Here is a 110,879-nt window from a genome sequence, read left to right on the forward strand (position 1 = left end):
GCCTTCAGCCGGCGCGCGGCCGCCGGCGGCCGCCAGGCGCCGTGCCCGGCCGGGCAGGCGCATCGGGCCCCGGGCTGCCCGGCGCCGCCCCGCCCGCCAGGAACCGCCAGTCCCGCGTCGCCACCGCGAGGTCGACCAGCGCGCGCACCTTGGCCGAGAGCAGCCGCGCCGAGGGATAGACGAACTGGATCGGCAGCGGCTCCGGCTCGAACGCCTCGAGCACCAGCGCCAGCCGGCCCGCGCGCAGCGCCTCCTGCGCCTGGTAGGCCAGCGCCATGGTCACGCCGCCACCCTGCGCGGCGTGCCACAGCGCGGCATCGACGCTGTTGGTCACGTAGCGCGGCGCGATCGCGCGCACCTCCTCCTCGCCGCCGCGGTGGAAGCGCCAGGCGCGCGCGGCGCCGAGCGCGGTGCAGTGGATCAGCCGGTGCCGGTCGAGATCCGCCGGCACCGCGGGCAGGCCGGCCTGCGCCAGGTAGCCGGGTGCCGCCACCCACACGCGCCGCGTCTGCCCGACACGCCGCGCCACCAGCGCGCTGTCCTCCAGCCTGCCGATGCGCAGCGCGACATCGACGCCCTCCTCCAGCAGGTCGATGTTGCGGTCCGACAGCGTCAGCTCCGCGGTCAGCGCCGGATGACGCGACAGGAAATCGCAGACCAGCGGCCCCGCATGCAGCCGCCCGAACATCACCGGCGCCGCCACCACCAGGTGGCCCGACGGCGCGGCGCGCTCGGCCTCGGCGAACTCCTCCGCCTCGCGCAGGTCGGCCAGGATGCGCCTGGCGCGCGCCAGGAAGCGCGCCCCGGCATCGGTCAGCGCCACCCGCCGCGTCGTGCGCTGCAGCAGCAGCAGCCCGAGCCGTTCCTCCAGCCCCGCCACCAGCCGCGTCACCGCCGAGGGTGAGGCGCCCAGCCGTCGCGCTGCCGCGGCGAAGCCCTGCGCATCCGCCACCGCGACGAAGGCGGCCATGGCGTCGAAGCGGTCGGTCATTGTTGCCAAATCCACAGCAATGTCGTGCAAAATTGCCAGATTATCGCACCCGGCGCCAGGCGCCATTCTCCAGCCCACGGGACGGATCGCCCGCCCCCGCACCAGGAGAAACCCCATGTCCCGCATTCCCACCCCGGCCACCATCGCCGACGCGCCGGCCGCGACGCACCCGCAGCTGAATGCCGTGCAGCAGCAGCTCGGCTCGGTGCCCAACCTGTTCCGCCTGCTGGCCAGCAGCCCGGCGACGCTGTCGGGCTACCTCGGCCTGTCCGGCGCGCTGGGCAAGGGCGCGCTCGATGCCCGCACGCGCGAGCGCATCGCCCTTGCCGTCGCCGAGATCAATGGCTGCGACTACTGCCTGGCGGCGCATTCCTACATCGGCGCCAACCTCGTGAAGCTCGACACCGCCGAGATCGCCGCCGCGCGCGCCGGCCGCTCGGCCGATGCCAAGGCGAATGCGGCGCTGCGCTTCGCCGTGGCAGTGACGCAGGCGCGCGGCAATGTCGGCGCGGCCGACCTCGATGCCGTGCGCGCGGCGGGCTGGAGCGATGCCGAGATCCTCGAGATCGTCGCCCATGTCGCGCTGAACACGCTGACCAACTACGTCAACCAGGTCGCCGGGACCGAGGTGGATTTCCCCGCCCCGGTCGCCCGCGCCGCCTGAACCCCATGCCGGGGAGGGCGCGCGCCCTCCCCGTGCCGGAGAACCGCCACCATGACCACGCCGAGCGACGTCGCCTTCTCCCCCGCCGTGAAGGCCATCCAGTCCGCCCGCGGATCGCGCGAGGGCTATGCCCGCATGGAACGCCGCGGCGGCTGGCGCACCGAGGTCACGCCCGACCTCGCGGCCTTCCTCGCGCAGGCGCGCAGCGTCTACCTGGCGACCGCCAGCGCCGAGGGGCAGCCCTATATCCAGCATCGCGGCGGCCCGCCCGGCTTCCTGCGCGTGCTCGACCCCGAGACGCTGGCCTTCGCCGACCTGGCCGGCAACCGGCAATACATCACGCTCGGCAACCTGTCGGAGAACCCGCGCGCGCAGCTGTTCGTGATGGACTACGCGAACCGCCGGCGCATCAAGATCTGGGGCGAGGCGCGCGTGGCGGCGGACGACCCCGCGCTGCTCGCGATGCTGGCGCCCGCGGGCGCGCCGGCCGAACAGGCCATCCTGTTCCGCATCATCGCCTGGGACGCCAATTGCCCGCAGCATATCCCGCAGCGCTTCGAGGCCGAGGACGTCGCCGCCGCGCTCGCGCGCAAGGATGCGCGTATCGCCGAGCTGGAGGCGGAGCTCGAACGGGCGCGCCGGCCAGGGGGCTGAAGGCCGGCATGCGCGTCCCGGCCGACACGCCCCTGGCGCTCCGGCCCCCGCCTGCCCGTTGGTGCCGGCGCGCATGTGGCGCTAGCCTCGTGCCAAAGGCCCATCGCCGCCGGAGGAAACCACCATGATCACGCGACGCCTGCTGGGGGCCGGGGCCCTCGCGACCCTCGCCACGCCCACCCTCGCGCAATGGCAGCCCACGCGGCCGATCCGCGTGCTGGTGGGCTTCGCGCCGGGCGGCGGGACCGACATCACCACCCGCACCATCGGCGCGAAGCTCCAGACGCTGCTCGGCCAGCCGATCGTGGTCGAGAACCGCCCCGGCGCCGGCGGCAACCTGGCCTCGGAGGCCACCGTCAATGCGCCCGCCGACGGCACCGCGCTGATGATGGGCACCATCGCCTCGCTGGTGATGAACCCGATCATGACGCGGCTGCCCTTCGACGTGCTGACCGACCTCACCGCCATCGGCCGGTCGGTCGAGGTGACCAACTTCGTCGTCGTCGCGCCCGAGAAGCCCTGGCGCACGCTGGCGGAGCTGATCGCCGCGGCGAAGGCGAAGCCGGGCGAGCTCTCCTACGGTTCCTCGGGCGTCGGCGGCGCGGGGCACCTGGGCGGCGCGCTGCTCGATTCCATGGCCGGGATCGACACCATCCACGTGCCCTATCGCGGCGGCGGGCAGCTCATCACGGATATCCTGTCGGGCAAGGTGGATTTCTCGGTCGCCACGGCGGCGACCGTGCTGCCGCATATCGAGGCCGGGCGGCTGCGCGCGCTGGCGGTGCCCTCGCCGCGCCGGTCCGCCCTGCTGCCGGACGTGCCGACGGTCGCGCAAGCGGCGAACCTGCCCGGCTACGAGGTGGCGAACTGGTACGCCATGATGGGCCCGCGCGCCCTGCCGCGCCCGGTCGTGGACCGCGTCAACGCCGCGATGAACGAGGCGATGCGCGACCCCGACGTGGCCTCCAACCTGGCCAGGCACGGGCTTGAGCCCGCACCCTCCACGCCCGAACAGCTGACCGGCTTCATCCGCGCCGAGACGCAGAAGTGGCGCCCGATCATCGCGCGGGCGGGGGCCACCGCGAATTAGAACCGATCCCGATCAGACGGCCACGCCTGGTCGGGTGAAGCTGCGGCGTGCCTCACCGCCCCTGGAACACCGGCCGGCGCTTCTCGTTGAAGGATGCGATGCCCTCGCGACGGTCATCCGTGCCGACCAGCTGGTTGTAGCATTCGATCTCGAAGCGTAGCGCGCTGCGCAGGTCCATCTGCAGCCCGAAATGCATCGACCGCTTGGCCTGGCGCACCGACAGCGGCGCATTGGCCGCGATGCGCCGCGCCGTCGCCATCGCCGCGTCGTGCAACTCCTCGCGCGTATCGAACACCTTGTTCAGGATGCCCCAGTCCAGCGCATCGGCCGCGGTGAAGGGCGTGCCGGTCAGGATGATCTCCTTGGCGCGGCGCTCGCCCACGATGCGCGGCAGGGTCTGCGTGCCGCCCGCACCGGGCATGATGCCGATGGTCACCTCGGTCAGCGCGAAGCGCGCCCCCGCCACGCCATAGGCGAAGTCGGACGCCAGCACCATTTCCAACCCGCCGGCATAGGCATGGCCCGTCACCGCCGCGACGATCGGCAGCGGGCAATCCAGCATCGTCCAATAGGCGCGTTCAAAGATCTCGTGCTGGTGGCGCCATTGCGCATCGGTCATGCCGTGGCGTTCCTTGAGGTCGCCGCCGCCGCAGAAGGCCTTCTCCCCGGCCGCGGTGAACACCACGCAGCGCGTGTCGCCAGGCTCGGCGGTCAGCCACGACCACAGCGCATGCAGGTCCCGCCCCATCTGGGTGTTCAGCGCATTCGACACCTGCGGGCGGTTCAGCCGCACCACCAGCACATGCGGCTCCGCCGCCTCCAGCGCCAAGGTCTCGTAGGTCGGCAGGTCCATCGTGCGGTTCCTCGATATGCGGTTGCCGCGCAGACTGCGCCGGGACGGCCGACCTGTCATGCTGGCCCTGCCTTCAGCCCCCGTTAACCCGTCGCCGCCACCTTCCCGCGACGGAGGCGGCACATGGTCCAGATCACCGGCACCGGCGGCGACGACACCATCACGCCGCTGCTCAACAGCGTGGGCGGGCCACCGCCCGGCGCCGGCGCCGACCGGCTCGACGGCGAGGACGGCGCCGACATCCTGGCCGGCGGCGCCGGCATCGATTCGCTGTTCGGCGGCGCGGGCAACGACACGCTCGAAGGCGGGTCCGCCATCGACCTGCTCGACGGCGGCACCGGCATCGACTGGATCGCCTACGCGACCGACACGGCCGGCGTGTCGATCGACCTGTACTTCCTCTCCGCGCGCGGCGGCGACGCCGAGGGCGACAGCATCGCGAGCGGGTTCGAGGCGCTGCTCGGCGGCAGCGGCAACGATGCCATCATCGCCCATGACGCGGTGAACGAAACCATCCTCGGCGCCGGCGGCCACGACACCATCCAGGCCTTCGCCGATTTCGGCACCAGCAGCGACCTCATCGACGGTGGGGCGGGCGAGGATTCCATCGTCGCGCAGGGCGGCGCCAATACGCTGCGCGGCGGCACCGGGGCCGACACCATCCGCGGCGGGGCCGGCCGCGACCTGATCCAGGGCGGCAGCGGCGCCGATGCGCTGGCCGGCGGCGGCGGGGCGGACACCCTGAGCCATGCCGGCGCCACCGCCGGCGTCACGCTCGACCTCGCCCTGGGCCTGGGCAGCGGCGGGGAGGCCGCCGGCGACAGCCTGGCCGAGGATATCGAGGCCGTGCTCAGCACCGACCATGCCGACCGCTTGGCCGGCAGCACGCGCGACGACAGCCTGTTCGGCGGCGCCGGCGCCGACACCCTGACCGGCGGCGGCGGCCAGGACTGGCTGGCCGGCGGCGCCGGTGCCGACAGCCTGCGCGGCGGCGCCGGCCACGACACCTACGTGGTCGAGGATGCCGGCGAATTCGCCATCGAATTCGCCAATGAGGGCCGCGACCTGGTGCTGACCTCGCGCGCCGCCTATGCGCTCGGCGCCAACCTCGAGGACCTTTCGGGCCTCGGCGGCGCGGCACAGCGCCTGACCGGCAATGCGGTCGCCAACCTCCTCACCGGTGGCGCGCTGGCCGATACGCTCGCGGGCGCCGCCGGCGCCGATACGCTGGATGGCGGCGGCGGCAACGACCGCCTTGTCGGCGGCACCGGCAGCGACCGCTATGTCGTGCAGCAGGCGGGCGACGTGGTGGTCGAACTGGCCGGCCAGGGCTTCGACATGGTGTTCACCACCCTCGCCACACTCACCCTCGGCGCGCATGTCGACGCGGTGGTGGCGGCCAACGGCATCGCCCATCGCTTCACCGGCAATGGCCTGGACAACCAGCTCACCGGCGGGGCCGGCGCCGATACGCTGACCGGCGCCGCCGGCCATGACAGCATCGATGGCGGCGCCGGCATCGACCGGCTGGCCGGCGGCCTGGGCGATGACCGCTACATCACCACCGCGGGCGACCTGGTGGTGGAACTCGCCGGCCAGGGCCGCGACACCGTGCTGGCCACCACCGGCACCGCGGCGGCGCTGGGCGCCAACCTGGACGTCCTGCTGCTGGCCGGCGACACGCTGCGCAACGGCACCGGCAACGGGCTGGACAACACCATCATCGGCAACGATGCGGGCAACCTGCTGGCGGGCTTGGCGGGGCATGATTCGCTGTCGGGCGGGCTGGGCGCCGATGTGCTGCTGGGCGGGGCGGGGCGCGATACGCTGTCGGGCGGCGCGGGCCCCGATGTCTTCCGCCTGCTGGCCGTGGCCGACAGCGCGGCCGCGGCACCGGACCGCATCACCGACTTCACCCGCGGCGGCGCGCCGGGGGTGGACCGCGTGGACCTGCGCGCCATCGACGCCAATGCGCTGGTCGCCGGCAACCAGGCCTTCGTCTTCATCGACTCGGCGGCGTTCGCCGGCGGCGGCGCCGCGGGGGCCGGGCAGTGGCGCGTGGCATCCACCGGCGCGGGCGCCTGGCGGGCCGAGGGCGACACCGATGGCGACGGGATGGCGGATGTCGCGATCGACATCCTCGGCACCGCCACGCCCGTGGGGGGGTGGTTCCTCCTCTGACCGGCGCCTGGCCGGGGCCATCCTGCGGCGCCGCGCGCCCGGCCACCAGCTGCCCCGGCCCCGCGCGGCGGCCTCGCGACCAGGCGCCGCGCAACCGGCGCTTGAGTCGCCAGGGCTTCTGCAACCTGGATGGCGTTGTGCGGCAGCGGTCGTATCTCTAGCATTTGATCTGGTAGCGAAATCGGGGTCGGCCGGGCCGCACCCGCTTCTGGCGGGGGCACCACCATGGCGACCATCACCGGCGGCAACGCGGACGAAACCATCACGGGCGGCTTCGCCAGCCCCGGGGTCACCGGCGGGACGCCCGGCGCGGCCGCGGACAGCATCTCCGCCTTCGGCGGCGCCGACAGCGTGCGGGGCGAAGGCGGCAACGACACGATCGATGGCGGGACCGGCACGGACCGGCTCGACGGCGGCAACGACAACGACCGGCTGACCGGCGGCGACGGCAACGACACCCTGGCGGGCGGTGGCGGCAACGACACCTTCGTGTGGAACGCCGGCGACGACAACGACGTCCTGCAGGGCGATGCCGGCACCGATACGCTGCTGTTCAACGGCGCGAACGCGGCCGAGGTCTTCACCCTCTCGGCCCAGGGCGGCGGCGCGCTGCTGCAGCGCAACGTCGGCGCGGCCGCGGTCACGCTCGGCATGGTCGAGCAGGTGACGCTGGGCGCGCGCGGCGGGGCGGATGCCATCACGCTGGGCGACCTCGCGGGCAGTGGCGTGCAGGCGGTGCGGATCGACCTCGCGGGCAGCGCGGCGGGCAGCGATGGCGCGGCCGATCTCGTCAACCTCACCGGCAGCGATGCCGTGCAGCAGGTGCAGCTCTTCAACGACCCCGGCGGCGTGGTCGTGGGGGGCCTTGCCGCCACCGTCACCGTGGTGAATGCCGACAGCGCGATCGATACGCTGGTGATCAGCACGCAGGGCGGCGATGACTCGATCAACGCCGGCCCGGTTTCGGGCCGGATGCGCCTGACCCTCGATGCCGGCGCCGGCAACGACACCGTGGTCGGCTCGCAGGGCGCGGACGCGATCATCGGCGGCGCGGACAACGACGACCTGCGGGGCAATGCGGGCGCGGATACGATCCTCGGCGGGACCGGCGCCGACACGCTCGACGGCGGGGAGGGCGACGACAGCCTGGTCGGCGGCGACGACTCCGACCTCTTCTCCGGCGGCAGCGACAACGATACGCTCGACGGCGGCGCGGCCTTCGACGACCTGTTCGGCGGCGACGGCGACGACCTGCTGCGCGGCGGCGGCACCGGCATCGTCTTCGGCCTCGATGACCAGCTGTTCGGCGAGATCGGCAACGACACCCTCGTCGGCGGGAACAACGCCGACAGGTTGGACGGCGGCGACGACTTCGACATCGCTTCCTACGAAGGCACCACCGCCGTGACGGTGGCGCTGGACGGCAGCCTCACCGCCACCGGCGACGCCGTCGGGGACGAGCTCGTCTCGGTCGAGGGCCTGTTCGGCTCCGGCGCCAACGACCTGCTGGGCGGCGATGGCGGCGACAACCTGATCGACGGCACGCTCGACCTGCCCATCAATCCGGGTGTTCCCGGAACCCCCGGCCTGGGCAACGACACGCTGCTGGGCTTCGGCGGCAACGACACGCTGTTCAGCGGCTATGGCGCGGACAGCCTGGATGGCGGCGAGGGCTTCGACATCGCCGCCTACAGCGGCGCCACCGGCGGGGTGTTCATCTCGCTCGACGGCAGCATCCTCGCCGACCGTGCCGGGGTCGGCGACACGCTGGTGGGCATCGAGGGGTTGGTCGGGTCGAACACCACCGTGGGCGACCTCCTGGTCGGCGATGCCAATGCCAACCTGCTCGACGGCCAGGCGGGCAACGACACGCTGCGCGGCCAGGCGGGCAACGACACGCTGGTCGGCGGCGCGGGCGCCGACGTGCTCGGCGACGACACCATCGGCTTCAACTGGCTGTCCTATGCCACCGACACCGCGGGCGTGAATGTCGACCTGTTCAGCCGCTCGCTGTCCGGCGGCGATGCGGCGGGCGATGTCATCACGACTGCGCAAAGCTTCCGCGGCCTGATCGGCGGCGCCGGCAACGACACGCTGCAGGGCGATGATTCGCTGAACGGGGACAGGATCCTGGGCGGCGGGGGCGATGACAGCATCCGCATCTCCAGCAGTTTTGACGACAGCCTGTGGGGCGAGGCGGGCAACGACACGCTGGTCTACACGGGGAACGGCCCCGCCTTCCTCGATGGCGGTGCCGACAACGACCTGCTCAGTACCGACGCGTCCTTTGGCAACAGCACCACTCTGCTGGGCGGCGAGGGCAACGACACGCTCAGCGCCACCGAAGGCTCCGCCGACAGCATGGATGGCGGCGCGGACAACGACCTGCTGCGCGGCGGCTTCGGTCTCGACGTGCTGCGGGGCGGGACCGGCGACGACACGCTGGAGGGCGGCGCGGAGGCCGATACGATCGATGGCGGCGGCGGGATCGACTGGCTGTCCTATGCCGGCGACATGGTGGGCGTGGACATCGACCTGCAAACGAACCTTGCCGTTGGGGGCGATGCTCAAGGCGACAGCATCGTCGGCGCCGGCTTCTCCGGCCTGATCGGCGGGTCGGGCAACGACACGCTGGTCGGCCGCGACAACGCCGCGGACACGGTGCTGGGCGGCGGCGGCAACGACAGCCTGTTCGCCTTAGGTGCTGGCGACGAGGTGATGGACGGCGGCGAGGGCGACGACACCCTGGTCGGCGGCGACGAGAACGACAGCCTGCTTGGCGGCGATGGCAGCGATTCCATCCTCGGCGGCTTCGGCAACGACACCATCGACCTGCGCGCGGCCGACAATGCGCGGGAAACCGTCGATGGCGGCGCCAACGACGACCTGATCATCCTCGGCACCAGCATCCACACGGTGCAGGGCGGCACCGGCGTCGACACGGTGGACGCCACCTTCTTCGCCGACAACTACCTGCTCGACCTCCAGACCGGTACGACGAATTTCGGCGAGAGCATCCTCGGCATCGAGGTCTACATCTCGGGCGACGGCGCCGACACCATCCTCGGCTCGTCGTCCGCGAACCTGATTTTCGGCGGCGCGGGCGACGACAGCCTGGAGGGGCGCGCCGGCGACGACACGCTGGAAGGCGGGGCGGGCGCCGATATCCTCACCGACGACGTCCTTGGCTTGAACTGGCTGTCCTACGCCGCCGACACCGCGGGCGTCTTCGTCGACCTGGACAACCGCATCGTGGCGGGGGGCGACGCGGAGGGCGATCTCATCCTGGATGAGCAGCGCTTCAAGGGCCTGATCGGTGGCAGCGGGAACGACACGCTGGAGGGCGACGATTCGCTCAGCGGCGACGCCATCCTGGGCGGCGGGGGCGACGACAGAATCCGCACCGGGTCCGGCATCGGCGACAGCCTGTCCGGGGAGGCGGGCAACGACACGCTCGCGCAGTTCGGCTTTACCGCCGGCGGCGGCTTCCTCGACGGCGGCGACGACAATGACAGCCTGTTTTCGAGCGCCTCCGCGAACAACCTCGGCAGCACCCTGCTGGGTGGCGCCGGCGACGACACGCTGTCGGATTCCGCCGAGTTCACCGGCACCCTCCTCGATGGCGGCGCCGACAACGACCTTCTGCTCACGACAGGCCTGGCCGCCAGCACCCTGCTCGGCGGGGAAGGCGACGACACGCTGTCCGGCAATGGCGGCCAGAACCTCCTGCGCGGTGGGACGGGCAACGACAGCCTCGATGGCGGCGACGACGCCGACCTGCTCGATGGCGGCGAGGATGCCGACCTGCTGCGCGGCGGCGCGGGCGACGACATGCTGCAGGGCGGAACGGGCAACGACACGCTGGAGGGCGGCGCGGGCGCGGATACGCTCGGCGGCGGCGGCGGGATCGACTGGCTGTCCTATGCCTCGGCCACGATCGGCGTGACGGCGAGCATCGGCTCTCCCGGCGTTGGTGGCGGCCTCGGCGGCGATGCGCAGGGCGATGCCTTCAGCGCGAGCGATTTCCGCGGGCTGATCGGCGGCACCGGCGCGGACCGGCTGTTCGCCGAGGGCACCAGGGGCAGCGAAACGATCCTGGGCGGGGAGGGCAGCGACACGCTGTCGGACTTCTCCGCCGGATCGCACCTCGATGGCGGCCTCGACAGCGACTTCCTCGTCTCGGTGAACAGCAACAGCACGCTGCTGGGCGGCGAGGGCGCCGACACGATCGGTGCCTATGGCGGCCCGAACAGTGTGCTGGGCGGCGGCGGCGGCGACAGCATCCTGGCCGGCGCCGCGGGCGCGACGGTGGATGGCGGCGCCGGCAATGACAGCATCGTGGATACCATCGGCGGTTCGCTGCTCGATGGCGGGGCCGACGACGACATCCTGGTGGTGGCGGCCGGCAGCAGCACGCTGCGCGGCGGGCAGGGCAACGACACGCTCGATGCCACCCCGGCCGGTGGCTCCAGCCTGTCCGGCGGCAACGACGCCGACAGCCTGGTGGGCGGCACGGGCGCCGACACGCTGGATGGCGGCGCGGGCATCGACCGCCTGGTCGGCGGCGACGACGACGACCGCTACATCCTCACCCCCGGCGACGTGGTGGTCGAGGCGGTGGGCGGGGGCATCGACACGGCGGTGACCGGCATCCTCACCCTCGCCATGGCCGCCAACCTCGACGTGCTGGTGGCGCTGGGCAACGGCGCGCGGCGCTTCACCGGCAATGGGCTGGACAACACCATCTCCGGCGCCGGCGGCGCCGACACGATCGCGGGCGGCAACGGCAACGATTCCATCGTCGGCGGCCTCGGCGCCGACAGCCTGGTCGGTGGCGCCGGCAACGACACCATGGTGGTGGACAATGCCGGCGACCTGGTGGTCGAGGCGCTGAACGGCGGCACCGACAGCGTGCGGACCACGCTGCAGACCTACACCCTCGGCGCGCATGTCGAGAACCTCGTCGCGACCAACGCCATCGCGCATCTGCTGATCGGCAATGCGCTCGGCAACGCCATCACCGGCAGCAACGCCGCCGACACGCTGCTGGGCGAAGGCGGCGACGACACGCTGGCCGGTGGGGTGGGCATCGACGGGCTGATCGGTGGGGCGGACAACGACACCTACATCGTGGACACGATCGGCGACGTGGTGATCGAGGACCTGAACCAGGGCATCGACACCGTGCGCACCGGGCTGGCCAGCCATACCCTGGCCTTGAACGTCGAGAACCTGGTGGCGACGAACGGCATCGCCCATGCCTTCACCGGCAACGGGCTGGCCAATGCCATCACCGGCGGCATCGGCGCCGATACGCTGTCGGGCGGCGTGGGGGCGGATACGCTGACCGGCGGGGCGGGCATCGATCGGCTGGAAGGCGGCTTCGACAGCGACCTGTACGTGATCACCGCCGGCGACATCGTGGTGGAAGGCCTGAACAAGGGCCAGGACACCGTCATCGCGAGCGACGGCACGGCGGTGCTGCTGGCCGGCAATGTCGAGGTGCTGGTGATGTCCGGCACCACGCTGGTGACCGGCACCGGCAATGGCATCGCCAATACCATCCTGGGCAATGCGCTGGGCAATCTGCTGAGCGGGCTGGTCGGCGACGATTCGCTCTCCGGCGGCAATGGCGCCGATACGCTGGTGGGTGGCGCGGGCGCCGATACGCTGTCGGGCGGCATCGGCGCCGACCGCTTCCGCATCGCGCTGGCGGCCGACAGTTCGCCGATCGCCACCGACGCCCTGGTGGATTTCACCTTCACCGCCGGCGACCGCATCGACCTGTCCTTCATCGATGCCAATACCCTGGCGGCGAATGACCAGGCCTTCGCCTATATCGGCGGTGCCGCCTTCAGCGGCGGCGGCGCGCTCAGCGCCGGGCAGCTGCGCGTGACGCTGACATCGCCGGGCCAGTGGCGCGCGCAGGGCGACACCAACGGCGATGGCGCGGCGGACCTGCAGATCGACATCACCAGCGCGACCGGCCCGGGTGCGGGGGGGTGGTTCATCCTGTAGCGCGGCTTGTGCGCGGCGGCGCTGCCTGCGAGCATCGCCGCTGCTGCCGAGGATCACCGCCCATGGCCCACGTCGCGCGCCGCGCGCTGCTTGCGACATCCTCGCTCTTGGCGGCGCCCGCCCTGGCGCAGGGCGGCTTCCCCGATCGGCCGATCCGCCTGTTCATCCCCTGGCCGCCCGGCGCCTCGGCCGATGTGTTCCTGCGCGCCATCGCGGATGCCGCGGGGCGCCGGCTCGGCCAGCCGGTGGTGCCGGAGAACCGGCCCGGCGCCTCCGGCACGCTGGGTGCGGCGGCGCTGAAGGATGCCCGGCCGGATGGCTACACGCTGGCGCAGCTGTTCAGCGGCGTGCATCGCTTCATGCTGTCGGCCGACCGCCCGACCTTCAATTCCCTGGCCGACTTCACCTGGATCGTGCAGCTCAGCGGATCGGCGCATGGCATCGTGGTGAACGCCGACAGCCCGTGGCGCAGCCTGGACGACGTGCTGGCCGCCGCGCGCGCCGCGCCGGGGCGGCTGACCTATGGCACGCTGGGGCCGACCTCCGTGCAGCACATGACGATGCTGGACATCATGCAGCGCGCCGGCGTGGAGCTGACCCACGTGCCCTATCGCGGCGGCGGGGAGCTGACCACCGCGCTGCTGTCCAGGCAGGTGGACCTGGTGGCGGATGCCTCCGGCTGGGCGCCGCTGGTGGCCGATGGCCGCTTCCGCCTGCTGGTGGTCTGGGGTGCGGCGCGCATGCCGCGCTTCCCGGATGCGCCGACACTGCGCGAGGCCGGCATCGATGTCGTGGTGGACAGCCCCTATGGCATCGGCGGTCCGCGCGGGATGGACCCCGCCGTGGTGGCCCGCCTGCACGACGCCTTCCACGATGCGCTGGACGAGGATGCGGTGAAGCTGGTGATGCAGCGCTTCAACATGCCGCGCCTGTACCTCGACCATGCCGCGTTCGAGGCAGCGCAGCCTGCCTCCCTCGAAGCCGAGCGCGCCGGGTTGCGGCGTGCCGGGCTGCTGCCCGCCGGGCGCTGAACGAACAACCAGGAAGGAAACCCCCGCATGCTGCACGAACTGCGCATCTACCGCTGCCTGCCCGGCCGGCTGCCGGCGCTGCTGAACCGCTTCGCGCACACCACCCTGCCGATCTGGCAGCGCCACGGCATCCGCCAGGCCGGCTTCTGGACCACGGTGATCGGCGAATCCAACCTCGACCTGCACTACCTGCTGGCCTGGGAGTCGCTGGCCGAGCGCGAGACCAAGTGGACCGCCTTCCAGGCCGACCCCGAATGGATCGCCAAGCGCGCCGAGAGCGAGGCCGACGGCCCGATCCTGGCCAATGTCAGCAGCGCGATCCTGCAGCCGACGGCGTTTTCCTCGGTGAAGTAGGGCGCGCCGGCCGGTCAGCCCGGCGTGGCGCGCGGCACGCCCAGCGTGCCCACCATCCAGGCCAGGCGGTGCTTCTGCGCCGCGCGGGCATGGGCGCGCGCGGCGGCCTCGGCGGCATCGCCGTCGCGCCGGCCGATGGCCTTGAGGATGGCGCGGTGTTCGGCATGCGCCGCCTTGGCGCGGCCATCGCGCGTCAGCAGGGATGGCAGCAGCGACATGGTGGCGGCGAGCTGCTCCAGGCTGCGCAGCAGATAGCGGTTGTGCGCGGCCAGATAGAGCAGCCCGTGCAGGCGCTGGTTCACCGCGGCCAGCGCGGCGGCATCGCCGAAGGCGGCGGGTTCGCCCGCGACGATCTCGGCCATCGCGGCAAGTTCCGTCTCGCTGGCGTGCTGCGCCGCCAGGCGCGCGGCGGCACCTTCCAGCACCTCGCGCATCACATAGAGCTCGACCACCTGCTGGTGGTCCGGGCGCGTGACGGTCAGGCCGCGGCGCGCCTCGTGGGTCAGCAGCCCCTCGGCCTCCAGCCGCGCGATGGCCTGGCGGACCGGCGTGCGGGAGACGCCGAAGCGCGCCGCGAGATCGACCTCGGTGAGGCGTTCGCCGGGGGCCAGCGAGCCGTCGCGGATCGCCGCGCGGATGCGCGCATAGGCTGCTTCGCCCAGGTCGCGCGAGGGGGTGGAGCCATCCATGGCGCGGTTCTACCACGCCCTGGACATGCCTGGATACATCTGTATACACGTGGGCGAACGGGAGGACGCGCCGCCATGGCCGACCTGAGCCAGACCTTCGACGTGCTGATCGCCGGCGGCGGCAATGCCGCGCTGTGTGCCGCGATCACCGCGCGCCGCGCCGGTGCCTCGGTCGTGGTGGCCGAGCACGCGCCGCGGCCGATGCGCGGCGGCAATTCGCGCCACACGCGCAACGTGCGATCCCTGCACGCCGCGCCGACCGATGTGCTGACCGACAGCTACCTCGAGGACGAATACTGGGACGACCTGTTGCGCGTCACCGCCGGCAAGACCAACGAACACCTGGCGCGCGTGTGCATCCGCGCCAGCGCCGAGGCGCCGCGCTTCCTGCAATCCTGCGGCGTGGTGTTCCAGCCCTCGTTGTCCGGCACGCTGTCGCTCAGCCGCACCAACGCCTTCTTCCTCGGCGGCGGCAAGGCGCTGATCAATGCGCTGTACCGCACGGCGGAGGCGCTGGGCGTCACCATCCTGTACGACACCGAGGTGCAGCACATCGAGGTGCAGGACGGCTTCGCGACCGAGGCGATCGTCTCCCACCGCGGCTTCCCCGCGACCATCAGGTTCAAGGCCTTCATCGCTTCCGCCGGCGGCTTCCAGGCCAACCGCGAATGGCTGCGGCAATACTGGGGCGACGCCGCCGACAATTTCCAGATCCGCGGCACGCCCTACGCACAGGGCCGCATCCTGAAGGACCTGCTGGCGCAGGGCGTGCAGGAAGTGGGCGACCCGACGCAGTTCCACGCCGTGGCCAACGACGCGCGCGCGCCGATGGAAGATGGCGGCCTGGCCATGCGGCTCGACTGCGTGCCGTTCTCGGTCGTGGTGAACCGCGACGTTGAACGCTTCTACGACGAGGGCGAGGATGTCTGGCCCAAGCGCTACGCCATCTGGGGCCGGCTGATCGCGCAGCAGCCCGGCCAGGTCGCCTTCGCGATCAATGACGTGAAGGCGCAGCACAACTACCTGCCGCCGGTCTTCAAGCCGTATGAGGCGAACACCATCGCCGAACTCGCCGGCATGATCGGGCTGGATGCAGCGAAGCTGGAAAAGGTGGTGGCCGACTACAACGCGGCCGTGCAGCCGGGCACCTTCAAGGCGCAGTCGCTGGACGATTGCCGCACCGAGGGCCTGGCGCCGCCGAAGTCCCACTGGGCGCGGCGCATCGACACGCCGCCCTACTACTGCCACCCGCTGCGCCCGGGCATCACCTTCACCTTCCTGTCGGTGAAGGTGAACGAACAGGCGCGCGTGCTGATGGCCGACGGCAAGCCCTCGGCGAACATGTTCGCCTCCGGCGAGATCATGTCCGGCAATATCCTCGGCCAGGGCTACCTGGCGGGCTTCGGCATGGCGATCGGCACGGTGTTCGGCCGCATCGCCGGGGCCGAGGCCGCGAAGCTGGTAAGGAACTGACGCGATGGCCCAGGAATCCGAGACCATCGCCGACGCCCGGCGCTTCATGGATGTCTGCAATGCCTGCCGGTATTGCGAATCCTACTGCGCCGTCTTCCCCGCCATGACCATGCGGCGGTCGTTTTCCGAGGGCGACCTCACGCACCTCGCGAACCTCTGTCATGGCTGCAAGGGCTGCTACCACGCCTGCCAATACGCGCCGCCGCATGCCTTCGGCATCAACCTGCCCGCGACCTTCGCCGAGATCCGCCAGGACTCCTACGCGCAGCACGCCTGGCCCGCGCCGCTCGGCCGCGCCTTCGAACGCAACGGCACGGTGGTGTCGCTGCTGGGCGCGCTCGGCGTCACGCTGGCGCTGGTGCTGACGGTGGCGCTGCAGGACCCGGCGGTGCTGTGGTCGGCGCAGCGTGGCGTCGGTGCCTTCTTCCGCGTCATCCCGCATTGGCTGATGATCCTGCTGGGCGTCGGCACCTTCGGCTTCGGCGTGCTGGCCATGGTGATGGGCGCGCGCAACTACCTGCGCGCCACCGGCGGCCTGGGTGGCGGCGGCGGCCTGCGCCCAGCCGCCGAGGCCGCGCACGACATCGCCACCATGCGCAACCTCGGCGGCGGCGGCCATGGCTGCAACGACCTGGATGAGGGCTTCTCGACGCGTCGCCGCTGGCTGCACCAGGCGCTGATGTATGGCTTCCTGCTGTGCTTCGCGGCCACCAGCACGGGCACGATCTACCACTACGTCTTCGGCTGGTATTCGCCGCATGCCTTCCTGTCGCTGCCGGTGCAGTTCGGCACCTGGGGCGGCGTTCTGATGATGATCGGCGCGGCGGGGCTGATGCAGGTCAAGATCGTCACCGATCCCGGCCCGGTGTCCCGTCGCGTGCTGGGCGGCGAATTCGCCATGCTGGCGATGCTGTTCCTGATCGCCGCGACCGGCCTGCTGCTGCTGGTGGTGCGCCATACCGGCGCCATGGGCATCATGCTGGCCCTGCATCTCGGCCTGGTCTTCGCCTTCTTCGTGATGATGCCGTATTCGAAGATGGTGCATGGCGTGTATCGCGGCATCGCGCTGTTGCGTCATGCGCGCGAGAAGCGCGTGCTGAAGCCCTCCGCCGGCGGCGGCTGACCGCGACCTTCTGCGGCCCGAGGCGCGGTCTCGGGCCGGGAGCGCTGGTGCGGGTCGCGTTGGCAGGCAGGCGCGCCCACCAAGAACATCACATCCCCTCCTTCGGATCGTGCGGATGCACGATCCGGGAGCGCAAAGCGCGACCGCGCCCAGACCGCCAGCCGTGCGCGGTGCACCCGTGCAGGGCGCGCAAGCCAGGCACGCGGATGCGTGCGCCGGCGATTGAGGTCAAGAAAGCACTCACCTGAACCGTTTCATCGCCGGCCTGCCCGGGCGCGCGCATGGTCCGTTTGCCACCCGATCCAAGGCCGACCGAGATGCGCAAGACCTTCGCCACCGCCGCCGCCCTCGCCACCCTGATGCTGGCCCCGCTGCCGCTCGCCGCGCAGGGTGTGAAGGGCGGGCAGGGCCAGGGCCCCGCGCTGTCCGCCGACGGCACCTGCACCGACGAACAGCGCACCACCATCCGCCGCGCCTTCGGCGATGCGCGCCAGATGACCAATGCCTCGATCGCGTCGCTCACGCTGGAGCCCGAGGCGATCCGCCCGCACCTGGCGCGCTTCTTCGGCACCAACCCGGCCGGTGCCATCGCCAAGAACTTCCGCGCCATCTCGCGCGGCCTGGACGAACGCGAGAACCGCGTCGCCTATGAATGCAACCACGCCCGCGCCTGCCGCGGCCCGACCTTCGCGTATGTCCGCTGGGGCGGTGGCGCGCGCGAGATCATGGGCTTCTGCCCGACCTTCTTCAGCGCCGGGCGCACAGGCCAGGACAGCCAGGGCGGTATCGTGGTGCATGAGATGAGCCACCTGGCGCTGGGTGCGCGCGACCACGCCTACCAGCCGCGCGGCGCCGAGGCCCTGGCGAAGGACGATCCGGCCGCGGCGCAGATGAACGCCGACAACTACGAATACTTCGCCGAGTTCCTGCCGCGCTGACAATGCCCCCCAGTCGGCAGTGAAGCCCCGCCGGACCCGCGCATTCTGCGCGGGTCCGGCGGGGAAGTTTTTTGCGTGCCCTCAATCGCCGGGCGCGGCCTCCGGCCGCTTGGCTGCGCGCCATGCACCGTCGCGCCTTCCGCTCCCCGATCGCGCAGCCGCACGATCCGAAGGAATCCGCGGTGGTGCCGGCGCCCCCTCGACATCCACCGCCTCCGCTGCTTCCCTGCCGCGGCACACACGGCCCAGGAGGAAACAGCCCCGCCATGAGCATCAACGGCGCAGCCTATATCGTCGGGGCCTTCGAGCACCCGACGCGCAAGGCCGAGGGCCAGTCGGTCGCGCAACTCCATGCCGAGGTCGCCTACGGCGCCCTGCAGGATGCCGGCCTCTCGCATGACGACATCGACGGCTTCTTCTGCACCGGTGCCGCCCCCGGCCTCGGGCCGCTGAACCAGGCCGACTACATGGGCCTCACCAAGCTCCGCCACGTCGATTCCACCGACATGGGCGGCTGCTCCTATGTCATGCATGTCGGCCACGCGGCGCAGGCCATCAAGGAAGGGCGCTGCAACATCGCGCTCATCACGCTGGCCGGCCGCCCGCGCGCCGAAGGCATGGCCACGGGGACGGTACCGCGCTCCTGGGCGCCCAATATCCCGGACGATCCGTTCGAGATCCCGATGGCGCGCACCGTGGTCACCTCCTACGCCAATGTCGCCGCGCGCCACATGTACGAATACGGCACGACGTCGGAGCAGCTCGCCTGGATCAAGGTCGCGGCCTCGCAGCACGCGCAGCACAACCCGCACGCCATGCTGCCCAAGGTGGTCACGGTCGAGGACGTGGTGAACTCGCCCATGGTGGCGGACCCGCTGCATCGCCTCGATTGCTGCGTCATCTCCGATGGCGGCGGCGCGCTGATCGTCGCGCGGCCGGAGATCGCGAAGTCGCTCAAGCGCCCGATGGTCAAGGTGCTGGGCTGCGCCGAGGCCACCAAGAACCAGGGCGGCGGGCATCTCGACCTGACCTATTCGGCGGCGCGCCAATCCGGTGCCGCGGCCTTCGACGAAGCGAAGGTCAAGCCGACCGACATCCAGTACGCGTCGATCTACGACAGCTTCACCATCACGGTGCTGATGCAGATCGAGGACCTGGGCTTCGCGGAAAAGGGCAAGGGCGGCGCCTTCGTCGCCGACGGCAACCTGATCAGCGGCGTGGGCAAGCTGCCCTTCAACACCGATGGCGGCGGGCTGTGCAACAACCACCCGGCGAACCGCGGCGGCATGACAAAGGTCATCGAGGCGGTGCGCCAGCTGCGCGGCGAAGCCCACGCCAAGGTCCAGGTGCCCGGCTGCAAGCTGGCGCTCGCCAACGGCATCGGCGGGCTGCTGGGCCACCGGCACGGCTCCGCCACCCTCATCATGGAACGGGAGTGATCACGATGGCCACGCCAGCCGCCAACCGCGCCATCCCCGCGCCGAAGGAAGACCCCACCACGAAGCCCTTCTGGGACGCCGCCCGGCAGGGCCGCTTCCTGATCGGCAAGTGCAAGGATACCGGCAAGCATTTCTGGTATCCGCGTGGCTGCTCGCCCTTCACACTGTCCAACAACGTGGAACTGGTCGAGGCCAAGGGCACCGGCACCATCTATTCCTTCACCGTGATGCGCTCGAAGGAACCGCATGCGCCGGCCTATGTCGAACTCGACGAAGGCCCGCGCATCTTCACCAACATCGTCGACTGCGACCTCGACACGGTGAAGATCGGCCAGAAGGTGAAGGTGGTGCTCAAGGCCACCGAAGAAGGCGGCGCCCCGGTGCCGATGTTCACGCCGGTCTGACACGGCCGCGTGCCGCGCCCCCGCGCGCGGCACGCCCCGCCGGCAGGACCGGCGCCGTGGTCGTGGCGACACGGCGCGCCGCGGAATCGCGGCGCCGCCACCGGAACGCTCCATTTCCGCCCCGATCTTCGCTACTCTGAATCCAGGGGATTTCAGGGGGTTCGGGGTCATGCTTCGCATGATCGCGATGCTGGGTGCGCTCGCACTCGCAGCATGTGGCGGTTCAGGCAGCACACCGCGCACCGGGGTGCCGGGCTATGCGGGGGGCGATACCTCCTGCGTGCCCTATGCGCGGTCGCGCTCGGGCATCGATTTGCAGGGCGATGCCTGGCAGTGGTGGGACGCGGCGGCGCAATCCGGGCGCTACGACCGGTCGCGCCGGCCGCGCGCCGGCTCCGTGCTGGTGTTCATGCGGACACAGCGCAACCGCAGCGGGCACCTGTCCGTCGTCACCCGCGTGGTCGGCCCGCGGGAGATCCGCGTCGACCACGCCAACTGGGCCTCGGGGCGCAACCGCGGCCAGGTGGCGCGCGACCAGCCGGTGATGGATGTCTCGCCCAACAACGACTGGTCGCTGGTGCGCGTCTGGTATCCGCCGGCGAACGGCCTTGGCCAGACCAACTTCCCGACCTTCGGCTTCATCCATGGCGGGCGGCTGGTGGCCGAGGCCCGGTAGGCCAAGGCCTGGCCACCCGATCGGGCGGTGCCTAGGGCGCCTCGGCCAGGGCCATCCGCACCGTGCGCGCGCGCGGCGCGGCGGTGGCGGGCGCCTCGGGCGGCGGGGCGTCGGCGGGTGTCGCGCTCGCCACCCGTGCGGCGCCGCGCAGCGCATCGAGCCGCGCGAGGTCCTCGGCCTGCTGGCGCTGCGCGACCAGCAGCGACGGGTCGCAGGTGGTGTCCGCGCTGGCGCGGCAGCGTTCCTCGCCCAGCGCGATCTCGGCGGCGCGGGCGGCCATCACGGCGGCGCGCCGGCCGGCGAAGAAGCCCTCGCGCGCTTCCTCGCTGGCGAAGGTGGCGGGCACCAGCGTCACCGTCACCTCGGACGGGTAGCGCATGGTCCGGGCGGAGGCCAGGCTGATCACCGTGGCGGTCGCGCCGATCACGCCGTTGGGCGCCATGCGGAACACCGCCGGATCGTCGCGCGCGCGCAGCACCTCGGCGGTTTCCAGGTAGCCATCGGCGGCGCAGCGCACCTCCAGCGTGGCATAGGACCGCGCCAGGCGGACCGTGCCGGGGGCGGCGGGCAGCTCGGCCATCACCTGCTGGCCGCGCGCCACGGTGCAGCGCGCGCCGGCGGGTTCGGAGGCCACCGCGACCTCCCCGTTCCAGGCGGGCTGCGGATGCGCGGCGCGCAGCGCGGCATTGAGCGCCACGGTGGCACAGCCTGGCAGGGACAGCATCGCGACGCACAGGAGCATCACGCGGGGGAATGCAGTCATGGGTTGCGCTCCGTTGGGGTAACCCGTCCAGAATTTATGAAGCACGCTTACGAAAGAATGAAGGCGAATCTCACGGCACGACAGCCGCAGGTTGCGACGCCGTGCCGCGGCACCACGCGTCGTGCCGGCCCGGCGACCGGTGCTGGACGACCCGGCCGTGTCATGCTGCAAACGCCGCCCAGGCGGATTTCTTCCGGCACGCTGCCGGCGCCCGCCCCAGCATCGCCTGTCCGGCGGGACCGCACCCGCCGCGCCGCCGGAGGAACCGCCATGACCATCACCCGCCGCGCCCTGGCTGCCGCGCTGCCGCTGCTGCCCGCTGCCGCGCGCGCCCAGGCCGCCTGGCCGGACCGGCCGCTGCGCTTCGTGGTGCCCTTCCCCGGCGGGTCCAGCCCCGACCTGACCGGGCGCGTGCTGTCCGAACACCTGGCGCGCGCGCTGGGTCAGCCGGTGGTGGTGGACAACCGCGCCGGGGCGGGCGGCAATATCGGCACCGATGCCATCGCCAAGGCAACCGACGGGCACATCATCGGCCTGTCGATCAACGGGCCGCTGTCCACCGCGCCGGCGCTGTATCCCAGCCTGCCCTACGACCCGGTGAAGGACCTGACGGCGGTGTCGCTGCTGGTGCGCGGGCCGCAATTCCTGGTGGTCAACAACGACCTGCCGGTCACCGACCTGGCCGGCTTCCTGGCGCATGTGCGGGCCAATCCGGGGCGCGTCGCCTTCGGGTCGGTGGGGTCCGGGTCGGGCGGGCACCTGGGCATGCTCGACCTGCTGGCGCGCACCGGCGGCACCGAGATGGTGCATGTCGCCTATCGCGGCTTCCCGCAGGCCACGCTGGACCTGGTGGCCGGGCGCATCCAGGCGATGATGGTGACGACCGCGGCGGTGCTGCCGCAGGTGCAGGCGGGGCAGATCCGCGCCATCGCGGTGACCTCGGCCGCGCGCTTCGCGCCCACGCCGGCGGTGCCGACGCTGGCCGAACAGGGCGTGGCGAACGCGGAATCCTATGGCTGGCAGATCCTGGTGGTGCCGGCCTCCACGCCGGCCGACCGCGTGGCGCGCCTGGCCGCCGAGACCCAGCGCGGCCTGCGCGAACCGGCGGCGCGCGCCCGGCTGGAAGGGGCGGGCTTCGAGGTGATGGCGACCGCGCCGGCCGAGGCCGCGGCCTTCCTGGCGCAGGAGACGGAGCGCTGGGGCGGCATGATCCGGCGGCTGAACATCCGCCTGGATGGCTGAAACGCAGACGGGGCGCGGCATCGCTGCCGCGCCCCGTCCAGGCAGGGGCCGCCGGCCGCGCGCGGCGGCCGGCGGCGTGCGTCACTGCGCCGGGACCGGCGTGTCCTTCCGGGTCTTCCACAGCGAGTAGAAGATGCCCCCGAGGATCAGCGCCAGCGTGACGCCGAGCGAGATCGCCGGGTCCACCTTCCCGAAGATCTGGTTCCAGAAGATCTTGCCGCCGATGAACACCAGCACCAGGGCCAGCGCGTACTTCAGGTAGTGGAAGCGATGCACCATCGCCGCCAGCGCGAAGTACAGCGCGCGCAGGCCCAGGATCGCCATGATGTTCGCGGTATAGACGATGAAGGTGTCCGTGGTGATGGCGAAGATCGCCGGCACGGAATCCACCGCGAAGATCAGGTCGGCGATGTTGATCACCACCAGCGCCAGGAACAGCGGCGTGGCCACCCGCACCATCGCGCCGGTCTTGGGGTCGGGCTCGCGCACGAAGAACTTCTGGCCGTGCAGGTTGTCGGACACGCGCATGTGGCGGCGCATGAACTTCACGACCGGGTTCTTCGAGATGTCCTGCTCGCCCTCGGGCACCACCAGCATCTTGATGCCGGTGGCGATCAGGAAGGCGCCGAAGATGTACAGCACCCAGCTGTATTCCTGCACCAGGGCGGCGCCGAGCGCGATCATGATGCCGCGCAGCACGATGACGCCGATGATCCCCCAGACCAGCGCGCGGTACTGGTACCGGCGCGGGATCGCGAAATAGGTGAAGATCAGGCTGATGACGAAGACGTTGTCGATCGACAGCGCCTTCTCGATGAAGAATCCGGTGAAGAAGGCCACGCCGGCATGGGTGCCGTCGCTGGTGGTCAGTTCGCCGGCCTCATAGGCCCACCAGATGCCCGCGCCGTACAGCATCGCGAAGCTGATGTAGAAGGCCGAGAGCCACAGGCTCTGGGCGATCCCCATTTCCTTGTCCTTGCGGTTCAGCACGCCCAGGTCGAAGGCGAGCAGCACCACCACCACAGCCAGGAAGCCCTTCCACATCCACAAGGGCTTGCCGAGCCATTCGGCCGAAAAGAATTCCATCGATCGCATCCCCATTCCCAGGGCGCGAAACACGGGCTCTCGGCATCGAGTGCTGTCCGGGCCGTGATCGCGCGATTTCCCACGCGATCCGACATCACGGACGCCCCCCACGCATGGGCCGGCGGCCGCCAGAGGGGCCCGGATCTGGACGCTTAATGGTTTTGCCGGCGGCCGCTGTCAAGACCCGTTGCGGTGCGGCGGTCGATGGCCCATCTGGATTTGCATGGGCGCCGCCGGGACACTAGGTTGCGCCCCGCTCACACGGAGACCGCCGCGCCCCCGGGCGTGGCCACAACGGGATCGAGGCGTCGCCATGGGTTCGTTCAGCATCTGGCACTGGCTTGTCGTACTGCTCGTCGTCCTCCTGCTGTTCGGCAGCGGGAAGATCAGCGGGCTGATGGGCGACCTGGCCAAGGGCATCAAGTCCTTCAAGCAGAACATCAAGGAAGACGAGAAGGACGCCTCCATGGAGGCGCAGGCCCCGGCCACGCCGCCGGCCGGCAACATCCAGGGCCCGGCCGCCGCGCAGGCCACCGCCGCCCAGGCCCAGCCGGCCCAGCCCGGCAGCCGCCCCGCCGCCTGACGCCGCACGCTTCGGCCGACCTTCCGGCCCCGTCGCGCATCGCGTGGCGGGGCCTTGCCGTTCCGGGGGCCTGATCCGCGATGCCCTTCCAGCACGCCGCCGCCGCCATCGTCGCCGCCGGGCAACGCCTGCACGCCATGGGATGGGTGCCCGCCACGGCAGGGAATTTTTCGCGCCGGCTGCCCTCGGGGCAGATCGCGGTCACGCGGTCGGGCTGCTACAAGGGCTTCCTGACGAAGGCTGACGTGATCCGCGTGGATGCCGCCGGCGTGCCGGTCGATCCCGGCACCAGGCCGTCCTACGAGACACTGCTCCATTGCGGCATCTACCGCCGCTTCCCCGAGGCCGGCGCGGTGCTGCACGGCCATTCGGTGGCGAATACCGTGCTGTCGCGCCGCGCGGGGGCCTCGATCCGCCTGGCCGGCTACGAATTGCTGAAGGCCTTCCCCGGCGGCCCCACCCATGATGTCGCGATCGATGTGCCGGTGGTCGACAACGACCAGGACATCGCGCGCCTTCAGGCGGGGCTCGATGCGCTGTGGGCGGCGACACCCGCCGCGCCGCCGGGCTACCTGATCCGCGGCCATGGCGCCTATGTCTGGGGCGCCGACATGGATGCCGCGCTGATGCGCCTCGAGGCGCTGGAATTCATGCTGCTCTGTGAACTCGAAGACGGGAGACGCACGCCATGAGCCTGCTGACCATCCGCGACGCCGCCACCGGCGCGGAGACCCTGCGCACCGACGACCCGGCCGCGATCGCGCAGGCCCTCGCGCCGATCGGCGTGCGCTTCGAACGCTGGCCAGTGGCCGACCTGCCCGCGGGGGCCGAGCCCGACGCCGTGCTCGCCGCCTATCGCCCGCAGCTCGATGCCTTCCTGCGCGAAAGCCGCGCCGGCACCGCCGACGTGATCCGCCTGACCGCCGACCACCCGCAGGCCGATGCCATCCGCGCCAAGTTCCTGTCCGAGCACATCCACACCGAGGACGAGGTCCGCTTCTTCCACGAAGGCGCGGGCAATTTCGTGATGCATGTCGATGGCCGCATCTACGACGCGCATTGCACGCAGGGCGACCTGATCAGCGTGCCGGCCAACACGAAGCACTGGTTCGACGCCGGCGCGGTCCCGCATGTCACGGCGCTGCGCGTCTTCACCGACACCACCGGCTGGACGCCGCACTACACGGGCTCCGACATCGCCGCCCGCCTGCCGGTGACGGTGGCCTGAGCGTGTCCGATTCCCGGGCGGCGCCGGCGCCGGCCAGCGCGGGCGGGACTGCGCCGCGCCCGGTTCCCGCGCCGGCCTGCATCCTCACCGACATCGAGGGCACCACCACCGCCATCGCCTTCGTGAAGGACACGCTGTTCCCCTTCGCGGCGGCGGAGCTCGACGCCTTCCTCGACACCCATGCCGACGACCCCGCCGTCGCCGGCGTGCTGGCCGATGTCCGCGCCACCGCGCGCGAACAGGACCCGCGATCGACGCTGCGCATCTGGATGGCGGAGGACGCCAAGGTCACGCCGCTCAAGACGCTGCAGGGGCTGATCTGGCGGGCCGGCTATGCGGATGGGCGCATCAAGGGCCAGCTGTGGCCGGACGTGGCGCCCTGCCTGCGCGCCTGGGCGCAGGCAGGGCTGCGCCTGGCGGTCTATTCCTCGGGCTCGGTCGCGGCGCAGAAGCTGCTGTTCGGCCATTCCGACGCCGGCGACCTTGCGCCGCTGTTCGCCGCCTGGTTCGACACGAAGGTCGGCGGCAAGCGCGACGCGGCATCCTACGCCGCCATTGCCGCGGCGCTCGTGCTGCCGCCGCGCGATATCCTGTTCCTGTCGGACGTGGTGGAGGAACTCGACGCCGCGGCCGCGTCCGGCCTGCGGACCTGCCAGCTGGTGCGCCCCGCGGATGGCACGCATCCCGCCGGCCGCCATGCCGAGGCGGCCGACTTTCCCGCCGTCGCGCGGCTGCACGGGCTGCCCGGCGCGCGCTGAGAGACCGCGTGATGCTGCGCCGAGCGACGCGTTCCGACGTCCGCCGCCGGCCTTCTCAAGCGCTCCCTGAGCCTTCGTGCGGCGCCCGCCCCGCGCCATTGGCCCCGGCAGCCCGCTCGCGCGATCATCTTCGCCCGAGCGCACGTTTTCATCCGGCCGGGTTCTGCTCTAGAACCCCACCGACCGTCTTCACCCCGAGCATCGGAGCGCCGCCATGCTGACGACCTGGACGGTCGATGACGGCCAGTGCCGCGTGCGCGAGGGCGCGATCTCGGACATCACCGCCGCGCTGCGCGGCGCCGACCAGCGCGCCGCCGCCACGGCGGTGGCCGAGCCCGACAGCCTGCGCCACGCCGTCTGGATCGACCTGCTGAACCCGACCCAGCAGGAGGAACACGCGGTCCAGACCGCGCTGGGCATCGAGATCCCGACGCGCGAGGAAATGGAGGAGATCGAGAGCTCCTCCCGCCTCTATCGCGAGGGCGACACGCTCTTTCTCACCGCCAACTTCCTCTATGGCATCGAGGCCGGCGAGTTCGGCTCGACCGCCATGACCTTCGTGCTGACCAACACCACGCTGGTCACGGTGCGCTACGCCACGCCCAAGGCCATCACTGCCTTCGGCCTGCGCGCGCAGCGCCAGCCCGGCACGCTGCTGACCTCGCCGGATGCGGTGATGCTGCACCTGTTCGAACAGGTCGTGGACCGCCTGGCCGACATCCTCGAACGCGTCGGCGGCGACATGGACCGCGCCTCGCAGCGCACCTTCCGCGCGGCGCGCGGCAACATGCAGGCCAACCGCAAGGACGACCAGCTGAAGGCCGCGCTGATCACCCTCGGCCAGGTCGGTGAAGTGACCTCGCGCGCCTCGGACACGCTGCTCGGCCTCACGCGCATCCTCAGCTTCGTCAGCGCCGAGAAGGCGACCGCGGTCCGCAAGGAGAACCAGCACCTCATCAAGACGCTGGTGCGCGACGTGCGTTCGCTGGTCGAGCACGCGCACATGCTCAACGGCAAGGCGCAGTTCCTGCTCGATGCCGTGCTCGGCATGATCAATGTCGAGCAGACCGGCATCATCAAGACCTTCTCGGTCGTCTCGGTCGCGATGATGCCGCCGACGCTGATCGCCAGCATCTACGGCATGAACTTCGAGATCATGCCCGAGCTGAAATGGGAGCTCGGCTATCCGCTGGCGCTGATCCTGATGATCGGCAGCGCCATCCTGCCGGTGCTGTACTTCCGCCGGAAGGGCTGGCTGTAGCGCAGCGCCGGTCCGGCGAACGACCCTCCCGCCGGCCGGCACGCCGACCGCCGCGGCCCGGCCCGACCGGTTGCGCCGCGCGGGGTTCCCTTCCGCCCGGCAGCCTGCTTGCATCCCCCGCCACGCCGCAGGAGCCCCGCATGAGCGAACCCACCTTCGTCCCCGCATCGCTGCAGAATTGCCGCTGGGGCGCCTTCGACGCGTCCTTCCCGCCGGTCGCGACCATCGACCCGGGCCAGGTGGTGGTGCTGGAATGCCTCTCCGGCGGGCCGGAAGTCATGCCGCCGCAGGAGAAGATGATGGCGGTGCATCCGGTGCTGCGGGAGGTGCACGCCAAGCTTCCCCGCCTGGGCGCCCACGTCATCACCGGCCCGGTGGCCGTGCGCGGCGCCGAACCCGGCGATGCGCTGCGGATCGACATCGAGAAGATCGAGCTCGGCGCCGACTGGGGCTTCTGCGGCTTCCGCCCGCTGTTCGGCACCCTGCCCGAAGATTTTCCGTATCGCCGCACGCTGCACATCCCGGTCGATCGCGACGCGATGACCTGCAAGCTGCCCTTCGGCCCGCAGGAAGGCGGGATGGACCTGCCTCTGGCACCCTTCTTCGGCGTGATGGGCGTGGCCCCGCCCGCCGACTGGGGCATGCTCAACACCAAGGAACCGCGCGCCATCGGCGGCAACCTCGACAACAAGGAACTGACCGCGGGCAGCACGCTGTATCTCCCGGTGTTCAACGAGGGCGCGCTGTTCTCCGCCGGCGACGGCCACGGCGTGCAGGGCGATGGCGAGGTCTGCATCAACGCGCTGGAAATCTGCCTGACCGGGCATTTCCGCCTGTCGCTGGTCAAGGGCGGCGGCCCGCGCGACCCGGCGTTGCGCTTTCCCCGCGCCGAGACGAAGACGCACTTCATCACCATGGGGATGAACGAGGACCTCGACCTCGCGATGAAGCAGGCGCTGCGCGAGATGATCGCCTTCATCTGTTCGCGCACCAACCTGTCGGATGCCGACGCCTACCAGTTCTGCTCGCTGGCGGTGGACTTCCGGGTCACGCAGACGGTGAACGGGGAGAAGGGGGTGCACGGGATGCTCAGGAAGGGGCTGCTGTTCTGAAGGCGATCCCGGGAGGGCGCCGCCCTCCCGGACCCACCCGCCAGGGGGCGACGGCCCCCTGGACCGCGGGGACATGGCCGCGATGCACACGCTGATCGACGCCAATTTTCGCCGCACGGATACCGCCAGCGCGCGGCACCTTTGGTCCTGCGACGATGCCACCTTCCTCGCCGCGGCCAGGCCCCACAACGACTGGCCGCGGCAGTATTTCGGGCCGGCCTATGCGGCGCTGGCCGACCGCTTCGCGGGCGACCCCGCGGCACGCACCCGGCGCGACATCGACACCATCCTGCGCATCGCCGCCGACCACCTGGCGCCGCGCCCGCGCATCCTCGACATCCCCTGCGGCAGCGGTCGCCACGCCACGGCGCTGGCGGCGCAGGGCTTCGACGTGATCGGCCTCGATCGCCAGCCGGACTACCTGCGCGCCGCCCGGGCGGCAGGCGCCGCCACCTGCGCCGCCGCCGAGATGCGCGCGCTGCCGATCGCCACCGGCCGCATCGACCTGGTGCTGAACATGTGGAACTCGCTCGGCTACTTCGTGGAGGCGGCCGACGAAGCGGCGACGCTGGCGGAGTTCCGCCGCGTGCTGCGGCCGGGCGGGATGGTGCTGGTGCAACAGGACCTCGATGCGCCGGCGGCGCTGGAAGGCCGCTGGGTGCAGCACATGAAGGCGCCGCTGGGCGACGGCGCGCTGCTGCTGGTGCGCCAGGTGCCGGATGCGGCGCTGGGCGGGCTGGCGTGCCTGTCCTGGGTGGTGCTGCCGGACCAGGCGCCCTGGCAGGGCCCGGCCTTCTTCCTGCGCCTGCGCGACGACGCGGCCTGGGCGCGGGAGGCCGCGGCGGCGGGCTTCGCCAAGGTGTCGATCGCGCGGACCCCGGCGGGCGTGGTGCCGCACGAGACCATCGTGCTGCTGCACGCGTGAGCGTCGCGCGATAGCGCGCGGGAGGGGAGCGCGATAGCGCGCGGGAGTGTCGCGCGACAGCGCGCGGGCCCGCCGCGCGACGGCAACGCGCCGGCGCCCCGCGACCACGCGCCCGCCCGCTGCCCGCCCTGTGATGCAGCTCCCTTGCCGGCGCTGGCCGCGCACGGATAGGGTCGGGTCGTTGCGATAGCAGGCTGCCAAGCCATGACCGAACCGCGCCACGGCGCCGATGCCTTCAATCCGCACGTGCACGGCGCGCGCGGCCTGTTCGCGCTGATGATCTTCGCCTTCCACATCACCCAGTCGGACCGCCCGACCTATCACGCGGTCAACGACGGCGTGCTCGCCTATGCGGTCAATACGATGCCCTATGGCGTGGAGCTGTTCTTCGCCATCTCGGGCTTCGTCATCCTGGGCGCCTTGCACCGCGCGCCCTCGGCGCTGGCCTTCATGCGCGACCGGGTGGCGCGCATCGCGCCGGTGCTGTGGGCCGCGGTGCTGTTCATGGGGGCGGTCGGCATCGTCGTCGGCCATCGCGAATTCGGCCAGAAGACACCCGGCGAGCTGGCCGTGGGCCTGATCGCGAGCCTGTTGGCGCTGCCCGGGATCCTGCCGATCTGGGGCTATCACGAAGCCGCCTGGTCGATCAGCTACGAATTCGCCTTCTACGGGCTGTGCGCTGCGGGCGTGGTGCTGCAGGCGCGCTACGGCGCGCTGCGCGCGGCGCTGGTCTGGGTTCCGGCGGCGCTGCTGCTGGCGAATTTCTACCCGCGCGGCCTGCCCTTTTTGGTCGGCGTGCTGGTGGCGCGCGGCTGGGTCGTGCGGTTCCGCCCCTTGGCGCGGGCGCCGGGGGTGATGCTCGCCGCCTTCCTGCTGCTGTGGTCGATCATCGGCCTGCAGGGGCCAGATGCGCGCTGGACGATGCACACCACCACCCTGGTGCAATGGGCGGGCGATGCGCGCCTGCCGCTCGGCGTGCTCGCGATGGCCTGCCTGGCGCTCGGCTTCCAGGGCGTGGTCGATGGGGCGGGGTGGCTGGGGCGGGTGTTGGTCACGCGGCCGATGCTGTTCTTCGGGACCATCAGCTACAGCATCTACATGTGGCACGGGCCGGTGATGGGCGGCGTGCGGCACGCGGTGCTGCCGGCGCTGGTGGCGGACCGCGAGGGTCTGGCGGCGCAGATCCTGCTGCCGCTGGTGGCGGTGGCGATCGTGGTGCCGGTCTCGGTCGCCAGCCACCGGTTGCTCGAGGTGCATGCCTCGGCGCGGCTGCGCGGCTGGATGGGGGCGAAGCGCCGGGCGCCGACCACGGCGGCGGGCGCGGTGGCGGCGTGAGCGGCGGCGCTGCCCTCCCGGGCTCACCCGCCAGGTGGCAGTGCCAGCTGGACCGCTAAGTTTCCGGGCGGCTACAGGCCGGGCAGGCGTGCGACCAAGGCGTCGAGGCGCGCGGCGACGCCACTGGCATCGAGCGCATCTCGGATCGCGCGACGATGCGTGGTGAAGTAGGCGCCTTCTTCCAGGACAACGGCAGCTGCAACGCGCTCGGCGTCCTCGGCGAGGGCGGCGAGGTCGAGATGGAGCGGGTCGCGCGAGTCGAAATCGGGGATGGGGAGTTCCCAGATCAGGTTGTCGAAGTGCCGCGCGCCGCCTTGGCCTTTGGGCTGCATGGCCTCGATACGCTGGCGCAGGCGATCGCTGTTCAGAATGGAGCACAAGTACCGCGCTTCCATCTCGCTCCTCGCGCTTGCCCAGTACGCCATGTGGTCCACGACGACATCGCTGCTTCGGATCACGGCTGAGGCGAAGAGTACGCCGGCTTTCGCGTAGGCGACGCGAAGTGGCGTCAGCGGAAACTGTTGGGACAGTTTCCGCAGGTGATCCAGATTCTCATTCAGGCTCATCTTGGTGGACGTGCCTGCGGCTGATTTCGACGCGTACTCGCGCCACTTGCCTTCGCAGTCGTCAAGCCAACTGCCAAGACGCGGATAGCCCTCCCGGCGCGCGGCCGTCGCATCCATAATTGCGCCGTGCGCATCCACAGGGACAACCCCCAGCACCGGCGCAAGAACGCGAAACGGAGCGAGGCTCTCGCCAAGCAGCACAGGCCGTAGGAACTCCCGTTCGACCGGTCCCTTTGGGGGCTCGACCAACTTCCACGGCACCTTGTCCTGGCCGCCAATGCGTCCGCGGACGAGAGGCGCCGCAAGCGATGCACCGAGCCGTCCGCCACTTTCACGTTCAACGAGCCAGAAGCGCCGAGGATAGATCGTCGCGCCATTCTTGAACCGCGCCCTATACGGACTCGCCCCCGCCAACGTCGGGATCGGCGGCCAAGCCACCGCCGCCTCCACCCTCAGCGCCTCATCCGCCTCCGCTTCGCTGGCATCCCGTCGCGGCAGCGCGCCCTCGAACCGCCGCACCGTCGCCGGCAACACCCCGCACGCCGCACGCCGGCCGAACATCACGCTCGCCGGCACCGGAAACAGCGGACGCACCGTCTCGTCCAGGCTCCATCCCGCATCCCAGGCGATCTGCACCTGCCGATGGTCGCCGCGCCGCAGCCCGGCAAACACCGGCCGGTTCAGCACCGCATAGGGCAGCACGAAGGCCACCCGCCCGCCTGGCTTCAGATACCGCTGCACCGCGCGCACCGTGAACAGCGCGCACAAATCCTGCTGTGTCGCCAGCACGCCCCCCACCCACAAATTCAACTCCTGGCACGCCGCCTTCATCCGCGCCTGCATCGGCGCCGACAAATGCCGATACGCCACCCAGGGTGGGTTTCCCAGCAGCACATCCGCCCGCTGGTCGGCACGCGACAGCCATAGCGGCCGCACCAGGTTGCGCAGCACGAAGGGCCAGATGCCATCGCGCCCCGCGCGATGCAGCGCCAGCACGCGCGCATAGGTCTGGGCCAGCACCACCGCGTCCGCCGCAACCGCGCCCGAAAGCCGCCTCAGGTCGCGCTCGATCGCCGCCGGCGCCGCGTCGCGCTCCAGCCCGTCCTTCAGCGCCTGCACACCGGCATCCAGCAACGCCTGGTCCTCGGCGAAGCCCGCCGGCACGCGCAGCGGCTGCGCCTCCTCCGGGACATTCACCCGCACCTCGCGGCTGTCGCCCACCTGGCTGATGTTCCATTGCAGCGCATCGCCCAGGAAGACCGGCACATGGATATCGCCGTCGCGGTCATGGATGTCCTCGCCCAGCGCCAGCAGCCAGGTCACGCGCGCGATGATCACCGCGACAGGATGCACATCCAGCCCGCGCACCTGCGACGTGCAGGCCGCCACGCGCCGCGCCGGCGGCCAGCCCGCCGTCTCGCCCGCCGCACGCAGCCGACGGATGGCATGGAACAGGAAGGTGCCCGACCCGCAGGCCGGGTCCAGCACGCGCTGCGTGAGCGGCGTATCCATCGCCGCCGCGCTCACCTTCGCCGCCAGCCAGTCCGGCGTGTAGTATTCGCCCAGGTCGTGGCGCTGCTCCGGGTCCATCAGGCTTTCATACAGCGCCTTCAGAACGTCCGACTGCACGTCGCGCAGCCGGAACCGCGCCGCCTGCCGCGCCAGCCGCCGCACCAGGTCATGGCCCGCCGGGTCCTCCAGCACCCAGTCGAAGAAGTCGCTCTCGACCGCGCCATGGATGCCGATCTCGTCCAGCGCGCGGCCCGACAGCAGCGCCTCGGCGTCTTCCGCCGGGCGGTCCAGCACGCGCGCGGCGATCGTCTTGGCCAGGATGGTCAGGTAGGTGTGCTGCAGGAACAGCGTGTCCTCGCCCACCGGTTCGCCATAGACCTCGCGCAGTAGCCCGTCCCACAGGTCGCGCTTCAGCTTGACCTCGGGGTGGTCCTTCAATGTCGCCCACAACTGCTTCAGCGATTCCGAAGCGCGGCGGAAGGTCAGGCTCTCGCGCCCCAGTTCGCGCTGGATGGTCAGTGGTTCGGCAGCCAGGTCGTCGCGGTCCGAGACAGCGGGTTCCAGCCAGCCGAGCAACGCCTCGGGGTCGGCGACGCTGGTCTTGTGTTCGCCGAGCGGCGTGAGCACGCCCTCGCGCAATTCATAGGCGATGAAGGTGGCGCCATCGGTAGCGATGCCAAGTGCGGGACGTCGCCCGGTCTGGCGTTCGTGTTCCGCCAGGTAGTCCGGCATCTTGGCGAGCACGTCAGGCTTTTCGCGCCGCAGGTCCGACTTGAATTCGAAGACCGTGGCGCCGAACAGCGCATCGGCGCGCCCGCCCACCAGCGGCATGCGGTATTCATGCGTCACATCGCCAACCCGCACGCCGAGCGCATCGGTCAGCAGGCGTGATACCCCCACGCGCACGGCTTCGTGCCCCGGGCGCTGGGCCAGGTTTGCCGCGATCGTGCGCAGCCAATCGCGGCGGTTCGTCTCCGGCATGGCTCAACCATCGGTTCCGGCGAAGCGTTCGGCAAGCGTCCTCTGGGCGCGACTCGGGTGGGGTCGCTATTCTCTGGTCATGTCCGTCCGCGCCGCCGCCCAGTTCGACCTGTTCGCCCCGCCCGGCCTACCGCCCGCCGCCGCCCCGCTGGACGACCAGGATCCTGGCCGCGGTGCGCTGGTGGACCGCATGCGTGAGGAACTCACCGCCGAACTCGACCGCCTGCGGGCGGCCACGCGCTTGCCCTGGCCGGACTACACGGCCTCGGCGCTGGCGGAACTGCGCTTCGAAAGCCTGACCCGTTGGCTGCCGGAACGCGAGGCCGAGGCCCTGCGCGCGGCTCATGCCGTAGAACTGGACCGGCTGTATGCCGCCGAACCCGATTCCGCTTGACCCCGGCGGCCCTTCACGGCTATAGGAATTAAGTCAAGAACCAGAAATCTACCCTTGCCGCGTCTTCACGATCCGCAGGGCTTCGATCAGCACGTCGCGGGTGATGCCTTGCTTGCCGAACATGGCTTCTGCCTCGGCCAATGTCGCCGAGACTGCGGGCCGCAGCATCAGGGTCCCGTGTTCGACCCAGGCTTCCAGGTGGCGCGGGTTGCGCAGGGCCGCCAACACCTCGCGGCGCAGCGTGACCTGCCCCTGGGGCGAGACTTTCAGGATCACGCGGTCCGACATGGCGCCCTCCGGTGCTGGCGACGCCACTAAAGGACTAAAATCCTAAAATGTCAAGGTGTCCATAGGCCCTTGGGCCTTTGGCGGGAGGGTCCGGGAGGGCGGAGCCCTCCTGGTGCGCCGGTCACCGCCCGCCGTGCCTGTCGGGCGTCACCGCCCGCCGTGCCTGGCGAGCGTCACCGCCCGCCGTGCCTGGCGAGCGTCACCGCCCGCCGTGCCTGGCGAGCGTCACCGCCCGCCGTGTCTGGCGAGCGTCACCGCCCGCCGTGCTTTGCGAGCGTTACCGCTCGACGCACATCGCCACCCCCATGCCCCCCCCGATGCACAGCGTCGCCAGCCCCTTCTTGGCCCCGCGCTTCTGCATCTCGAACAGCAGCGTGGTCAGCACCCGCGCGCCGGACGCCCCGATCGGGTGCCCCAGCGCGATCGCGCCGCCATTCACGTTCACCTTCGACGTATCCCAGCCGAGGTCCTTGTTCACCGCCAGCGCCTGCGCGGCGAAGGCCTCGTTGGCCTCGATCAGGTCCAGTTCGTCGTGCTTCCAGCCCGCCTTGGCCAGCGCCTTGCGGCTGGCCGGGATCGGCCCGGTGCCCATGATCGACGGATCCACGCCCGCCGTCGCCCAGGACACGATGCGCGCCATCGGCGTGATGCCGCGGCGCGCCGCCTCGTCGGCCGACATCACCACCAGCGCGGCGGCACCGTCGTTGATGCCCGATGCATTGCCCGCGGTCACCGTGCCTTCCTTGTGGAAGGCGGCGCGCAGCTTGGCCAGGATCTCGCGGGTGGTCTCGGGCTTCGGGTATTCGTCGCTGCTCACCACCACGTCGCCCTTGCGGCCCTTCACGGTCACGGGGGCGATCTCATCGCTGAAGCGGCCGGCCTTCATCGCCTCGCCGGCCTTGCGCTGGCTGTGGAAGGCGAATTCATCCTGCTCGTCGCGGGTGATCTGGAACTTCTGCGCCACGTTCTCGGCGGTGTTGCCCATGTGGTAGCCGTGGAAGGCGTCCATCAGCCCGTCGCGCAGCATGGTGTCGATCAGCGCCAGGTCGCCCATCTTCTGGCCGGCGCGCAGCTGCTGGGCGTGCGGCGCCTGGGTCATGCTCTCCTGCCCGCCGGCCACGACGATGCGCGCATCGCCGGTGGCGATCTGCTGCGCCGCCAGCGCCACGGCGCGCAGGCCGGACCCACAGAGCTGGTTGATGCCGAAGGCGGTGTGTTCGACCGGGATGCCGGCGTTGACGGAAGCCTGGCGCGCCGGGTTCTGCCCCGCGCCGGCCGACAGGATCTGGCCGAGGATCACCTCGTCCACGTCGCCGCCCTCGATCCCGGCGCGCTCCAGCGCGGCCTTGATGGCGATGGTGCCGAGCGCATGCGCGGACATGGAGGCAAAGGCGCCGTTGAAGGCACCGACCGGCGTGCGGGCGGCCGAGGCGATGACGATGTCGGTCATGACTGGTGGAACTCCCATGGGTCTTTGCAGCGCAACATGCGCCCTGCGCCCCGCCGATTACAAGCCGCGCAGCCATGCCAGCAGCGGCTGCCAGAGCGCCGTTTCCGCGCCGGCCCCGGCCACCATGCCGATATGCCCGCCGGCGGCGATATGCGTGACCGCCGCGGGCAGCCGCGCCGCCGCCGCGGCCGCGCTGGCCGGCGGCACGATCCGGTCGCGCTCCGGGATCGCGACGAAGGCCGGCCCGGCCCAGGCGGCCGGGTCCATCACCTGCCCGGCGATGCGCCAGGCCAGCCGCCCCGGTTCGTTGCGGCCATACCAGCCGGCCAGGCATTGCCGCGCGACCGGGGCGGGCAGGGGGATGCCGTCGTTCAGCCAATCCTCCAGCGCCACGAACAGCCGGGCCCTTTCGCCGGTCGGGTCCAGGCGCGCGAAGGCGCGGAATTTCTGCGCCACGCCGAAGGGATCGAGCATCGCGAACAGCGACTGGATGGTATCGACCGGCAGGGCGCCGGTGGGTTCCATCAGGGTCTCCAGCCCCGGCACCAGCGCGGCGGCGGTGCGCGCGCGCCGCGGCCCGTCCGGCCCGGCGTGGAAATCCCAGGGCGTCGCCAGCAGCGCCAGCGCCCGCACCCGGTCCGGCCGGCGCAGCGCCGCGGCGATCGCCAGCAGCCCGCCCATGCAATAGCCCGCCAGCACCACCGGCCCGGGGGCGGCCGCCAGCGCGCGTTCCAGCCGCCCGGCCACGTAGTCGGTCAGGGTGAAGTGCCGTTCCGCCTCGCCCGGCCAGCCCCAGTCGAGCAGTAAAGTCCGAAAGCCCTGGCCCGGCAGCCAGCGCATCAAGGAGCGTTCCGGCACCAGGTCCAGGACATAGGCGCGGTTGACCAGGGACGGCACGAACAGCACCGCCGGGCCATCGCCGCCGAAGTCGCGCAGCCGCGACCCGCCCTCGGCCCAGATCGCCGGCGGGTCGGGGGCTTCGCGGCTGTAGGGGTGGCGGCGATACCCCGCCATCCCGGCGATCAGCGCGCGGTCGGCGCGCAGCAGGCGGGTGACGACGCTGCGCGCCAGCGCGTCAGGCGCGTGGCCGGCGGCCGCGAGGTCGGCGAGGATCCTTCCCCGCTCCGCCTGGCCCGCCTTCGAGATCGGCCAGCCGGCGTTCCAGTTCGGCCAGCCGGTCGGCCATGGCGGTGCGCCCGGGCTCGGCGGGGGCGGTGGCAGGCCCAGGCTGGTCGTGGCCGCCACCGCCCGCATCCCGGCCAGGCCCAGGTGCAGGGGCAGCGGGCGGGGTCCACGGCGGCGCAGCGGGCCGGTCATGCGCGGCCGCCCGCGGCGCCATGGCGGTGGCCGCGCGCATCCATGCGGCGCCGAGCGATGCCCAGGCGGCCCATTGCTCGGCCAGTTCCGGATCGGCCGCCAGCCCGGCGATCTCGCTCTGCCACAGCGCGATCCAGTCCTCCGCGAGGCGATCCAGGTCCTCAGGGCCTTCCATGGGGGGGTTCCTCGCGGGGCGGACCATAGCCCCGGCCGGGCCGGGACGGAACGGGGAAGGCGGTTATCGTTAAAAGCGTGGCCTGGGTCACCCCGCGGGCCCCTTGTTGCACTTTGCGGCTTTCGCAGTTGCGTCCAGTGCATGCTAGACTTGCGCCTTGAGGATAGGGCAGGGCGTTATGTCGATGGCGGGCAGCACGGCCGCTGGCGCGGCGAAGGGCGGGGATGCGATGTCATCTCCCGTCGTCGTGAAGAAGTACGCGAACCGGCGGCTCTACAACACCGAGGCGTCGTCCTACGTCACGCTCGACGACCTGGCGAAGATGGTGCGCGATGGCCGCGACTTCGTTGTCTACGACGCCAAGTCGGGCGACGACATCACGCGGTCCGTCTTGACGCAGATCATCGTCGAGGAAGAAAGCAAGGTCGGGCAGTCCATGCTGCCCACCGCCTTCCTGCGGCAGCTGATCGGCTATTACGGCGACAACCTGCAGGGCCTGGTGCCGCGCTACCTGGAATTCGCCATGGCGTCCTTCGGGCGGCAGCAGGACCAGATGAAGCGGACCATGGAATCCACCATGGGCGGCTTCATCCCGTTCCCACCGAATTTCGGGAACCTCGAGGAACTGGGCAAGCAGAACATGGCGATGATGGAACGCGCCATGAGCCTGTTCGCCCCCTTCGCCCGGCGCGAGGATGGCAGCCCCGCGCCGCCGCCCGAGGTCGAGGCCCTGCGGGCCGAGGTCGAGAGCCTGCGCGGCGAACTGGCCCGCTTGCGCGGCACGCGCGCCAAGACGGCGCCAGGGTAACGATCGTGTGATACGCGCATAGGTAGAGAAACTTGTTTTCCGATACACCTTTTCCGCGTTAGGGTGGGCAACGAAGCCATGACCTTGACCCCTTCTCCCCCCCTGTCGGCCTCCGAGATCATCACGGAGGACGACGCCTCGATCCAGGGCGCGAGCCTGGTCGATCATCATGTCGGTGCCCGCATCCGGGAACGCCGGACGATGATGGGCCTGTCGCAGCAGCAGCTCGCGAAGATGATCGGCGTGACCTACCAGCAGGCGCACAAGTATGAGCGCGGGCTGAACAGGATCTCCGCCGGCCGCCTGTTCGAGATCGCGCAGGTGCTCGACGTGCCGGTCTCCTACTTCTTCGAAGGCCTGCAGCCGGGTGCCGAGTCGCAGCCGGTATCGTCGCGCCAGCGCATGTTCCTGGAACTCGCGCGCAACTTCGCGCTGATCGACAACGACAAGCACCAGGAAGCCCTCAGCCAGATGGCCCGTGCCCTGGCCGCGCAATCCCAGGCCGCGCAGCGCGACCGCGACGACTGACGCGCGCGCGCCCGCCGCCCCGCAGGAAGCCGCCCGTCCCACCGGGCGGCTTTTTTGTCTGCCGGACATGCCGGGGTTTTGGGCGAATTTCAGAAATCCAGCCCAAACGCGCGCCAAATGACGCGTCGGCGCGCATCCCGCGCACGGAACCCGCTAGAGCCGCACTAGGTCCATCCTTTGCGGAGTCGTCCCGATGCCCTCGCCCTTGAGCCGCCGCCACCTGCTGGGCGGAGGCGCCGCCCTCGGCGCGGCCGCCGCGCTGCCCTACGACATCGCGCTGGCGCAGGCCGCGCCGGGCGGCACGCTGCGCGTGGGCATGACCGCATCCGCCATCCCGCTGCCCAACGGCGTGCCCGACCAGGGCGCCGAAGGCCACCGCTTCATGGGCATCACGCTGTTCGACCAGCTCGCGATGTGGGACCTGTCGTCCTTCGAACGGCCGCCGGTGATCCGCCCGGGCCTCGCCACCGCCTGGCGGCCCGACCCGGCCGACCCCAAGCGCTGGATCATCACCCTGCGCGAGGGCGTGAAGTTCCACGACGGCAAGGTGATGACCGCCGATGACGTCGCCTTCTCCTTCGACCGCGCCTTCCGCAACGACGCGCCGCATTTCGACAACCGCGCCGCCGCGCAGGCGCGCATCCGCATGCCCACCATCGCGTCCTGGCGCGCCGAGGGTGCGAACACCTTCATCCTCGAGACGCGCACGCCCGACAGCCTGGTGCCCTTCGGCCTGACCTGGATCGGCATCACGCATCGCGGCGCCTGGGAAGCCGCGGGGCGCAGCTGGGACACCTTCCTGAACCGCGCCGTCGGCACCGGCCCCTACAGGATGGAATCCTTCTCCATCCGCGAACGCGCCGTGCTGGTGCGCAACCCCGACTACTGGGACGCCGCGCGCATCCCCAAGCACGAACGCCTGGTGCTGCTGCCGCTGCCCGAGGCGAATACCCGCGTCGCCGCGCTGCGGTCCAACCAGGTCGATTTCATCGAGGCGCCGCCGCCCGATGCCGTGCCCTCGCTGCGCCAGGCCGGCTTCCAGATCGTCACCAACACCTACCCGCATACCTGGACCTGGCATTTCTCGATGGTCGAGGGATCGCCCTGGCGCGACATCCGCGTCCGCCGCGCGGCGAACCTGGCGGTGGATCGCGCCGGCATGAAGTCCATGCTGGGCGACCTGATGGTGGAAGGTGCCGGGCTGCTGCCGCCCGGGCACCCGTGGCATGGCCGCCCGTCCGACCCCGTCCGCACCGACCCCGCCGCGGCGCGCCGCCTGCTGGCCGAGGCCGGCTTCACCCCGCGCAACCCGCTGCGCACCAAGGTGGCGATCTCGCCCTCCGGTTCGGGCCAGATGCAGCCGCTGCCGATGAACGAGGCGGTGCAGCAGAACCTCAAGGAGGTCGGCATCGAGATCGACTTCGAGGTGGTGGAATGGAACGCGCTGCTCGGCCTGTGGCGCGAGGGTGCGCGCGCGCTGGCCCCGCGCGGCATCACAGCGATCAACGTGTCCTATTCGGTGCACGACCCCTTCGCCGCGCTGGTGCGCTTCCTCAAGACCGAGATGGCGCCGCCGGCCTCGAACAACTGGGGCTTCTTCAGCGATGCCGGCTACGACGCCATCATGGACCGGCTCTACACCACCTTCGAGGCGCCGGCGCAGGATGCGCTGCTGGCCGACCTGCACGCCAAGGCGGTGGATGACCGGCTGTTCCTGTTCGTGGCGCATGACCTGAACCCGCGCGCCATGAGCCGCCGGGTGCAGGGCTTCGTGCAGGCGCAATCCTGGTTCCAGGACCTGACGCCGATCACGATGCGCGGCTGACCGGCGGTTCGGGCTGCGCGGTGGGGCGCAGTCCGAACGGGTTTCGCTCGCCCTGCTGCTGCGCGTTGCGTCGGGTGCGAGGCGGCGGGCCGCGCGCCGGCCAGGCAGCGCCGCGCTGGTGCGGCGGCGGGCATCGCGCGAAACCCTGGCGCGCCGGCGGCGTTGCACGGGCATGGCAAGACCCCGAAAGCCGTCGACCACGCGTGACCTTCGCACGGGCACGCCCGTCTGGCTCGCGGATGGCGCGGCCGCGCCGCGGGCGCAGGCCGTGCCGGACGGCCTGGCGGTCGATGTCGCGATCATCGGCGGGGGCATTTCCGGCGCGCTGATCGCCGATGCCCTGTTGCAGGCCGGGCGCGGCGTGGCGGTGTTCGACCGGCGCGGCCTGGTGGCCGGGTCCACCCCCGCCAGCACGGCGCTGCTGCAATTCGAGATCGACCAGCCGCTCACGATCCTGTCGCGCAAGATCGGCCGCGAACGCGCCGCGCGCGCATGGTGGCGGTCGGCTGCCGCGGTGGACCAGCTGCGCGCGCGCGTGGCCGACCTCGACCTGCGTTGCGGCATGCGCGAGCGCGATACGATCTACCTGCCCGGCAATGTGCTGAACGCCACCGCGCTGCGCGAGGAAGCCGAGGCGCGGGCGCGCATCGGCCTGCGGTCGCGCCATGTCGACCGCGCCGCGCTGCATGCGCTGTGCGGGATCGAGCGGCCCGGCGCCATCATCTCCCATGGCGCCGCCGAGGCCGACCCGGCGCGCCTGACGCGCGGTCTGTGGCGGTCGGCGCAGGCGCGCGGCGCGCAGCTTTTCGCGCCGGTGGACATCGCCGACATCGCGCCGCGCCGCGGCGGGCTGCGCCTGGCCACGGCGCAGGGCAGCACCTTCCGCGCCCGCGCCGTGGTGCATGCGACCGGCTACGAGGTCTCGCCGGCGCTGCGCCCGCGCGGCCATTCGATCATCTCGACCTGGGCCTTGGCCACGCGGCCGCAGCCTGATGCGATCTGGCCCGGCCGGTCGCTGATCTGGGAAGCCGCCGACCCGTATCTGTACATCCGCAGCACGCCGGACGGGCGCATCATCCTGGGTGGCGAGGACGAGGAATTCGCCGACGCCGAGCGCCGCGACCGGCTGATCCCGCGCAAGGTCGCGCGGTTGCAGGCGAAGGCCGCCAGGCTGATGCCCTGGGTGGACTGGACGCCCGACTTCACCTGGGCCGGCTGCTTCGGCCAGAGCAGCACCGGCCTGCCGGCGATCGGCGCGGTGCCGGACATGCCGGGCTGCTACGCGGCCCTCGGCTATGGCGGCAACGGGATCACCTTCAGCATGATCGCGGCGCAGATGATCAGCCGCGCGCTGCAGGGGCTGGCGGACCCGGACGCGGATATTTTCGGCTTCGGCTGAGGATCCGTTGGCGCATGCGTCGGCCGGCGCCGTCCGCGGCGCCGCACCCGCATGCTCGAACGGCGCCGAGCGCGCCGCGCCTCAGCGCGTGGCGCCGATCAGGCGGCGCCGGATGCGGCCGGAGATGAAGTCGATCACCGCGACGGTCACGATCATCAGGATGATGATGAAGGCGACCTCGTCCCAGTGGCGCACGCGGATGCGCTCGGCGATCTGCAACCCGATGCCGCCGGCGCCGACCACGCCCAGGATGGTGGCCGATCGCGTGTTGCTTTCGAAGAAATACAGCGCCTGCGCCAGCATGACCGGCGCCACCTGCGGCAGGATGCCGAAGCGGATGGACGCGAGCCGCCCGCCGCCGGCGGCAACCACGCCCTCGGCCTGCTTCTTCTCGGCATTCTCGATGGCTTCGGCATACAGCTTCGCCAGCACGGCGATATCGGCGGTGAAGATCGCGAGCACGCCGGCCAGCGGCCCGAGCCCCACCGCGCGCACATAGGCCAGCGCCCAGATCAGCTGGTCGACGCCGCGGAAGCCATCGAGGACCCGGCGCAGCGAGAAGCGCCACAGCGTGGCCGTGACGATGTTGCGCGCGCCGAGGAAGCCGAGCGGGATGGCGACGATGGCGGCCAGGAAGGTGCCCAGGAAGGCCATGGCGACGCTCTCGGCCATGCCCTTCAGGATCTCGACCCATTGCTCGCCTGGCGAGGGCGGCACCATCAGCACGATGATGGTGCCCAGGCCCGACAGGCCGTTCCATAGCCGGGTGGGGGAGAAGTCGAACCACCACAGCGCACCCGCCAGCCAGCCGGCGAACAGCGTCCAGCCTGCCACGCGCAGCGCGCGCTGCGCCGGCGTGGCGCCGAAGGCGGCGGGCATGCGCGCACGCCAGGCGGCGATGTCGGCGTTCATCTCGCCGGATGCGCGTAGGGCGCTCATCTCGCCGCCTCCAGCCGCCCGATCGCCGCGTGGCGCAGGCGTTCGGACAGCAGGTCGACACAGGAGACGGTGAGGATGATCAGCAGCACGATGGCGCTGATCTCCTCGTAGTAGTTGAACGAGATCACCTTATACAGCTCCTCGCCCACCCCGCCGGCGCCGACGAAGCCGATCACGCTGGCCGAGCGGATGTTCACCTCGAAGCGCAGCAGCACGTAGGACAGGATGTTGGGCAGCACCTGCGGCAGGATCGCGTAGCGGCAGCCCATCGCCCAGGACCCGCCGGCGGCGCGCACCGCTTCCCATGGTCGCAGGTCGGCGTTCTCGATGGCTTCCGCGAACAGCTTGCCGTTGGCGCCCGCGGAATGCAGCGCGATGGCCAGGATGCCCGCCAGCGGGCCGATGCCGAAGGCCCAGACGAAGATCAGCGCATAGACGATCTCGGGCACCGTGCGCAGGGCTTCGAGGAAGCGGCGCGTCGCGTGATACACCAGGCCCGAGGGCGCGACGTTGCGCGCGGCGGGGAAGGCGAAGACCAGCGCGAAGACCGAGCCCATCAGCGTGGCCAGCGCGGCCATGTTCGCCGTCTCGAGGATCAGCCACGCCCATTCCGGCAGGCGGTACATCCAGAAGGCGAGCGAGCCCTCGGTCTCGGCATTGGCCAACAGCGCGTCCCAGCGCAGGTCGGGCAGGATGCGGGCGAAGTATTCGCCGATGCGCGGCAGCCCGGCCCAGAGCGTGGCGGGATGCACCTCGCTGACCCAGCCGGCGGTGGCGAGGCAGGCGATCAGCACGACAAGCCCGAGCAGCGCCTGCACGCGCCTTTCGCGGCGCGCGGCGAGGAAGGCTTCCTCGCCGCGGATCACCGCGGGCAGGCCGGTGGCGTAGGCGGCGCCCTCGCTCATGCGATGCGGCCGGGCAACGTTCGCAGCATGTCCGGCCGCGGCATGGTCAGGTCCGGCGACGACGCGCGGCGGCTTCCTCGCGGCGGATCTCGACGATCAGCTCGTAGTCGGCGTGGCGAACCTCACGGTAGCCGGTGCCGGCGCCGCGCTCGACCTGGCGGTAGATCTCCGGGTGCGCGGTGGGCAGCGCCAGGTGGAAGCGCTTCCAGTCCTCCTTGAAGGCGGCCGGCAGGTCGGTGCGCGCGGTGTGCGGGCCGTTCACGATCGGCTCGCTGGTCCAGATGATGCGCATGTCGCGCATGTTCAGCATGCCCTTGTCGACCATGGCGCGCAGGTTGCCGCGCGTGTAGCCCTGGTTGACGTCGCCCTGGCCCGAGGCCCAGGTGACCGCGGCGTCGTATTGCCGCTGCACCACCGCCACCACCGCCTGTTCATGCCCGCCGCCGAAGCCGGTGCGCGAGAAGTACGCAGTGCCGTCCACCGCGATGCCGGCGCGGCGCAGCGCGAAGCGCGGGATCAGGTAGCCCGAGGTCGAGTTGGGGTCGGCCCAGGCCAGCGACTTGCCGCGCATCTGCTCGAGGTTCGTGATGCCGGAATCGGCGCGGGTGATCATCACCGCGACGTAGGAGATGGAGCCGTCGGCCTCCTGCGCGGTCAGCAGGGGTTCGACGCCGCCATTGGTGTCGAGCCAGGCGCCGGCATAGGCCGAGGCACCGAGCGCGGCGATCTCGATCTGCTTCGCGCTGAAGGCCTGCTGCACGCCGGCGTAGTCGGAAGCCGGGAACAGCCGCGTCGGCACGCCGAAGGTGCGTTCGAGCAATTCGCGATAGGCGCCGAAGCGGCCGAGCCGGTCGGCCTCGTTTTCGCCGCCCAGCAGGCCGACGCGCAACTGCGGCACCTGGTCGACCCAGGGGCGGCGGCCGGCGGCGGGGAAGCCGTCGGTGAAGCTCTCGGTGCGGCGGGGGTTCCAGGCGGCCTGGGCGCGCGCCAGGGCGGGCGTCAGGGCGGCGCCGGCGGCAAGCCCGGCAAGCGTACGGCGGGTGATCATGGGCGTTTTCCTTCTCGGCGGATCAGGCGGGCACGGCCTGGCGCGGCGGCGGGGCGCCGACGGCAGCGGCGGCTTCCTCGGCGAATTCGGCCTCGCTGACGCCATAGACCTCGCGGATGCGCTGGGCGGTCAGGGTCTCGGGCGGGCCGTCGAACACCACGCGCCCGGCGTTCAGCGCGACGATGCGCCCGCAATACTCGCGCGCCGTGGTCAGGTCGTGCAGGTTGACCAGCACGGTGATGCCGTCGCGGTTCACGCCGCGCAGCGCGTCCATCACGGTGCGTGCGTTGCGCGGATCAAGGCTCGCGATGGGTTCGTCGGCCAGGATGATGCGCGGTTCCTGCAGCAGCGCGCGGGCGATCGCGACACGCTGCTGCTGCCCGCCCGACAGCGTGTCGGCGCGCTGCAGGGCGGTCTCGGCCAGGTCGAAGCGATCCAGCGCGGCCAGCGCCATGGCGCGTTCCTCGGCGGTGAACATCCGCAGCAGCGAGGAAAGCATCGGCCGGCGGTTCAGCCGCCCGACCAGCACGTTGGTCAGCACATCGAGCCGCTGCACCAGGTTGAACTGCTGGAAGATCATGGCGCAGCGCATGCGCCAGTCGCGCAGCGCCTGGCCGCGCAGCGCGGTCACGTCGGTGCCTTCGAAGCGCACGCGGCCTTCGGACGGGTCGGTCAGCCGGTTGATCATGCGCAGCATGGTCGACTTGCCGGCGCCGGAGCGGCCGATCACGCCCACCATCTGCCCGGCGCCGATCGACAGCGTCACGCCGTCCACGGCGGTCTTGGCGCCGAAGCGGCGCGTCAGTCCCTCGATCTCGAGCATTCGCACCCGCCCTGCTGCGCCGCGGCAGTAGCAGCGTGAGATGACGCCGAGATGACACCTGCATGACCACCACAAGTCGCCGCGTGGTTGCTGCGCCGCGCCCCGGGCGGCACCATGCGCGCAACCAGAACCGGAGGACTGCCATGACCACCCGCCGCGCCCTTCTCGCCGCCCCGTTCGTGCTGCCCGCCATGGCTGGAACGGCCCGCGCGCAGGATGCCTGGCCGTCGCGCACCATTGCCGTGCTGCTGGGCTATCCGCCGGGCGGCGTGACCGACTTCGCCTCCCGCGCGGTCTGCGAACGCCTGGGCCGCGGGCTGGGCCAGACGGTGGTGCTGGAGAACCGCCCGGGGGCCGCGACAGCCGTGGCGAATACCGCCGTCGCGCAGGCGCGCCCGGATGGCTACACGCTGCTGATGGGCACCTCGACCCTGGCGATCAACCCGGCCTTGCAGCCGACCCTGACGCCCCGCGACCCGATGGCGGAGCTGACGCCGATCGGCACGGTGTTCCGCACCGCCTTCGTGCTGCACGTGCACCCTTCCGTGCCGGCGCGCAGTGCGGCGGAGCTGATCGCCTATGCCAGGGCCAATCCGGGGAAGATGAATTTCGGGTCGTCGGGCACCGGGGCGGTGAACCACCTGTGCCTCGAACTGTTCCGCGCGCGCGCCGGGATCGACGTGGTGCACGTGCCCTATCGCGGCGGCGCGGCGGCGCTGCTCGACCTGCGGGCGGGGCGCATCCAGGGCATGTTCAACGCGGTGCAGGAGGCACTGCCGGCGGTGCGCGAGGGCGCGACGCGCGCGCTCGCGATCTCCTCGAAGCAACGCGCCACGGCGATGCCCGACCTGCCGCCGCTCGCCGACACGCTGGCCGATTTCGACGGCGTGTTCTGGCAGGGGTTGTTCGGCCCGGCCGGCCTGCCCGCGCCCATCGTCGCGCGCGCCGGTGCCGCGCTGCGCGAGGCGACCAGCGACCCCAGCCTGGTCGCGCGCATGGCCGAACAGGGCGTGGCGCTCACGACCGGCGACGATGCCGCACTGCGCCGTACCCTCGTGGAGGAAACGCAGATGTGGGGCCGCCTCATTCGCGAGCAGAATATCCGGCCGGAATAGCCCGGGGCCTTCGCGCGGGCGCGATACTTGCTAGGCTCGCGGCCCGCGGGTGCTGCACCCGCGCAATGGGAGAGGCCGATGACACCGACTTCACGCCTGGCAGCCGGCATCCTGGCCGGCGCCTTCGCGGCGTCCGCCGGCGCCGCGCTGGCGCAGCAGCCGCGCACGCTGCGCATCGCCATGACCGCGACCGACGTGCCGACCACCACCGGCATGCCCAATAACGGCTTCGAGGGCGTGCGGTTCCTCGGCTACCCGGTCTTCGAATCCCTGGTGCTGTGGGACCTGAGCAGCGGCGACCGCGTCGCGGGCCTGCGCCCGGGCCTGGCCGAGCGCTGGGAGCAGGACGCCAACGACCCCAAGGTGTGGCGCTTCCACCTGCGCCGCGGCGTGACCTTCCACGACGGCACGGCGTTCAACGCCGATGCGGTGGTGTGGAACCTGGATCGCTATTTCCGCAACGACAGCCCGCAATTCGACGCCACCGGCAGCGCCATCGCGCGCGGGCGCATCCCCGTGCTGGAATCCTACCGCAAGGTGGATGACTTCACCGTGGAACTGACCACCACGCGGCCGGTCTCGTACTGGCCCTACCTGGTCACCTACATCATGCTGACCTCGCCGCAATCCTTCGAGGCCGGCGGGCGTGACTGGGGCCGCGTGGCGGCGCTGCCGCCGGCGGGGACCGGGCCGTTCCGGCTGTCGCGCTTCGTGCCGCGGCAATCCGCGGAGCTGACGCGCAACGACGGCTACTGGAACGCGCAGGGGCGCGCGCAGGTCGATCGCATCCTGCTGCTGCCGATGCCCGAGGCGAATACGCGCCTGGCGGCGCTGCGGTCGAACCAGGTCGACTGGATCGAGGTGCCGCCGCCCGACGCCATCCCCTCGCTGCGGCAGGCCGGCTTCAACGTGGTGACGGGGTCCTACCCGCATGTCTGGCCCTGGGTTTTCGCGGTCGGGCGCGACGGCAGCCCGGTGGCTGACGTGCGCGTGCGCCAGGCGCTGAACTACTGCTTCGACCGCGCGGGCATGGTGACGCTGCTGAACGGCACGGCGGAACCCTCGGTCGGCTTCTTCAAGCCGAATGATCCGAATTTCGGCAATCCGACGCATCGCTATCGCCTCGATCCCGCGCGCGGGCGTGCGTTGCTGGCCGAGGCCGGGCACACCGCGGCCCGGCCGCTGACGGTGCGGATCGGCATCTCGAATTCCGGCTCGGGCCAGATGCTGCCGCTGCCGATGAACGAGTTCCTGCAGCAATCGCTCCAGGAAAACTGCGGCGTGCGCGTGAACTTCGAGGTGGTGGAGTGGAACACGCTGCTCGGCGCGCTGCGCGCGGCACCCGACCAGCCGCAATGGCTGCGCGCGGATGCGGTGAACATCTCGCTGGTGTCGTCCGACCCGTCGCAGATGGCGCGGTGGTTCATCAGCGCCAATTTCTCGCCGCGCGGGTCCAATGCCGGGCATTGGCGGGATGAACAGTTCGACGCCGCCTTCGCCGCGCTGGAGACCGAACGCGATCCGGCGCGCCAGGCTGCGCTGCTGCGCACCGCGCATGAACGGCTGGTGGACAACCCGCCCTGGCTGTGGATCGTGCATGACCTGAACCCGCGGGCCATGAGCCGCCGGGTGACCGGCTTCACCCCCGTGCAGTCCTGGTTCGTCGACCTGACGCGGGTGAACGTGCAGTAGCGCCGCGCGATCGCCCCGGGGCGATCGGTCTCCCACGTGATGGCGCCGGCCGGCGGATCGGGCCCGCCGCCGGCGCCGGCACCGTCACGCCGGCCCGTCGAGGAGCCCCCGCCATGATCGTCGACCTGCGGATCTACACCTGCCTGCCCAACCGCGTGGCGGAGTTCGTCGCGCTGTACGAGGAAAAGGGCTGGCCGATCCAGCAGAAGCACCTCGGCAATTGCGTGGGCTGGTACACCACCATCGAGGGCGCGCTGAACACCATCGTCCACATGTGGGGCTATGCCGACCAGGCGGATCGCGAGCGCCGCCGCGCCGCCATGGCCGCCGACCCGGCCTGGGGCGACTACCTGGCCGAGGTCGGCCGGCGCGGCATCCTGGTCAGCATGGAGAACCGCATCGTGAAGCCGACGACATTCTTCGCGGCGCAGCGGGGCTGATCAGCGCCCCAGCAGCACCAGTACCACGCCCGCCACCACCACCAGCGCGCCGATCACGTCGCTGCGCTTCATGCGTTCGCGCAGGAAGAAGCGGCTGAACAGCAGGGTGAACAGGATCTCGACCTGACCCACCGCGCGCACCAGCGCGACCGGCGCATAGGCGAAGCCGGTGAACCAGCAGGCCGATCCCATCGCCGACAGCGCGCCGACCTGCGCCGAGGACCGCCAGGTGCGGAACAGGTCCGGGATCGACCGGCGTTCCGTCGCCAACAGCCACGACCCCTGCATCAGCGTCTGCATCACGTTGATCACCACCAGCGTCTCCAGCGCGCGCAGCGTGGCGTCAGGTCCGTCCAGCGCCTGGGTCGCCTCGCGGATCGCCAGCGCACACAGCGCGAAGGCCAGGCCGGCGCCCAGGCCATAGAGCGCGCTCGGCTGCGCCGTGGCGGCCGCGACATCGCGCAGCGACGCCACCCGCCCGGCGAGCGACAGATACAGCGTGCCCCCCACGGACACCGCGATGCCCGCCCAGGACAGCAGCCCGAAGGACTCGCCCAGGAATACCAGCGCGATCAGCGCGGCCTGCACCGCCTCGGTCTTGGAATAGGCCGTGCCGACCGCGAAGCCGCGCTGCCCGAAGGACATGATCAGCAGGTTCGTCCCGATGATCTGCCCCAGCCCGCCCAGCGCGCAGAACACCAGGTAGGTCGGCGTCGGCGCCGAGAGGCTGCCGCCGAAGATCGCGAGATACAGCGCCACCAGCGCGATGCCCACCGGCACGCCGTACAGGTAGCGCACCACCGCCGCCGCATTCACGCTGAGCTGCCCGCGCAGCCGCTGCTGCAACGCCGTCCGCCAGGTCTGGAACAGCCCTGCGAGCAGCGTCGCGGCAACCCAGACGGGCATCAGCCGAGCCTCGGGTCGAGCCAGGGTCTGGGCATGGGCTGCCAGGGGGTGAGGCGCGCGCCGGCCTCGTCGATCGCGCTGCCCAGGCCGGGCGATGCGGGCAGCGTGGCGGCGCCGCGGTCGAAGCGCAGGTCGTGGCCGCCCACCAGCGTGAAGAAGCGGTCGGTCTCGCCGAACTGCACTTCCAGCGGCAACAGGTTCGGCAGGGTCGCGCAGAGCTGCACCGAATGCGCGTGGCAGATCGGGCCCGTCGGGTTGTGCGGCGCGATCTCGATGCCCGCGGTCTGCGCCAGCGCGGCGATGCGGCGGATTTCCTCGTGCCCGCCGGCGTATTTGATGTCGGGCATCAGCACGTCGTAGCAGCCGGTCTCGATCAGCGGGCGATAGGCCGCGAGCCCGGCCAGCGTCTCCGCGCCCGCGAGGCGCATGCCGCGGTCATTCGCCATGGATCGGATGCGGCGGATCTCGGGGTGGTTCGCCTCGCTGACCGGGCATTCCAGCCAGAACAGGCCGTATGCCGCGACATCGCGCACCAGCCGCGCCGCGCCGCCGGGCGAAAAGCGCCAATGCGCGTCCACCATCACGTCGATGCCGGGGCCCACCGCATCGCGCACCGCGGCGATGCGCGCCAGGCCCTGGTCATACGCCGCGCGCTGCGATGCGTCGGCCGCGTCCTCCCACACCAGGGGCTCGAAGGGGGCGAGCTTCACGGCGCGGAAGCCGTCCGCCACCGCGCGCGTGGCGGCGGCGGCGAAGCCCTCCGGCGTGCGCGGATTGGCGCCGCGATTGATGTTCGCATAGAGCGGCACCGCATCGCGCAACGCACCGCCGAGCAGCGCATGGATCGGGCGGCCGGCATCCTGCCCCGCCAGGTCCCACAGCGCCTGTTCGAAGGCCGACAGCAACGCATGTGCCACCAGCCCGCCTGGCGCATGGGGGATCAGCCGCGCGATGCGGTTGCGCTGCCCGGCATCCGCGCCGGCCACATTGGCGGCGAGGCGCGCGGCCTCGGCCGCCAGCAGCGCCTCCTGGTTGGACAGCGTGCATTCGCCGATGCCGGTGTGCCCGCAGTCGGTGCGCACCAGCAGGAAGGACCAGTTGGTCTTGGGCGTGACATTGACGCCGAGGAAGTCGAGCGAAGCGATGCGCATCCCTATTGCGCCGTGATGTTCGCGCCGGCGGCCAGGCGCTTCCACTGCGCGATGTCGGCGTCGATCCGCTGCTGGAACTCGGCGGGGGAGGAGACCACCAGCGTGCCGCCGAGCAATCGGATGCGATCGGCCAGCTGCGCGTTCGGGCGCAGCTTCACCAGTTCCGCCAACAGGCGCTCGCGCACCGGGGCTGGCGTGCCCTTCGGCGCCAGCAGGCCGTTCCAGGCCACGGTCTCGAAGCCCGGCAGGCCGCTCTCGTGCACGGTCGGCGTGTCCGGCAGGTCGGCCAGGCGCGTCATGGAGGTCACGGCCAGCAGCTTCACCTCGCCGCTGCGGACCTGCGGCATGACATTGACCAGGTTGCCGAAGGCGAGCGGCGCCTCGCCGGCGATCACCGCCTGCACCAGCGCCGGCGCGCCCCGGTACGGCACGTGCACGATGTCGAGCCCGGCCTGGGACTTGAACAACTCCATGTTCATATGCGCCGAGGACCCCACCCCGGCCGAGGCGTAGTTCAGGCCGCCCGGCCGCGCGCGCGCCGTGGCGATCAGCTCCGCGACACTGGCCACCGGCAGCACGCGTGGGTTGACGATCAGCGCATTCGGCCCGGTCACCAGCAGCGAGACAGGATCGAAGGCATTCGTCAGGTCATACGGCAGGTCGCGGTAGATCGCCGCGTTGATCCCGTTCGAACCGGCATTGCCGAGCAACAGGGAATAGCCGTCGGGCGGGCTGCGGAAGGCGGCCTCGACGCCGATGCGCCCGCCGGCGCCGCCGCGGTTGTCGATCACGAAGGGCTGGCCGAGTGCTGCTTCCAGCAGCGGGGCAAACAGTCGCGCCGTCGTGTCGTTCCCGCTGCCGGGCGTGTCGGGCAGGATCAGTCGCACCGGGCGCGTCGGCCAGGGCGCCTGGGCCAGCGCCGGCAAGGCAAGCCCGCCGGCGGCGGCCGCGAGAAGGGTGCGGCGGTGCGTCATGTCTCGTTCCTCCGGAGGCGACGCAGCGTGGCCCGAAGCGCGCCGGCGTTCAATGCGCGGCGTGGCTGCGCCGGGCGGGCGGGATGCCGCCGCAACACGCGTCTGCGCCACCCCGTATCGTCACCGCCTGCCTGGCCGGTGGCTGCGCGCGGCCGCGGCGATGCCCTGCACGCCCCGCAACCTCAGCCGCGCCGCGTGCGCCCCCAGCCCGGATCTTCGACGACCATCGCGGACAGGCCCGCCTGCGCCAGCATCGCGGTGGTGGCGGCGTTGGCGTCGTCGCGCACCGCGGCTTCGTCCACATGCGGCAGCACGCGGTCGCGCATGAGGATGTCGCCGGCCACCACCACGTCGCGCACGTCGTGGCCATTGGCGAAATACACCACGCGATGCACCGGCATGTTGGCCGGCAGCATGTGCGGGGCGTTCAGGTCCACGGTGATGATGTCGGCCTGCTTGCCGACCTCGAGGCTGCCGACGCGGTCGGCCATGCCGAGGCCCTTCGCGGCGTCGATGGTGATCATCTCCAGCGCCTTGCCTGGCGGCAGCACGGCCTCGTCGCGCGCGGCGCGCTGGTGGTAGCGCATGGCCTGGAACATGTGGCGGAACATGTCCGTGCTGCGGTCGGGCGCGGTGCCGTCGCTGCCCAGCATGACCGTCACGCCCGCATCCATCATGGCGATGGCCGGGCAGAAGCCGCGCACCGCCGCGATGGCGGACGGGTTGTGCACCACGGAGGTGCCGGTCTTCACCAGCGTCGCGATGTCGGCCTCGGTCAGGTCGGTGCAATGCGACAGCCAGGCATCGGGGCCGAGCAGGCCGAACATGCGGTCCGCCAGCTCGATGGACCCGCCGCGATGGCCGTCCTGGTGGAACAGCGCCCCTGCCTTGGTGCCGATGTCGCGGATGACGCGGCCCTGCTTCTCGATCTCGGCCACCTTGGCGGCGTCGTGCGTGGCTTCGCGATAGACTGGCATCAGCGTCGCGCAGGTGATGCGGCCGCGGCCGTGGTGGCGTTCCACCAGCGCGGCGATGGCCTCGGCCTGCTGGTCGAAGGGCACGTCGCGCACCGTGCCGTCCACGCCGCGATAGGGGCGCGGGAAGGGCGGGCGCGTCGGGCCCAGCACCATGATGCGGCGGATGCCGATGGCGTTCACGCCGGCCACATGCGCATCGCCATGCGCCGGGTCGTCCACGCGGCCGATGGAATCGCCGCCGCCCAGCAGCATCACCGATGTGGTGATGCCGAACTTCAGCTGTTCCAGCGCCGCGAGCGCGGCCTCCGCCCGCCAGAATTCAGGCGGCGAGGCGAGGGTGTAGATGATCCGGCAGGCTTCCGACCAGGCGGTGGAATCACCGCTGCCCATGGTCTTGACCAGCCCGTGCCCGGCATGGGCGTGGCCGTCGATCAGCCCGGGCAGGATGGCCTTGCCGCGTGCATCGATGCGCTTGGGCGCGGCGTGCGCGGCCTCGACCTCGGCGCGTGGGCCGACCGCGACGATGGTGTCGCCCGTCACCGCAACGGCGCCGTCGGGAATCACCCGGCGCGCACCGTCCATCGAGATGACGGTGCCGCCGGAAACCAGAAGATCGGCCATTCAATTCACCCGCACATGGCGCAGCCTCAGCCGGTTGTCCGGCGACTGCGCGAGTTCGATGTTCCGCCGCGCCGCCCAGACCACCGGCTGCTGGTGCAGCGGCACGTGGGCGACCTCGCGCTTCTCGACCAGCAGCGCCTCGCGGATCAGGGCGCGGCGGCGCGTCTCGTCGCCTTCCTCGGCCACGCGGTCGACCAGCGCGTCGAATTCGGCGTTCGACCAGCGGCCAACATTCAGCCCGGCGGTGGTCGCGGTGCGCGTGCGCAGCACCTCCGACAGCGTGGAATAGCTGTCCGCCAGCGGCAGCCCGGCATGGCCCAGCATGAACATCGACACGTCCAGCGCATTGATCCGCCGCGACCAGACGTTCAGCGTCTCGAATTGCGGAATGACGCGGATGCCGACGCGGCTCAGCATGCCCGAGATCGCGATGCACAGCCGCTCGTCGTACACGTAGCGGTCATTCGGGCAGGCCAGGCCGATCGAGAAGCCATCCGCGTAGCCGGCCTCGGCCAGCAGGCGGCGCGCGGCGTCGGGGTCGTAGGGGAAGGTCCGCGTGTTGATGTCGGCCGGCGCGCCGGACAGGAAGGGGCTCGCCATGGTGCCGGCCACCCAGGAATTGTTCCGCATCACCGACCGGCGCAGCGACTCGACGTCGATCGCCTGGTAGATCGCGCGCCGCACGCGGATGTCGCGCAGCGGGTTGCGGCCGCGCACGTCGGAATAGACCAGCTCGTCGCGATGATGGTCGAAGCCGAGGTAGATGGTCCGCAGCTCCGGCCCCTGCACGACCTGCAGCCCGGCAGTGCCCTCGACGCGCGGGATGTCCTGGATGGGCAGCTCCACCAGCGCGTCGATCTGCCCGCCGAGCAGCGCGGCGGTGCGTGTCGCGGCGTTGCGGATGGGCCGGAAGGTCACCTCGGTCAGGTTGTGCTGCGGGGTGTCCCACCAGCCGGCATGGGGCACCAGCACGGTTGCGCCCTCGACCTCGCGCGAGCGGACCCGGAAGGGGCCGGTGCCGTTGGGCGTGCGCGTGGCCGCCCCTTCCTCGCGCTGCGACAGGTTGGTCGCGGCCGTCGCGTTGTTCGCCGCCGCCCAGCCGCTGTCCAGGATGTGCATCTGGGTCAGCGCGTTCAGCAGGATGGGGAAGGGGCGCTGCGTCTCGATCTCGACGGTCAGCGGGCCGGTGGCGCGGACCTCCTTGATGACGCCACCCAGCACGCCACGCGCCAGCGCGCCGGGCGTGTTCAGCCGCTGCCAGGAGAACACCACGTCCTCGGCGCCGAAGCTCTCGCCGCCGTGGAAGCGCACGCCCTCGCGCAGATGGAAGCGCCACACCGTCGGCGAGACGACCTCCCATCGCGCGGCCAGCGAGGGTTCCAGCTCCAGCCGCGGATTGTGCCGCACCAGCGATTCGAACACGTTGTCGAGGAAGGCGTTCGTGAAGGTGTTGTTCGACGAATGCGGGTCCAGCGTCAGGATGTCCGCCGCGAAGGACCAGGTGAAGTTGCGCGCCAGGGCAGGCGGGGCGGCGGCCAGCATCAGGCCCATCGCGGCGGCGGGGATCAGGCGCATGGTCGTGGCCTCCGGGTCGGTGTGGCCGACAGGCTCAGGCCGCCGGCGCGCTGGCGTCAACCTGGCATGTCAGCCGGCATCGAGCTGCAGGCCTTCCTTGCGGATCACCTCCGCCCATTTCGCGATCTCGCTGCGCACGAAAGCGGCGAAGGCGTCGGCGTTGCCGGGCATGCCCACGCCACCCAGTTCGGCGAAGCGGCGCTGGGTGTCGGGCAGGGCGAGCAGCGCCATCACCTCGGCATTCAGGCTGTTGACGATCTCGGCCGGCAAGGCGGCGGGGCCGAACAGGCCGAACCAGGTGTTGACGTCGTAGGTGGCGAGTTCCGGCATGGTCTCGCGCATCGCCGGCACATCGGGCAGCAGCGGGTGGCGCTGGGCGCTGGTCACCGCCAGGGCGCGCACGCGCCCGGCCTGGATATGGCCGATGATGCCGGTCAGGTTGTCGATCAGGAACGCGACATTGCCGCCCAGGATCTCGATCTGCGCGGGGGCGGATCCGCGATGCGGCACGTGGATCGCCTGCGCGTTCAGCAATTGCAGCATCAGCACCGGCGAGAGATGCGTCGATTGCCCCACGCCGGTCGAGGCATAGGGAATCTCACCCGGCCGCGCGCGCAGCAGCGCCGCCAGCTCCGCCACCGTGCGCGCGGGCACGTTCGGGTTCACCACCAGCACGTTGGGCCCGCGGATGGTGCCGGCGATGGGCGTGATCTGCTCGGCGCGATAGGGCAGGTTCCGGAACAGCGAATAGGCGATCGCCTGCGGTCCGATATTGCCCAGCATCAGCGTGGTGCCGTCGGGGCGCGCGCGCACCATCTCCAGCGTGCCGATGGTGCCGCCGCCGCCGGCGCGGTTCTCGACCACCACCGGCGTGCCCCAGCGTTGCTGGAGATACTGCGCGAGGATGCGCGCCATGATGTCGGTGGTGCCGCCGGCCGCGGCGGGCACGATGATGCGGACCTGCTGGCCCGGCCGCCAGGCCTGCGCGCGGGCCGCGGCGGGCAGGGCGGCGAATGGCGCGGCCAGCGCGCCGCGGCGGGTCAGGCGCGCCATCACGTGGCATCCATCTGCAGGCCCTCGCGGCGGATCACCTCGGCCCATTTGGCGGTTTCGGCGCGCACGAAGGCGGCGAAGTCCTGCGGGCTGCCCGGCGCCGGCACGCCGCCCATCTGGGCGAAGCGCGCCTGGGTGTCGGGTGCGCCGAGCATCGCCTGGATCTCGGCATTGACGGTCCGCACCGCATCCGCCGGCGCGGCGGCCGGCATGAACAGCCCGAACCAGGTCGAGACGTCATAGGACGCCAGCTCGGGCATGGTCTCGCGGATCGCGGGCAGGTCGGGCAGTTGCGGCGACCGGTCGGCGCTGGTCACGCCCAGGCCGCGCAGGCGACCGCCGCGGATGTGGTCGATCGAGCTGGTGAGGTTGTCGAAGGCGAACTGGACATTGCCCGCCAGCAGGTCGATCAGCAGCGGGCCGGCGCCGCGGAAATGCACCGCCTCCGCCTGGGTGCCGGCCAGCTGGTTGAACCACACGCCGGAGACATGCGGCGACTGCCCCATGCCCGAGGTGCCGTAGGAGGCGCGGTTGCCCTGCGCCTTCAGCCAGGCGACGAATTCCGGCACGGTGCGCGCCGGCACCGACGGGTGCAGCACCAGCACGTTCGGCCCGCGGATCACGTTGGCGACCGGCACGAGGCTGTCGGGCCGGTATTGCAGGTTGCGGAACAGCGAATAGCCGATCGCCTGCGGGCCGATATTGCCCATCAGCATGTGGCGGCCATCGGCGGCGGCGCGCACCACCTCCATGGTGCCGATGGTGCCGCCGCCGCCCGAGCGGTTCTCGACCACCACCGGGCTGCCCCAGCGCGTCTGCAGGAAGGCGGCGATCAGGCGCGCCATGACGTCGGTGGTGCCGCCGGGGGCGGCGGGCACGACGATCCGCGCCTGCTGCCCCGGGCGCCAATCCTGCGCGAAGGCGGTGGCGGGAATGGCGAGCGGCAGCGCGATCGCGGCGCGGCGCGTCAGACGGGTCATGGGACGTCCTCCGGAGGGTGCTTGCGGGCATCATCGCGCGGCGCGCGTGCCGCGTCACGTGCCGTCGCGGCGCCCGGTCGCCAGGCGCGCCACCGCCACGAAGGACCGCGGGCCGTCCGGCGCGCCGGCCAGGTAGGCGCGGCGCGCCAGGGCCTCGATGCGTGGCAGGCGTTCCGGCGGCAGTGCGGCGACGAAGGCGCCGGCGATGCCCTGGCCGGTCAACCACGGCGCCCACCAATCGGAGAAGCTGTCGAAGTCCTGGCGGATCATGATGTCGCGCTCACCGACGTCGTGCAGCCCCGCGGCCGTGAACAGCGCGGCAAGGCGCCCCGGCGCCCCGACCGTGTCGCCCCAGTAGCGCGCGCGGAAGGCCTCGCCATCGGGATCGGCGGCGGCGACGGTGTCGGCGAAGGCGCGCAGGAAGGCGAAGCCGCCGGTGAAGTCCCACATGGCGGCGGCGACCAGACCGCCGGGCTTCGTCACGCGCGCCAGCTCCGCCACGGCGGCCGCGCGGTCGGGCACGAATTGCAGCACCAGCAGCGACAGCGCGGCGTCGAACGCGCCGGCGGCATCGGCCAGGCGGGTGATGTCGCCGGTGCGGAAGCTGGCGCCTGGCACCCGCGCGCGGGCGGCGGTGACGAAGGCGTCGCTGAGGTCGATCCCGGTGATGCGCGCGGTGGGGTCGCGCGCGGCCAGCGCCTCGGCCAGCGCGCCGGTGCCGCAGCCGGCATCGAGCAGCGCGGCGCCGCGCGGCAGCGCGAGGGCATCCAGGAAGGGCTCCGCGAGTGCCCGGCTCCAGCGGCCCATGCTGCGTTCATAGGCGTCGGCGTCGGTGGCGACATAGGCGGACACGCGGGGCTACTCGTCCATGCGATAGCGGAAGTCGCAATGCGTTGCACCGCCCATGATGGTCTGCGTGCGTTCGAGCTTCAGCCTGGGGTCGTAGCCCTCGCAGAAGGCGCCGTCGCGGTTGCAGGACAGCACGGCGCCCAGTTCCGCGATGCCCATCGCCTTGTACATCTCGGCGTAGCGGCAGCGCGTGACGTTGAAGTCGTAGCGCGTGGCGTCCTTGTGCAGCGTGTCGATCCGCAGCGCATCGCCCTTGGTCCAGAGCGGCTGCAGCGCGATGAAGTGTTCGAGCGACGGCTGCCCGCCCGGGCCTTCCTTCGCCATCTCGGCGGCGGTGGACTTGGCCAGCTTGACCACGGCGCGCGACAGGATGGCCTTGGCACGCTCCGCGCCCAGTTCGGCGGCCATTTCCTCGAAGACGCCCTTGGCGAAGGCGGCCTCGATGCGGCGTTGCTCGAGGATTCCCAGGCGTTCGTCGGACATGAAAAAGCCTCCCCGTCGGTGATGCCGGCGGGGAGGCTATCGCGGCCGCGCGCGCGCGGCGAGCGTGCTACTGCGCGTAGAGGCCCTGGTTGGTCACCACGATCCGGCTGGCGCGGCAGATGTCGACCCGGCGCAGTTCCGCGGCACGGCCATTCTGGTAGACCACGCGGAAGTCGTAGGAACCGGCATTGGCGGCGGTGTAGTTCCAGGCGCGGCCCGGCGGCAGCACGTTCTGGCCGAGTTGGTCGACGCCCCAGTCGTTGCGGCTGGCATGGCTGAAGAACAGCTGCGTGACGGTCAGGCCGGAGTTGTTCACCACGGTGAAGCGCGTGTCGCAGGCCGGGCGGATCGGCTGCGGCGCGATCGCGACGGGCTGCGGCACATAGACGGTCTGCGGCGCGCAGGCCGAGACGGCGCCGGCACCGGCAAGGGCGAACAGGGCAAGAAGCTTGCGGCGGATCATTGATGGAAGTCTCCCGGTGGCGTCATGGCGCGCCTGCGGGCCCGCCAATCATTCGACGACGTGACGGTATGCAACGGGCGGCGCGCGGGCAAGATGGCGCGGGCTTGCACGCCCCGCCGCCGCCATGGTGCTGTGAAGCGCTTCGGCAGCGAGGGCGGGCGGATGACGATCGGGCAGTGGTTCAGCTTTGGCGGGCGCATCAGGCGCAAGACCTTCTGGCTTGGCTACGTGCTGCCGCTGTTCGTGGCCAGCGTGGTGGCGAACATCCTGGACGTGGCGCTGGGGCTTACCACGGCGCCGATGGCCGATGCCGCGCCGGCGGATGCGGCGCAGGTCGGGCCGATCAGCGGCCTGGTCTCGCTGCTGTCGATCTGGCCGATGCTGGCCGGCAGCATCAAGCGGCTGCACGACAGGGACCGGTCCGGCTGGTGGATCGGCGGCTTCTACCTGGTCGGCGCGGTGGCGGCGGCGGTCGCCTTCATCACTCTGGCGGCCGCGACGGGGGGGCTGTTCATCCACCGCGACCGGGCCATGGGGCCGGAGGATGCGCAGGGCGTGATGCTGGTGCTGATCGTCGCTGGCCTGGTCGTCGCGGCCTATGGCATCTGGCTGCTGGTCGAGACCGGCTTCCTGCGCGGCACGGTCGGGCCGAACCGCTTCGGGCCGGACCCGCTGGGCGGCCAGGGCGCGCAGTGGCAGCCGGGCGCGCCGCCCGCAGGCTGGCAGCCGCAGGCGCCGCCGCAGGGATGGCAGCCGCAGCCGCAGTGGCAGCCGCCGCCGCAACAGGGCTGGCAGCCACCGCCGCAGGGGTGGCCGCCGGCGCAGGGGCAGGGCGCGCCGCCGCCCGGGTATGGCGCGCCGCCACCGGGGTATGGGCAACCGCCGCCTGGCTATGGTCAACCGCCGCCGGGCTACGGCCAGCCCCCGCCGGGGTATGGCCAGCCGCCACCCGGCCCATGGACCGGGCCGGGACAGGGCGGCAGCGTGCCGCCGGTGCGGCGCGACTGATCCGCTACGCGGGGTCGACCGGGGAAGGCGGCGTGCCGGCGGCCTCGATCACCGCGCCGGCGTGCAGCAGCAGGTCCTCGCGGTAGCGCCCGGCCAGCAGCTGCACGCCGACCGGGACGGTGCCGACCAGGCCGGTGGTGACCGTCAGGCCCGGCAGGCCCATCAGCGGCAGCCCGACCTGCGTGAGCTGGGCCTCGATGATGCGGCGGAAGGCTTCGGGGCTTTCGACATCCTCGTTGTCGCGGAAGGGCAGTTCGCCGGAGACGGGCGTGATCGCGACCGGGAAGCGTTCGAAGAATTCCATCCACTGGCGCACGAAGGTCGCGCGCTTCTGCAAGCCGTCCATGAAGGCATTGAGATCGGGATGGGGGCAGAGTTCTTCCATCTGCGCGAAGACGAAGCTGGCGTCGGGGTCGGCCTCCTGCTGGAGCGCGGCGTTCATGCCGCGGCGGGATTCCGCCAGCCACAGCATGGCCTGCAGCGCCGCGGGTTCGCGCAGGGGCGGGGTGTCGGCTTCCTCGATGGTCCAGCCGGCGGCTTCGAGGCGTTTCGCGGCATCGCGCAGGGCTTTGGTGACGGCGGGCTGCACCGCCATTCCGTCGGGGTTGAGGCACAGCGCGGCGCGCCTGGGTGCGGGCGGGCCATCGAGCGGCGCGCCGACCCACCAGGGGTCGCGGATGTCGCGCCCGCACATGGCGGCGAAGCCGGCGCGCACATCGGCGATGGTGCGCGCGATCGGCCCGCTCACGGCCATCAGCTGCCCGCCGATATGGCGTTCCGCGACCGAGGCATTCCAGGCCGGGATGCGCCCGAGCGTCGGCCGAAGCCCATGCACGCCGCAGGCATAGGCCGGGTAGCGCACCGACCCGCCGATGTCGGTGCCATGCGCAATGGCGCCGATGCCCGCGGTGACTGCCGCTGCCGCCCCGCCCGACGACCCGCCCGGGGTGATCGACGGATCGCGCGGATTGCGCGTGTGGCCATGCAGCGAATTGCGCGTGAACCAGCGCAGCGAGAAGGCCGGCGTATTGGTGCGCCCGAGCAGCACCGCGCCGGCCATGCGCAGGTTGGCCACCACGGGGCTGTCCTGCCGCGCGATGAGATCCTTCTGCAGCCGCAGCCCGTTGCTGGTGGCGTAGCCCTGCTGGTCGGTATTCACCTTGATGGTGACGGGCACGCCGGCGAGCGGGCCGGGGTCGTCGCCGCGCGCGAAGGCCGCGTCGATGGCGGCGGCCTGGGCCAGCACGTCGTCAGGACGGTGCTCCACCACGGCGTTGATGCGTGGGTTGGCGGCATCGAGGCGGGCGAGGGCGTCGCGCGCGACCTCGACGGCGGAGACCTGGCGGGCGCGGATGCGCGCGGCGATGTCGGTGGCGGGCAGGCGCCAGAGGTCGGGCATGGATGCATTCCGCGGCTGGTGGCGCGCGGATGGTCCCGCGCGCCACTGCCGCGGTCAATTCAGCCCGGCAGCCCCAGCACGTTCTTGCTCAGGATGTTCCGCTGGATCTCGTTGGACCCGCCATAGATCGTGGCCGGCCGCGCCTGGATGTACTGCCCGGTCGGGTTGAGGTTGCGGTTGCCTTCCATCGGTTCCAGCAGCCCGGCATTCTCGCCGGCGATCTCCAGCATGGTGTCGGTGATGCGCTGGAACAGTTCGGTCTGGAACAGCTTCAGCATCGACACGTCGGGGCCGAGCGTCTCGCCGCGCCGCAGCTTGTCCACGAAGGATCCGTAGAGCGACTTCAGGTCCTCGAGGTCCATCCGCAGCCGGCCGTAGCTTTCCTGGAAGGCCGCTTCCTCCCACACGCCCATGCGTTCCGCGAGCTGGCGCAGCCGCGCGAAGGCATAGGCCGACAGGCGCGGCGAGCCGAGGTAGATGCGTTCGAAGGACAGCAGCGCCTTCGCCATGTCCCAGCCGCGGTTCGGCGTGCCCACCAGGTTGCGCGCCGGCACGCGGACATTGTCGAAGAACACCTCGCAGAACTCGTCGTGGTATTCGAGGTTGATGATCGGCTTCACCGTGATGCCCGGCGTGGCCATGTCGACCAGCAGGAAGCTGATCCCCTCCTGCTTCTTCGCGTTCTTGTCGGTGCGCACCAGCAGGAAGCACCAGTTGGCGTCCATCGCCAGCGTGGTCCAGATCTTCTGGCCATTGACGATGTAGGTGTCGCCATCCAGCACGGCTTCGGTGCGCAGCGCCGCCAGGTCGGACCCGGCATTGGGTTCGGAATAGCCCTGGCACCAGATGTGCTCGCCGGACAGGATCTTCGGCAGGAATTCCTGCTGCTGTTCCGCCGTGCCGTGGTTGATCAGCAGCGGGCCGACCATGACGATGCCGTGGTCGTTGGTGCGCGCGCAGCCGTGGCGCTCGATCTCCTCGGTGAAGATGATCTGCTTGGCGGGCGACAGGCCCAGCCCGCCGAATTGCCGCGGCCAGCCAGGGCACAGCCAGCCCTTCTCGGCCAGCTTGAAGTACCAGGGCTTGTTCTCGTCCCAATGCAGGCGCTTGGGCGGGTTGCGCAGCTCGGCCGGGTAGTTGGATTCGATCCAGCGGCGCACATGCGTGCGGAAGGTCTCGTCGTCCAGCAGGTTGAGGTCCTGCGGTTCGTTCGGCGTGATGGCAACCATCGGTTCAGCCTCCGGCGAAATTCGGCTTGCGCTTTTCGAGGAACGCCGCGCGGCCTTCCTGGAAGTCAGCGGTGGTGAACAGCAGGCCCTGGAAGGTGGCCTCGTCGGCCAGGGCTTCGTCGAGCCCTTCGGACAGGATCTTCTTGGTCAGCGCGATCGGTCCCGCGGCCTCGGCGGCGAGGAAGCGCGCCTTCTCCAACGCGACCTCCAGTGCCTTGCCGGGCGGTGCGACGAAATCCACCAGGCCGATGCGCTCGCCTTCGGCCGCACCCGTCACCTCGTGGTAGAACAGGATGCGCCGCGCGCGGCCCACGCCCACGCGGCGCGGCAGGAACCACGGCAGGCCCATGTCGGACATCAGGCCGATCTTGTGGAAGCCGGCGACGAAGCGCGCGTCCTCCGCCGCGACCACGGTGTCGCAGGCACACGCGACCGCCATGCCGGCCCCGGCCGCCCAGCCTTCGACGGCCGCGACCAACGGCTTCGCGCCGCGCGCCATCAGCCGCACCAGCCGGTGCGTGCGGCGCATCCGGTCGCGCCCATCCAGCGCCGTGCCGACATTCATGTTCGAGATGTCGCCGCCGGCGCAGAAGGTGCCGCCCGCGCCGGTGATGACGATGGCGCGCACCGCCTTGTCGTCATGCGCGCGTTCGATCGCTTCTTCCAGCGCCTGGCGCACGCCGGGGCCGATCGCATTCTTGCGCGACGGGTAGTCGATGGTGAGGACCAGGACGTTGCCGTCCATCTCCTCGCGAACCTTGGCGGCGTCGCTCATTCCACATCCTCCGGCGCGAGGGCCATGAAGCGCCGGCGATGCAGCGTGGCCGACCCGTACTGGTTCATGATGACCATGCCGCGGCGCAGATACAGCCCGACATCGTATTCGTCGGTGTAGCCGATGCCGCCATGCAGCTGGATGCATTGCCGCAGCACGAGCATGCCCGATTCCGCCGCGCGATGCTTGGCCTTGGACACCGCCGCCTGGCGCACCGCGCCGGTCGCACCGGAATCCAGCACGGCGGCCGCGGCTTCCACCGCCGCGCGCGTCAGCGCGATATGCACCTTCAGGTCCGCCGCGCGATGCTGCAGCGACTGGAAGGTGCCGATGATGCGGCCGAATTGCTGGCGCGTCCGCAGATAGCCCAGCGTCATGTCGAAGGCGCGTTCCATCAGGCCGAGCATCAGGCCCGCGGTCGCCAGCGCGGCTTCATCCAGCGCCTGTTCCAGCACTGCGCCGACATCATCGGCCACGCGCGTGGTGCGCGACAAATCGGCGCGCAGCGTGCCGATAGTGCCGCCATCCATCGCCTTCTCCAGCGTGAGGTCGGCACCCGCCGCAGGTAACGCATGCAGCGCGATGCGGTTCGCCTCGCGCACCGGCAGCAGGAAGGTATCGGCACCGGCCGCCATCGGGATGAAGACGCGCGGCGCATCCGGCGTGCCCGGCGCGGCCAGCGTATCGGCGCGTTCCTGCCAGGCGGTCAGCACGACCGTCTCGCCCGCCAGTGCCGCGGCCAGCAGCGCCGCATCATCGCCCGCGGCCAGCAGCCGCGCCGAGAGCATCGCCGGCACCAGCGGCTCCGGCGCCAGACCCGCGCCGATCTCCTCCGCCAGCGCCACCGCTTCGGACAGGCCGAGGCCCGCACCGCCGGCATCCTCGCTCACCGCCAGGCCGAACCAGCCCAGCGCGCCCATCTCGGCGAAGACCGCACGGTCGAAGCCGGGCGAGGCGAAGCGCAGCGCGCGCACGCGCTTGCTGTCCCCGCCGCGCGGCGCCACGGCGCCGGCGCTGTCGCGGATCATGCGGATGGATTCGGTGCGGTCGTCTGTCGCTGCGCTCATCATGTCCTCAATTGCCTGCCTGGGTGCGCCGCGTCACTGCGTATGCAGCACCGCGCCCGACGCTGCCTGCACCTGCTCCAGCGAAACCCCCGGCGCCAGGTCCACCACCACGAAGCCCTTCCCGGCCACCACGTCGAAGACGCCGAGGTTGGTGTAGACGCGCTTCACCGCGCCCGGCGTGGTCAGCGGATAGCCGCAGCGTTCCACCAGCTTCGGCCGGCCATCCTTGGTGGTGTGCTCCATGATGACCCACAGCCGCTTCGCCCCGGCGCCGAGGTCCATCGCGCCGCCCACCGCCGGCGCGGTGTCGTTCTCGCTCGTCGCCCAATTGGCGATGTCGCCGTTCTGCGCGACCTCGAACGCGCCGAGCACGCACAGGTCGATATGCCCGCCGCGGATCATCGCGAAGCTGTCGGCGTGGTGGCAATACGACCCGCCCGCGCGCAGCGTGACCGCCTGCTTGCCGGCGTTCACCAGCCAGGGGTCCACCTTGTCCGGCGCCGGCGCGGGGCCCATGCCGAGGATGCCGTTCTCGGAATGCAGGATCACCTCGCGATCGAGCGGCACGAAGTCGCCCACCATGGTCGGGATGCCGATGCCGAGGTTGACGTACCAGCCCTCGGGGATGTCCTGCGCCAGGCGCGCGGCCATGGCCTTGCGGTCGAAGCCCTGCATGTCCTGTCCTCCCTATGCCCAAGCCGGCCCGCGATCCACCTGGATCACGCGCTGCACGAAGATGCCCGGTGTGTGCACGTTCTCCGGCACGATCTCGCCGAGTTCGCGGATATGCGAGACCTGCGCGATCGTCAGGTCGGCGGCCATCGCCATCACCGGGTTGAAGTTCCGTCCGCTCGCGCGATAGGTCAGGTTGCCCCAGCGGTCGCCCTCCCAGCCCTCGACCAGCGCGACGTCGGCATGCAGCGCGTGTTCCATCACATAGGTGCGGCCGCCGAATTCGCTCTGCTCCTTGCCGTTCGCGAGGATGGTGCCGACCGATGTCGCGGTGAAGAAGGCCGGCACGCCCGCACCGGCCGCGCGCATGCGTTCCGCCATGGTGCCTTGCGGGACGATCTCGAGCTCGATCTTGCCGGCGCGGTACAGTTCCTCGAACACCACCGATCCGGCGGAGCGCGGGAAGGAGCAGATGATCTTGCGCACGCGGCCAAGCTCCATGAGCCTCGCCAGCCCGACGCGACCGTTGCCCGCGTTGTTGGCCACGCAGACCAGGTCCTTCGCCCCGTGTTCGATCAGCGCCTCGATCAGCTCGTCGGGCTGGCCGACGGCACCGAAGCCGCCGATCAGCACGGTCGATCCGTCCTTGATGCCGGCCATGGCGTCGGCCATGGACTGCACGATCTTGTTGATCACGTCGGTCAGTCTCCCTTGCCGCGCATGGCGGCATTCAGTTCAGCCCCGGGCGGGACCGATGCGAGGCGCGGCAGGTCGCCCGCCAGCATCGCCCGCGTCATCTCGATGGTATGCGCATAGGCGGCGCGCGCCAGCAGCCCGCCGGCGCTGACACGCCGCACGCCGGCATCCGCCAGCACCGCCAGCGGCACATAGCCCGACCGCGGCCCGGCCAGAACATTGACCGGCTTCGGCGCCACCGCCGTCACCGCCTGCCGGATCGCATCCATGTCCGGCAGGAAGGGGGCATAGAGGCAATCCGCGCCGACCTCGGCGAAGGCCACCAGGCGGCGGATCGTGTCGTCCAGGTCCGGGCGGCCGTTGAGGAAATTCTCCGCCCGCGCCGTCAGCACGAAGGGCCGGCCCAGCGCGCGCGCCGCCTGCACCGCGGCGCGGATGCGCGCGACGGCATGGTCGAAGTCATGGATCGGCGAGGCCGCGTCGCGTGTCGTGTCCTCGATCGTGCAGCCGGCCAGCCCGGCCTCGCCGGCCGCGCGCACGGTGCTTGCGCAATCCTCGGGCGATGCGCCGAAGCCGTCTTCCAGGTCGGCGGAAACGGGCAGGTCGGTCGCGGCCATCAGCACGCGCGCATTGTCGAGCGATTCCGCCAGGTTCACTGCGTAGTCGCGCCGCCCCAGCTGCCAGGCGATGCCGGCCGAGGTCGTGGCGATCGCGACGGCGCCCGCATGTTCCATGATGCGCGCGCTGCCCGCATCCCAGGCGTTGGGCAGCGCAAAGCAGCCCGACGCGTGCAGCGCGGCGAAGCGTTCTGCGCGTTCGGCGGCGTTCATGCCGCACCCGCATGGCGGAACAGCCCGTTGCTGACCACCACCTTGTCGCGTTCCACCACGCGGGCACGGAAGGCCGCGCCGCCTTGCTCGTGCCAGATCTCGGTGCGGATGGTCTCGCCGGGAAACACCGGCGAGGAGAAGCGCAGGTCCATCCGCCCGAACCGCGCCGGATCATAGCCGCATAGCGCCTTCATCAGCGCGTGGCAGACCACGCCGAAGGTGCACAGCCCGTGCAGGATCGGCTGCTGGAAGCCCGCCTTCGCCGCCACGGCGGGGTCGATGTGCAGCGGATTGTGGTCGCCGTTCAGGCGATAGACGATGGCCTGCTCCGGCCGCGTCGGCAGGTCCACCGACAGGTCCGGCGCGCGATCGGGTTCCGGATGCGGGCGCTTGATCGGCCCCGATGGCCCGCCGAAGCCGCCATCGCCGCGCGCGAAGGTGGTGCCTTCCAGCGTGGCGAGCTTCTCGCCGGTCTGCGCATCGGTCACGACGCGCTCGTTGTAGAGCATGGCGCCCTTGCCGGCGCCGCGATCGACGATGCTGGTGATGCGCGAACGCCCGATGATCTCGCCTTCCGCGGGCAACGGCTTGTGCAGGATGATCGACTGTTCGCCATGCAGCACCTGCGTCCAGTCCACGCCGGTATCCGGGTTGCGGATCCAGAAGCCCGGATAGCCCAGCACCACCGCCATGGACGGCATGGCCTTCAGGCGCGGCTCGTACAGGAAATCGAGCTGCGCCTGGTCCATCGGGTCCTGCCCCAACCCGATCGAGAAATTGTACAGCGCCGTATCCTGCCAGCGGATCGTCTGGCGGATTTCCGGGATCGGGTAATTCAGAAGATGGTCGTGGTTGATGGTCACGATGCGGCCTCCACCTCGATCACCGCATCGGCCGCGAAGGCGCCCTGGCCTTCGGGCAGCACCAGCAGCGGGTTCACGTCCACCGACAGCAGGCGGTCATCGGCACCGGCCGCGAAGCGCGACAGCGCGGCCAGCGCGGAGGCCAGCGCCTTCACATCCGCCCGCGGCCGGCCGCGCGCGCCATCGAGCAGCGGGAAGCCCTTCAGCGATCGGATCATCCGCTCGGCTTCCGCTTCGCCAAACGGGCAGCGGCGGAAGGACACGTCCTTCAGGATCTCGATGAACACGCCGCCCAGGCCGACCATCGCGACCGGCCCGAAGACCGGGTCGCGCGCAATGCCCAGCGCCATCTCGACCGCGCCCTTGATCTGCCGGGCGATCAGCACGCCCTCGATGCGCGCGCCCGGCGCGCGTTCGGCGGCGCGCGCCAGCAGCAGCGCATGCGCCGCGCGCACGGCATCCGCATCTGCCAGGTCGAGCAGCACGCCGCCGATCTCGCTCTTGTGCAGGATGTCGGGCGACAGGATCTTCGCCACCACCGGGTAGCCGAAGGACTCCGCCGCGGCCACGGCCTCGTCGGCCGATCCGCAGGGCTTCTCCGGCACTGCGGGGATGCCGGCGCGCGCCAGGATGCGCTTGCCCTCGGCCTCGGTGGGCGTGGTCGCCGGCAGCTTCACCTGCGGCACCACGATCTCCTCGGGCGCCTGCGCGGCGAAGGCGTCGCCGTAGCGGCCCATCGCCTCGATCACGCCGACCGCGCGCGTCGGATCCTCGAAGACCAGGAAGCCGTCATCCTCGTATTCGCGCACCTTCTCGGGCGGCGCGATGCCGCACAACACCCAGAGCCGGTCGGCGAATCTTTCGCGCGCTGCGCGCATATACGGGCGCAGCTTCGGCGACAGCGTGGTCGACCCCGCCGTCTGCGTCAGGAAGATCATCATCGACCCGTAGCCGCCCTCGGCCGTGGTCTCGATGAATTGCGGGAACAACTCGGACTGGTTCACCGCCTGCGCGGTGCAATCTACCGGGTTGCGCGGCGCGCAGAAGGAGATCAGCGACCGCAGATGCGCCTGCGATGCCTCGGGCAGCGGCGGCATCGGCACGCCGGCCGCATCGGCGGCGTCGGAAATCAGCACGCCCGCGCCGCCGCTCACGGTGATGACGCCGAGCGAATTCCGCACCGGATAGATCCGCTTCGTCGCCGCATAGGCGATGTCGAGCATCTGTTCCGTCGTGCTGGCACGCACCACGCCGAATTCATCCAGCACCGCCTGGGTGATGGTGTCGTCGCCGGCGATCGATGCGGTGTGCGACTTCGCCGCATGCCCGCCCAGCTCGGACCGCCCGACCTTCATCAGCACCACCGGCTTGCGGTTGCGCCGCGCGAGATCCAGCGCGGCGGTGAAGCGCGCGCTCTCGCGAATGCCCTCGGCATAGGCGCAGATCACCTCGACCTCCGGCGCCTGCGCCATCCAGCCGATCGCCTCGCCGAGCGACACATCGGCCTCGTTGCCGGTGGTGATGCACACCGGCGTGCCGATGCCGCGCATGCGCGAGACGGCAAACACATGCGTCCCATACGCACCCGACTGCGAGGCGATGCCGACATTGCCGCGCAGCGGCCAGCCCTGCTCGAAGGACAGCGAGAAGATCGGATAGAAATTGATGCTGGCGTTGAACAGCCCGAGGCAGTTCGGCCCCAGCAGTCGCATGCCGTGGCGGCGCGCGGCCGCCACCAGCCGGTCCTGCATGGCGGCGCCGGCCTCGTCGACCTCGGCGAAGCCGGCGGTGAAGACCACCGCGGCGCGGCAGCCCTTCGCACCCAGATCGTCCACCGCCTGCACGGCGGCTTCGCCCGGCACCGCCACGATCGCCACATCCGGCGCCTGCGGCAGCGTGGCCACGCTGTTGAAGGCGGCCAGCCCCTGCACCGTCGCGCGGTTGGGGTTCACCGGCAGGATGGTGCCGGCGAAGCCCTGCTTCTGCATGTAGGCGATCGGCCGTCCGCCGATGCGCGTCGCGTCGTCCGATGCCCCGACGATGGCGACCGACCGCGGCCGCACCATGGCGTCGAGCGCGGCAAATCCGCCAACAAAATCTGCGCGCGCATCACCGCCCTCGGCCTGCATGGACGTCTCCCTTCCCGGTACCGGCCGGAGGGTGACGCCCCACGCCGAGGGCGGCAAGAGGCAGGTGTCAGGCGGCGGTCTTTTCCGCGGCCTCGTCCTCATCCTCGTCCTCGTCGTCCTCCGGCGGGTCGATCTCCGCTTCGGAGTCGAAGCCGACCACCGCCGCCAGGCAACGGCCATAGGTCGACAGGATCCAGTCGGCGGTCGCGCCGCCCTCGTCCTTGCCTTCGGCGCGCATCACGATCTTCAGCAGCGCAAGCGCCACCGCTGGCTCGCTGTCGCCTTCGATTTCGATATCCAAGCCGTCCATGATCCAACCTCCTGAAGGAGGCTGGGTGATGCACCCGGCGCGCGATGCGGTTCCATCACACGGCGATGACGGCGCCGAACTTCATCGGCGCGACGCAATCGCCGCCTGGCGCCGGACGGCGTGGCGGCCCCGCGGCGTCGCCGGCCGCGGCTGGGCGCCCGCTTGAGACGGCGCCGGATGGCGCTGTCTCGATGGGTTTCTCAGGCGTCCGGCGCGACCACGGTGCAGGCGCCGCGGCCGCGCATCCGCGCGCAGGCCTGCTCGGCGCCGCTGCGCGTCAGGCCGGTGACACGCGCGCGATACAGCGTGGTGCTGCCCTGGCGCACCGGCGTCACCGCCGTCCGCGCGCCCATGGTCTGGACCGTGTCGCGCGCCTGGTTGGCCGAGACGCGCGCCAGGTTCTCCGACGCGAAGGCGCCGACCTGCACCGACCAGCGATTGCCCCCGGCCGCGGCGGGCGCGGCGGCTGCTGCCGGCGCGGGCGGGGCCGGCGGCGTGCCGCGGGGCAGGGTGCTGGCCTGCGCGGTGCCGACGATCCCGCCCAGGCTGCGGAAGGGCGACCCGGCGGGGGCACGGCGCTCCGGCGCGGCCAGGGCGCTGGCAACCACGGATGGCGCGCGGGTCTGCGCGGCCTCCTCGGCGGCCTGCTGGGCGCGTTCGATCTCGGATTCGCGGGCCGCCTCGGCCAGGGCGGCGCGGGCGGAGGGCGTCAGGGTCGGGTTCTCGATGCCCTGCATATAGGCCGGCGGCGCCGCCGGGGGCGCCACCAGGGCGGCGGTCGCCAGGCTCGCGACCTGCACGCGGGGGGCGGCCGGCGGCGGCGGCGGAGCGGCGGCGACCTGCACGGGCGGCGCTGCCTCGCGCTGCTGGCGCAGCGCCGTCATGGTACCGCCGCTCACGGGGCGCGGCCCGGCCGGGATGAACAGGCCGATCTCGGCGGCGGCATAGACCTCGGCCGGGGCGCGGCGGTTCGGCGCGGCGGTCTGGATGCGCGGGCCGATGCGCTGGACGTAGTTGCGGGTCTCGTTCGGCAGGCCGCGGCCGCCCCACAGGTAGTCCTCGAGCCGCCGGGGGCCGGCATTGTAGGCGGCCAGGAAGGCCGGATTGCCGTAGAGCTCGTACATCTCGCGCAGATAGGCCGTGCCGGCCTGGATGCTGTCGTAGGGATGGTACGGGTCGGAGCCGAGGTTGTAGCGCGCCTGCAATTCCCGGTAGGTGCCGGGCATCACCTGCATCAGCCCCATGGCGCCGGCATGCGAGGTCGCATTGGCCCGCCCGCCGCTCTCCTGGCGCATCACCTCGCGGATCCACAATTCCGGGATGTCGAAGCGGCGCGAGGCGTCGCGGATCCACGGACCCCAGGGATCGCCCGGCGGGCCCGGCGGGGCCGGGCTGTCGGGGCGGTTGTAGAACGGGCCGTTGCCGGCGCTCCGCTGGCCCGTCTGGGCGCAGGCCGCGAGCATGGACAAGGCACAGAAGGCCAAGGCCATCCTGGCGGCGCGCAAGCGAGTTCCGGTCATTCCCCCTGGTCTCCAACGGGCCTGGCCCCGGCATTGCCGCTTCGCACGAAGCGATCTGGATGGTCCGGATCCCCCTCCGTCCCGTCCCGGCAGCGCCGCCACCCAAGGCGTTAAGCACAAGACTCTGAAAACTTGCGTAGTCCGCCGTGAGCCGCCGGGTCAAGTATTGCAGCCACGCCACCGCATGTGGGGGTGCTTGCAACGCGCCCGGCGCCACGTGTAGCGATGATCCACACCATTGTGGCCATCGCGCGGCGTTGCGCCGCGCGCCGTCGGTGTCCCGGCGCGAATCGAAGGAGTATGCGATCCATGTTCGAAGCCCGCCGTCTCGCGCCGATCTGCGCCGTGCTGGCGCTCGGCGCTGGCCTGACCGCCTGCGCCCCCGCCGGCAACAGCACCGTGGACCGCGGGGCGCTGGGGTCCTCCGGCTACGTGTCCTCCGGCACCATCGTGGGGATGCGGCCTGTTGCGGTCAGCGGCACGCGCAGCGGCGTGGGTGCGGGCGCCGGCGCGGTGGGCGGGGGGCTGATCGGCAGCACCATCGGCGGCGACTGGCGCGCCCGGACGGTCGGCGGGGTGGTCGGCGCGCTTGCCGGCGGCCTGGCCGGCGCGGCCATCGAGGAAGGCGTCACCCGCGGCAATGCCATGGAATTCATCATCCGTGACGATTCCGGCCAGACCCGCGCCGTGATCCAGACCAACGAACTCGGCCTGACCGTGGGCGACCGCGTCCTGATCACCCAGAGCGACCGGGTCCGGCTGTCGCGCGCCGGCGGCGCCGCGCCGGTCGGCTATGGGGCGACCTATGGCGGCGGGCCGGTTGACGCGCGCGGCGGCAAGTAGCACGGCCTTCCTGCGGCGGCGCGGGGCGTGTAGAAGCCCCGGCCCATGCTCCATGCCGCCAGCCCGGTCCATGATTTCGACGCCGCCGCCCCGCGGCGGCGCGAACGCGCGCTCGAGGACCTGCGCGGCGGCCTGTCGCGCTGGCGCCTGGCCTGGGCGCTGGCGCGCAGCGACATCACCCATCGCTACCGCGGGTCGGTGCTCGGCCCGTTCTGGCTCACGCTGTCCACCGCGGTGATGCTGGGTGCGCTCGGCATCCTGTACGCCAAGCTGTTCCGGGTGGATGTCGCGGCCTACCTGCCCTGGCTCGCGGTCAGCCTGATCGTGTGGAACACCATCTCGCAGATCGTCACCGACGCCACCACCAGCCTGACCGGCGCCGAGGGCGTGATCCGCCAGATGCCGCTGCCCTATAGCGTGCACGCGCTGCGCGTGGTGTTCCGCAACGCGGTGATCGCGGCGCACAACCTGCCGCTGATCGCGGTGGTCTTCGCCTGGTTCGGCGTGCTGCCCGGCTGGGGCGTGCTGGCGGCGATCCCGGGTTTCGTGCTGATCGCGGCGGCCGCCTTCGCGGCGTCGCTTTTCCTGGGCATGGTCTGCGCGCGGTTCCGCGACATCCCGCCGATCGTCGCCTCGGTCATGCAGATCGCCTTCTTCGTCTCGCCGGTGATCTGGAAGCCGGACATGGTCGGGCACTGGGAGCCCTTCCTGGCGATCAACCCGTTCTTCGCGGTGATGGAGACGGTACGCGCGCCGCTGATGGGTGGCAGCGCGGGCCTGCTGGTCTGGGCCTCGGCGATCATCTGGACCTCGGCGCTGGTGGCGGGTGCCTGGGTCTTCTTCGTCCGCTTCCGCGGGCGCATCGCCTTCTGGGTCTGACGCCATGGCCGCGATCGATGCCGCGGGGATGGCAATCGAATTCCCGCTCTATCATCACAATGCACGGTCGCTGAAGCAGCGGCTGCTGGCCTCGGCACCGCTGCGGCTGAAGCGCGACGACGACAACCGCATCGTGGTCGCGGCGCTGCGCGACCTGACCTTCCGCATCGGCAACGGGGAGCGCGTGGCGCTGGTCGGCCCCAATGGCGCGGGCAAGACCACGCTGCTGCGCACCATCGCGGGCGTCTACGAACCGGTCGCCGGCAGCCTGCGCGTGGCGGGCGAGATCGGGTCCCTGATCGACCCCGCGGCGGGGATGGACCCGCTGCTGACCGGGCGCGAGAACGTGGTGCTGCGCGCGCTGTATCGCGGCATGACCGAGGCCGCCGGCCGCGCCCTGGCCGATGAGGTGCAGGGCTTCGCGGGCCTCAATGAGTTCTTCGACGTGCCGATCCGCGGCTATTCGGCGGGCATGAACGTGCGCCTGGCCTTCGCCATGGCCACGGCGATGACGCCCGAGATCCTGCTGATGGACGAATGGTTCCTGGCCGGCGATGCCGAGTTCATGGCGCGCGCCGACCAGCGCCTGGCGAAGCTGGTGACGGATGCCGAGATCCTGCTGATTGCGACGCACGACATGAACATCGTGCGGAAGTGGTGCACCCGGGCGATACGGCTGGAGGGTGGGCGGATCCTGGCCGATGGCCCGGTGGCCGAGGTGCTGGACGCGGCCGGCCTGTAGCGCGCGGCCGCGGCGGGACGGCGCGCGGTCGTTGCCGCCTGCGCGTGCCTTGGGCGTGTCAGTGCGCGCTTGCGCCCACCGCGCGTGACCGCGCGCTGCTGACTGCCGCGCGTGACCGCGCGCTTCTGCCCACCGCGCGTGACCGCGCGCTTCAGCCCACCGCGCGTTACCGCGCGAGACTCGCGTGCCAGCGCAGCAGCCTCAGCCGCCCGTCCTGGAGCAGCCGCAGCCGGAGCAGCCAGGCCTCCGCCTCGAACACCAGATCCGCCGCCTCGGCCGCCGACGGCCGCGCCGGCTGTACGCCCAGGGCCTGCAGCAGGGCCTGCCAGCCCGCCATCACCGCCTCGGCATGGCGGCGCCCGGCATCCTCGACGACATGGACGTCGAATCCCGCGCGCCGCAGGGCGGTGGGCAGGGCGTCCTCGGCGGGTGGTCCGTGGCGCCGCTCGGCGGCCAGCCAGCGCGCCTCGACCGCGCCGGCGCGCTCCCCGCGCGCCACCAGGTCCAGCATCACCATCTGGCCGCCCGGGCGCAGTCCGGCGGCGGCGGCGGCCAGCAGCGCGTCGGGCGACCCGCCGGCGCGCAGCGGTTCCAGCAGCAGCGCATGGTGGTGGTAGCGGGCGCGGAAGGCCGGCGCCTCGGGGTCCAGGGCTTCGGCGGTGACGCGGTTGCGCGCGCCGGGGCGGGGTGGTGGCGCGCCGCCCTGGTCGAAGGCCGCGACGAAGCTGCCGCGCGCGCCGGCCACCACCGCGCCGGCCGCCGTGGCGCCATTGCCGGCCAGCAGCAGGGTCGTCTCGGCCGAGAGCGGCAGCAGTGCCGCCAGGCGCAGGATCTCGGGCGCGCCGCCCGGCAGGACCATGCCTTCGCCCCAGAGCCGGTCGCCCCAGGCACGGCGATGGCACGGGCGCGGCGGCGGCGGCGGATCGGGCTGGGTCGGGTCAGGCGCGGCTTGTGGACCAGGCAGCGGCGTCCCGCCCGGGGGCGGCGGCGCGGGCGCGCCAACCCCCAGCAGCCGTGCGCCGGTCTCGATGGTGCGCCGGATCAACCCGCCCTGCGGCGCCCAGGGAATCGCACCCTGGTCGCTGCCGGCGCTCTGGCGGGACATGCATGGCCTCCTTCGCCGCCCAACAAAGCGGGGAAGGATGAAGGAAGCGTCAGCGCTACGGCCGCGGGCCCCGCGCCATCGCCGGCGTGATGCGCCGCGCGTACACGTCAGTCGTGGTGACCGGGTTGTTCATGTAGAATTCGTCGCGCGGGAAGATGTCGGTCAATGGCGGTTCGCGGCGCGGCATGCCGGGGGTCCAGGCGATCGACGGGGCGGCGAACAGCGCACTCCAGTCGCTGAAGGCGGGGTTGCCGCGGCGCAGGTGCTCGACCGTGGCGGGCGCTGCCAGCGCCGCCTCCAGCCGCTCGGGATCGAAGGGGATGGGGTCGTTCGACCCGATCAGCACCGCCACCGGCATCAGCAGGATGGCGTGGGGGAAGACCGTGGCGAAGGTCTCGGCAGCGCGCTGCGACGGCGCCCATTGCACGTAGATGCCGCCCGGGGCCAGGCGTTCGCGCACCTGCTCCAGGAACTCCGCGCTGTAGAGCAGCCCGGAATGCGACGCCTCGGGCAGGATGGCGTCGGCCTCGATGATGTCGTAGCGGCGGTCCTCCTTGGCCAGGGTCCGGCGGCCGTCGCCGTATTCCAGGGTCCAGCGGGGGTCCTGGAACATCTGCGCCATCGGGCTGCCGGGGTGGCGGCGGCCGACTTCCTCGAGCGCGGTCAGCACGGGGCCCACCAGCTCGATCGCGCGCACGCGGGAGTCCGGCCGCACCCCGGCCGCCCAGGGCGTGCCGCCCGACCCCACGCCGATCACCAGCACCTCGCGCGGGTTCGGGTGGATCAGCGGGCCCACGGCACCCAGGAACTGGTGGATCGGCAGGAAGGGAATGCGCCCCTGGCTGAAGCCCTGGATGAAGAAGGGGCCGTCGGCGCGGTTGTCGCCCGGGCGGTCGTCGCGGAAATACGCCACGCCGGACCGGTCCTCGGCCCAGGCGGCGACCTGGCCGGAGCGTTCATGGTGCAGCCGCGTCCAGAAGGCGGCATTGCCCGGCAGCACGAAGAACAGCACGCCGCAGGCTACCGCCAGGCCGGCTTCCAGCGGCCGCTGCACCACCCCCGCGCGCCACAGCCAGAAGCCCACCAGCAGCAGCGACAGCACCGCCAGCAGCTTGAGCGTGCCCGCCGTGCCCAGCAGGTGGAAGGTCACCAGCCCGGTCAGGATCGACCCGGCCGCATTGCCGGCGATGTTGGCCAGCTGCACCCAGCCCACGCGCGCGCCCACGCTGCTGAGGTCGCGCTGCACCGCGCGCTGCACGAAGGGAAAGGTCATGCCGATCAGGAAGGAAGGCGGCGCGACCACCAGCACGGTCAGCCCGATCGCCGCGACCAGCGACCCGCCATGCATGCGGTTGTGGTCGACCGACAGCCAGCCGGCCAGCGGCCAATGCGGCAGCGCGACCCACAGCGCCAGCAGCAGCACGGTGGCGAGCACGAAGCCGGCCGATTGCGTGATGAAGAAGGCCGGTCGCGGATCCTCGATCCGCCGCAGCATCCGCGAGGCCAGCGCCATGCCCGCCCCGTCCGCCAGCAGGAAGATGCCGAGCACGGTCGGGAACAGGTAGGCATGGTACTGCCCCACTTGGCCCATCATGCGGACCCAGACGATCTCAAGCGCGACGATCACGTAGCCCGACAGGAACACCAGCAGGCACCACAGCGGCAGCCCGCCATACCGCCCGTCATCGGCCGCATCGCGCGCCGAGGCGACCGGCGCAGGGGCCTCGCGCAGCCGGCGCAGCAGCGTGAGGGACAGCGCGGCGGCGAAGAATTCCAGCCCTGCCGCCAGCCACAGCGCGGTGACGAAGCCCAGATGCCCGACCAGCAGCCAGCCGCCGAGCAGGGCGCCGAGCCCCGCGCCCAGCGTATTGAGCCCGTACAGCGTGCCGATGCGTTCGGCGATGTCCCCGCGCGAGGTCGCGACCGCGCGCGCCAGCAGCGGCAGCGATGCGCCCATCAGCGTGGTCGGCAGCACCAGGCCGGCGAAGCACAGGGCGAAGATCGCCGGCGCCGCATCGACCACCCCGGCCATGTCGGTGGCGAGCCAATCGTACAGGAAGGGCTTGGACAGCAGGGCGAAGACGCCGACGCCGATCTCGGCCAGCGCGAAGCCTGCCAGCGCGCGCGCGGGGGACAGCCGGTCGGCGACCTTGGCGCCGATGATCGACCCCAAGCCGAGCCCGGCCAGGAAGGCACCCACCACCAGCGCGGCGGAAATCGTGTCGGAGCCGGCGAAGATTCCCAGCATGCGCTGCCACACGATCTGGCACAGCAGTGCGGCAAACCCCGTCGCGAAGAACGCGACGGCGAGACGCGACATCATTGCGATGTCCCCCTTGTCGTTGGTGCCGCCCCCCTGGCTGCCCGATCACTATTCTGAGAAGCATGGCGGCCGAATTGCGGCAAGGTCATGTGCCGTGACGTCGGCGGCGGCCCGTCCGTGGCGGCGTGGGCCGGCGAGGGGGCCGGAGGTCGCCGCAGGGCGAAGGCCAGGGCGGCCCTCAGCCGCGCAGGCCCCGCCGCGCCGCCAGCAGCAGCAGTCCGGTGCCCCAGCCGAAGGCGCCGTTGATGACCAGGCTGCGCCACCAGCGGCCGGTATCGAAGCCGGCCATCAGCGGTTGCTCGCGCAGCGCCGCCACCACGGTGAAGCCCACCAGCGAGCAGCAGATCCCCATCAGCAGCCCCGCCAGCAGCGGCGGCCAGCGGCGGCGGGTCGAGGCCAGGAACAGGCCGAGGCCGCTGCCCCAGACCCCGCCCCAGAACGCCATCGAGGCCAGTTGCGGCACGCCGAGCGGCGGCACCGGGTTCAGGCGGAAGGGCGGGTTCGCCACCAGCCCCGCCGCATGCAGCAGCGCCACGGTGCCTTGGTGGAACACCAGCACCGACAGCACGCCGGCGGCGAAGCCGACCAGCGCCGCGCGTAGCAGGGTCATGGCGGCGGGACGGCAGTGCCGCGGCTGCGGTGCATCGGTGTGTCTTCCTTGCGGTGCCGGACACGATGCGGGATGCCCGGCGCGGCGGCAATGGCGTGCGCCGGGCCGACCTTGCCCGCGCGGCCCGTCCCGCGCAGTTTGTGCCATCCATTGTCGGGAGAGACGCGGTGAACGGTGCCGAGAGCCTGGTGCATACACTTCTTGGGTGTGGCGTGGAGGTCTGCTTCGCCAACCCCGGCACGAGCGAGATGCATTTCGTCGCCGCACTCGACCGCATCCCGGGCATGAAGTGCGTGCTCGGCCTGCAGGAGAACGTCGTCACCGGCATGGCCGACGGCTATTGGCGCATGACCGAGACGCCGGCCGCGACGCTGCTGCATTGCGGCCCGGGCCTGGCGAACGGCCTGTCGAACCTGCACAACGCGCGGCGCGCGCGGTCGGGCATCGTGAATTGCGTGGGCGACCAGGCGACATACCACCGTCCCTTCGATGCCCCCCTGACCGCGGATACCGAGGGCTGGGCGCGCGGCGTGTCGCAGTGGATGCGGACCTCGACCAAGGCGACCGAGGTGGGTGCCGATGCGGCGGCCGCAGTGCAGGCGGCGCGCACCTCGCCCGGGCAGATCGCGACGCTCATCCTGCCGTCGGACACCTGCTGGGACGACGGCGGCGTGGTGGCGCAGCCGCTGCCCGTGCCGCAGCCGCAGGCGGCCGATCCGCTGGCCATCCGCAATGCCGCGCGCATCCTGCGCGAGAAGAAGAACGTGCTGATCCTGCTGGGCGGCAAGGCGCTGCGCGAGGGCGCGCAGGCCTATGCCTGGCGCGCCGCGCAGGCGACCGGCGCGAAGCTGCTGGCGGAGGGGTCGAACGGCCGCACCCAGCGCGGCCAGGGGCGCCTGCCGCTGGAGCGCGTGCCCTATCCGGCCGATGTCGCGATCAAGGCGTTGGAATGGGTCGAGCACATCATCCTGGTGAATGCGCGCGGGCCGGTCGGCTTCTTCGCCTATCCCGGCAAGCCCTCGTTGCACTATCCGGCGAAGGCCGAGCTGCATGTGCTGACGCGCTACGAACAGGATGCCGAGGCGGCGCTGGCCGCGCTGTGCGCCGAGCTGAACGCGCCGGCCATCCCGATGCCCGATGTCGGCCGCCGCCCCGAGCGCGCGCGCGGCGCACCGAGCCCCGAGGGCCTGGCGCGCACCGTGGCCGCGCTGATGCCCGAGGATGCGATCATCGCCGATGAGAGCGTCTCCTACGGCCGCGGCTTCTTCCCCGAGACGGTGGCCGCCCCGAAGCATGACTGGCTGCAGATCACCGGCGGGGCGATCGGCTGCGGGCTGCCGCTGGCGACGGGTGCGGCGATCGGCGGCGGTGGGCGGCGGGTGATCAACCTGCAGGCCGACGGGTCGGCGATGTACACGGTGCAGGCGCTGTGGACCCAGGCACGCGAGAAGCTTCCGGTGACGACCGTCATCCTGTCCAACCGCAAGTACCAGATCCTGCTCGGCGAATATCAGAACGTCGGCGCCAATCCGGGGCCCACGGCGATGAACATGCTGGACCTGGGCAATCCCGACATCGGCTGGGTCAAGATGGCCGAGGCGATGGGCGTCGAGGCGGCGCAGGCCACCACGCTCGACCAGGTGGCGGACCTGATGGCGCAGTCCTTCGCGCGGCCGGGGCCGTTCCTGATCGAGTTGGTGATCTGAGTTTTTGTTTGACCCTCAGACGGCGGGCGCCGGCCGTCCGGCCGGCTTGCCTTCGCGCCACGCACTGGCGCGCCCGGCGCGGCTGATGGTCTGGGCGCGGTCGCGCTGTGCGCTCCCGGCCCGATGCAGGGCATCGGGCCGCTGGGTGGCGCGGTGGGTCAGGGGTGGTTTGGATCGCGCAGGGCCTGGACCTGCGCTCGTTCTGGTCAGGGGAGAAGACGCGCCATGGACATGCAGCTTCAGGGCAAGCGGGTGCTGGTCACCGGCGGATCGAAGGGCATCGGCCTGGCCTGCGCCGAGGCCTTTGCCGCCGAGGGCTGCGACGTGGTGCTGGCATCGCGCGATGCCGCGGCACTCGCCACCGCTGCCGACAAGGTGCGCGCACAACGCCAGGTGCGCGTCGAGACCTTCGCCGCCGACCTCTCGCAGGATGCCGAGCGCGAGCGCCTGCACGCCACGCATGGCAGCATCGACATCCTGGTGAACAACGCCGGCGCCATCCCGGCCGGGCGGCTGGCCGACATCTCGATGGCGCGCTGGAAGCAGGCCTGGGACCTCAAGGTCTTCGGCTACATCCACATGTGCCAGCTGTTCCTGCCGACGATGGAGGCGCGCCGCGCCGGCGCCATCGTCAACATCATCGGCATGGCGGGGCGCGCGCCGCGCGCCGGCTACATCGCCGGCGGCGCGGGCAATGCGGCGCTGATCGCCTTCACCAGTGCGATCGGCGCGGCGGCGCAGGCCAGCGGCGTCAAGGTGGTCGGCATCAACCCGGCCGTCACCAAGACCGACCGCATGCTCACCCAGGCGCGCACCCATGCGAAGAACCAGCTCGGCGACGAGGAACGCTGGGCCGAGACGCTCACCGGCCTGCCCTTCGGCCGCCCGATCGAGGCCAGCGAGATCGCCGACCTCGCGGTGTTCCTGGCCTCGCCGCGCGGGCACTACGTGAACGGCACGGTGGTCGATGTCGATGGCGGGGGGATGTTCCGCGCCTGACGACGGGCGCGCGCCGGGCCGCCCGCGTCGACCGCGGCCCGCCCGGCCGCTTGATCTGCGTCAAGGCGGATGCCCGCTGTCGGCGCCAGGCTGCTGCATCGTGGGTTCGGCGCTGGCCCGTCCCGTCGCGCCGCGGTGACGATCGCCGGGCGCGCCAGGGCAGCCGGACCGGGAGCAACGCCGATGCAGAAATCCGCCAAGGCCCGGCCGTCGCGGCACGGCGCGCCGGCAGTCGCCGCACCTGCGGCACCCCCGCCCAAGGCCACCGCCGTTCATGGCGCATCGCTCGACGAGCGATTCGCGGCGGGCAAGGCCCTGCGCGACGCCGTGCCGCGATCGTCGCAGGCACCCTGGAAGCGCCCGGCCGACCGGCCGGACCCCATCGCCCTGCTGCAGCAATCCGACCCCGACCGCCTGCCCGAGCTGGTGCCCATCCGCTACGGCCGCATGCTGCAATCGCCCTTCGCCTTCTATCGCGGTTCCGCCGCGATCATGGCGAGCGACCTCGCGAAGTCGCCCAGCACCGGTCTGCGCGTGCAGGCCTGCGGCGACTGCCACCTGATGAATTTCGGCGGCTTCGCCTCGCCCGAGCGCAACGTGCTGTTCGACATCAATGATTTCGACGAGACGCTGCCCGCGCCCTGGGAATGGGATGTGAAGCGCCTGGTCGCGTCCATGGTGCTGGCGGCGCGTGCGAACGGCCTGTCGGACAAGGACGGGCGGGCTGCCGCGGTCGCTGCGTCGCGCAGCTACCGCAAGCGGCTGCGCGACTTCGCGGGGATGCAGCCGCTCGATGTCTGGTACGCGCGCATCACCGCCGAGGACGTGGCGGAGGCCGCGCCGCCGGAGGTCGCGGACCGGCTGCGCGCGCGCGTCGCCAAGGCGATGGACGGCAGCAGTTCCGAATACGATTTCCCGCGCCTGGCTGGCGTGGTCGGCGGGCGCACCACCATCCGCGACGCGCCGCCGCTGATATTCCACCCCGACATCGCCCGGACGCCGGAATTCAACGACACGCTGGACCAGGTCTTCGCCGCCTATCGGGCAACGCTGAGCGACGACCGCCGCGTGCTGCTCGATCGCTACCGGATCGTGGATGCCGCGATCAAGGTCGTGGGCGTCGGCAGCGTGGGGCGGCGGTGCTGGATCGTGCTGATGATGTCCGCCGCCAACGAACCGCTGTTCCTGCAGGTGAAGGAAGCGGTGCCCTCGGTGCTCGAACCCCATGCGGGTGCGAGCGCCTATGCGCATCACGGGCAGCGGGTGGTGATGGGGCAGCGGCTGATGCAGCCGGCCTCCGACCTGTTCCTCGGCTGGGTGACGGCGCCCAATGGCCGCCAGTTCTACTTCCGCCAGCTGCGCGACGCGAAGATCAAGCCGCTGGTGGAGACCTTCGACGATGCGATGATGGAGACCTACGGCAAGCTGTGCGGCTGGTCGCTCGCCCGCGCGCATGCGCGCAGCGCCGAGGTCGCGGGCATCGCCGGGTACCTGGGCAGCGGCGACCAGTTCGACGAGGCGATGGGCGATTTCGCGCTGGCCTATGCCGACCAGGCCGAACGCGACCACGCCGCGCTGAAGGCGGCTGTGCGCAAGGGCAGCGTGGCCGTCACCACGGATGCCTGACGCGCCGGCCGGGCGGCGCGGCCCCGCCGGTCATCGCCGCCAGGGGCTGGTGCGCCAGAGCTCGCCATAGGCGCGCGCCTGGTCCTCCACGAAGCGTGTCATGGTGGGCCGGTCCATGTGCCGCACGATCAGGAAGTCGCGTTCCGCCAGCGCGCGGAAATCCGGGTCGTTCGCGGTGCGGCGCACCGCTTCCTCCCAGCGTGCGAGGATCGGCGCGGGGGTGGCGGCCGGCAGCGCGAAGCCGCGCGCCGAACCCACCAGCACGTCCACGCCCTGCTCGACGCCCGTGGGCAGGTCCGGCGCCCTGTCCCAGCGCTCGCGCTCCATGATGGCCACCACGCGCAGCGTGCCCTGGATGTGCGCGCGCACCGTCAGGCTGACGGTCGAGATCGACCCGGCCACATGCCCGCCCTGGACCAGCTGCATCGCCTGGCCGGCGCCCTGCGTCGGCACCCAGGTGAAGCGCACGCCGGCGGCGCGTTCGATCGCCATCAGCGCGAGGTGCGGCGCGCTGCCCACGCCCGCGCCGGCGATGTTGATCGCCTCGGGCTGCGCGCGCGCCGCCTCGACCAGGTCGCGCAGGCTGCGGTACGGCGTGTCGGTGCCGACGAAGACCGTATAGGGCTCGTCGGTCAGCAGCCCGACATAGGCGAAGCTGTCCACGCGGTAGCGCGGGGTGTTGTCGTAGAGCGCCGTCACCAGCGCGGGGAAGGACACCAGCGCGACATGCCGCCCGTCCGGCGCGGCGGCCGCGACATCGTTCAGCATCAGCATCCCGCCGGCGCCGGGCTTGTTCACCACGATGATCTGCGCGCCGCCCAGGTGCCTTTCGAGGAACGGGGCCGCCATGCGCGCGGCGAGGTCGATGTTGCCGCCTGGCGCGAAGCCGACGTAGATCTGAATGGGCCTTTCCTGGGCCTGTGCAACGAGGGCCGGCAGCGCAAGCGCCCCGCCGATCAGGATGCGACGCGTCGTCACCTGCGGTGTCTCCCGGGCCATTGCCGCGCAACGGTGCCCCGCCCGTGGCGCAGCGCGCAAGGCCGTTGCACGACCGCGCCGTTCGGCTAGGCTTGCCCGATCCATCGCGGAGCATGCCGGATGCTGCGATTCAGCAATTTCCTGTTTCCCGAAAGCCGCGACCCCGACCGCGACGCCGATGTCATCGCCGATTGCGTGGCGGAAGCGAAGCTGTGCGACGAGCTCGGCGTGGAAGTGCTCTGGCTGGCCGAACACCATTTCGACGGCAACTGCGCCTATGTCGATCCGGTCACCTTCGCCGCCGCCATCCTGGCGGCGACCAAGCGCATCAAGGTCGGCTTCGCGGTGGCGCAGGTTTCGCTGCACCACCCGATGCGGCTCGCGGAGCAGATGTCGCTGCTCGACAACCTGGGCAAGGGGCGCGTGATCGTCGGCCTGGGCCGCGGCACCGCCTACAACGTGTATGAATACCAGGGCTACGGCATCCCGCACGAGGAAGCGGCCGAACGCTACGAGGAAGCCGAGGGCATCATGCTCAAGGCCTGGACCAGCCCGCAGGGCTTCCGGCACGAGGGCAAGCACTGGACGCTGAATGTCCCGCGCCTGCGCCCCACGCCCTACACCAGGCCGCACCCGTACCTGATCCGCGCCGCGTCGTCGGAGGATGGCGCACTGCATCTCGCGCGCCGCGGCCTGCCCTTCCTGATGAACGTGCAGTCGCTCGAGACCACGGCGAAGCGCCTCGCTTCCTATCGCGCCACGATGGTCGAGGCGGGTTTCGACGCCGCGCATGTCGCGCGCTGCATGGATGAATCCTGGGTGTGGCGGAACGTGGTGGTCGCCGAGACCGACGACGAAGCCCGCCGCATCGGCATCCCGGCCTTCGAGGCGATGCAGGAGCACCGCAAGAAGCTGCGCGAACGCATCTACGCCGAACAGGGCATCATCATGAAGAAGGAGACGGTGCCGCCGGCGCGCGTGAATCCCGACCTCGCGCTGATCGCGGGTTCGCCCGCAACCGTCGCAGCGCGCATGGCCGAGGTCGAGCAGACCGGCGTGGGTGGGGTGATCTGCTCCTTTCGGCTCGGCCCGATGCCGGCGGAGGTCGCGGCAAACTCCATCCGCCTGTTCATGGAGAAGGTGGCGCCGCGCTTCACGGCGGCACCGGTGCCCGCGGCGGCCGAGTAGCCGCAGCGCAGCGCGATCCGCGCTGACGAACGTCATGTCGCCCGTCGCGCCGGCGGCGTGGCACGGACAAGAGCGGCCAGGCCCCCGAAAGGCGCGCGCGGGGGCGAGGCCCTCGCGCGGCCCTGATCAGTCCACCCGCACCACCAGCTTGCCGAAATTCTCGCCCTTCAGCAGGCCGATGAAGGCGCGCGGCGCCTTCGCCAGGCCATCGACCACGTCCTCGCGCCAGCGCAGCTTCCCCGCGCGGATCCAGCCCTCCATCTCGCCGCGGAAGGTGCCGTAGCGCGACCAGCCGGTGTCGCTCACGATGAAGCCCTGGATGCGCAACCGCTTGCGCACCACGGGGCCGAGGTTGGGCCCGGGCGGCGCGCCGGACGCGTCGGCGCCGGGCGCCTCGTTGTATTGCGCGACCATGCCGCACATCACCATGCGGCCGAAGTCGCGCAAGCGCGGGAAGACCGCGGCCTGGGTCTTGCCGCCGACATTCTCCCAATAGACGTCGATGCCCTCGGGTGCCGCGGCATCGAGCTGCGCGTCGAGGTCGCCATGGTGGTCGAGGCAGGCGTCGAAACCCAGTTCCTTGACCACGAAGTCGCATTTCCTGGCACCACCGGCGACGCCGATGACCTTGCAGCCGCGGATCTTGGCGATCTGCCCGACCACCTGCCCGACCGCGCCGGAGGCGGCCGAGACCACCACCGTCTCGCCGGGCTTGGGCTGGCCGATATCCTCGAGGCCGCACCAGGCGGTCAGCCCCGGCATCCCGAGCACGCCCAGGCTGGCGGATAGCGGCGGATCGGCCGCCGGCACCTTGAACAGCCGCTCCGGCCCGACCACCGAGAATCGTTGCCACCCATAGCCGCCCAGCACGATGTCGCCCGCCGCGAAGCCGGGGTGGCGGGAGGCCACGACCTCGCCCGCGGTCTGGCCTTCCATCACGGCGCCGAGGGCGACCGGCTTGGCATAGGATTTCGCATCCGCCATGCGGCCGCGCATATAGGGGTCGAGCGACAGGAAGCGCGCGCGCACCAGCACCTGGCCCTCGGCGGGCTCGGGCACCGGCGTCTCGACGATGTCGAAATCCTCGGGCACCGGCGCGCCCACCGGGCGGCGCTTCAGCAGGATCTGCAGGTTGGTCTCGGCCATGGGGTCCTCCGGGGATGCCGGAGGATGCCATGGGCGAGGTCCGCCGGCGAGGCGGGGCCGGGCGCGCCGGTCAGCGGCGCGCCTTGCCCTTGGCGATCTCGCGCTCGATCGACGAGCGTTCGGTGGCGCCGGAGCGGCGGATGATCTCGCGCACGATCGCCGGCGAAACGCGGTGGCGCTTCGCCAGATAGGCGATGTCGTCCTCGATGTTCGCTTCCGGCTTCGGCGTGGCGAGTTCGGTGGTGTCGGGAAGTGCCATGCTGGGGCTCCTGTCGCGCGGCCCGGCCAGGGGCGGGGCTGCAGAAGTGAAGGCGGGCGGCCCCTTCCCGCGGGCGGGATGGGCGGCGCCGGGCGGTGGTGCCGCCGGCGCGCGCCTGGTCGGGCGATTACTTGCGCCGTGCCTTGCGGGCGGCGTAGCGGGCGTCGCGCAGCGCCTTCTGCTCGGCGGCCAGGGCCAGGGCGCGGGCCTTCTTCTCGGCATCGAGCAGGACGGCGCGTTCCTCGGCCTCCATCGCGGCGGCGGCGGCGGCGCGGGCGGCTTCGGCCTCGCGCTTGGCCTGTTCGGCAGCTTCGCGGGCCAGTTCGGCCTGGCGGGCGGCCTCGGCGATGGCCTGGCGCTCGGCTTCCTCGGCGGCAGCCTTGGCGATGGCGGCGCGCTCGGCCTCGCGGGCGAGGCGACGCTCCTCGCGGGCCTCGGCCACGGCGCGCTGGGCGGCCAGGCGCTCCTGGACCACGGGGTCATCGGGGCCGGGCTGGGCGCGGAAGCGCTCCATCATGGCCTTGCGAGCCTTTTCCGCGGCTTCGCGGCGGGAATTGTGGTCGTCGCGCTTCAGGCCTTGCATCGTGTCTTTCTGCTGTCCCTGTGTTGTGGGGCCGTCTGTGTGGCCGGGTCAGCCCAGGATGTCGAGGACGATCCGGCGAATTTCGGCGGCGCTGAGGCCGCCCTGCTCGGGATGGCCGGCGATCGGCGCCGGGGTGGTCGGGGCCGTGCGCGGCGTGCGCCGCGCGGCGTAGTGATGGGTCGGAATGGTGATGTCTCGTTTTTTTATGGGGTGGCGCCGCCCGCGGGGGGCGGCGCGCACCGTGTCGAAGAAGCGTCGGCCGGCGGCCTGGGCTGGCGGCACCGCCGGGGCGGTGCGCCGGCCCGGCGCTGGCCGGGCCGCGGGGCGCTCAGGCCCGGCGGAGATTGGTGGCCGAGGTCTTGCCCTGCTGGCCCTTCTGGAGGTCGAATTCGAGCTTGTCGCCTTCCTGCGGCGTGCCGATGCCCGAACGCTCGACGTCCGAGATGTGCAGGAAGACGTCCTTGGAGCCGTCGTCGGGCTGGATGAAGCCGTAGCCCTTGGTCGCGTTGAACCACTTGATGGTGCCGGTGGACATGGAGGAGTTCCGTCTGAACGTGTTGCCGCCGCCGCACGAAAGCCGTGCGCCGGATCAATCATCTGTAGGGAGCGGGCGGCGGGCTCGGGCTCGATGACGGTGCATGAGCGGGGAGAGCGCAGCGGGACCAAACAAAGCTGACGGGGTCTACATAGGGCACCGCCGCCGGAATTGAAAGGAATCATTTGTGACCGAATGATGCGTGTGCGGCGATTCGCCTGGATTCAGGTACGACGCGACCCGAAATTCAGCTGTTGTTGCGGTCCGGAGGGCAGGACATGGACATGACGGCCGGTGCCGCCGATGGATACTGGACGCCGCTGCGCCTGATCGACGCGCTGGCCGCGCGCGGCGATGCGCCGGCCATCGTGTCGATGCGCGGCGAGGCCGCGAGTGCCGTGGCCGCCGCCGCGCTGGCCGATGATGCGCGCCGGCTGGCGGCCGGCCTGGTCGCCGCCGGGATGGCGCCGGGCGAGGCCGTCGCGCTGCATGCGCCCAATTCGCCCGACTGGATCGCGGTGCGCCTCGCCATCGGCGCCACCGGGGCGCTGCCCATGGCGATCGACGACCTGACCGACACGGCGGCGGCCGCGGCGATCATTGCCGGCGCCGGCTGCCGATGGGCCTTCGCCTCCGCCGCCCATGCGGCTGAACTGCCGCCGCGCGAGGGGCTGCGCGTGGTGCTGGTGGACCAGCCCGGCGCGCCTGGCGGCTGGCATGCGCTGCGTGCCGCCGCCCCCGCGCCATTGCCGGTGCCCGCGCCCGGCGATGCCGCGCTGATCGTCGCGACCTCCGGCACCAGCGGCGCGCCGAAGCTGTTCGCCCTGACCCATGCGAACCTGACCGCGAACCTGCACGGCGTGCTGGCGCAGGGGCTGATCGGCGCGGCCGACCGCATGCTGGTGCCGTTGCCGCTGCATCACGTCTATCCGCTGCTGGTCGGGCTGATGACGCCGATCGCCGCGGGGGCGACCATCATCCTGCCCGAGGCGGTGACCGGCCCGCAGCTGGTGCAGGCGCTCAAGGGCGGGCGCGCGACCATCATGATCGGCGTGCCGCGGCTGTATGTGGCGCTGCTGGCGGGGCTGCAGGCGCGCGTCGCGTCGCGCGGGCGGGCGGCGCGGCTGGTCTTCGCCGGGCTGCTGGAAGTGGCGACCGCGCTGCGCAAGGGCGGTGTCGATGTCGGGCGGCGGCTGTTCGGCACGCTCCACGCGCAGATGGCGCCGGACCTGCGGCTGATGGTCTCGGGCGGCGCCAAGCTCGATGCCGAGAGCACCTGGATGCTGGAGGCGCTGGGCTGGCGCGTCGCCAGCGGCTACGGCCTGGCCGAGACCGCCTCCCTGTTCACCGGCAATACGCCCGCGGCGCAGCGTGTCGGTTCGGAAGGCCGGCCGATCGCCGCGGGCACGCGCATCCGCATCGCCGCGCCGGATCCGCTCGGCATCGGGGAGATCGAACTGCACGGCCCGAATGTCTTCGGCGGCTACCGCGACGATCCCGCGGCCAATGACGCCGCCTTCACCGCCGATGGCTGGTTGCGCACCGGCGACCTGGGGCGGCTCGACACCGACGGCTTCCTGCACGTGACCGGGCGCAGCAAGGAACTGATCGTGCTGGGCGGCGGCAAGAACGTGATGCCGGAGGAGGTCGAGGCCGCCTATGCCGCGCATCCCGCGATCGCCGAGATCGCGGTGCTGGAGCGCGCCGGCGCGCTGGTGGCGGTGGTGGTGCCGGATCTCGCGGCGCTGCGGGCCGCGGGCAATGCGCGCCCGGAGGATGTGGTGCGTGTCGCGCTGGCCGCCGCGGCGCAGGACCTGCCGCCGTACCAGCGCCTGGCGGGCTATGTGCTGGCGCGCGACCCGCTGCCGCGCACAAGGCTGGGCAAGATCCGGCGCTTCCTGCTGCCCGCGCTGCATGACGACCTGCTGGCGGGCCGCGCGGTCGCCGCCGTCGCGCCGTTGAACGAGGCCGATGCGGCCTTGGTCGCGACGCCTGGCGCGCGCGAAGTCTGGGACCTGCTGAAAGCGCGCTACCCCGGCAAGCCGGTGGCGCCGGAGGCGGAGCTGGCGCTCGACCTCGGCATCGACAGCCTGGAATGGGTGTCGCTGGCGATGGAGATCGAGGCCCGCACCGGGCTGCGCCTGACCGCCGAGGAGATGGCGGGCATGAGCACGATCCGCGCCCTGCTGGCGCGCGCGACCGATGGCGCGCCGGCGCCACCCACGCGCGACCCCGCGGCGCTGGCGGCCGAGGTCGCGGCCGCGACGACGCCGCCCTCGCCGCTGGTGTTTCCGATGCGCGCGGCCGGTTGGGGGCTGGCGCGCGGCATCGGGCGGGCGATGTTCGACCTGCGCGCGACCGGCACCGGGAACGTGCCGCGTCGCGGCGCCTTCGTGATCGTGGCGAACCATGTGAGCGACCTCGACCCCGGGCTGGTCGCCGCCGCGCTGCCGTTCCGCGCGGCCCGGCGGCTGTGGTGGTCGGGCGCGGCGGAGCGGTTGTTCGTGAACCGCGCGGCCCGCGCCTTCTCGCGCACCTTCCAGGTGTTTCCGGTGGAGGAACGCGCGCCCGGCCAGGCCATCGCGATGGCGCGCGCGGTCCTGGCGCGCGGCGACGGGCTGGTGTGGTTCCCGGAATCCTGGCGCTCCCCCGATGGGCAGTTGCAGCGCTTCCTGCCCGGCATCGGCCTGGTGCTGGACGGGATGGCGGATGTCACGGTGGTGCCCGCGCATGTCGCCGGCGCCTTCGAGGCGATGCCGCGCGATGCGCGCCTGCCGCGCCGCCACCCTGTGCGCGTGGCCTTCGGCGCCCCGGTGATGGCGGCTGCGCTGGCCAGCGATGCCCCCGATCCGCGGCTGCGGGCCGAGCACATGGCGAACCGGCTGCACGGGCTGGTCGCGGCGATGGCGCCCGCGCCCTGACGGCGGGCGGCGCGTCGCCTGCGCCGGTTTCACGGGCCGCCAGGCTGCTCTAGCCTGCCGGGCAAGAACCTGCCCAACACGGAGGAACGCCATGACCATCGCCTGCATCGGTGCGCCCCGCAGCGGGGCCGGCGGCACCGCCTCGCGTCGTGGCGTCATGCTTGGCGGCGCGGCCGCACTGCTGGCCGCCCCGCGCCTGGCGCGCGCGGCCTGGCCCGAGCGGCCGATCCGCCTGGTCATCCCCTATGGCGGGGGCGGGCAGACCGACATCGTCTCGCGCGTCACGGCCGAGGCATTGGCGCAGCGGCTCGGCCAGCCGGTGGTGGCCGACAACCGGCCCGGCGGGGCCGGCAACCTGGCGGCCGAATCCGTGGCCCGTGCGCCGGCCGATGGCTACACGATGCTGGTTGCGACCATGGGCACCAACAGCGGGTTGAACGCGCTGCTGTACCGCAACCTGGGCTATGATTCGGCGCGCGACTTCGCGCCGGTGGGCATGTTCTGCACCACGTCGAACCTGCTGATCGTGCACAATTCGGTGCCGGGGCGCGACTTCACCGAGGTGGTGGCCTGGATCCGCGCCAACCCGGGCAGGTTCAACTTCGCCTCGGCCGGCGTGGGCGCCATCACGCACCTGATCATGGAGGATGTCGGCGCGCGGCTGAACCTCGACATGGTCCACGTGCCCTATCGCCAGACCACCAACGCCATGACCGACCTGATGGCGGGGCGGGTGCAGGCGCGCTGCCTGGGGTTGCCGGAAGGCGAGGCGCTGCGCCGCAGCGAGAGCGTGCGCCCGGTCGCCGTGACCACCCCCGCCCCGCGCGCCGAATGGCCCGGCGTGCCGCCCATGAGCGCGACCATCCCGGGCTTCGAGGCCTCGACCTATTTCGGCCTGGCGGTGCCGGCGCGCACGCCGCCCGAGGTGGTGGCGCGGCTTAACGCCGCCCTGCAGGAAGCGCTGGGCGACGAGCGCGTGCGCGCCGCCTATGCCCGGGTCGGCGCCGACCCGGCCGACCCCCACCCGCCCGAGGTCTTCGCCGCCCGCGCGGTGCGCGACGGCGAACGCTGGGCGCCGCTGATCCGCCGGCTGAACCTGGTGGCGGAATAGCGGCCCGCCCCACGCTGGTGTATGGGCGCGCCAGGCGGTCGCCGCCCGGACCGGGCAACGCAACGGCGCGCCGCGCGTTGTGGTGCGAAGGCCTCGGCGGGAGAACGGGCGGATGAGCCGTCGCGGCAAGGTGATCATCGGCGTGATTCTGGCGCTGCCGCTGCTGGCGGCGGCGGGGCTGTTCTTCGCGCTGCCGCGCATCGACCTGGCGGGAATCGCGACGTCGCGGGCGACCGCCGCGCTGGGCCGCGGCCTGACCATCGAGAGCCTGCGCGTCACGCCCGGGCGCAGCATCGCGGTCGTCCTGCGCGGCGTGCGGCTGGAGAACATCGAGGGCGGCAGCGCGCCCGCCATGATGGAACTCGCCGGCGCGGAGGCGGAGCTCGACCTCGTGGCGCTGTTGCGCGGGACCATCCTGGTGCGGCGGCTGCATGCCGATGGCTTCACGCTGCTGCTGGAGCGTGCCGCCGACCGGCGCGCCAACTGGCATTTCGGGCCGCGCCCCGAGACCCCGCCGCCGCCCGGCCCGCCGGCGCGCAACCTGCCCGCCATCCTCGATTTCCGGATGACCGGCAGCGAGATCGTGTTCCGCACCACCAGCGGGGCGCGGCTGACGACGCGGCTAGAGACCGCCGGTTTCACCGCTGCCGATGCCGCCGCGCGCGTCACGCTGCGGGCGGAGGGCAGCTACAACGCGGTGCCGGTGGTGCTGGAAGGCGGGCTGGGCAGCTTCGACCAGTTGCACGACGCCGCCACGCCCTTCCCGATGAACCTGCGCGCCACCGCCCGCGACACCGCCATGCTGTTCGAGGGCACCGGCACCGATCCGCTGAATTTCGACGGGCTGGACGGCAGGCTGACCCTCGCCGCGTCCACCCCGCACGCCATCCTGGCGATGGCCGGCGCGGGCGAGACTGCCGGGCCGGACGTGCCGGTGGAACTGGCCGGCCATTTCACGCGCCAGGGCGACCTGTGGCGGCTGCGCGATGCGACCGGCACGCTGGATGGCGCGGCGGTCACGGCGCCGCTGCTGGAACTCGCCGAGGGCGGCCGCGGCCAGCCCGACCGCATCGTGGCGCGGATGGATTTCGCGCATCTGGACGTGAACCGGCTGCTGGGCCCGGATGACGGCGCGCAGGGCCGCGGCGACGCCGATATCCCGCTGGTGGTGCCGGAGCGGCCCGACCCGGTCTTCGACATCGAGGCCTCGGCGCGCGAACTGACCTATGCGCGGCTGCGCGGCACCGAGGCGCATGCGCGGCTGGAGGTCGCGCCCGGCCGCATGACGCTGCACGAGGCGCGGGTGACGGCCTTCGGCGCGCACCTGGCCGGTTCGGCGGAGTTGCTGCCGGCGCCGCGCGGTGCGCGGGTGCGCGCGGACATCACGCTGCGCGAAGGCAATATCGACTCGCTGCGCCGCGCCTTCGGGCTGCGCGCCCTGCCGGTCGCGGGGCGGATCAACGCCGACATCGCGGCGGGCGGGGAGGCAGCGACGGTCAATGCGGTGACGCGCCAGGCGCGGATCTCGGCCGTGGTGTCGCTGTCCGGCGGCACCATCGCGCGGGAGGTGATCGAGATGGCGTCGACCGATATCCGCGCGCTGTTCCGCACCTCGCGCGGGACCACGCCGGTCAGTTGCCTGCTGGCGGCGGTGGACATCACGGCGGGGGTGGGGCGCGCGGCGCCGCTGCGCATCAGGGCGGGCACCGGCACGATCAGCGGCATCGCCACCTTCGACCTGAACCGCGAGACGCTGGACCTGATCATCGGCAGCCAGTCCGACACGACGGATTTCTTCGCCCTGGATATCCCGGTGCAGGTGCGCGGGTCCTTCGACGACCCGTCGATCGCGCCGGCGGACTGGTCGCGCGCGGCGCGCGATCGGATGGCGCGCAACGAGATGGCGCCGCTGCCGGCGAACCTGCGCGCGATCGCGCAGCGCAACCCGTGCTACAGGGGCCAGGGCCCGGGGCGCTGACGATCCGATGCTGTTCAATTCCCAGGCGCTGATCCTCGGCCTGCTGCCGCTGGCGCTCGCCGGCTGGTATTTCGCGCCCACGCGCGTGCTGCGGCAGTGGTGGGTGGTGGGCGCGTCGCTGGCCTTCTACGCCTTCTGGGATGTGCGCTTCGTGCCGGTGCTGGTGGGCCTGACGCTGATCAACTGGCTGATCGCGCGGCGCCATGCCGCGCACCCGCGCGGCTGGTGGGCCGATGCCGGCATCGTGCTGAACCTGGGCGTGCTGGGGTGGGTGAAATACGCCAACTTCATCGCCGACAACGTGGCCTGGGCGCTGGGCGGGCGCCACGAGAGCTGGAGCATCATCCTGCCGCTGGGCGTGTCCTTCTACGTGTTCCAGAAGGTGTCCTACCTGGTGGATTTGAAGCGCGGGCAGGCGGGCACCTACAGCCTGTCGGACTTCTTCCTGTTCGTGTGCTTCTTCCCGCAATTGGTCGCGGGGCCGCTGGTGCGCCACAACGAGGTGATCGGGCAATTCGCGCTCGACCCGCGCCGGCCGGAGATGGCGGAGAACCTGTCGCGCGGCTTCGTGCTGTTCACCATCGGGCTGGTGAAGAAGGTGGCGATCGCGGACACGCTCGCACCGGTGGCGGATGCCGCCTTCGCGCGCGTCGCGGCGGGGCAGGCGATGGTGGCGTCGGATGCGTGGCTCGGCACGCTGGCCTATACGCTGCAGATCTATTTCGACTTCTCGGGCTATTCCGACATGGCGCTGGGCCTCGCGCTGATGTTCGGGCTGCGGCTGCCGGTGAATTTCGATGCGCCGTATCGCGCCGCATCCATCCGCGAGTTCTGGCGGCGCTGGCACATGACGCTGTCGCGCTTCCTGCGGGACTACCTGTATATCCCGCTCGGCGGAAACCGGGGCGGGGCGGCGCGCCAGGCGGTCAACGTGATCATCACCATGCTGCTGTCAGGGCTGTGGCACGGCGCGGCCTGGACCTTCGTGGTCTGGGGCGGGATGCACGGGGCGGCGCTGGCGGTGAATGCGGCATGGACCCGCACCGGGTTGCGGCTGCCCTGGGTGGCGGGCTGGCTGCTGACGCTGATGTTCGTGATGGCCGGCTGGGTGCTGTTCCGCGCGCCGGATTTCCCCTCCGCCGCGCGCATGTTCGAGGCCCTGGCCGGCCTGCCGCTGGCGCGCGGGGCGGTGGTGATGGACACCACGCAGACAGTGGCGCTGGTCGCGGGGTGCCTGGCGGCCGTGCTGGGGCCGACCTCCCAGGCTTTCGCGCTGGAACGCCTGCGCGCGGTGCCCGCGCTTGGCGCCGCGGCGGGCGTGGTGCTGTTCCTGATGCTGCTGCTGATCGGCGGTCGGATCCCGAATGAGTTCATCTACTTCCAGTTCTGATGACCAGGCGCGCTGGGCGCGCTTCGCCAGGCGCATGCTGGGCACTGCCGGTGCGCTGCTGGTGGCGACCTATGCCTTCATCGCGCTGGTCGATCCCTGGGGGATGCTGCCGCTGTCCCTGCCGCTGCCGCGCGAGACGGTCACCACCAACCAGCGTTTCTCCTATCCGATGCTGGCGCGCGACCCGCGCTTCGATTCGGTGGTCATCGGCACCTCGGCGACGCGGCTGCTGCGCCCGCCGGTGCTGGACGCGGCGCTGGGCGGGCGCTTCGCCAACCTGTCGATGAACAGCGGCACGGCGTGGGAGCAAACCCAGTTGCTGGCGCTGTTCACCCGCGCCCACCCCGCGCCGCGCAATGTGCTGGTCGGCTTCGACATGGTGTGGTGCGAGGCCGGGCCGCTGCGCCGCCTGACGCCGCGCCCCTTTCCGGACTGGATGTATGGGGCGAACCTCTGGCGCGGCTATGCCGAGATCCTGAACCCCTTCGCCGCCGAGGAAGCCGGCAAGCAGGCGCTGGCGATGCTCGGCCTGGGCCGTGCGCGCTACGGGCGCGATGGCTGGGCGGATTTCCTGCCGGATGAGTCGCGCTACGACCCGCCGCGCGCGGCCGCCGGGCTGGTGCCGCCGGCCTGGACGCCCGCGCCGGCCATGCCGCCGGATTTCGATTTCCCGCAGCACGCGCTGCTGGCCGAACGGCTGGCCGCGCTGCCGCCCGCCACGCGCGTGCTGCTGTTCTTCGTGCCGTATCATATCTCATTGCAACCGCCGGATGGCACGCTGGATGCGCTGCGCTGGGCGGCGTGTCGCGCCTCCATCGCCGCGGTCGCGCGCGGGCGGCCCGGCACCATCCTGGCGGACTTCATGATGCCGAGCGCGATCACGCGCGAGGACACGAACTACTGGGACCCGCAGCACTACCGCATCGGCATCGCCGACCGCCTGGTGCGCGACCTGGCGCAGGCCGCGGCGGGGCGTGCCACGCCGGAGCTGCGCGTCATCATCCCGCCGGCCCGTTGATCCCGCGCCGCGCCCGGCCCACCCTGCGCCGCCCTTTCCTGGAGCGATTCCCATGGCCGATACCCTTGTCTTCCCCGGCACCGTCGAATGGTCGGGCGAGAACCCGGGCATTTCGCTGAAGGAGGACCCGGCCGGGCCCTTCACCACGCTGGCGTCCTTCTTCCGTGTCGTGCTGTCCCCGCATGGTCGCGGGCATGCGCTGGTGCTGCTGCAGGACCCGCAATCGGCCGAGGGGCAGAACATCTGCCTGACCGACAACGAGCCGATGGCCCGCTGGCTGGTCGCCGACTACGTCAGCCATTTCGGCGCCTGGCGGAACCTGCCGGGCCTGGCGGGCCTGCGCTATGCGAAGCTCGACAGCGTGCGCACCAGCGGGGACGCCATCAGCACCTATTCCGAGACGGTGCGCGGGGCCGACCTGACCGTGGCGCTGACCTGGTCGGGGCTGGGCAAGCCCTTCTGCTTCGCGCTGCCGCCGGGCAATTCCGCGACCGGCAAGCACCACATGCCGTCGCTGTTCGTGGGCTGCGCGACCGCGACCGTCACGGTGAACGGCAAGGTGCGGCCGGGCGCGCCGATCCCGCGCGAGATCGCGGGGCAGTCGATCTCGACCGCCATGCTGGCGTTTTCCGAGACCTGGATCCGCGTCTGACCGCTTGGCAGCGGCGCACCGGGCTGCGCAGAAAGGGGTCATGAGCGAATCGACCCTTCCGCGCGCGGCGCGCCTGCTTGGCCTTGCGGGGCTGATCCCGACGCTTGGCCTGCTGGCCATCATGGCGGCGCTGCCGGAGTGGCGCGACCTCGCGGCGGCGGCGACGCTCGGCTATGGCGCGATCATCGCGAGCTTCGTGGGCGGCGCCTGGTGGGGCCTCGCAGCGCGCGCCGACACGGCGGCGCCGCGCTTGATGGTGCTGTCGGTGCTGCCCTCGCTGACGGCCTGGCCGGCCGTGCTGATGCCGCCGTCGAGCGGCTTGCTGCTGCTGGCGGTGGTCTTCGCGGCGCTGCTGCCGACCGACCGGCGCCTGGTGGCGGAGCGCGTCGCGCCGGGCTGGTGGATGGCGCTGCGCCGGCCGTTGTCCTGGGGCATGGCGGCGTTGCACCTGGCGGGCGGGGTGTTCCTGTCGCTGACGGGGCCGGGGCATGCGCTGATGCCGTGACCCTGGCATCGCTGCCAGCCCGGCGCACCCTGGGGTCGGCGTCGTGGTGCGGCAGGGACGGCCCGGGACGTCCTGGACACCGGCGCTTCGCTACCACCACCGGAAGGGCGGCGGCACCGGCTTGATGGCGGCCATGATGGCCTCGCGGTCGATCAGGTAGCCGATCGGCAGGATCAGGCCGTCGACTTCTGCGCCGCGGGCGCCGCAGAACCGCGCGAAGCTGCGGTGCAGGAAGCGCCGGGTCGGGCCGCCTGCATGCGGCGGCGGTGGGCCTGCGGCAGCACCCTCGGTCAGGTCGAAGGCCGGGACGATGATGCCGAGAGGGCCGGCCTTGCCGGACACCACCTTTGCCGGCCCATGCCGGTCCCGGACCCAGCGGCGACCGAAGGCATCCGTCGTGGTGCCTGTCGCCGGGTCGATCTCGAAGGGCTGCTCGGCCATGGTCGCGCCGGCGGCGAGCACGGCGACGACGAGAAAAGCGCCGAGCCCAGCGGCCGTGAAGCCGCCCGTGAATGCGAATTGACCGAGGCCGCTGAAGGCGAAGAGGAGTAGCTGCCAAGGCCCGCTGATCAGCGCGATTGAAGCAGGCATCAAGGCGAAGATGCCGCCCAGGACCGTCAACAGGATCTGCCGCGCGACCAGCCGGTCGAAGTTGGCCTTCGGCCTGATCGGCGGCACCGCGCCCCGCTCGGGCTCCGGCATTCCGTGTCGATCGGCATTCTCGCGGGTGGTGGAGCTGAGCGGGATCGAACCGCTGACCTCGTCATTGCGAACGACGCGCTCTCCCAACTGAGCTACAGCCCCGACCCGCGAGAGGCGGGCTGAGTGCCCCAGCCCACGGGCGAAGTCAACCCGCCTTCGCGCGCGTCGCCGCCTTGCCCGGCAAGGGGCCGGTCACTAGGTTGCGCGCAAGGTCACGGCGACCGGTGCAGAGAGGGTCACGGAGGACCGATGCAAGCATTGTTCTGGCTGCTGGACACGGCGATCAGCCTGTATGTCTGGGCGCTGATCATCTCGGCGATCCTGTCGCTGCTGCTGGCCTTCAACGTGCTGGACAGCCGCAACCGATTCGTCTGGACGGTGGCGGATTTCTTCTACCGCGTGACCGAGCCCGTGCTGCGGCCGATCCGCCGGCGGTTGCCCAACCTGGGTGGGGTCGATCTGTCGCCGCTGGTGCTGATCATCGTGCTGCAGGCGCTGCGGATCCTGCTCGCGACATCGATTGCGCCGGCGCTCGGCGTCTATCGCTTCTGATGGCGTTCTGGCGGGCCGAGGCCGCTGCCGTGACGGTGCGCGTGAAGGTGCAGCCCAAGGCGCGCCGGCCGGGCCTGGGCGGGGTGAAGCCGGCCGCCGACGGGCCACGCCTGGCCGTCGCGGTGGCCGATGCGCCGGAGGATGGGCGCGCCAACCGCGCCGCCTGCGCCACCCTTGCCGCGGCGCTGGGTGTCGCGGCCTCCGCGGTCGAGGTCGCGCAGGGTGCCACCAGCCGCGAGAAGCTGCTGCGCGTGGCCGGCGAACCCGCTTTGCTCGGCCCGCGCCTGGAGGCCCTGGCATGAGCGCGCGCATCCTCGATGGCAAGGCGATCGCCGCAAGCCTGCGTGCGCGCCTGGCCGAACGCGTCGCCGCGCTCGGCTATCGCCCCGGCCTGCGCGTGGTGCGGGTGGGCGATGACCCGGCCTCGGGTGTGTATGTCCGCAACAAGGACCGCGCGGCGCAGGAGGCCGGCTTCGACAGCGCCACCCTCCACCTGCCGGCCGATGCCACGCAGGCCGCGCTGCTCGCGACCATCGCGCGGCTGAACGCCGACCCGGCGGTGGATGGCATCCTGGTGCAGTTGCCGCTGCCGCCGCAGATCAGCACCGAGGCGGCGATCGCCGCGGTCGATCCGGTGAAGGACGTGGACGGCTTCCATCCGCTGAATGCCGGCCGGCTCGCCGCTGGCCAGCCCGGGCTGGTGCCCTGCACGCCGCGCGGGGTGATGCATATCCTGGCGGAAGCGGGCGTGGCGCTGCGCGGCGCGCGGGCGGTGGTGCTGGGGCGGTCGCAGATCGTCGGCCGCCCGATGGCACAGCTGCTGCTGGGCGCGGACTGCACCGTGACCATCGCGCATAGCCGCACGCGCGACATCGCCGCCGAATGCCGCCGCGCCGACGTTCTGGTCGCTGCCGTCGGGCGGGCCGGGATGGTGCGCGGCGACTGGATCGCGCCCGGCGCCGTGGTGGTCGATGTCGGCATCAACCGTCTGCCCGATGGCCGGCTGGTCGGCGACGTCGCCTTCGACGAGGCCGCCGCTGTCGCCGGCGCCATCACGCCGGTGCCCGGCGGCGTCGGGCCCATGACCATCGCCTGCCTGCTCGAGAACACGCTGGAGGCGGCGCTCGCGCGCCGTGCGACGTGATGGTGATCTTCTACCGCGTGCTGCAGGGAATCGGCGTGGCCGGCGTGATCGCCTGCCTGGTGCTGGTGTTGCAGGCCACGCCGCTGCTGGGCGCATCCTGGAACCGGGCGCGGCTGCTCTATGGGCTGGCGGGCGCGCTGCCGGCGCTGGCGCTGATCGCGATCGGCGAGATCGGCTGCACCGTGCGCCGGCTGCGCGCCGTGCTGGCGCGGGTCGAGAAGCGGCTCGGCAATTAGGGCCGGACCCGATCGGATGATCCGATCCGATCGGGCGCGGGCCTACGCTCCGCCGTCATCGCCCTGCATCACGGCCGCCACGGCGCGGTCGGCCGCATCCGGGCTCGCCGCCAGGCCGCCCACCACGCCCGCGCGGTCCTGTGCGCTGCGGTTCTGGCTGAGCTTGCGCTTGCCGATCAGGGTCTCGATGCGCAGCAGGATGCCGACGATGCCCTTGAGCTGGCCCGCCACGAAGGGTTCCGGCGCATCGGTCACCGCCCAGGGGGCGGCGCGCGGTTCCTCGTGCCGCGCGGTCAGGCGCGAGACCAGCGCGTGCAGCCTTTCGGGGTCCTCGACCACCTCGACCGTGCCGATCGCGTGGACGGCGACGTAGTTCCAGGTCGGCACCACCTTCCCGTGCTCGGCCTTGCTGGCATAGAGCGAGGGCGAGACATAGGCCTCCGGCCCGGCGAAGATGGCGCGCGCGCGGCCGGCCGCCGCCAGGTTGCGCCATTGCGGATTGGCCTTGGCGACATGGCCCTGCAGCGTGCCGTGCGGGCCCTGCGCCGCGTCGAGCACCAGCGGCAGGTGCGTCGCGTCCGGAACGCCGCCATCGGGCGCCGCGCTGACCAGCAGCGCCAGGCGCGCTGCGCGCATGACGCCGTGCAGGATCTCGGGATTGTCCTCGCGGAATGCCGGCGGGTTGTACATGGCGCGATGCTCCTTGCCGGTGCAGGCTACCGCGCCGCCGGCCCCGCGGGGAACCGGCCGGCGCCGCACGGGAGGCATGCCATGTCCGACGACCTGATCCGCCTGACCGCCACCGAGGCGGTCGCGAAGCTGCGCGCGCGCGAGATCACGCCGCTCGACCTGATCGACGCCGCCGCGACGCGCATCGCCCAGGTGGAGCCCGCGGTGAACGCGCTGCCCACGCTGTGCCTCGACCGCGCGCGCGACCATGCGAAGGCGCTGCTGCGCGGCGAGCAGCGGGAGGCGGAGGGCGAGCCCGGCTGGCTCGCCGGGCTGCCGGTCGCGATCAAGGACCTGTCGGACGTGGCGGGCGTGCGCACCACCTATGGCAGCCCGATCTTCGCCGACCACGTGCCGGCCACGTCATCGCCCATCGTGCAGCGGATCGAGCGCCGCGGCGGCATCGTCATCGCGAAGTCCAACACGCCGGAATTCGGCGCCGGCGGGTCGACCTTCAACGAGGTGTTCGGCCGCACGCGCAACCCGTGGAACACCTCGCTGACCTGCGGCGGTTCCACCGGCGGCGGCGCGGTGGCGTTGGCGACCGGGGAGGTCTGGCTGGCGCATGGGTCGGATCATGGCGGGTCGCTGCGGCGGCCGGCCTCCTATTGCTCGGTGGTCGGGATGCGGCCTTCGCCCGGGCGCGTGACGCGCGGGACGGAGGAGGATTTGTGGTCCACCCTGTCGGTGCAGGGACCGATGGCGCGCAACATCCCGGACCTGGCGCTGTTCCTCGACACCATGGCGGGGTGGGACCTGCATGACCCGCTGACCTATGACGCGCCGGCGCGGTCCTACGTGGATGCCGTCGCGGCGGCCGAGGCCGAGCGACCGGTCCGCATCGCCTTCAGCGCCGATTTCGGCGGTGCCATGGCGATGGACCGCGAGACGGCCGCGATCTGCGCCGCCGAGGTGCGGCGCTTCGAGACGCTGGGGATCGCCGTCGAGGAGGTGCACCCCGAGCTCGGCGCGCTGATGGACGCCTTCCTGGTGCTGCGCAGCCAGCATTTCGTGGTCGACCGCGAGGCGCTGCTGGCAAGCCACCGCGACAAGGTGAAGCCCGACATCATCTGGCAGACCGAGCGCGGCCTGGCCGAGACACCCTCCCGCCTGGCCTGGGCGGAGCATGAGCGCACGCGCTTCTTCCGGTCGCTGCGCGACATCTTCGCACGCTGCGACGTGCTGGTGACGCCGTGTTCCTCCTCGCCGGCCTTCGATGTGAACCTGCGCGCGCCGGAGAAGATCGCGGGGAAGGTGCTGGAGAACTACATGGGGGGTTCGCTGATCAACGCGTTTGCCACGCTGGCGGGCTGCCCCGCGGTGGCGGTGCCCTGCGGCTTCGACCAGCACGGCCGGCCGGTGGGCCTGCAGGTGGTGGCGCCGCCGCGCCAGGATGCGCGGGCGCTGCAGGTCGCTGCCCTGTTCGAACGCCTATCGGGTCTCGATCGCATACTGCCGATCGACCCCCGCCCCGGCGCCGTTCCGCCCTACGAATAGCGCCAGGTTCCAGAAAAAGGAGGGGGATCGGGGGAGTTCCCTCCCCCGACCTTAGCCTTACTGCGGCTGGATGCCCGCCGAGCGCGCCGCTGCCACCCACTTCTCCATCTCGGCCTGCACGAAGGCGCGCATCTGGTCGGGCGTGTTCGACACGATTTCCGCGCCCAGCGTCTTGTGCCGGTCGACCACGGTCTGGTTGGTCAGTGCCGCGCGGATGTCGGTGTTGAGCTTCGTCAGCACGGCCGGCGGCAGGTTGGCGGGCGCGATGATCATGCCCCAGGTGGCGGCCTCGAAGCCCGGCAGCAGGGCCTCGGCCATGGTCGGCACGTCGGGCAATTGCGGGCTGCGGCGGGCGCCGGTGGTGGCCAACGCCTTCAGCGCGCCGGACTGGATGTGCGGCAGCGCGGCCGGGACGGTGTCGAACATGATGTTGACGCGGTTCGCCATCAGGTCCGGGTGCGCCTGGGTGCTGCCGCGATAGGGCACGTATTCCAGCTGGATGCCGGTGCGCTGCGCGAACAGCACCGGGGCCAGGCGCACCACGCCGCCGGTGCCGGCGAAGGTCACGCCCGGGTTGCGCTTGGCATAATTCACCAGCTCCGCCGGCGTGTTCGGCGCGAAGGCGCGCGGCGCGCAGAGCACCAGCGGCGTCGCGGTGGTCTGCGTGACGAAGGTGAAGTCGCGCATGGTGTCGAAGGGCAGGCGATAGAAGGCGGCGTTGACCGGATGGCCGACCGACACCAGCCCGAGCGTGTAGCCATCGGCCGGCGCGCGCGCGACCGCCTCGGTGCCGATCACGCCATCGGCGCCGGCGCGGTTTTCCACCGGGACAGGCTGCCCCCAGGTGGCGGAGAGGGGTTCGGACAGCAGCCGCGCGGTGATGTCGGAGACGCCGCCCGGCGTATAGGGCACGACGATGCGCACCGCGCGGGACGGGAAGGCGGGCTGCGCGGCCGCGCCACGCGCGACGAGCAGGGTGGGGGCGGCGAGCATGGCGGCGCCGAGGCCGCGGCGGGTGATGGTCATGGCAGTTCCTTCCCTTGGGGGGCCGTCGGCCCCGGGATGCATCCTGGCGATGAAGCGGGCGCGGCGAAAGGGCATGGCCGGGTCCGGCCCGGATGGCCGCCGGGCGGGCTGCCGCGCGGGACGACCGGTCGCCGCGGCCGTCCATTCCGCCGGCCGCCGAAGTGCCGTAAAGCCGCGCCGATGAGGATCCTGGCCATCGAGGGTGCGCTCGGGCGCTGTTCCGCCGCCATGCTGGCGGATGGCGCCCTGGTGGCGGCCGCGCACGCCGAGGCGCCGCGCGGCCAGCCATCCATGTTGCCGCCGATGGCGCGCGACGTGCTGGAGCGGGCCGGCGGCGCGCCGGACATCGTGGTGGTGGGCATCGGCCCCGGCGGCTTCACCGGGCTGCGCGCCGCCATCGCGCTCGCCGAGGGCATCGCGCACGGCGCCGGCCGCCCACTGTTCGGCATCACCACCGGCGAGGCGCTGCTGGCCGCGCTGCCCGACGGGCTGCGCGCCGGTCGCGCCGTCTGGACCGCCATCGACAACAAGCGCGGCCGGGTGGTGCTGGAGGTCTTCGCCCCGCACCACACGATCCCCGCCCCGCCGCTGGTCGCCACGCTGGAGGCGCTGCCGGCGCCCGATGGCGGCGTGCTGGTGCTGGGCGATGCGGCCGCTGCCGTCGTGGCGGCGCTGCACGCGCGCGGGGAGGCGGCCGAGGCCCGCCCCGGCCTGCCGGATGCCGCCGATGTGGCGCGCCTGGCGGCGCAGCGGCTGCAGGCCGGCCTGGCGCTGCGCGCCGCCACGCCGCTGTATGTCGAACCGCCGGCAGTGACGGCCGCGCGCCCGGTGCCGGCCTGACCGCGCCCGCCATCGCCCCGGTCGGCGCGGAAGCCGCGGGGCTGCTGGCGGCGCTGCACGCCGCGGCGTTTCCGCCCGCCGATCGCTGGACGGCGCAGGCGATCGGCATGCTGGTGGCGCTGCCCGGGCATTTCGCGCTGCTGGCGACGCTGGCGGGCGACCCGGCGGGTTTCGCCATGGGCCGCGTGGCAGCGGGGGAGGCCGAGGTGCTGACCCTGGCGGTGCACCCCGCGGCGCGGCGCTGCGGCCTGGGGGTGGCGCTGATGCGGGGCTTGATGGCCGAATCGGCCGGCCGCGGCGCGGCGGAACTGTTCCTCGAGGTCTCCGCCGCCAATGACGCGGCGCGCGCGCTTTACGCCGGGCTTGGGGCGATCGTGGCCGGGTTGCGGCGGCGATATTATCCCGATGGGTCGGATGCGCTGGTGCTGCGCCTGGCGCTCAGCCCTTGCGGCGCAACACCAGGCGCATGACGCCACCCGGCAACTCGGCCTGCGAGACCACCAGGTGGCCCTGTTCGGCGGCGGTGCGCGGCACGTTGCGGCGCGGCTCCTCGCCGGCGAGCAGAACCGCGAGCAAAGCCCCCGGCGGCAGTCGATCCAGCGCCAGGCGCACCCGCACGAAGGTCATCGGGCAAGTCTCAGCGGTGATGTCGAGGGTGGAAGCCTCGGGCACTTCTTCGCTTGCTGGTGGAACGGGCATTAATGTCAAGAAATTTATCCCCTTGAGCGTTGCCGTTGTGCGATTCAGACCGTAGAAGTCAGCCGATTCTAGAACACAAGGAGGCCCCCTCGTGGCCGAAGCAAATCCCAGCAGTGAACTTCTCGGCCTGACGGCGCAGATCGTCTCGGCACATGTGTCGCACAACCCGGTGCCGGCGCAGGAACTGCCGAACCTGATCCAGGAAGTGTTCCGCACGCTGTCGGGCGTGGGCAGCGCGCCGGCGCCCGAGCCCGAGCGCCCGCAGCCCGCGGTGCCGATCAAGAAGTCCATCACCCCGGGCTACCTCATCTGCCTCGAGGACGGGAAGAAGCTGAAGATGCTGAAGCGGCATCTCAAGACCTCGTACAACCTGTCGCCCGAACAGTATCGCGAACGCTGGGGCCTGCCCAACGACTACCCGATGGTGGCGCCGGACTATGCGAAGCACCGGTCGTCGCTGGCGAAGAAGATCGGCCTGGGCACCACGCCGCGGTCGCGCGGCAAGGCCAAGGGCAGCTGATCGCCCGTTCGCGGATGCGCCGTTCGGCGCGCCCCGAAGCGATGCCGCGGCCTGCACCCGGGCGCCCCTTCCAGCATGCTGGCGTGGGTGGCCGGGCCAAGTACGAGACCATCAGGCGATCGCCCAGGCCAGGCTCCGCGGCCACCGACCTGCCACCCGTGCCGCTTCGACGCGGCGCATCTTGCAGCGCGCAAGCCGGCGGCAGGCGGCGGACACCGGGCGCCCCGCGCGCCATCCGGCGGCCGGCGCCGTCCCGCCGCGACGGCAGGATTGGCCCGGCGGCGCGGGGCGGATTATGGTCCCGGCCCGCGCCACCCCTGGCGCACCCCACTGCCGGATACTGACCACGTGATCGAGACCCGGACCCGCCCGACCCTGGCTGCGACCGAGGCACCCTCGCGAATCGAACGGCTGTGCATCGAGCGCGGCCTCAAGATGACCGGGCAGCGACGGCTCATCGCGCGCGTCCTCTCCGACGCCGAGGACCACCCGGATGTCGAGGACGTGTACCGCCGGGCGCTGGCGCTCGACAGCAAGGTATCGATCGCGACGGTGTATCGCACCGTGCGGCTGCTCGAGGAGAACGGCATCCTCGAGAAGCGCGACTTCGGCGGCGGGCGTGCGCGCTACGACCTGGCCGATCGCGGCCACCACCACCACCTGATCGACGTGGACAGCGGCCGCGTCATCGAATTCGCCGACGCCGAGTTCGACGCGCTGGCCAAGCGCCTGGCGGCGCGGCTCGGCTTCGACCTGGTCGGCCAGCGGCTCGAGCTGTTCGGCCGCAAGCCCATCCCGGAGACCTCCCGCCCCGCGCCGCGCCGGCGCACGCCCGGAACAGCTTCGTGACCGACAACGACCCCGGCTTCGGGGAACTGCGATCGGGCAACCTCGGCGTGCGCCTCGCGGTGGATGCCGACGAGATCGATGCCGTGCAGGCGCTGCGCTACCGCGTGTTCTACAACGAGATGGGCGCGCAGGCCGATGCGACGACCGCCGCGACGCAGCGCGATCGCGACGATTTCGACGCGGTCGCCGACCACCTGCTGGTGGTCGACCACGACCGCGGCGAGGGCGCGCAATCGGTCGTTGGCACCTATCGCCTGATCCGCCGGCCGGCGGCGGCCAGGCTCGGGCGCTGGTACTCCGCTGCCGAATACGACATCTCCCGCATCCTGGCCGCCGAGGGCGAGCTGGTGGAATGCGGCCGGTCCTGCGTGGACGCGGCGTACCGCACGCGGGGCACGCTGCAACTGCTGTGGGGCGGCATCGCGGCTTATGTGTTCAAGCACCGCATCGCCATCCTGTTCGGCTGCGCGTCGCTGCCGGGCACCGACCTCGATGCATTGTCGGACCAGCTCACCTACCTGGCGGCCAACCACATGGCGCCGGAGGCGATCCGCCCGCGCGCGCTGCCCGACCGCTACGTGGAGATGATGCGCCGCGACCCGGCCGGCATCGACGTGAAGCGCACGCTGGTGGATCTGCCGCCGCTGGTGAAGGGCTACCTGCGCCTGGGCGGCTTCGTGGGCGACGGCGCGGTGCTGGATCATCAGTTCAACACCACCGATGTCGCGGTGCTGGTGAAGACCGACCAGATCACCGACAAGTACTACCGGCACTACGAACGCAAGGTCGGCGGGCGCGACTGACCGCCATGCTGACGCTGTGGGGCCGACGCAGTTCGTTCAACGTGCAGAAGGTCATGTGGCTGCTGCACGAGATCGGCCTGCCGCATCGTCACATCGAGGCCGGCGGTGCGCATGGCGGGCTGGATACGCCCGCCTTCGGCGCGATGAACCCGCATCGCAAGGTCCCGGTCATCGACGATGACGGCCATGTGGTGTGGGAATCCCACGCCATCCTGCGCTACATCGCCGCGCGCCACGGCGGCGCGCGCTTCTGGCACGACGATGCGCGCATCCGCTCGCAGGCCGACCGCTGGATCGACTGGGTGGCCACGGGGCTGCAGCCGGACCTGCTGAACGGCGTGTTCTGGGGTTTCTACCGGACGCCCGCGCCGGCACGCGACATGGTGGCGGTGTCGGCCGCCATCGCGCGCACCGATGCGCGGCTGGCGGTGCTGGACGGCGTGTTGGCGGGGCGCGCCTTCCTGGGCGGCGATGCGCCGGGGCTGGCGGACATCGCGGCCGGCACCGGGCTGTACCGCTGGTTCACGCTCGACATCCCGCGTGCGCCGGCGCCGCATGTCGAGGCCTGGTACGCGCGCCTGCAGCAGCGCCCCGCCTATCGTGACGGCGTGATGATCCCGTATGCGGAGCTGTTCGGGCGGCTCGACTTCTGATCAGCGCACCAGGCGCAGCACGCGCCCGTCGATCGCCGCCAGCCCCGCCCCGATCAGCGCCATGCCCACCAGGTGCCGCGCCAGCAGCGCCTCGCCCAGCAGCAGCACGCCCAGCAGGATCGCGCTGACCGGCACCAGGAAGGTCACCAGCAGCAGGTTCACCGTGCCGGCCAGCGCCAGGATGCGGAAATAGATCACGTAGGCCAGGGCGGTGGACAGCGCCGCCAGTCCCAGTACCGAAGCCACCGCGGTACCCGATGGCATCGCGAGCCCCCAGGGCCGGTCCACCAGCAGTGCCAGCGGCAGGATCATCAGCGCCGAGGCGCTCACCTGGCCGACCGCCGCCTGCATCGGCGCCACGCCCAGCGCGCGGAAGCGCCGCCCCCAGACCCCGGCGAAGGCGTAGGACAGCGTGGCCGCCAGCATCGCCGCCGTCGCCGCCGCGGCCGCCAGCGCGCCGCCCAGGATGTCGGGGCCCATCATCGCCGCGACGCCCGCGAAGCCCAGCAGCACGCCGGCCAGCCGCGCGGGCGTGGCCTTCTCCTCGGCGGTGAGCGCATGCGCCACCAGCACGCCCCAGAGCGGCGTGGTGGCATTGAGGATGGCGGCGAGCCCCGAGGACAGGCTCTGCTGCGACCACACGATCAGCGAGAACGGGATGGCGTTGTTGAGCAGCCCCATCACCGCGATTGCGCGCCAGGCGCGCAGCCCCCGCGGCGGCGGTACCGACACCAGCGGCAGCGCCGCCCACAGCATCGCCGCGGCCAGGCCCACGCGCAGCGCGACCAGCGTCAGCGGCGGCAGCTCCGCCACCGCGACACCCACGAAGAAGAACGACCCGCCCCACAGGACGGACAGCGCGACCAGCAGCGACCAGGCGAGGGCGGACATGCCGGCTTCTCGCATGCCGGCGCGGCCCGCGCCCCCCGGATGTTGCGCCGCTTCAGTCGATGCGCGCGCCGCTCGCCCGCACGATCTCGGCGTGCCGGCGGATCTCGACTGCCAGGACCTCCGCCGCGCGCGCCCGCGACCCGCCCAGCAGCACCAGCCCGGCGCCTTCGAGCCGCCGCTTGCCCTCGACGTCGGCGATCACCTCGTTCACCAGCGCGTTCAGCCGGTCGATCACCGGCCCCGGCGTACCCTTGGGCGCCATCACCATGAACCAGGTGCCGAAGGTCAGGCCCGCCATGCCGAGCTCCGCCATGGTCGGCACGTCGGGCAGCTGCGGGGAGCGCGCATCGTCCAGGATCGCGAGCGGCACCACCTCGCCGGCGCGGATCTGCGGCAGCGCGCCGGTCACCAGGTTGAACATCGCCTGGATGCGGTTCGACAGCAGGTCCGTCACCGCCGGCGCCGGCCCGGAATACGGCACGTGCTGCATGTCGGTCTGCGTCATCTGGCGGTACAACTCGCCCGCCAGGTGCATGGACGACCCGTTGCCGGTCGAGCCGAAATTGATCTTCCCCGGATTGGCGCGCGCATAGGCGGTGAATTCCGCCAGCGTGCGCGGCCCCAGCGCGCGGTTCACCACCAGGATATTGGGCACGTTGCCCACCAGCACCACCGGGTCGAAGTCACGCACCGGGTCGAAGGGCAGGTCGCGATACAGGGCGGGGTTGGTCGCCAGCGTGCCGGCCCAGCCCCACAGGAAGGTATAGCCATCGGGCGCGCTGCGCGCGGCATAGGCGGCGCCGACATTGCCGTTGGCGCCGGCGCGGTTCTCCACCACCACGCGCTGCGGCAGGCGCTTGTCCAGCTCCTGCGTCAGGATGCGCGCGACGGTATCCGCGGTGCCGGCGCCGCCCAGCGTCGGCACGACCAGGCGCAGCGGCTTGTCGGGCCAGCCGGCGGGCGCCTGCGCGCGGGCAGCGAGCGGCGCGGCGGCGAGAGGAGCGGCGAGCACGGCGCGACGATTGACCATCTGGCGGGATCCTGCTGGCGGGTGCGTCAGCGTAGAGCATTTCCTGGCGCAGCGGCATCGCCCGGCGAGGCGGAAAATGCGACGGGACGGCGGTGCCGCGCCGGTCCGCGAGGGGTGCCCTGCCGGGGGCCGGACGCGGCGGCGCTGGCGGTCCGCCATGGCTGCCGCGCGCGGCATCCGGCGGCCGCGTGCCGCGCCCCCGCTTGCGCCATGCCCCCCGCTTGCGCCATGCCCCCCGCTTGCGCCATGCCATGCGCCGCCGCAGGGTCCGCGGGGGCTGGCAAGGGGGATGACCATGCGTCTGGCGATACTCGGGGCCGGGGCGATCGGCCCGGGCTGCGCCGTGCTCGCCGCGAGCCTGGGGCACCAGGCGGTGCTGTGGTCACCCTCGGGCGCCGGCACCGCCGGGATCGACGGCGTGCTGCAGGCCGAGGGGCAGGTCGAAGGGACCTTCCCCGTCAGTGTCGCGACCACGCTGGCGGAGGCCTTCGCCGGCGCCGACGTCGCGCTGCTGACGGTGCCCGCCTATGCGCTGCCGGCGCTGCTGCCGCCGATCGCCGCCGCCATCCCGAAAGCACTGCCGCTGCTGATCGCGCCGGCGGCGTCGCTGGCGCCGCTGGCCTTCGCGCGGCTGCGCGGGCCGGGCGCGCCGGTCGGCGCCATGGCGACCACGCCGGTCACCGGCCGGCGCACCGGGCCCGACCGCGTGCGCATCGCCGCCATCCGTGCCTGGGTGGAGATGGGCGCGCTGCCCGGCGCTGCCGCGCCCGACCTGGCCGCGCTGGCCGAATCGCTGTTCGGCAATCGCTGGCCGGTGGTGCCGGATGCGCTGGCGGCCGCCTTCATCAACACCAACCCGATCGCCCACGCCGCGCTGGCGCTGGCGAATGTCACCCGCATCGAGCAGCGCGAAACCTGGGGCCAGTACGGGTTGATGACGCCGGCCGTGTGCCGGCTGATGGAAACGCTCTGTGCCGAGCGCGACGCGCTGGCCGCACGCTTCGGCCACCATCCGCCGAGCCTGGTCGAGGCCCTGCATCGCACCAACGGCGTGCCGCGCGGCCCGCTGCACGAGATGACGCAGGCGATCGAGCAGGGCCGCGGCGTCATCGCCGGGCCGACCGACATGCAGACCCGCTACGTGACCGAGGACGTGCCCTATGGCCTCGCTTTCTACCTGGCGCTGGCGGAGGCGATCGGCCAGCCCATGCCGGTCACCGCGGCCGCGGTCACGGTGATCGAGACGCTGTGGGGCCGCGGCCTGCGGGACAATCCGCTGCTCGCCGGGCTCGACCTCGCGGACCTGCCGGGCACGCTCAATCGAGGTTGATCGCCAGCGGCGCCACCACGCGGGCCCAGCGCGCCAGGTCCTCGCGCATCATGGCGGCGAAGGCGGCAGGGTTGCTCGGCGCCGGCGTGACACCGAGCCCGTCCAGCCGGTCGCGCAGCGCCGCATCCGCCAGCGCGCGGGCGAAGGCCTCGCGCCAGAAGGCGATGGCGGCCGGCGGCGTCCCGGCGCGCACCGACAGCCCGGTCCAGATGCTGGCGGTGAAGCCGGGCACCGCCTGCTCCGCCAGGGTCGGCACCGCGGGCAGGCTGGGAAAGCGGCGTTCGCCGGTGGTCGCCATCACCCGCAGCGCGCCGCCCTGGAAGCCGAGCACCGAGGGCACCGAGACGAACATCAGCGCGATGCGCCCCGCCAGCAGGTCGTTGAAGGCGGCCGCGGCGCCGCGATAGGGCACGTGCTCGACATTCAGCCGCTCGCGCGCCTTGAGGTCCTCCATGATGAGGTGCGTGTTGGTGCCGGTGCCGGTCGAGGCATAGGGCAGGGTCGTGGGCGCGGCGCGCGCCAGCGCCATCAGCGCGCCGGCATCGGCGGCGGCGATGCCCGGCCCGGCGAGCAGCGCGACCGGGCTGTCGAGCAGTTGCATCACCGGCGCGAGGTCGGCCTCGGGGTCGTAGGGCATGCGCCGCCCGATCGCCTTGGGAATGGTGGTCTGCCCGG

General features: G+C 71.8%; 107 protein-coding genes and 1 tRNA gene (1 of these 108 running past the window's edge). 57 read left to right on the top strand and 51 right to left on the bottom strand.

What is annotated here, in order from left to right:
• Window positions 1-4 precede the first annotated feature (4 nt).
• Complete coding sequence (locus tag LQ222_RS11260; protein ID WP_230166478.1) at window positions 5-991, bottom strand: LysR substrate-binding domain-containing protein; 987 nt, start codon at window positions 989-991, stop codon at window positions 5-7.
• 115 nt (window positions 992-1,106) lie between these two features.
• Here LQ222_RS11260 and LQ222_RS11265 point away from each other — a divergent pair, with 115 nt between their 5' ends.
• From LQ222_RS11265 to LQ222_RS11275, 3 genes are all read left to right on the top strand, one after another.
• The gene (locus LQ222_RS11265; protein ID WP_230166479.1) at window positions 1,107-1,655 is read left to right on the top strand and encodes a carboxymuconolactone decarboxylase family protein; all 549 of its coding nucleotides are present in this window, start codon (window positions 1,107-1,109) and stop codon (window positions 1,653-1,655) included.
• A 51-nt stretch (window positions 1,656-1,706) separates the two neighbouring features.
• Window positions 1,707-2,309 carry a pyridoxamine 5'-phosphate oxidase family protein gene (locus LQ222_RS11270; RefSeq protein ID WP_230166481.1) on the top strand — a complete coding sequence of 201 codons (603 nt, stop codon included), beginning with the start codon at window positions 1,707-1,709 and terminating at the stop codon, window positions 2,307-2,309.
• Window positions 2,310-2,433: 124 nt separating this feature from the next.
• Window positions 2,434-3,399: a tripartite tricarboxylate transporter substrate binding protein gene (locus tag LQ222_RS11275; protein WP_230166483.1), complete on the top strand. Its 966-nt coding sequence runs from the start codon at window positions 2,434-2,436 to the stop codon at window positions 3,397-3,399.
• A 52-nt stretch (window positions 3,400-3,451) separates the two neighbouring features.
• Here LQ222_RS11275 and LQ222_RS11280 read toward each other — a convergent pair whose 3' ends face one another.
• Entirely contained in the window at window positions 3,452-4,252 is an 801-nt protein-coding gene (locus LQ222_RS11280) for an enoyl-CoA hydratase/isomerase family protein (RefSeq protein ID WP_230166485.1), read from the bottom strand.
• Window positions 4,253-4,375: 123 nt separating this feature from the next.
• On the opposite strand from LQ222_RS11280, the gene LQ222_RS26285 reads away from it, so the two are divergent.
• From LQ222_RS26285 to LQ222_RS11340, 4 genes are all read left to right on the top strand, one after another.
• A complete protein-coding gene (locus LQ222_RS26285) occupies window positions 4,376-6,433 on the top strand; it encodes a calcium-binding protein (protein ID WP_305800011.1) in 2,058 nt (685 codons plus the stop codon).
• Window positions 6,434-6,658: 225 nt separating this feature from the next.
• Complete coding sequence (locus LQ222_RS11310) at window positions 6,659-12,451, top strand: hypothetical protein (protein ID WP_305800012.1); 5,793 nt, start codon at window positions 6,659-6,661, stop codon at window positions 12,449-12,451.
• Between the two features lie 62 nt (window positions 12,452-12,513).
• Entirely contained in the window at window positions 12,514-13,482 is a 969-nt protein-coding gene (locus LQ222_RS11335) for a tripartite tricarboxylate transporter substrate binding protein (protein ID WP_230166486.1), read from the top strand.
• Window positions 13,483-13,509: 27 nt separating this feature from the next.
• Window positions 13,510-13,836 carry an NIPSNAP family protein gene (locus LQ222_RS11340; RefSeq protein WP_230166488.1) on the top strand — a complete coding sequence of 109 codons (327 nt, stop codon included), beginning with the start codon at window positions 13,510-13,512 and terminating at the stop codon, window positions 13,834-13,836.
• 14 nt (window positions 13,837-13,850) lie between these two features.
• Here the strand turns inward: LQ222_RS11340 and LQ222_RS11345 are convergent, their stop codons facing one another.
• Complete coding sequence (locus LQ222_RS11345; protein WP_230166490.1) at window positions 13,851-14,525, bottom strand: GntR family transcriptional regulator; 675 nt, start codon at window positions 14,523-14,525, stop codon at window positions 13,851-13,853.
• Window positions 14,526-14,600: 75 nt separating this feature from the next.
• Between LQ222_RS11345 and tcuA the strand changes: the two genes are divergently transcribed.
• From tcuA to LQ222_RS11375, 6 genes are all read left to right on the top strand, one after another.
• Window positions 14,601-15,998, top strand: coding sequence for an FAD-dependent tricarballylate dehydrogenase TcuA (tcuA, locus tag LQ222_RS11350; RefSeq protein ID WP_230166492.1), 1,398 nt, complete (start codon window positions 14,601-14,603; stop codon window positions 15,996-15,998).
• Between the two features lie 4 nt (window positions 15,999-16,002).
• Window positions 16,003-17,121: a tricarballylate utilization 4Fe-4S protein TcuB gene (gene tcuB, locus LQ222_RS11355; RefSeq protein WP_230166493.1), complete on the top strand. Its 1,119-nt coding sequence runs from the start codon at window positions 16,003-16,005 to the stop codon at window positions 17,119-17,121.
• Window positions 17,122-17,438: 317 nt separating this feature from the next.
• On the top strand, window positions 17,439-18,059 hold the full coding sequence (locus LQ222_RS11360; protein WP_230166495.1) for a M35 family metallopeptidase: 621 nt from the start codon (window positions 17,439-17,441) through the stop codon (window positions 18,057-18,059).
• A 266-nt stretch (window positions 18,060-18,325) separates the two neighbouring features.
• On the top strand, window positions 18,326-19,498 hold the full coding sequence (locus LQ222_RS11365; RefSeq protein WP_230166497.1) for a thiolase domain-containing protein: 1,173 nt from the start codon (window positions 18,326-18,328) through the stop codon (window positions 19,496-19,498).
• Window positions 19,499-19,503: 5 nt separating this feature from the next.
• Window positions 19,504-19,902, top strand: a complete 399-nt coding sequence (locus LQ222_RS11370) for a Zn-ribbon domain-containing OB-fold protein (protein ID WP_230166499.1) — start codon at window positions 19,504-19,506, stop codon at window positions 19,900-19,902.
• A 169-nt stretch (window positions 19,903-20,071) separates the two neighbouring features.
• A complete protein-coding gene (locus LQ222_RS11375; RefSeq protein WP_230166500.1) occupies window positions 20,072-20,578 on the top strand; it encodes a CHAP domain-containing protein in 507 nt (168 codons plus the stop codon).
• A gap of 31 nt (window positions 20,579-20,609) precedes the next feature.
• Here the strand turns inward: LQ222_RS11375 and LQ222_RS11380 are convergent, their stop codons facing one another.
• Window positions 20,610-21,341, bottom strand: a complete 732-nt coding sequence (locus tag LQ222_RS11380) for a hypothetical protein (RefSeq protein WP_230166502.1) — start codon at window positions 21,339-21,341, stop codon at window positions 20,610-20,612.
• Window positions 21,342-21,611: 270 nt separating this feature from the next.
• Here LQ222_RS11380 and LQ222_RS11385 point away from each other — a divergent pair, with 270 nt between their 5' ends.
• Window positions 21,612-22,583, top strand: a complete 972-nt coding sequence (locus LQ222_RS11385) for a tripartite tricarboxylate transporter substrate binding protein (RefSeq protein WP_230166503.1) — start codon at window positions 21,612-21,614, stop codon at window positions 22,581-22,583.
• A gap of 81 nt (window positions 22,584-22,664) precedes the next feature.
• On the opposite strand, the gene LQ222_RS11390 is transcribed toward LQ222_RS11385, so the two are convergent.
• Window positions 22,665-23,669: a TerC family protein gene (locus LQ222_RS11390; RefSeq protein WP_308071600.1), complete on the bottom strand. Its 1,005-nt coding sequence runs from the start codon at window positions 23,667-23,669 to the stop codon at window positions 22,665-22,667.
• A 313-nt stretch (window positions 23,670-23,982) separates the two neighbouring features.
• On the opposite strand from LQ222_RS11390, the gene LQ222_RS11395 reads away from it, so the two are divergent.
• The 8 genes from LQ222_RS11395 to LQ222_RS11430 all read left to right on the top strand — a co-directional run bounded on the left by LQ222_RS11395 (window position 23,983) and on the right by LQ222_RS11430 (window position 30,871).
• Window positions 23,983-24,252, top strand: a complete 270-nt coding sequence (locus LQ222_RS11395) for a twin-arginine translocase TatA/TatE family subunit (RefSeq protein WP_230166506.1) — start codon at window positions 23,983-23,985, stop codon at window positions 24,250-24,252.
• 80 nt (window positions 24,253-24,332) lie between these two features.
• Window positions 24,333-24,944 carry a methylthioribulose 1-phosphate dehydratase gene (locus LQ222_RS11400; protein ID WP_230166507.1) on the top strand — a complete coding sequence of 204 codons (612 nt, stop codon included), beginning with the start codon at window positions 24,333-24,335 and terminating at the stop codon, window positions 24,942-24,944.
• Complete coding sequence (locus tag LQ222_RS11405) at window positions 24,941-25,480, top strand: acireductone dioxygenase (RefSeq protein WP_230166508.1); 540 nt, start codon at window positions 24,941-24,943, stop codon at window positions 25,478-25,480. The genes LQ222_RS11400 and LQ222_RS11405 overlap by 4 nt, the downstream gene beginning before the upstream one ends.
• Before the next feature lie 80 nt (window positions 25,481-25,560).
• Complete coding sequence (gene mtnC, locus LQ222_RS11410) at window positions 25,561-26,238, top strand: acireductone synthase (RefSeq protein ID WP_230166622.1); 678 nt, start codon at window positions 25,561-25,563, stop codon at window positions 26,236-26,238.
• 214 nt (window positions 26,239-26,452) lie between these two features.
• Window positions 26,453-27,499 carry a magnesium transporter CorA family protein gene (locus LQ222_RS11415; protein WP_230166509.1) on the top strand — a complete coding sequence of 349 codons (1,047 nt, stop codon included), beginning with the start codon at window positions 26,453-26,455 and terminating at the stop codon, window positions 27,497-27,499.
• A gap of 140 nt (window positions 27,500-27,639) precedes the next feature.
• Window positions 27,640-28,611, top strand: a complete 972-nt coding sequence (locus LQ222_RS11420; RefSeq protein WP_230166510.1) for an acetamidase/formamidase family protein — start codon at window positions 27,640-27,642, stop codon at window positions 28,609-28,611.
• Window positions 28,612-28,684: 73 nt separating this feature from the next.
• Window positions 28,685-29,536 (top strand): bifunctional 2-polyprenyl-6-hydroxyphenol methylase/3-demethylubiquinol 3-O-methyltransferase UbiG, encoded by an 852-nt coding sequence (locus LQ222_RS11425; protein WP_230166511.1) that lies wholly within the window; start codon window positions 28,685-28,687, stop codon window positions 29,534-29,536.
• Window positions 29,537-29,740: 204 nt separating this feature from the next.
• The gene (locus LQ222_RS11430; RefSeq protein ID WP_230166512.1) at window positions 29,741-30,871 is read left to right on the top strand and encodes an acyltransferase; all 1,131 of its coding nucleotides are present in this window, start codon (window positions 29,741-29,743) and stop codon (window positions 30,869-30,871) included.
• A 71-nt stretch (window positions 30,872-30,942) separates the two neighbouring features.
• Here LQ222_RS11430 and LQ222_RS11435 read toward each other — a convergent pair whose 3' ends face one another.
• Window positions 30,943-33,930 (bottom strand): N-6 DNA methylase, encoded by a 2,988-nt coding sequence (locus tag LQ222_RS11435; RefSeq protein ID WP_230166513.1) that lies wholly within the window; start codon window positions 33,928-33,930, stop codon window positions 30,943-30,945.
• A gap of 79 nt (window positions 33,931-34,009) precedes the next feature.
• Between LQ222_RS11435 and LQ222_RS11440 the strand changes: the two genes are divergently transcribed.
• Window positions 34,010-34,324 carry a hypothetical protein gene (locus LQ222_RS11440; protein ID WP_230166514.1) on the top strand — a complete coding sequence of 105 codons (315 nt, stop codon included), beginning with the start codon at window positions 34,010-34,012 and terminating at the stop codon, window positions 34,322-34,324.
• A 48-nt stretch (window positions 34,325-34,372) separates the two neighbouring features.
• Here LQ222_RS11440 and LQ222_RS11445 read toward each other — a convergent pair whose 3' ends face one another.
• The 3 genes from LQ222_RS11445 to LQ222_RS11455 form a co-directional block, all read right to left on the bottom strand.
• Entirely contained in the window at window positions 34,373-34,612 is a 240-nt protein-coding gene (locus tag LQ222_RS11445) for a hypothetical protein (RefSeq protein ID WP_230166515.1), read from the bottom strand.
• A 277-nt stretch (window positions 34,613-34,889) separates the two neighbouring features.
• Complete coding sequence (locus tag LQ222_RS11450; protein ID WP_230166516.1) at window positions 34,890-36,062, bottom strand: acetyl-CoA C-acetyltransferase; 1,173 nt, start codon at window positions 36,060-36,062, stop codon at window positions 34,890-34,892.
• Window positions 36,063-36,119: 57 nt separating this feature from the next.
• Entirely contained in the window at window positions 36,120-37,379 is a 1,260-nt protein-coding gene (locus tag LQ222_RS11455) for an alpha/beta fold hydrolase (protein WP_230166517.1), read from the bottom strand.
• Between the two features lie 404 nt (window positions 37,380-37,783).
• On the opposite strand from LQ222_RS11455, the gene phaR reads away from it, so the two are divergent.
• The 4 genes from phaR (at window position 37,784) to LQ222_RS11475 (ending at window position 42,114) form a co-directional block, all read left to right on the top strand.
• On the top strand, window positions 37,784-38,362 hold the full coding sequence (phaR, locus tag LQ222_RS11460; protein ID WP_230166518.1) for a polyhydroxyalkanoate synthesis repressor PhaR: 579 nt from the start codon (window positions 37,784-37,786) through the stop codon (window positions 38,360-38,362).
• 78 nt (window positions 38,363-38,440) lie between these two features.
• Window positions 38,441-38,890, top strand: coding sequence for a helix-turn-helix domain-containing protein (locus LQ222_RS11465; protein ID WP_256444026.1), 450 nt, complete (start codon window positions 38,441-38,443; stop codon window positions 38,888-38,890).
• A gap of 193 nt (window positions 38,891-39,083) precedes the next feature.
• Window positions 39,084-40,715, top strand: a complete 1,632-nt coding sequence (locus LQ222_RS11470) for an ABC transporter substrate-binding protein (protein ID WP_230166519.1) — start codon at window positions 39,084-39,086, stop codon at window positions 40,713-40,715.
• A 172-nt stretch (window positions 40,716-40,887) separates the two neighbouring features.
• Entirely contained in the window at window positions 40,888-42,114 is a 1,227-nt protein-coding gene (locus LQ222_RS11475; RefSeq protein WP_230166521.1) for an FAD-binding oxidoreductase, read from the top strand.
• Between the two features lie 81 nt (window positions 42,115-42,195).
• On the opposite strand, the gene phnE (LQ222_RS11480) is transcribed toward LQ222_RS11475, so the two are convergent.
• The 4 genes from phnE (LQ222_RS11480) to phnC are packed head-to-tail and all read right to left on the bottom strand — an operon-like array spanning window position 42,196 to window position 45,829.
• The gene (phnE, locus tag LQ222_RS11480) at window positions 42,196-43,053 is read right to left on the bottom strand and encodes a phosphonate ABC transporter, permease protein PhnE (RefSeq protein WP_230166522.1); all 858 of its coding nucleotides are present in this window, start codon (window positions 43,051-43,053) and stop codon (window positions 42,196-42,198) included.
• Window positions 43,050-43,958, bottom strand: a complete 909-nt coding sequence (gene phnE / locus LQ222_RS11485; protein WP_230166524.1) for a phosphonate ABC transporter, permease protein PhnE — start codon at window positions 43,956-43,958, stop codon at window positions 43,050-43,052. Before phnE (LQ222_RS11485) ends, phnE (LQ222_RS11480) begins: the two co-directional genes overlap by 4 nt.
• Window positions 43,959-44,004: 46 nt before the next feature.
• The gene (gene phnD / locus LQ222_RS11490; RefSeq protein WP_230166526.1) at window positions 44,005-45,006 is read right to left on the bottom strand and encodes a phosphate/phosphite/phosphonate ABC transporter substrate-binding protein; all 1,002 of its coding nucleotides are present in this window, start codon (window positions 45,004-45,006) and stop codon (window positions 44,005-44,007) included.
• Window positions 45,007-45,028: 22 nt separating this feature from the next.
• Window positions 45,029-45,829 (bottom strand): phosphonate ABC transporter ATP-binding protein, encoded by an 801-nt coding sequence (gene phnC / locus LQ222_RS11495; RefSeq protein WP_230166528.1) that lies wholly within the window; start codon window positions 45,827-45,829, stop codon window positions 45,029-45,031.
• Between the two features lie 143 nt (window positions 45,830-45,972).
• Here phnC and LQ222_RS11500 point away from each other — a divergent pair, with 143 nt between their 5' ends.
• The 3 genes from LQ222_RS11500 to LQ222_RS11510 all read left to right on the top strand — a co-directional run bounded on the left by LQ222_RS11500 (window position 45,973) and on the right by LQ222_RS11510 (window position 49,076).
• Window positions 45,973-46,944: a tripartite tricarboxylate transporter substrate binding protein gene (locus LQ222_RS11500; protein ID WP_230166530.1), complete on the top strand. Its 972-nt coding sequence runs from the start codon at window positions 45,973-45,975 to the stop codon at window positions 46,942-46,944.
• A 78-nt stretch (window positions 46,945-47,022) separates the two neighbouring features.
• On the top strand, window positions 47,023-48,636 hold the full coding sequence (locus LQ222_RS11505; protein WP_230166531.1) for an ABC transporter substrate-binding protein: 1,614 nt from the start codon (window positions 47,023-47,025) through the stop codon (window positions 48,634-48,636).
• A gap of 113 nt (window positions 48,637-48,749) precedes the next feature.
• Window positions 48,750-49,076 carry an NIPSNAP family protein gene (locus tag LQ222_RS11510; RefSeq protein WP_230166532.1) on the top strand — a complete coding sequence of 109 codons (327 nt, stop codon included), beginning with the start codon at window positions 48,750-48,752 and terminating at the stop codon, window positions 49,074-49,076.
• On the opposite strand, the gene LQ222_RS11515 is transcribed toward LQ222_RS11510, so the two are convergent.
• From LQ222_RS11515 to LQ222_RS11560, 10 genes are all read right to left on the bottom strand, one after another.
• Complete coding sequence (locus LQ222_RS11515) at window positions 49,077-49,982, bottom strand: EamA family transporter (protein ID WP_230166533.1); 906 nt, start codon at window positions 49,980-49,982, stop codon at window positions 49,077-49,079. It abuts the gene before it with no gap.
• Complete coding sequence (locus LQ222_RS11520; RefSeq protein ID WP_230166534.1) at window positions 49,982-51,133, bottom strand: mandelate racemase/muconate lactonizing enzyme family protein; 1,152 nt, start codon at window positions 51,131-51,133, stop codon at window positions 49,982-49,984. The genes LQ222_RS11515 and LQ222_RS11520 overlap by 1 nt, the downstream gene beginning before the upstream one ends.
• Before the next feature lie 2 nt (window positions 51,134-51,135).
• Window positions 51,136-52,107: a tripartite tricarboxylate transporter substrate binding protein gene (locus LQ222_RS11525; protein WP_230166535.1), complete on the bottom strand. Its 972-nt coding sequence runs from the start codon at window positions 52,105-52,107 to the stop codon at window positions 51,136-51,138.
• A 182-nt stretch (window positions 52,108-52,289) separates the two neighbouring features.
• A complete protein-coding gene (locus LQ222_RS11530; protein WP_230166536.1) occupies window positions 52,290-53,705 on the bottom strand; it encodes an amidohydrolase family protein in 1,416 nt (471 codons plus the stop codon).
• The gene (locus LQ222_RS11535) at window positions 53,706-55,280 is read right to left on the bottom strand and encodes an ABC transporter substrate-binding protein (protein WP_230166537.1); all 1,575 of its coding nucleotides are present in this window, start codon (window positions 55,278-55,280) and stop codon (window positions 53,706-53,708) included.
• 69 nt (window positions 55,281-55,349) lie between these two features.
• Window positions 55,350-56,333 carry a tripartite tricarboxylate transporter substrate binding protein gene (locus LQ222_RS11540; protein WP_230166539.1) on the bottom strand — a complete coding sequence of 328 codons (984 nt, stop codon included), beginning with the start codon at window positions 56,331-56,333 and terminating at the stop codon, window positions 55,350-55,352.
• The gene (locus LQ222_RS11545) at window positions 56,333-57,313 is read right to left on the bottom strand and encodes a tripartite tricarboxylate transporter substrate binding protein (protein ID WP_230166541.1); all 981 of its coding nucleotides are present in this window, start codon (window positions 57,311-57,313) and stop codon (window positions 56,333-56,335) included. The genes LQ222_RS11540 and LQ222_RS11545 overlap by 1 nt, the downstream gene beginning before the upstream one ends.
• A gap of 54 nt (window positions 57,314-57,367) precedes the next feature.
• Window positions 57,368-58,165: a trans-aconitate 2-methyltransferase gene (locus LQ222_RS11550; protein WP_230166543.1), complete on the bottom strand. Its 798-nt coding sequence runs from the start codon at window positions 58,163-58,165 to the stop codon at window positions 57,368-57,370.
• Window positions 58,166-58,171: 6 nt separating this feature from the next.
• Window positions 58,172-58,645 carry an L-2-amino-thiazoline-4-carboxylic acid hydrolase gene (locus LQ222_RS11555; protein ID WP_230166545.1) on the bottom strand — a complete coding sequence of 158 codons (474 nt, stop codon included), beginning with the start codon at window positions 58,643-58,645 and terminating at the stop codon, window positions 58,172-58,174.
• A gap of 67 nt (window positions 58,646-58,712) precedes the next feature.
• Entirely contained in the window at window positions 58,713-59,108 is a 396-nt protein-coding gene (locus tag LQ222_RS11560; RefSeq protein WP_230166546.1) for a hypothetical protein, read from the bottom strand.
• 132 nt (window positions 59,109-59,240) lie between these two features.
• Between LQ222_RS11560 and LQ222_RS26290 the strand changes: the two genes are divergently transcribed.
• Window positions 59,241-60,116: a DUF805 domain-containing protein gene (locus LQ222_RS26290; protein WP_305800013.1), complete on the top strand. Its 876-nt coding sequence runs from the start codon at window positions 59,241-59,243 to the stop codon at window positions 60,114-60,116.
• A gap of 4 nt (window positions 60,117-60,120) precedes the next feature.
• On the opposite strand, the gene LQ222_RS11570 is transcribed toward LQ222_RS26290, so the two are convergent.
• From LQ222_RS11570 to LQ222_RS26295, 11 genes are all read right to left on the bottom strand, one after another.
• A complete protein-coding gene (locus tag LQ222_RS11570) occupies window positions 60,121-61,515 on the bottom strand; it encodes an amidase family protein (RefSeq protein WP_230166548.1) in 1,395 nt (464 codons plus the stop codon).
• A gap of 59 nt (window positions 61,516-61,574) precedes the next feature.
• On the bottom strand, window positions 61,575-62,744 hold the full coding sequence (locus LQ222_RS11575) for an acyl-CoA dehydrogenase family protein (protein WP_230166550.1): 1,170 nt from the start codon (window positions 62,742-62,744) through the stop codon (window positions 61,575-61,577).
• A 4-nt stretch (window positions 62,745-62,748) separates the two neighbouring features.
• Window positions 62,749-63,519: an enoyl-CoA hydratase/isomerase family protein gene (locus tag LQ222_RS11580; RefSeq protein ID WP_230166551.1), complete on the bottom strand. Its 771-nt coding sequence runs from the start codon at window positions 63,517-63,519 to the stop codon at window positions 62,749-62,751.
• Entirely contained in the window at window positions 63,516-64,586 is a 1,071-nt protein-coding gene (locus LQ222_RS11585; RefSeq protein WP_230166553.1) for an acyl-CoA dehydrogenase family protein, read from the bottom strand. Before LQ222_RS11585 ends, LQ222_RS11580 begins: the two co-directional genes overlap by 4 nt.
• Window positions 64,587-64,619: 33 nt before the next feature.
• The gene (locus LQ222_RS11590) at window positions 64,620-65,261 is read right to left on the bottom strand and encodes a 3-oxoacid CoA-transferase subunit B (RefSeq protein WP_230166554.1); all 642 of its coding nucleotides are present in this window, start codon (window positions 65,259-65,261) and stop codon (window positions 64,620-64,622) included.
• A 12-nt stretch (window positions 65,262-65,273) separates the two neighbouring features.
• Window positions 65,274-65,954 (bottom strand): 3-oxoacid CoA-transferase subunit A, encoded by a 681-nt coding sequence (locus LQ222_RS11595; protein ID WP_230166556.1) that lies wholly within the window; start codon window positions 65,952-65,954, stop codon window positions 65,274-65,276.
• A gap of 5 nt (window positions 65,955-65,959) precedes the next feature.
• Complete coding sequence (locus LQ222_RS11600; protein WP_230166557.1) at window positions 65,960-66,784, bottom strand: isocitrate lyase/phosphoenolpyruvate mutase family protein; 825 nt, start codon at window positions 66,782-66,784, stop codon at window positions 65,960-65,962.
• The gene (locus LQ222_RS11605; protein WP_230166558.1) at window positions 66,781-67,647 is read right to left on the bottom strand and encodes a MaoC family dehydratase; all 867 of its coding nucleotides are present in this window, start codon (window positions 67,645-67,647) and stop codon (window positions 66,781-66,783) included. The genes LQ222_RS11600 and LQ222_RS11605 overlap by 4 nt, the downstream gene beginning before the upstream one ends.
• The gene (locus LQ222_RS11610; RefSeq protein WP_230166559.1) at window positions 67,644-69,776 is read right to left on the bottom strand and encodes an acetate--CoA ligase family protein; all 2,133 of its coding nucleotides are present in this window, start codon (window positions 69,774-69,776) and stop codon (window positions 67,644-67,646) included. Before LQ222_RS11610 ends, LQ222_RS11605 begins: the two co-directional genes overlap by 4 nt.
• A 67-nt stretch (window positions 69,777-69,843) precedes the next feature.
• Window positions 69,844-70,086: a hypothetical protein gene (locus tag LQ222_RS11615; protein WP_230166560.1), complete on the bottom strand. Its 243-nt coding sequence runs from the start codon at window positions 70,084-70,086 to the stop codon at window positions 69,844-69,846.
• A 200-nt stretch (window positions 70,087-70,286) separates the two neighbouring features.
• Window positions 70,287-71,606: a lytic transglycosylase domain-containing protein gene (locus tag LQ222_RS26295; RefSeq protein WP_305800014.1), complete on the bottom strand. Its 1,320-nt coding sequence runs from the start codon at window positions 71,604-71,606 to the stop codon at window positions 70,287-70,289.
• Between the two features lie 309 nt (window positions 71,607-71,915).
• On the opposite strand from LQ222_RS26295, the gene LQ222_RS11630 reads away from it, so the two are divergent.
• From LQ222_RS11630 to LQ222_RS11640, 3 genes are read left to right on the top strand one after another with little or no spacing between them, the layout of a single operon-like run.
• A complete protein-coding gene (locus LQ222_RS11630) occupies window positions 71,916-72,449 on the top strand; it encodes a glycine zipper 2TM domain-containing protein (RefSeq protein ID WP_230166561.1) in 534 nt (177 codons plus the stop codon).
• Between the two features lie 45 nt (window positions 72,450-72,494).
• The gene (locus LQ222_RS11635) at window positions 72,495-73,328 is read left to right on the top strand and encodes an ABC transporter permease (RefSeq protein ID WP_230166562.1); all 834 of its coding nucleotides are present in this window, start codon (window positions 72,495-72,497) and stop codon (window positions 73,326-73,328) included.
• Window positions 73,329-73,332: 4 nt separating this feature from the next.
• Window positions 73,333-74,070: an ABC transporter ATP-binding protein gene (locus tag LQ222_RS11640; RefSeq protein WP_230166563.1), complete on the top strand. Its 738-nt coding sequence runs from the start codon at window positions 73,333-73,335 to the stop codon at window positions 74,068-74,070.
• A 166-nt stretch (window positions 74,071-74,236) separates the two neighbouring features.
• Here LQ222_RS11640 and LQ222_RS11645 read toward each other — a convergent pair whose 3' ends face one another.
• The 3 genes from LQ222_RS11645 to LQ222_RS11655 form a co-directional block, all read right to left on the bottom strand.
• Window positions 74,237-75,175, bottom strand: a complete 939-nt coding sequence (locus tag LQ222_RS11645) for a hypothetical protein (protein ID WP_230166565.1) — start codon at window positions 75,173-75,175, stop codon at window positions 74,237-74,239.
• Between the two features lie 55 nt (window positions 75,176-75,230).
• Window positions 75,231-77,495, bottom strand: coding sequence for a fused MFS/spermidine synthase (locus tag LQ222_RS11650; RefSeq protein ID WP_230166567.1), 2,265 nt, complete (start codon window positions 77,493-77,495; stop codon window positions 75,231-75,233).
• Between the two features lie 181 nt (window positions 77,496-77,676).
• Window positions 77,677-78,108: a hypothetical protein gene (locus LQ222_RS11655; protein ID WP_230166569.1), complete on the bottom strand. Its 432-nt coding sequence runs from the start codon at window positions 78,106-78,108 to the stop codon at window positions 77,677-77,679.
• Window positions 78,109-78,275: 167 nt separating this feature from the next.
• On the opposite strand from LQ222_RS11655, the gene LQ222_RS11660 reads away from it, so the two are divergent.
• The 3 genes from LQ222_RS11660 (at window position 78,276) to LQ222_RS11670 (ending at window position 82,439) form a co-directional block, all read left to right on the top strand.
• Window positions 78,276-79,814: an acetolactate synthase large subunit gene (locus tag LQ222_RS11660; protein WP_230166571.1), complete on the top strand. Its 1,539-nt coding sequence runs from the start codon at window positions 78,276-78,278 to the stop codon at window positions 79,812-79,814.
• 225 nt (window positions 79,815-80,039) lie between these two features.
• Window positions 80,040-80,813: a short-chain dehydrogenase/reductase gene (locus LQ222_RS11665; RefSeq protein WP_230166573.1), complete on the top strand. Its 774-nt coding sequence runs from the start codon at window positions 80,040-80,042 to the stop codon at window positions 80,811-80,813.
• A 183-nt stretch (window positions 80,814-80,996) separates the two neighbouring features.
• Window positions 80,997-82,439 (top strand): DUF2252 domain-containing protein, encoded by a 1,443-nt coding sequence (locus tag LQ222_RS11670; protein ID WP_230166574.1) that lies wholly within the window; start codon window positions 80,997-80,999, stop codon window positions 82,437-82,439.
• 30 nt (window positions 82,440-82,469) lie between these two features.
• Here LQ222_RS11670 and LQ222_RS11675 read toward each other — a convergent pair whose 3' ends face one another.
• On the bottom strand, window positions 82,470-83,417 hold the full coding sequence (locus LQ222_RS11675) for a tripartite tricarboxylate transporter substrate binding protein (protein WP_230166576.1): 948 nt from the start codon (window positions 83,415-83,417) through the stop codon (window positions 82,470-82,472).
• A gap of 120 nt (window positions 83,418-83,537) precedes the next feature.
• Between LQ222_RS11675 and LQ222_RS11680 the strand changes: the two genes are divergently transcribed.
• On the top strand, window positions 83,538-84,605 hold the full coding sequence (locus LQ222_RS11680; protein ID WP_230166577.1) for an LLM class flavin-dependent oxidoreductase: 1,068 nt from the start codon (window positions 83,538-83,540) through the stop codon (window positions 84,603-84,605).
• A gap of 126 nt (window positions 84,606-84,731) precedes the next feature.
• Here the strand turns inward: LQ222_RS11680 and LQ222_RS11685 are convergent, their stop codons facing one another.
• The 5 genes from LQ222_RS11685 to LQ222_RS11705 form a co-directional block, all read right to left on the bottom strand.
• On the bottom strand, window positions 84,732-85,751 hold the full coding sequence (locus LQ222_RS11685) for an NADP-dependent oxidoreductase (RefSeq protein ID WP_230166578.1): 1,020 nt from the start codon (window positions 85,749-85,751) through the stop codon (window positions 84,732-84,734).
• Window positions 85,752-85,821: 70 nt separating this feature from the next.
• Complete coding sequence (locus tag LQ222_RS11690; protein ID WP_230166579.1) at window positions 85,822-86,010, bottom strand: hypothetical protein; 189 nt, start codon at window positions 86,008-86,010, stop codon at window positions 85,822-85,824.
• A gap of 127 nt (window positions 86,011-86,137) precedes the next feature.
• Window positions 86,138-86,593, bottom strand: coding sequence for a DUF6481 family protein (locus tag LQ222_RS11695; protein WP_230166580.1), 456 nt, complete (start codon window positions 86,591-86,593; stop codon window positions 86,138-86,140).
• Between the two features lie 48 nt (window positions 86,594-86,641).
• Window positions 86,642-86,875 (bottom strand): hypothetical protein, encoded by a 234-nt coding sequence (locus LQ222_RS11700; RefSeq protein ID WP_230166581.1) that lies wholly within the window; start codon window positions 86,873-86,875, stop codon window positions 86,642-86,644.
• A 46-nt stretch (window positions 86,876-86,921) separates the two neighbouring features.
• Window positions 86,922-87,128 (bottom strand): cold-shock protein, encoded by a 207-nt coding sequence (locus LQ222_RS11705; RefSeq protein ID WP_230166582.1) that lies wholly within the window; start codon window positions 87,126-87,128, stop codon window positions 86,922-86,924.
• Between the two features lie 278 nt (window positions 87,129-87,406).
• On the opposite strand from LQ222_RS11705, the gene LQ222_RS11710 reads away from it, so the two are divergent.
• From LQ222_RS11710 to LQ222_RS11740, 7 genes are all read left to right on the top strand, one after another.
• Complete coding sequence (locus tag LQ222_RS11710; protein ID WP_230166584.1) at window positions 87,407-90,049, top strand: AMP-binding protein; 2,643 nt, start codon at window positions 87,407-87,409, stop codon at window positions 90,047-90,049.
• A 91-nt stretch (window positions 90,050-90,140) separates the two neighbouring features.
• On the top strand, window positions 90,141-91,160 hold the full coding sequence (locus tag LQ222_RS11715; protein WP_230166585.1) for a tripartite tricarboxylate transporter substrate binding protein: 1,020 nt from the start codon (window positions 90,141-90,143) through the stop codon (window positions 91,158-91,160).
• 112 nt (window positions 91,161-91,272) lie between these two features.
• A complete protein-coding gene (locus LQ222_RS11720; RefSeq protein WP_230166587.1) occupies window positions 91,273-93,138 on the top strand; it encodes an AsmA family protein in 1,866 nt (621 codons plus the stop codon).
• Between the two features lie 7 nt (window positions 93,139-93,145).
• Complete coding sequence (locus LQ222_RS11725) at window positions 93,146-94,528, top strand: MBOAT family protein (RefSeq protein WP_230166589.1); 1,383 nt, start codon at window positions 93,146-93,148, stop codon at window positions 94,526-94,528.
• Between the two features lie 34 nt (window positions 94,529-94,562).
• The gene (locus LQ222_RS11730) at window positions 94,563-95,546 is read left to right on the top strand and encodes a hypothetical protein (RefSeq protein ID WP_230166591.1); all 984 of its coding nucleotides are present in this window, start codon (window positions 94,563-94,565) and stop codon (window positions 95,544-95,546) included.
• A 52-nt stretch (window positions 95,547-95,598) separates the two neighbouring features.
• The gene (locus LQ222_RS11735; RefSeq protein WP_230166592.1) at window positions 95,599-96,198 is read left to right on the top strand and encodes a hypothetical protein; all 600 of its coding nucleotides are present in this window, start codon (window positions 95,599-95,601) and stop codon (window positions 96,196-96,198) included.
• Window positions 96,199-96,238: 40 nt separating this feature from the next.
• Window positions 96,239-96,703: a DUF3429 domain-containing protein gene (locus tag LQ222_RS11740; RefSeq protein WP_230166593.1), complete on the top strand. Its 465-nt coding sequence runs from the start codon at window positions 96,239-96,241 to the stop codon at window positions 96,701-96,703.
• 90 nt (window positions 96,704-96,793) lie between these two features.
• Here LQ222_RS11740 and LQ222_RS11745 read toward each other — a convergent pair whose 3' ends face one another.
• The gene (locus tag LQ222_RS11745) at window positions 96,794-97,405 is read right to left on the bottom strand and encodes a hypothetical protein (protein WP_230166594.1); all 612 of its coding nucleotides are present in this window, start codon (window positions 97,403-97,405) and stop codon (window positions 96,794-96,796) included.
• A gap of 26 nt (window positions 97,406-97,431) precedes the next feature.
• A tRNA-Ala gene (locus LQ222_RS11750) sits at window positions 97,432-97,507 on the bottom strand.
• 147 nt (window positions 97,508-97,654) lie between these two features.
• Here LQ222_RS11750 and LQ222_RS11755 point away from each other — a divergent pair.
• The 4 genes from LQ222_RS11755 to LQ222_RS11770 are packed head-to-tail and all read left to right on the top strand — an operon-like array spanning window position 97,655 to window position 99,337.
• Window positions 97,655-97,957 (top strand): YggT family protein, encoded by a 303-nt coding sequence (locus tag LQ222_RS11755; RefSeq protein WP_230166595.1) that lies wholly within the window; start codon window positions 97,655-97,657, stop codon window positions 97,955-97,957.
• Window positions 97,957-98,259: a DUF167 family protein gene (locus LQ222_RS11760; protein ID WP_230166596.1), complete on the top strand. Its 303-nt coding sequence runs from the start codon at window positions 97,957-97,959 to the stop codon at window positions 98,257-98,259. Before LQ222_RS11755 ends, LQ222_RS11760 begins: the two co-directional genes overlap by 1 nt.
• Window positions 98,256-99,101, top strand: coding sequence for a bifunctional methylenetetrahydrofolate dehydrogenase/methenyltetrahydrofolate cyclohydrolase FolD (gene folD / locus LQ222_RS11765; RefSeq protein ID WP_230166597.1), 846 nt, complete (start codon window positions 98,256-98,258; stop codon window positions 99,099-99,101). The genes LQ222_RS11760 and folD overlap by 4 nt, the downstream gene beginning before the upstream one ends.
• Window positions 99,101-99,337, top strand: a complete 237-nt coding sequence (locus LQ222_RS11770; protein WP_230166598.1) for a hypothetical protein — start codon at window positions 99,101-99,103, stop codon at window positions 99,335-99,337. The genes folD and LQ222_RS11770 overlap by 1 nt, the downstream gene beginning before the upstream one ends.
• A gap of 42 nt (window positions 99,338-99,379) precedes the next feature.
• Here the strand turns inward: LQ222_RS11770 and LQ222_RS11775 are convergent, their stop codons facing one another.
• Complete coding sequence (locus tag LQ222_RS11775) at window positions 99,380-100,027, bottom strand: FMN-binding negative transcriptional regulator (protein ID WP_230166599.1); 648 nt, start codon at window positions 100,025-100,027, stop codon at window positions 99,380-99,382.
• Between the two features lie 81 nt (window positions 100,028-100,108).
• Between LQ222_RS11775 and LQ222_RS11780 the strand changes: the two genes are divergently transcribed.
• Window positions 100,109-101,563 carry an amidase gene (locus tag LQ222_RS11780; RefSeq protein ID WP_230166600.1) on the top strand — a complete coding sequence of 485 codons (1,455 nt, stop codon included), beginning with the start codon at window positions 100,109-100,111 and terminating at the stop codon, window positions 101,561-101,563.
• A gap of 57 nt (window positions 101,564-101,620) precedes the next feature.
• Here the strand turns inward: LQ222_RS11780 and LQ222_RS11785 are convergent, their stop codons facing one another.
• The gene (locus LQ222_RS11785) at window positions 101,621-102,589 is read right to left on the bottom strand and encodes a tripartite tricarboxylate transporter substrate binding protein (protein WP_230166601.1); all 969 of its coding nucleotides are present in this window, start codon (window positions 102,587-102,589) and stop codon (window positions 101,621-101,623) included.
• 180 nt (window positions 102,590-102,769) lie between these two features.
• Between LQ222_RS11785 and tsaB the strand changes: the two genes are divergently transcribed.
• On the top strand, window positions 102,770-103,429 hold the full coding sequence (tsaB, locus tag LQ222_RS11790) for a tRNA (adenosine(37)-N6)-threonylcarbamoyltransferase complex dimerization subunit type 1 TsaB (protein ID WP_230166602.1): 660 nt from the start codon (window positions 102,770-102,772) through the stop codon (window positions 103,427-103,429).
• Between the two features lie 107 nt (window positions 103,430-103,536).
• Window positions 103,537-103,899, top strand: coding sequence for a GNAT family N-acetyltransferase (locus tag LQ222_RS11795; RefSeq protein ID WP_230166603.1), 363 nt, complete (start codon window positions 103,537-103,539; stop codon window positions 103,897-103,899).
• Here the strand turns inward: LQ222_RS11795 and LQ222_RS11800 are convergent.
• Window positions 103,868-104,128 (bottom strand): sulfurtransferase TusA family protein, encoded by a 261-nt coding sequence (locus tag LQ222_RS11800; RefSeq protein ID WP_230166628.1) that lies wholly within the window; start codon window positions 104,126-104,128, stop codon window positions 103,868-103,870. The two genes, LQ222_RS11795 and LQ222_RS11800, sit on opposite strands and share 32 nt — an antisense overlap.
• A gap of 91 nt (window positions 104,129-104,219) precedes the next feature.
• On the opposite strand from LQ222_RS11800, the gene LQ222_RS11805 reads away from it, so the two are divergent.
• The 4 genes from LQ222_RS11805 (at window position 104,220) to LQ222_RS11820 (ending at window position 106,953) form a co-directional block, all read left to right on the top strand.
• Window positions 104,220-104,648, top strand: a complete 429-nt coding sequence (locus tag LQ222_RS11805; RefSeq protein WP_230166604.1) for a MucR family transcriptional regulator — start codon at window positions 104,220-104,222, stop codon at window positions 104,646-104,648.
• 435 nt (window positions 104,649-105,083) lie between these two features.
• Entirely contained in the window at window positions 105,084-105,497 is a 414-nt protein-coding gene (locus LQ222_RS11810) for a transcriptional repressor (RefSeq protein WP_230166630.1), read from the top strand.
• On the top strand, window positions 105,494-106,300 hold the full coding sequence (locus tag LQ222_RS11815) for a GNAT family N-acetyltransferase (protein ID WP_230166606.1): 807 nt from the start codon (window positions 105,494-105,496) through the stop codon (window positions 106,298-106,300). The genes LQ222_RS11810 and LQ222_RS11815 overlap by 4 nt, the downstream gene beginning before the upstream one ends.
• A gap of 5 nt (window positions 106,301-106,305) precedes the next feature.
• Window positions 106,306-106,953, top strand: coding sequence for a glutathione S-transferase family protein (locus tag LQ222_RS11820; RefSeq protein ID WP_230166607.1), 648 nt, complete (start codon window positions 106,306-106,308; stop codon window positions 106,951-106,953).
• Here the strand turns inward: LQ222_RS11820 and LQ222_RS11825 are convergent, their stop codons facing one another.
• Entirely contained in the window at window positions 106,954-107,844 is an 891-nt protein-coding gene (locus LQ222_RS11825; RefSeq protein ID WP_230166608.1) for a DMT family transporter, read from the bottom strand.
• 52 nt (window positions 107,845-107,896) lie between these two features.
• Window positions 107,897-108,874, bottom strand: a complete 978-nt coding sequence (locus tag LQ222_RS11830; protein ID WP_230166609.1) for a tripartite tricarboxylate transporter substrate binding protein — start codon at window positions 108,872-108,874, stop codon at window positions 107,897-107,899.
• Window positions 108,875-109,163: 289 nt separating this feature from the next.
• Between LQ222_RS11830 and LQ222_RS11835 the strand changes: the two genes are divergently transcribed.
• Window positions 109,164-110,204 carry an NAD/NADP octopine/nopaline dehydrogenase family protein gene (locus LQ222_RS11835; RefSeq protein WP_230166610.1) on the top strand — a complete coding sequence of 347 codons (1,041 nt, stop codon included), beginning with the start codon at window positions 109,164-109,166 and terminating at the stop codon, window positions 110,202-110,204.
• Here the strand turns inward: LQ222_RS11835 and LQ222_RS11840 are convergent.
• Window positions 110,191-110,879, bottom strand: partial view of a tripartite tricarboxylate transporter substrate binding protein gene (locus LQ222_RS11840; protein ID WP_230166611.1) — the 3' portion only. 277 nt of this gene lie beyond the right edge of the window; only the last 689 of its 966 coding nucleotides appear in the window; the start codon falls outside the window, past its right edge; it ends in the stop codon at window positions 110,191-110,193. The two genes, LQ222_RS11835 and LQ222_RS11840, sit on opposite strands and share 14 nt — an antisense overlap.

Origin of the sequence: Roseomonas sp. CECT 9278 (genome assembly GCF_918698155.1) — a bacterium.
Lineage (GTDB): Bacteria > Pseudomonadota > Alphaproteobacteria > Acetobacterales > Acetobacteraceae > Neoroseomonas.

Coding starts and splice junctions, on each gene's coding strand:
- LQ222_RS11260 (WP_230166478.1), bottom strand. CDS start 991: ATGACCGACCGCTTCGACGCCATGGCCGCCTTCGTCGCGGTGGCGGAT.
- LQ222_RS11265 (WP_230166479.1), top strand. CDS start 1,107: ATGTCCCGCATTCCCACCCCGGCCACCATCGCCGACGCGCCGGCCGCG.
- LQ222_RS11270 (WP_230166481.1), top strand. CDS start 1,707: ATGACCACGCCGAGCGACGTCGCCTTCTCCCCCGCCGTGAAGGCCATC.
- LQ222_RS11275 (WP_230166483.1), top strand. CDS start 2,434: ATGATCACGCGACGCCTGCTGGGGGCCGGGGCCCTCGCGACCCTCGCC.
- LQ222_RS11280 (WP_230166485.1), bottom strand. CDS start 4,252: ATGGACCTGCCGACCTACGAGACCTTGGCGCTGGAGGCGGCGGAGCCG.
- LQ222_RS26285 (WP_305800011.1), top strand. CDS start 4,376: ATGGTCCAGATCACCGGCACCGGCGGCGACGACACCATCACGCCGCTG.
- LQ222_RS11310 (WP_305800012.1), top strand. CDS start 6,659: ATGGCGACCATCACCGGCGGCAACGCGGACGAAACCATCACGGGCGGC.
- LQ222_RS11335 (WP_230166486.1), top strand. CDS start 12,514: ATGGCCCACGTCGCGCGCCGCGCGCTGCTTGCGACATCCTCGCTCTTG.
- LQ222_RS11340 (WP_230166488.1), top strand. CDS start 13,510: ATGCTGCACGAACTGCGCATCTACCGCTGCCTGCCCGGCCGGCTGCCG.
- LQ222_RS11345 (WP_230166490.1), bottom strand. CDS start 14,525: ATGGATGGCTCCACCCCCTCGCGCGACCTGGGCGAAGCAGCCTATGCG.
- tcuA (WP_230166492.1), top strand. CDS start 14,601: ATGGCCGACCTGAGCCAGACCTTCGACGTGCTGATCGCCGGCGGCGGC.
- tcuB (WP_230166493.1), top strand. CDS start 16,003: ATGGCCCAGGAATCCGAGACCATCGCCGACGCCCGGCGCTTCATGGAT.
- LQ222_RS11360 (WP_230166495.1), top strand. CDS start 17,439: ATGCGCAAGACCTTCGCCACCGCCGCCGCCCTCGCCACCCTGATGCTG.
- LQ222_RS11365 (WP_230166497.1), top strand. CDS start 18,326: ATGAGCATCAACGGCGCAGCCTATATCGTCGGGGCCTTCGAGCACCCG.
- LQ222_RS11370 (WP_230166499.1), top strand. CDS start 19,504: ATGGCCACGCCAGCCGCCAACCGCGCCATCCCCGCGCCGAAGGAAGAC.
- LQ222_RS11375 (WP_230166500.1), top strand. CDS start 20,072: ATGCTTCGCATGATCGCGATGCTGGGTGCGCTCGCACTCGCAGCATGT.
- LQ222_RS11380 (WP_230166502.1), bottom strand. CDS start 21,341: ATGACTGCATTCCCCCGCGTGATGCTCCTGTGCGTCGCGATGCTGTCC.
- LQ222_RS11385 (WP_230166503.1), top strand. CDS start 21,612: ATGACCATCACCCGCCGCGCCCTGGCTGCCGCGCTGCCGCTGCTGCCC.
- LQ222_RS11390 (WP_308071600.1), bottom strand. CDS start 23,669: ATGGAATTCTTTTCGGCCGAATGGCTCGGCAAGCCCTTGTGGATGTGG.
- LQ222_RS11395 (WP_230166506.1), top strand. CDS start 23,983: ATGGGTTCGTTCAGCATCTGGCACTGGCTTGTCGTACTGCTCGTCGTC.
- LQ222_RS11400 (WP_230166507.1), top strand. CDS start 24,333: ATGCCCTTCCAGCACGCCGCCGCCGCCATCGTCGCCGCCGGGCAACGC.
- LQ222_RS11405 (WP_230166508.1), top strand. CDS start 24,941: ATGAGCCTGCTGACCATCCGCGACGCCGCCACCGGCGCGGAGACCCTG.
- LQ222_RS11415 (WP_230166509.1), top strand. CDS start 26,453: ATGCTGACGACCTGGACGGTCGATGACGGCCAGTGCCGCGTGCGCGAG.
- LQ222_RS11420 (WP_230166510.1), top strand. CDS start 27,640: ATGAGCGAACCCACCTTCGTCCCCGCATCGCTGCAGAATTGCCGCTGG.
- LQ222_RS11425 (WP_230166511.1), top strand. CDS start 28,685: ATGGCCGCGATGCACACGCTGATCGACGCCAATTTTCGCCGCACGGAT.
- LQ222_RS11430 (WP_230166512.1), top strand. CDS start 29,741: ATGACCGAACCGCGCCACGGCGCCGATGCCTTCAATCCGCACGTGCAC.
- LQ222_RS11435 (WP_230166513.1), bottom strand. CDS start 33,930: ATGCCGGAGACGAACCGCCGCGATTGGCTGCGCACGATCGCGGCAAAC.
- LQ222_RS11440 (WP_230166514.1), top strand. CDS start 34,010: ATGTCCGTCCGCGCCGCCGCCCAGTTCGACCTGTTCGCCCCGCCCGGC.
- LQ222_RS11445 (WP_230166515.1), bottom strand. CDS start 34,612: ATGTCGGACCGCGTGATCCTGAAAGTCTCGCCCCAGGGGCAGGTCACG.
- LQ222_RS11450 (WP_230166516.1), bottom strand. CDS start 36,062: ATGACCGACATCGTCATCGCCTCGGCCGCCCGCACGCCGGTCGGTGCC.
- LQ222_RS11455 (WP_230166517.1), bottom strand. CDS start 37,379: ATGACCGGCCCGCTGCGCCGCCGTGGACCCCGCCCGCTGCCCCTGCAC.
- phaR (WP_230166518.1), top strand. CDS start 37,784: ATGTCATCTCCCGTCGTCGTGAAGAAGTACGCGAACCGGCGGCTCTAC.
- LQ222_RS11465 (WP_256444026.1), top strand. CDS start 38,441: ATGACCTTGACCCCTTCTCCCCCCCTGTCGGCCTCCGAGATCATCACG.
- LQ222_RS11470 (WP_230166519.1), top strand. CDS start 39,084: ATGCCCTCGCCCTTGAGCCGCCGCCACCTGCTGGGCGGAGGCGCCGCC.
- LQ222_RS11475 (WP_230166521.1), top strand. CDS start 40,888: ATGGCAAGACCCCGAAAGCCGTCGACCACGCGTGACCTTCGCACGGGC.
- phnE (WP_230166522.1), bottom strand. CDS start 43,053: ATGAGCGCCCTACGCGCATCCGGCGAGATGAACGCCGACATCGCCGCC.
- phnE (WP_230166524.1), bottom strand. CDS start 43,958: ATGAGCGAGGGCGCCGCCTACGCCACCGGCCTGCCCGCGGTGATCCGC.
- phnD (WP_230166526.1), bottom strand. CDS start 45,006: ATGATCACCCGCCGTACGCTTGCCGGGCTTGCCGCCGGCGCCGCCCTG.
- phnC (WP_230166528.1), bottom strand. CDS start 45,829: ATGCTCGAGATCGAGGGACTGACGCGCCGCTTCGGCGCCAAGACCGCC.
- LQ222_RS11500 (WP_230166530.1), top strand. CDS start 45,973: ATGACCACCCGCCGCGCCCTTCTCGCCGCCCCGTTCGTGCTGCCCGCC.
- LQ222_RS11505 (WP_230166531.1), top strand. CDS start 47,023: ATGACACCGACTTCACGCCTGGCAGCCGGCATCCTGGCCGGCGCCTTC.
- LQ222_RS11510 (WP_230166532.1), top strand. CDS start 48,750: ATGATCGTCGACCTGCGGATCTACACCTGCCTGCCCAACCGCGTGGCG.
- LQ222_RS11515 (WP_230166533.1), bottom strand. CDS start 49,982: ATGCCCGTCTGGGTTGCCGCGACGCTGCTCGCAGGGCTGTTCCAGACC.
- LQ222_RS11520 (WP_230166534.1), bottom strand. CDS start 51,133: ATGCGCATCGCTTCGCTCGACTTCCTCGGCGTCAATGTCACGCCCAAG.
- LQ222_RS11525 (WP_230166535.1), bottom strand. CDS start 52,107: ATGACGCACCGCCGCACCCTTCTCGCGGCCGCCGCCGGCGGGCTTGCC.
- LQ222_RS11530 (WP_230166536.1), bottom strand. CDS start 53,705: ATGGCCGATCTTCTGGTTTCCGGCGGCACCGTCATCTCGATGGACGGT.
- LQ222_RS11535 (WP_230166537.1), bottom strand. CDS start 55,280: ATGCGCCTGATCCCCGCCGCCGCGATGGGCCTGATGCTGGCCGCCGCC.
- LQ222_RS11540 (WP_230166539.1), bottom strand. CDS start 56,333: ATGGCGCGCCTGACCCGCCGCGGCGCGCTGGCCGCGCCATTCGCCGCC.
- LQ222_RS11545 (WP_230166541.1), bottom strand. CDS start 57,313: ATGACCCGTCTGACGCGCCGCGCCGCGATCGCGCTGCCGCTCGCCATT.
- LQ222_RS11555 (WP_230166545.1), bottom strand. CDS start 58,645: ATGTCCGACGAACGCCTGGGAATCCTCGAGCAACGCCGCATCGAGGCC.
- LQ222_RS11560 (WP_230166546.1), bottom strand. CDS start 59,108: ATGATCCGCCGCAAGCTTCTTGCCCTGTTCGCCCTTGCCGGTGCCGGC.
- LQ222_RS11570 (WP_230166548.1), bottom strand. CDS start 61,515: ATGCCCGACCTCTGGCGCCTGCCCGCCACCGACATCGCCGCGCGCATC.
- LQ222_RS11575 (WP_230166550.1), bottom strand. CDS start 62,744: ATGGTTGCCATCACGCCGAACGAACCGCAGGACCTCAACCTGCTGGAC.
- LQ222_RS11580 (WP_230166551.1), bottom strand. CDS start 63,519: ATGAGCGACGCCGCCAAGGTTCGCGAGGAGATGGACGGCAACGTCCTG.
- LQ222_RS11585 (WP_230166553.1), bottom strand. CDS start 64,586: ATGAGCGCAGCGACAGACGACCGCACCGAATCCATCCGCATGATCCGC.
- LQ222_RS11590 (WP_230166554.1), bottom strand. CDS start 65,261: ATGCAGGGCTTCGACCGCAAGGCCATGGCCGCGCGCCTGGCGCAGGAC.
- LQ222_RS11600 (WP_230166557.1), bottom strand. CDS start 66,784: ATGAACGCCGCCGAACGCGCAGAACGCTTCGCCGCGCTGCACGCGTCG.
- LQ222_RS11610 (WP_230166559.1), bottom strand. CDS start 69,776: ATGCAGGCCGAGGGCGGTGATGCGCGCGCAGATTTTGTTGGCGGATTT.
- LQ222_RS11615 (WP_230166560.1), bottom strand. CDS start 70,086: ATGGACGGCTTGGATATCGAAATCGAAGGCGACAGCGAGCCAGCGGTG.
- LQ222_RS26295 (WP_305800014.1), bottom strand. CDS start 71,606: ATGACCGGAACTCGCTTGCGCGCCGCCAGGATGGCCTTGGCCTTCTGT.
- LQ222_RS11630 (WP_230166561.1), top strand. CDS start 71,916: ATGTTCGAAGCCCGCCGTCTCGCGCCGATCTGCGCCGTGCTGGCGCTC.
- LQ222_RS11635 (WP_230166562.1), top strand. CDS start 72,495: ATGCTCCATGCCGCCAGCCCGGTCCATGATTTCGACGCCGCCGCCCCG.
- LQ222_RS11640 (WP_230166563.1), top strand. CDS start 73,333: ATGGCCGCGATCGATGCCGCGGGGATGGCAATCGAATTCCCGCTCTAT.
- LQ222_RS11645 (WP_230166565.1), bottom strand. CDS start 75,175: ATGTCCCGCCAGAGCGCCGGCAGCGACCAGGGTGCGATTCCCTGGGCG.
- LQ222_RS11650 (WP_230166567.1), bottom strand. CDS start 77,495: ATGTCGCGTCTCGCCGTCGCGTTCTTCGCGACGGGGTTTGCCGCACTG.
- LQ222_RS11655 (WP_230166569.1), bottom strand. CDS start 78,108: ATGACCCTGCTACGCGCGGCGCTGGTCGGCTTCGCCGCCGGCGTGCTG.
- LQ222_RS11665 (WP_230166573.1), top strand. CDS start 80,040: ATGGACATGCAGCTTCAGGGCAAGCGGGTGCTGGTCACCGGCGGATCG.
- LQ222_RS11670 (WP_230166574.1), top strand. CDS start 80,997: ATGCAGAAATCCGCCAAGGCCCGGCCGTCGCGGCACGGCGCGCCGGCA.
- LQ222_RS11680 (WP_230166577.1), top strand. CDS start 83,538: ATGCTGCGATTCAGCAATTTCCTGTTTCCCGAAAGCCGCGACCCCGAC.
- LQ222_RS11685 (WP_230166578.1), bottom strand. CDS start 85,751: ATGGCCGAGACCAACCTGCAGATCCTGCTGAAGCGCCGCCCGGTGGGC.
- LQ222_RS11690 (WP_230166579.1), bottom strand. CDS start 86,010: ATGGCACTTCCCGACACCACCGAACTCGCCACGCCGAAGCCGGAAGCG.
- LQ222_RS11695 (WP_230166580.1), bottom strand. CDS start 86,593: ATGCAAGGCCTGAAGCGCGACGACCACAATTCCCGCCGCGAAGCCGCG.
- LQ222_RS11705 (WP_230166582.1), bottom strand. CDS start 87,128: ATGTCCACCGGCACCATCAAGTGGTTCAACGCGACCAAGGGCTACGGC.
- LQ222_RS11710 (WP_230166584.1), top strand. CDS start 87,407: ATGGACATGACGGCCGGTGCCGCCGATGGATACTGGACGCCGCTGCGC.
- LQ222_RS11715 (WP_230166585.1), top strand. CDS start 90,141: ATGACCATCGCCTGCATCGGTGCGCCCCGCAGCGGGGCCGGCGGCACC.
- LQ222_RS11720 (WP_230166587.1), top strand. CDS start 91,273: ATGAGCCGTCGCGGCAAGGTGATCATCGGCGTGATTCTGGCGCTGCCG.
- LQ222_RS11725 (WP_230166589.1), top strand. CDS start 93,146: ATGCTGTTCAATTCCCAGGCGCTGATCCTCGGCCTGCTGCCGCTGGCG.
- LQ222_RS11730 (WP_230166591.1), top strand. CDS start 94,563: ATGCTGGGCACTGCCGGTGCGCTGCTGGTGGCGACCTATGCCTTCATC.
- LQ222_RS11735 (WP_230166592.1), top strand. CDS start 95,599: ATGGCCGATACCCTTGTCTTCCCCGGCACCGTCGAATGGTCGGGCGAG.
- LQ222_RS11740 (WP_230166593.1), top strand. CDS start 96,239: ATGAGCGAATCGACCCTTCCGCGCGCGGCGCGCCTGCTTGGCCTTGCG.
- LQ222_RS11745 (WP_230166594.1), bottom strand. CDS start 97,405: ATGCCGGAGCCCGAGCGGGGCGCGGTGCCGCCGATCAGGCCGAAGGCC.
- LQ222_RS11755 (WP_230166595.1), top strand. CDS start 97,655: ATGCAAGCATTGTTCTGGCTGCTGGACACGGCGATCAGCCTGTATGTC.
- LQ222_RS11760 (WP_230166596.1), top strand. CDS start 97,957: ATGGCGTTCTGGCGGGCCGAGGCCGCTGCCGTGACGGTGCGCGTGAAG.
- folD (WP_230166597.1), top strand. CDS start 98,256: ATGAGCGCGCGCATCCTCGATGGCAAGGCGATCGCCGCAAGCCTGCGT.
- LQ222_RS11770 (WP_230166598.1), top strand. CDS start 99,101: ATGGTGATCTTCTACCGCGTGCTGCAGGGAATCGGCGTGGCCGGCGTG.
- LQ222_RS11775 (WP_230166599.1), bottom strand. CDS start 100,027: ATGTACAACCCGCCGGCATTCCGCGAGGACAATCCCGAGATCCTGCAC.
- LQ222_RS11780 (WP_230166600.1), top strand. CDS start 100,109: ATGTCCGACGACCTGATCCGCCTGACCGCCACCGAGGCGGTCGCGAAG.
- LQ222_RS11785 (WP_230166601.1), bottom strand. CDS start 102,589: ATGACCATCACCCGCCGCGGCCTCGGCGCCGCCATGCTCGCCGCCCCC.
- tsaB (WP_230166602.1), top strand. CDS start 102,770: ATGAGGATCCTGGCCATCGAGGGTGCGCTCGGGCGCTGTTCCGCCGCC.
- LQ222_RS11795 (WP_230166603.1), top strand. CDS start 103,537: ATGCTGGTGGCGCTGCCCGGGCATTTCGCGCTGCTGGCGACGCTGGCG.
- LQ222_RS11800 (WP_230166628.1), bottom strand. CDS start 104,128: ATGCCCGTTCCACCAGCAAGCGAAGAAGTGCCCGAGGCTTCCACCCTC.
- LQ222_RS11810 (WP_230166630.1), top strand. CDS start 105,084: ATGACCGGGCAGCGACGGCTCATCGCGCGCGTCCTCTCCGACGCCGAG.
- LQ222_RS11820 (WP_230166607.1), top strand. CDS start 106,306: ATGCTGACGCTGTGGGGCCGACGCAGTTCGTTCAACGTGCAGAAGGTC.
- LQ222_RS11825 (WP_230166608.1), bottom strand. CDS start 107,844: ATGTCCGCCCTCGCCTGGTCGCTGCTGGTCGCGCTGTCCGTCCTGTGG.
- LQ222_RS11830 (WP_230166609.1), bottom strand. CDS start 108,874: ATGGTCAATCGTCGCGCCGTGCTCGCCGCTCCTCTCGCCGCCGCGCCG.
- LQ222_RS11835 (WP_230166610.1), top strand. CDS start 109,164: ATGACCATGCGTCTGGCGATACTCGGGGCCGGGGCGATCGGCCCGGGC.